This window comes from Fictibacillus iocasae, assembly GCF_042665465.1.
GTDB lineage: Bacteria > Bacillota > Bacilli > Bacillales > Fictibacillaceae > Fictibacillus > Fictibacillus iocasae.
In genome coordinates this window covers 1-92,531 of record NZ_JBHTCP010000006.1, presented here as the reverse complement: position 1 = coordinate 92,531, position 92,531 = coordinate 1, and the positions used below count along the sequence as shown (strand labels likewise).

Sequence of the window (92,531 nt, the reverse complement as noted above, 5' to 3'; positions counted from 1 at the left end):
CTCTTGCTTGTTTAAAACTGACGGAATTCATTTAATTCCTTACCTATGCTTTTGTTCAGTTTTCAAAGAACTTTTTGTTTGCCGCTCGTTTTGGCGACTTTATTAGGTTAACACATTATCAATCTCTGTGTCAACACTTTTTATTTCGTTGTTCGCTTGCTGACTTAATGTCTTGAAGCGACAAGAAATAATATACCATGTAAAAAAGATAAACACAACCCTTTTATCGAGAAAATATTAAACTTCTTTAAAAAGAAGGTTATACCGCTAATCCCACTCATCATCTTCTTCCACTAATTCAATACCAGATGGCATGATGCCTTGCAGATCCTTTATGGTTGCAAAGGAAGGATGATTCGATATGCCTGTGATAAAGTCACCGTCATGGCCAACCCAAAATACGGTTGAGCTTTTCGTGAGCGTGACGATAGGCGTGTTGGCGTTCCATTTTAATTTAACGAGAGGAGTAATAGGATGTGTGACATCATGCTCCCTTTCTTCAATTGTAAAAACATCACCGTTAAACGACCACAGTGATACATTCATCATACAGCCGTTGGCGTAAAGATATGGATAATAGCTTCTGAACTGTTCTGAAGCTTGAAGTACTGCTTTCACAAATACGGTATCTTTCTGGCTTCCCTTTATATAGTTAAACTCGATGTTATACTGCTTGAATAATTCTTCATATTCTTGCTGCTGAAAGTCATAGATTTCTGCAAGTGAATGAATAGGTATTTGATTTCCTGCTAAACTCCAGTCGTTAAAAAGTTCTTCATGCCCATTGCTATCATTAAAAAAGAGGAATTTCACAATATAGGCAAACTCTCCTTCCAGAACAAAAGGAAATGTAGCTTCTTCATAAGGCTCGTTCCTAACCTGATCGAGGGGGAAATAGCTGACTTGCACCTTCAAGTCCATCACCTATCTTCTACCTTCTTTTTTTTATCTTCTTTATAAATACTTCCTTCCTTCTATAATACCCTTTCCACATAACGAGAATAAAAGAAAGCTGCCCTGATGAATCACATCATGATCCATCAGGGCAGCTTCCATTTATTTATTCTTCCGAAGAACCTTCGTCATTTGCTTCTGTTTCGTCTGGGGATGTGCCGTCCTCTAGCACGTCCTCTGCTGTTTCGAGTGGTTCTGTTGCTGGTTCTTCTTCATCTTTCTCTACGACAGCAACCGTTGCGACCTGGCTGCTTTCATTCACGTTCATCAGCTTAACACCTTGTGTGTTTCTTCCGGTTTGAGATATGCTCGCGATATCCATGCGGATGATGATGCCGTTTGATGTGATGATCATCAAGTCAAGTTCAGGCACGACGGTTTTCAAAGAAACGACTGGACCGTTCTTGTCTGTGATGTTGCACGTTTTGATCCCTTTACCGCCGCGGGTCTGCAAACGGTAGTCGGCCATCGGTGTACGTTTGCCGTACCCTTTTTTCGTGACGATCAGGATATCGTGCGACTCATCAAGCACTTCCATGCCGACAACCACGTCGTCTTGGCCGAGTGTGACCGCTTTAACACCGGCCGCTGACCGTCCCATCGAACGGACATCGGTTTCATGATAACGGATCGCCATTCCTTTGCTCGTTCCGACGATAATTTCTTTCGTTCCATCAGTCAGCCTGACGCCCATCAGTTCATCTTCATCACGCAGTGTGATCGCGAACAATCCGCCTTTGCGGATGTTAGAGAACGCCGACAATGGCGAACGCTTCGTGATACCTTGGCGTGTCATGAAGTTTAGGAAGATGGAATCGGCTTCAAGATCTTCGACTGGAATGACCGCTGAAATCGTTTCGCCCTGCTCGATCTGCAGCAGGTTGATGATCGGAATACCTTTTGCAGTACGGCCGTATTCAGGAATCTCGTATCCTTTTAAGCGATACACCTTTCCTTTGTTCGTGAAGAAAAGAATGTAATTATGCGAGTTCGTGGTAAACAGGTGCTCGACGAAATCATCTTCACCTGTGCCCATGCCTTGAATCCCTTTGCCACCGCGTTTTTGTGAACGGTATGTGGAGATAGGCAGGCGCTTGATGTAGCCTTTGTTCGTCAGTGTGATGACGATGTTCGTACGCGGAATCAGATCTTCGTCTTCAATCGAGTTGAAGCCGACAGAAATAACGGTACGGCGTTCATCGGCAAACTTGTCCTTGATCTCTGTAAGCTCGGTACGGATGATTTCGAGAATCTTCTCTTCATCCGCCAAAATCGCACGCAATTCTGCGATCAAAGCGACAAGCTCGCTGTATTCGTTCTCGATCTTATCGCGCTCGAGTCCTGTAAGGCGCTGGAGGCGCATCTCAAGGATCGCTTGAGACTGCTCGAAGCTTAGCTCGAATTTCTCCATTAAGCCTTCACGCGCGATGTCCGTTGTACGTGACGCACGGATAAGCGCGATCACTTCGTCCAAGTGATCAAGTGCGATGCGCAATCCTTCTAGGATGTGAGCGCGCGCTTCCGCTTTACGCAGGTCGAACTCTGTACGACGGCGAATGATCACTTGCTGATGCCTTAAGTAATGGTACAGCATCTCTTTAATGTTCAGCACTTTCGGATGCCCGTCAACGAGAGCGAGCATGTTGATACCGAAGCTCGTCTGAAGCGCTGTCTGTTTGTATAGATTGTTCAAAATGACGTTCGCGTTCGCATCACGGCGCACTTCCATCACAACACGCATACCATTGCGGTCTGATTCGTCGCGAAGGTCTGTGATGCCGTCGATTTTTTTGTCGCGCACAAGCTCTGCAATCTTTTCGATCAATCGTGCTTTGTTGACCTGATACGGAAGCTCTGTGACGATGATCGCAGACTTTCCGCTCGCCATTTCTTCAATCTCCGCTTTCGCACGGATGATGATGGAACCGCGTCCAGTCGTGTAGGCTTTGCGGATCCCTTCACGGCCAAGAATCTCACCGGCCGTCGGGAAATCAGGACCAGGGATGTATTCCATCAGCTCAGGAATCGTGATGTCTGGGTTGTGGCTGAGCGCAAGCAGGCCGTCGATCGTCTCGCCAAGGTGGTGAGGCGGGATGTTTGTCGCCATACCTACCGCAATTCCTGCCGCTCCGTTAACGAGGAGGTTAGGGAACCTGGCTGGAAGAACGACGGGTTCTTTTTCTGAGCCATCGTAGTTATCTTTATAAGCAATCGTATCTTTGTTAATATCACGGACGATTTCCATCGCAATCTTGCTCATGCGGGCTTCCGTATAACGCATTGCCGCCGCAGCATCGCCGTCAACCGATCCGAAGTTTCCGTGCCCGTCGATTAGCATGTGGCGGAAATTGAAATCCTGCGCCATACGGACCATCGTGTCATAGACCGCAGAGTCGCCATGCGGGTGATACTTACCGATTACTTCACCGACGATACGCGCGGATTTCTTGTACGCCTTGTCCGCGGTCATGCCTAGGTCGTTCATCGCATATAGAATACGGCGGTGAACCGGCTTCAATCCATCACGAACGTCCGGCAGCGCGCGGCTGACGATGACGCTCATCGCGTAGTCCATGAAGGATGTGCGCATTTCTGTGCTGATGTTAATCTCTTTAACCCGTGAACGTTCCATTTCACTCATCGGTTTCTAACCTCCATACCCTCTACTAAACAGCTTAAGTGCCGCCGCGCCATTTAAGAAAAGGGCATCATCCCTTCGCCTAAATGAAGATTGGGGCACTTGCTGCAAAAGTTTTATATCATTGTTTCCCGGGAATTATATGTCCAGGTTCTTAACGTACTGTGCGTTTTCCTGAATAAAATCTCGGCGAGGCTCAACTTTATCCCCCATCAGGATATCGAACGTTTCATCCGCTTCCATCGCATCCTTCATCTCAACCTGAAGCAGTGTTCGTGTTTCCGGGTCCATCGTCGTTTCCCATAGCTGCGATGGATTCATCTCACCAAGACCCTTGTAGCGCTGCAATTGCGGTTTCGGATTTTGCGGAAGCTCAGCGAGCATTTTCTCAAGCTCTTTATCGTTGTACGCATAATCGACATGCTTTCCGCTCTGTACTTTATAGAGCGGTGGCTGCGCGATATAAATATAGCCGTGTTCGATGATCGGTCTCATATAACGGTAGAAGAACGTGAGCAGCAGCGTACGGATGTGCGCCCCGTCAACGTCGGCATCTGTCATGATGATGATCTTATGGTAACGCGCTTTCGCGATATCAAAATCTTCCCCGATCCCTGTACCGAGTGCCGTGATAATTGCGCGCACCTCGTTGTTTGAGAGAATCTTGTCCAAGCGCGCTTTCTCTACGTTGATGATTTTACCGCGCAATGGCAGGATCGCCTGAAAATGACGGTCACGACCTTGTTTCGCCGATCCGCCGGCAGAGTCACCCTCTACCACGTACAGTTCAGAGATGCTCGCGTCTTTAGAGGAACAGTCTGCAAGCTTTCCTGGCAATGAGGAAACTTCCAGCGCACTTTTACGGCGTGTGAGCTCACGTGCCTTTTTCGCTGCGATGCGCGCACGCAGTGCCATGCTTCCCTTTTCGACAATCTTTCTTGCCACGACCGGGTTCTCGAGCATAAAGCTGTTGAACGTTTCAGCAAAAATCGATTCCGTGATCGTACGGGCTTCTGAGTTTCCGAGCTTCGTTTTCGTCTGTCCTTCAAACTGCGGATCCGGGTGCTTGATGGAGATGATCGCCGTCAAGCCTTCGCGCACATCATCGCCCGTCAAGTTCGTATCGTTGTCTTTGAACAGGTTGTTCTTGCGGCCATAATCGTTGATTACACGCGTGAGGGCTGTCTTGAACCCTGACTCGTGCGTACCGCCTTCATGCGTGTTAATGTTATTGGCGAACGAGTAGATGTTGCTCGTATAGCTGTCGTTGTATTGAAGGGCGATCTCGATGGAAATGCCATCTTTCTCGCCTTCTACAAAAATAGGCTCTTCATGAATCGGTTCACGCGAACGGTTGATATGTTCAACGTATGACTTGATTCCGCCTTCATAATGGTATTCCTTTTCCACTGGCTCTTCACCGCGCAGATCTCTGGCAATGATCTTGAGGCCTCGGTTCAAATAAGCAAGCTCACGGATACGGTTGGATAATGTGGAGAAATCGTACTCAAGTGTTTCGGTAAAAATTTCACCGTCCGGTACGAAATGAGTCTTCGTTCCCGTCTTGTCCGTTTCGCCGATCACTTCCAAATCAGCTGCCGGTACGCCGCGGTGGAACTTCTGATAATGGATCTTCCCGTCACGGGACACGGTCACTTCCAGCATAGAGGAAAGCGCATTAACGACGGATGCCCCTACACCGTGCAGGCCGCCAGATACTTTATATCCGCCGCCGCCGAACTTTCCGCCCGCATGCAGGACGGTCATGATGACTTCAAGCGCCGGGCGCCCCATCTTCTCATGCATCCCGACAGGAATTCCGCGTCCGTTGTCTTCTACTGTGATGCTGTTGTCTTTTTCAACCGTGATCGAAATCGTGTCGCAATAGCCGGCGAGCGCTTCATCGATCGAGTTATCGACAATCTCCCACACAAGGTGGTGCAAGCCCTTCACGTTCGTGGAGCCAATGTACATTCCAGGACGCTTTCGTACAGCTTCCAGGCCTTCAAGCACCTGTATATTACTCTCATCATACTGCTGTTCTAACTGCTGTTCAGTCGTCATTTATCCTTCACCTTCATTCCGGTTTAAAAGCATTTCTAAATCTATCACTAACGCCGATCGTTACACCACGTGATATCAGCAGGCGTGTCTTAGAATTGTAACAGTAAAATACTTTACTGCTCGAAAAGATTGAGTAAGTAGAGCATTTAATTTATTTTTGAATGAACACCTTTGAGGCATCATTGAAAGTTGATTGGAGTGAAAGGTGCCGACTCCTGCGGGATGAGTGAGAAGGTGAGACCCTTCAATGGCGCGTGCGACGAAGGGGCTCACCGCTCATCCCGCGGAAAGCGTGCGCCTGTAACGGAAATCAACCACTTCTCTGAATTCATTCAAAAAAGGTTTTTAAAAATATATTTATTTAAAAGACCAGCTTTGTTCGAATATCCCTTTGTCTTCTGCCCTTTTTTTCAGCGTGGCTGCTGAAAGCGGGGACAGGTAGACCTGCCTGTCTGTGATGACCACCGACTTTGGCACCGATTCGCCAAGGCTGGTCAGGCTGTTGTGTTCTTGCTGCAGAGAGAGAAATCCTTTTGCGAGTGCGGATGCGGTAAACGAAACATAATCCATAATGGCCAGAATCTCTTTAGCCGGAATCACTTCATCTTCTCCTAAGTGAATGAGCAACATTACTCCTCCTTAATCCCGCCTCTTTATTTCTCCTTGATGCACCTCATATGACGCTGCTTTTTCAAGTGTCTCATGATGGATGCCTTCCACACTTGTCGTCGTGACGAACGTCTGCACTTTATCTTGAATCGTGTTCAGCAGATGAGACTGGCGGTAATCATCCAGCTCTGATAGAACATCATCCAGCAAGAGGACCGGATATTCTCCCACCTCAGAATGGATAAGGTCGATCTCTGCGAGTTTCAGCGATAGGGCGGTCGTCCGCTGCTGTCCTTGAGAACCATACGTTTGCACGTCTTTTCCGTTCACCTCAAAAAGCAGATCATCCCGGTGCGGACCGAACATGGAAGTGCCGCGGTCAATCTCTCTGTCTTTTATTTTATCAAATTTTGCTGCGAATGCTTCTATCATTTTCGTCAAATCACTCGATTCGCATACGTCCACAGCGGGTTTGTAGAGAATTTTTAATGTTTCCTTACCGCGCGAGATTCCTTGATGAATCGGCTCTGCCCATTTCTGCAGCCTATCCATGTACGCGAACCGCTTCATCGTGATGCGGGCCGCCTTCTCGATCATCTGCTCGGTCAAGATATCGAGCATCATGATCTGTTCAGGCTTGCCTTTTCGGTGCATGTCGCGAAGAAGCGAGTTACGCTGCGCCAAAATCTTTTGATACTGCGAAAGATCGTGCAGATACACCGCGTTTACCTGACCGATCTCCATGTCGATAAAACGGCGCCGCACTTGCGGGCTGCCTTTTACGAGATTCAGATCCTCAGGCGCGAACATGACCACGTTGAAATGGCCGACATAGTCTGTCAGGCGCTGCTGTTCGATGCGGTTCACCTTCGCCTTCTTCCCTTTTTGCGAGAGAACGAGGCTCAGGTCCGTCTGTCGGTTCTTTTTTTGAATGCTACCTTCTATTTTAGCATACTCTTCGTCCCACATTATTAATTCTTTATCACGCGCCGTCCTGTGCGATTTGGCGAACGCCAGAACATAGATAGACTCCATCACGTTCGTCTTGCCTTGGGCGTTCTCTCCAAGAAACACGTTCACCTTGTTCTCGAACGAAAGGGAAAGGGACCGGTAATTTCGGTATTGTTTAATCGCTAACTCTTCAATATGCAAAGGGCTTTCCCCCTGTTACCTGCTCACAGTAAATTTGCCTAGCTTCGGAATCGCCACTGTATCACCTTCATACAGCTTCCTTCCTCTCCTGCTCTCACGTTCCCCGTTCACGAACACTTCATGCTCAGCTAAATACCATTTTACCATTCCACCCGATTCAATCGCATCGGTGATTTTCAGCAGCTGCTGCAGCGTAATATAATCCGTCTTAATCTGTACATTCGGCATATGTACAACCTCCTCTAATATTCTATCTCAAGTATAGCCAAACCTCTTAATTACTTTACCATTCACCAGTTTCAAGGAAATCGAGTTTTCACTTCAACACTTTCAACGAATCACTCACACTATTCCTAGATCGGCGTGCACCCTTTTTTTCGGCTTCTTTGAATTCTTCATTGACTGAGGTTGATCTGAGTGAAAGGTGCCGACTCCAGCGGGATGAGTGATGCAGGTGAGACCCTTCAATGGCGCTTGCGACGAAGGGGCTCACCTGTCCAGCAGAAATGGCTAGCCCCTCGAGGTCAAATGAGGAAGTGCCCAATAAGTCACAAACCGACTTACCGGTCCCTTCCTCATTTGCTTGTCGGGGCTGAACGAGCCATTCCTGCATTTCGCCACACCCCGCGGAAAGCGTGCACCTGTAACGTAGATCAGCCACTTCATTGATTCTAAAAAAAAGAACTATATGAAATAGAAAAACCGCCGGAGAACCGGCAGTCTATTAATATGTGCGCACTGGCAAAATAAGTTGTTTGATCGCCTGGTCACCCGTCGGTTTCACGAGGAACGGTCTCATCGCTCCAGTGAACAGGACTCTTACTTCTGTGGAATCCATCGTTTTGAGAGCTTCCATCATATATTTCGCGTTAAATGAAATTTTCAGCTCTTCACCTTCCATCTCATCAACCATCACATGCTCGAACACTTTTCCGATCTCAGGTGAGTTAGACGATACTTCCACCTGCTGATTGCCGATCGTAGCGAACTTAACAACGTTGTTTCTTCCTTCTCTCGCCAATAACGAAGCACGGTCAATCGCCTGAAGAAAGTCTTTCGTGTTAAGAACGATTTCTGTTTTTGAATCAGACGGGATGAGCTTGGATGTATCCGGATAGTTTCCATCAAGCAGCCTGGAGAAGAATAAAATGTTCTTCGCCTTGAACAGCACCTGGTTGCTCGTTACGACGATTTGCAGATTTTCTGCGCTGTCATCAATGATTTTGGAAAGCTCGTTTAGGCTTTTCCCCGGAATGACAACATTCGCGAACGAAATGTCTTCTGATCCCGTGTCGACTAAAATTTGACGCTCCGCTAATCGGTGGCTGTCTGTTGCAGTACAGGTCAGCACGCCATCTTCTAGTTTCATGTTCACCCCAGTTAATATAGGGCGTGTTTCTGAGGTGGACACCGCAAAGACAGTTTGACGGATCACGTTCTTGAACAGATCACCTTGAATCTCAAACACATGATTTTCCTGAATCTGTGGAAGCAGCGGATATTCTTCCGGATCGAGTCCAAGAAGGCTGAATTCTGATGAACCCGAACGAAGTGTCGTCTCAAATCGTTCGCCTACTTCTATTTCAACGGTATCGTTCGGAAGCTTCCTGACGATTTCAGAAAAGTATCGTGCCGGAAGAACGACACTTCCTTCTCGTTCGATCTCAATATGTACGATATCGTTTTCTTCTACAGGAATAAGGCGTTCGATAGAAATGTCGGAGTCGCTTCCTGTTAAAGTCATGCTTTCGTGATCAACGGTCATCTTAATCCCTGTAAGAATTTGAACGGTTGTTCTGGAAGATACGGCCTTCATGACATCTTGAACACCTTCTATGAGCTGATCCAGATTAATCTTAACTTTCATGCGTAAGAACCTCCCTGATAATATAATAATTTTTTTAAAAAAAATCGTCGTAGTAGTAATAGGCGCTGTGAATTTGTGGATAAGCCTATTTTAAAAGAAAGTACAGCCTATCCACATGTGGACAGACTGTGTATAAGCTAGATGCGGTTATGCACATTGTTAACAGGGAAAATTTTAATGAGATTTAAGCTGATCGTGGATTTCCTGAACTTTTTTCTGCAGCTGATAATCGGAAACGAGCAGATTAGAGATCTTTTCATGTGCATGTAGGACAGTTGTATGGTCTCTTCCTCCGAACTCTTCGCCGATTTTTGGCAGTGAATTATCCGTCAGCTCACGCGCGAGGTACATCGCAATCTGTCGCGGGAAAGCCACCGATTTTGTCCTCTTCTTAGCCGTAAAGTCTTCAAGCTTCACATTATAATGCTTGCCGACCGCTTCTTGAATGTGATGAATCGTCAGCATGCGCGGCTTGGCAGACGGGATAATATCCTTTAGCGCCTCTGCAGCCAGATCTGCGTTCATATCCTGGTTAATGAGTGATGAATAAGCCACTACACGGATCAGTGCGCCCTCCAGCTCACGAATGTTTGTGTCGATCTGGTTCGCGATATACAGCATCACTTCATTCGGAATATCCAGCCCTTCCGCTTTCGCCTTCTTTCTCAAAATCGCAATTCGAGTTTCGAGATCAGGCGGCGTGATATCTGTGATCAGACCCCATTCAAAGCGGGAACGCAAACGGTCTTCGAGAGTCGGGATTTCCTTTGGTGGACGGTCACTAGAGATGACAATCTGCTTACTTTCCTCATGAAGCGCGTTGAACGTATGGAAAAATTCTTCCTGGGTCTGTTCTTTTCCGGCAAGAAACTGAATATCATCAATCAAAAGCACGTCCACACTGCGAAATTTGTTGCGAAATTCTACTGTTTTGTTGTCACGGATCGAATTGATAAACTCGTTCGTGAATTTTTCAGAAGAGAGGTACACGACCTTTGCACCTGGGTTGTGGTCGACAACATAATGGCCGATCGCGTGCATTAAGTGAGTCTTTCCCAGTCCGACTCCTCCGTAAATGAAGAGCGGGTTGTAGGCTTTTGCCGGCGCTTCCGCTACGGCAAGTGATGCTGCATGAGCAAAGCGGTTTCCGGAACCAATAACAAACCGGTCAAACGTATATTTTGGGTTAAGCATGCTCTGAGAAACCTCTTCATGAGGCTCGGGCGCATTTTTTGGCGCTTTCTTTAAAGCAAGCTCCATCGTTAAATCTTCCTCGATCTGGTTTTGAGGAATGATGAATTTCACATCCAGTGCAGCACCTGTAACATCCTTCAACGTTTCCGAAATCAAGTTCGAATAACGGGATTCAAGCCAGTCACGCGCGAAATCGTTCGGTGCGGTGATGACTAGCGTATCATTTTGAAGGGCGTGTGCTGTCGTTGACTTAAGCCAAGTCTCAAAGCTTGGTTTGCTGACCTTTTTTTCTATTGCAGCCAGCGCCTTGGACCACAAGTCACTGATATTTTCCACTACTTGTCCCTCCCCTATATTTCAAGCACCTTTTTCAGCGGAGTTCACGTCGTATAACACTTGTACAACGGCCTGCATATGCATGAATAAAAATAAAATCCACAGCCTGTGTGAATGAAACAGTTAATATAGTAGAATAGCGGCATTTCATAAGTTATTCTCGATCTGTGGACAAGCGTATTAACAAGAACAAATAACTGTCCACAACTTTATCCACAGCGTGTGGATAAACCACATCGCCACATTCGTTATCAACGAGTTAAAACACAACTAGCATATCAAAAAAAGATAAAGGTGGCAATGGGTTTTTAAAGCTTATCCACAACCTCCATACCTTGTGCAAAACAGTTGTCCACAACACTAGATTTTGTGTAAAACTTGTCGACTCACCATGTGGATAATGCGAAACCTGTCGAAAAAATATCCACAGCCATAAAACGCAGCCCGAAAAAGCAGCTTGGGGATAAATGTCGTACAAGCACAAAACGAGAACAAAAACCGCCCTGAATATGTTCCTGGCAAAACAGATCATTACAAGAAAAATCAAAACAAAGGAAGCCGGCAACAATCTCTGAATAAAAACAAAATGGATAACAAACAAATCGCCTTCTTCTATAAAGAGACAACAAAGAAGAGAAAGTATTTCAACCAGAAGCAGCAAAAGGAGAAGAAAAGATAAAGTGGTTTTCTTAAAGAGCACTCATTATTTAACATGACAACGTATAATTTTTTACTAAAAGATGATTACTTTATAAACGTCTCAGAATTCTTCTATGCTAGTTGATCGGAGTAAAAGGTGCCGACTCCAGCTGCGGTGGCTAGCCCATCGAGTCAGAAGGATGAATGGTCGGGACTGAACGAGCCACTTCTGCTTTTCTAGTTGTCCAGCAGAAACGGCTAGCCCCTCGAGGTCAAAATTTCAAGAGTCCAATAAGTCAAAGACCGATCTTCTCGGCCTCTTGTTCTTTTGCTTGTCGTGGCTGAACAAGCCGTTACTGCTTTTCGGCATCACCCCGCGGAAAGCGTGCACCTGTAACGCAGATCAACGACTTCATCGAATACTAATAACGAAGTTTATGATTAATTTTAAGAGGAACTTGACAAAACCAAGGGACTGTCTTTATACTTATTTAGACTGTCTTTTAGAGATTTATCCTCAGGGAGGTGTTCTATAAATGAAACCAACATTTCAACCTAACAACCGTAAGCGTAAGAAGGTTCATGGTTTCCGCGCGCGCATGGCTACAAAGAACGGACGTAAAGTTCTAGCTCGCCGCCGTCAAAAAGGAAGAAAAGTATTATCTGCATAGGCCGCTGATCTCAGTGGTCTTTTTTCCACTTTAAGAGAGTTTAACTTTTTACCTGTGAAGATCATCGACGCAGTCAAAAAGTTTAAGAATAAAGGATAAGGTCAACTAAGGCTGACTTAAAGGACATGGCGTCAGCCAAGTTTTCTTTCACTTTAAGGAAGTATAACTTGTTTGCGAGAAGGGTGACTGACGCGGCAAGTTTTCTTTATGAATATGAATAACGTTTCCGGCCTAACAGCAGAAAACACTGCCAGTGTAACAAACGGCCTGGCGGGTCTACAAAAAAAGCTTGGCAGCCGCCAAGTTTTACTTTTTTGTAAATTACCCATACTGATGAGGACGACAATTCCTTAAACAATAAAGCCGTTGCAAGCAATGGAGTGTTCAATGAATGAAAAAGCAGCAGCGTATTAAAAAAAATGACGAATTTCAAGAAGTATTTAAAAAAGGGAAATCAACGGCGAACCGCCAATTTGTAATATATGTGCTGAAGCGGGAAGGCCAGGGCGAATTCCGCGTCGGTCTGTCTGTCAGCAAAAAAGTTGGAAACGCCGTCACTCGCAACCGCATCAAGCGGCTGATTAAAGAAATGCTTTTTAAACATAAGGATCAGATCCACCAGGATGCTGATTACGTAATCATCGCCCGAATGCCGGCAGCTGAAATGGATTATCATGAAATTGAGAAAAGCCTGCAGCATGTGATGGGAAGGGCAAGAGTCATAAGACAGTCAAAGGAGAGGCGAAAATGAAGGCACTGGCGATCGGAATGATCCGTTTCTATCAGCGTTTCATTTCTCCCTTAACTCCGCCTTCATGCCGATTTTACCCGACTTGTTCTCATTACGGACTCGAAGCTTACCGGCGATTTGGCGTAATCAAGGGAACTTGGCTGACGCTTCGCCGTATACTTAGGTGCAATCCGCTCCACCCGGGCGGTGTGGACCATGTCCCGGAGAAGAAGCGTAACTAGCAACTGAAACCGAGATAGTCATAAGGAGGATATTGGTGTGCGCAAGAAGTTAAGTGTTTTATTTGTCATGCTCGCGGCGATTGCCGTCATGACAGGCTGCAGTCCATCAACTGCGGCGATTGATGAAAACAGTACAGGGTTTTGGAACGAATACTTTGTTTACCCGCTTTCTTGGCTTATTACTGAAGTAGCCGAGCTGACTGGTGAGAATTACGGGTTGTCCATCGTGCTCGTCACGGTCATGATCCGTCTTGTTCTTCTTCCGCTGATGATTCAGCAGACGAAGAGTTCGAAAGCGATGCAGGCGATCCAGCCTGAACTGAAAGAGCTGCGCGCGAAATACAGCTCCAAGGATGCGCAAACTCAGCAAAAGCTTCAGCAGGAAACGATGGCTCTTTTCCAGAAGAATAAGGTAAACCCTGCAGCAGGTTGTTTACCGCTTTTGATTCAGATGCCGATCTTGCTCGCGTTCTATAGCGCGATCATGCGTACGAAGGAAATTGCGAACCATAATTTCCTATGGTTTGATCTTGGCGCTCCAGATCCATTTTACGTTCTTCCGCTTGTCGCAGGTTTGACAACATTCTTGCAGCAGAAGATCATGATGGGCGGAATGGAAGACCCGCAGCCGCAGATGAAGATGCTTCTATACATCATGCCGGTCATGATCGTTGTGTTCGCGATCAACTTCCCAGCCGCACTTTCTCTTTACTGGGTAGTCGGTAACATCTTTATGATTGTCCAAACGTATTTCATTACAACCCCGGTGAAAAATAAAGAAAAAACGGTGGATGGGGGCACGAAAAAGTGAAAATGGTACAGGTAACAGGCAAAACGGTAGAAGAAGCAGTTGCAGCAGCATTGACAGAACTTCAGGCTTCTGAGGAACAGGTGGACATTCGAGTGTTGGAAGAGCCCAAAAAAGGCTTTCTTGGTTTCGGAGGCAAGCCTGCTAGAGTTGAAGTGACGGTAAAAGCTGATCCTGTTCAAACCGCGTTGGACTATCTTCAGGATGTCACCGCCAAAATGGGCGTACCCGTTACCATCACCAAAAGTGGCAGAGGAGACGACGTGTTATTTGAAATGAGCGGCGAGAAAATCGCTATTTTGATCGGAAAACGCGGACAAACTCTGAACTCTTTACAATTTCTCGTGAATCTCGTGGCCAACCAAGGCACGGAAAAATTTGTTCGAATCGTTCTCGATGCAGAGAACTATCGCGCGCGGCGCAAAGAGTCGCTCGAACGTCTGGCCGCACACTCCGCCCAAAAGGTGGCAGCGACAAGACGCAGCGTCGCACTCGAGCCGATGCCGGCCAATGAACGAAAAGTCATTCATGTGACCTTAAAGAACGAACGCGCCGTAGAAACCACTTCAGAAGGAACAGAGCCGTTCCGAAAAGTGGTCATCCGGCCAGCCAAAACAAGATAATCAGCAAACCCCGGACAAAGTCGTCTGGGGTTTTTTCATGGCTGTAAGCGGGCATCTCAGGGCGCGTGCAAATAAATTTTCAGATCTGCAAATAAAGGGTCGAGATTTGCAAATAAAGTTTTCACTTCTGCAAATAAACCTTGCAGATTCGCAAACAAACCCCAACCAGAGCTGTCAGGACTTGGCGACGGCCACTTAACGTGTCGCCTTCTTAGCACCTTAATCCATTGCAACGAGGTGGCGATGTGAGTTAAACTAGAGGGTATTGTGGACATTTCTGCCCTTTTTGCAGAAACACGCAACTTTACGATAATAGCTGGTTCATAACGGCTATAATAATAGATAAGATAATGAGAACGGCATGTGGAAAGAAGCGGGGTGAAAGACATGCATTATGATACGATAGCGGCGATTTCAACGCCGCTTGGCGAGGGTGCGATCGCGATCGTTCGCTTGAGCGGTGATGAGGCGGTCAGCATCGCAGATAAAATTTTTAAAGGCAAGCTTGCTCTTAAAGAGGCGGAGACGCACACGATTCATTACGGCAAGCTGATCGATCCGAAGACGGGCGAGGCCGTAGAAGAAGTCATGACTAGTGTGCTGCTTGCACCGCGCACCTTCACACGCGAGGACGTGGTCGAGATAAACTGCCACGGCGGCTTAGTGTCGGTGAACCGTGTGCTGCAGCTCATCCTCAGAGAAGGAGCGAGGCTGGCTGAGCCGGGGGAATTTACGAAACGCGCCTTTTTAAATGGCCGAATCGACTTGTCGCAGGCAGAAGCGGTCATCGATTTGATCCGCGCGAAAACAGACCGGGCGATGAACGTGGCGCTTAACCAGATGGAAGGACGCCTATCACGACTGATCACCGAACTGCGCCAGACGCTCCTCGAGACGATCGCGCACGTTGAAGTGAACATCGATTATCCGGAGTACGATGCAGAAGAGATGACGCACCGATTGCTCAACGAAAAGCTGCAATTCGTCCAAACCGAAATACAGAAGATCCTGCAAACCGCATCACAGGGCAAAATACTGCGCGAGGGGTTATCGACCGCGATCATCGGACGTCCGAACGTCGGCAAATCCTCGCTTCTTAACGCCCTTGTTCACGAAAACAAAGCGATCGTGACAGATATCGCGGGAACAACGCGCGATGTGATCGAGGAATATGTGAATGTGAGAGGCGTGCCGCTTCGTCTGATTGACACAGCGGGAATCCGCGATACAGAAGACATCGTCGAAAAGATCGGTGTCGAAAAGTCGCGCAAGGTGCTGCGCGAGGCGGATTTGATTTTACTCGTGCTGAATGGAAACGAGATCTTGTCGCCAGAGGACGAGAACCTGTTTAAAGCGGCAGAAGGAATGGACAAGATCGTGATCGTCAACAAGACGGATCTTGAGGCGCACATCGATATGCAGCGGGTAAGAGAGCTTGCTGGCACGTCACCAGTCGTTTCCACTTCACTTTTAAAAGAAGAAGGCGTGGACGAGCTGGAAAAATCGATTGCGGAACTGTTCTTTGAAGCGGGAATCGAGGGCCAGGATTTGACCTATGTGTCCAACACGCGCCACATCGCCCTGCTTCATCAAGCGGTCCATCATATAGAAGAAGCACTAGGCGGCATCGAAATGTCATTGCCGATCGACATGGTTCAGATAGACATTACACGAGCTTGGGAAATTCTTGGCGAGATTATTGGAGACAGTGTCTCGGAAAGCTTGATCGACCAGCTCTTTTCACAATTTTGCTTAGGAAAATAAACATAGAAGGAGGTAAGAAATATGGGATATAAAGCCGAAACATTCGATGTGATCGTTGTCGGGGCCGGTCATGCCGGAGTCGAAGCGGCCCTAGCTGCGGCAAGAATGGGTGCGAAAACACTTTGCATGACGCTGAATCTGGACGCGATTGCGTATATGCCGTGCAACCCGTCTGTCGGAGGACCGGCAAAAGGGATCGTTGTGCGTGAGCTTGACGCGCTTGGCGGCGAAATGGGGCGCAACATCGATAAGACGCATATTCAGATGCGCATGCTTAACACAGGGAAAGGCCCGGCCGTACGCGCGCTCAGAGCGCAGGCTGACAAATATTTATATCAGCATGAAATGAAAAAAGCGATGGAAAACACACCGAACTTGACCGTCCGCCAAGGAATGGTCGAGCGCCTGATCGTAGAAGACGGGGTGTGTAAAGGCGTGATCACGCAAACGGGTGCCGAGCATGAGGCGAAAGCGGTCGTGCTCACGACGGGTACGTATTTGCGTGGAAAGATCATTATCGGCGACCTTTCGTATGAGAGCGGACCGAACAACATGGCGCCGTCCGTGAACTTGTCGTATCATCTGCAGGAGCTTGGCTTCGATATGGTGCGCTTCAAGACCGGAACGCCGCCGCGAGTCAATTCGAAAACAATCGATTATTCGAAAACAGAAATTCAGCCAGGTGACGATGTTCCGCGGGCGTTCAGCTATGAAACGACCGAGTATATCACTGACCAGCTGCCATGCTGGCTGACGTATACAGGCGAAGAGACGCACGCTCTCATCAACGGCAACCTGCATCGTTCGCCGATGTACTCTGGCATGATCGAAGGGACCGGACCCCGGTATTGTCCTTCGATTGAAGACAAAATCGTGCGCTTTAACGACAAGCCGCGTCACCAGATCTTCCTTGAGCCGGAAGGGCGAAACACAGAGGAAGTGTACGTGCAGGGTCTGTCGACCAGTCTTCCTGAAGACATTCAGCTGAAGATTTTATCGACGATTCCAGGGCTTGAAAAAGCGGAAATGATGCGTGCCGGCTATGCGATCGAGTACGATAGCATCGTGCCGACACAGCTTTGGCCGTCACTTGAAACGAAGAAGGTGCCGGGTCTCTTTACTGCCGGGCAGCTGAACGGTACGAGCGGCTATGAAGAAGCAGCCGGACAAGGGCTGATGGCCGGAATTAACGCAGCGAGAAAGGCACAGGAAAAGGATCCGCTTATCCTGGACCGTTCAGAAGCGTACATCGGTGTCTTGATCGATGACCTGGTAACAAAAGGAACGAACGAGCCGTACCGACTGCTTACATCGCGAGCGGAGTACCGCCTTCTTCTTCGCCATGATAACGCGGATCTGCGCTTAACTGAAAAAGGCCACGAGATCGGTTTGATTTCCGATGACCGGTTTGCGCGTTTCCTAGCGAAAAAAGCGGCGATCGCGGCTGAAAAAGAGCGCCTTGAGCACGTTTCCGTCAAGCCGACGGAAGAAACACTACGCATTCTGGCCGAGGAGAACAGCTCCCCGATTAAAGAACCGATGAGTGCCGCGTCCTTATTAAGAAGGCCTGAGATCACATACCCTGTGATTCACCGTCTGGCACCTGCAGAAGAGGCACTCGAAGAGAGTGTAGCAGAACAGGTCGAGATTCAGATTAAATATGCCGGCTATATCGATAAACAGCTGGCGCAGGTAGAGCGTATGCTGAAGATGGAAAATAAGAAGCTTCCGGAGGATCTGGACTATTTCGCGATTAACGGGCTCGCGACCGAGGCGAAGCAGAAGCTGCATGAAGTGCGTCCGCTGTCTGTAGGACAGGCGTCGCGTGTGTCTGGCGTTAACCCTGCCGACATTTCCATCCTGCTCGTGTATCTCGAGCAAGGCAAGCTCGCGAAATTGGCACGATAACAGGGGGTACGCATGAATACAGCATTATTTCAAGAAAAGCTCGCTGAAAAAGGAATCCAGCTTTCCGATCATCAGATGAACCAGTTTCAGCAATACTATGAAACGCTTGTCGAATGGAACGAAAAGATGAACCTGACAGCGATTACCGATAAAGAAGAAGTGTACTTAAAGCACTTCTTTGACTCCGTGTCAGCTGCGTTTTACTTTGATTTCACAAAAGTGAAGAGTGTTTGCGACGTTGGAGCAGGGGCAGGATTTCCATCCATCCCGATTAAAATTTGCTTTCCTCACCTGGAAGTTTCCATTGTTGACTCACTCAACAAGCGGATCTCGTTCCTCGAGCACCTGGCATCAGAGCTAGGGCTGGAGAACTGCCATTTCTACCACGACCGCGCAGAAACATTCGGGCAAAAAGCAGAAATTCGCGAGAGCTATGACCTTGTTACAGCCCGCGCTGTCGCCCGTCTGTCTGTTTTGAGTGAGCTGTGTCTGCCACTCGTCAAGAAAGGTGGACATTTTGTGGCTATGAAAGGCTCTGCTCTTCCGGAGGAATTAAAAAACGGCGAAAAAGCACTAAAGACGCTGGGTGGAAAAGTGGAAGACCTTCATGCTTTCACGCTTCCGATTGAAGAGAGTGAACGGTACATCGTTACGATCAAGAAGGAAAGCACTACGCCTAAAAAATACCCGCGCAAGCCGGGAACACCGAACCGTTCACCGTTAGAATAAGAAAAGGGTGTGTTTCACGTGAAACACACCTGTTACATACAGGATTTGTAAAGATTTTCGGGGGCCGGCAGGAGTCAGGGCCTGCTGCAGCGAAATAGATAGATAGATCACATAAGGTGGTGTATTCGCATGAAGAATTCTTTTTCAAGGTTATTCGGCATCGGCGAAAAAAACCAGCAGACCCAGCAGACACAAACGCAGACTCTGGAGACGCCTGAGAAAAATGACAACGAAGAAGTTTTGCAAATTCCAGTTAGAAGCATTGTTCCAAACCGTTTTCAGCCAAGAACGGTTTTTATAGATGAACGGATTGAAGAATTATCGCAGACCATTCAAGAGCATGGCATGATCCAGCCAATCGTCGTCCGCCCGATGGGGGATGACCGCTATGAGATCATCGCGGGTGAGCGCAGATGGCGAGCATCACAGAAGCTGGGTTGGGAGACCGTCCCTGTTATCGTAAAAGAGATGGACGACTCACAGACGGCTTCCGTCGCGCTCATTGAAAACCTGCAGCGCGAAGAACTGACGGTGATCGAAGAGGCAATGGCTTATGCACGTCTTCTGGAAATACACGGACTCACACAGGAAGGGCTTGCGCAGCAGCTCGGGAAAGGCCAGTCGACGATCGCGAACAAACTGCGCCTGCTGAAGCTTCCACAATCGATTCAGGATGCCCTGCTTGCTAAGAAGATCTCTGAACGCCACGCTCGCGCCCTCATCATACTGAAGGTGCCGGAAAAGCAGGAACAGGTTCTCTCAGAGATTTTAGAAAAGCAGCTGAACGTAAAACAAACAGAAGAACGCATTAAACGAATGATAGAAGGCGAGATCGAGGCCAAAAAGCCCGTCGCCCGCCGAAAATCATTTTCTAAAGACATGCGTCTAGCCATCAATACTGTAAGACAGTCTGTCGACATGGTCCTGCAAAGCGGACTTTCCATCGACACCGAAGAAGAAGAACACGAAGAATTTTACCAATTCACGATTAAGATTCCGAAAAAGTAAAAGAAAAAGCAGTATCAGCTCGTTACAGCGAGACGATACTGCTTTTTCTTTTAAATATCAGCGGTTGCTTTTATCTTTTGTATTGTCCATCTGCTGAAACTTTGAACGAATAAATCAACTTTGAATACTTCATTGCGTAAGTTGATCGCAGTGAAAGGTGCCGACTCCAGCGAGTGGGAGTGATGCAGGTGAGACCTTTTAAGGGCGCGTAGCGACAAAAGGGCTAGTGCCCAATAAGTCACAAACCGACTTACCGGTCCCTTCCTAATTTGCATGTCGGGGCTGGACGAGCCCTTCCTGCTTTTCTCCATACCCCTCTGGATAAGCGTGCGCCTGTAACGGAGATCAACAACTTCGCTGAATACTATTTAAAAATGGGTTATTGCTAAGAAAAATTCTTTCATTGTTTGTTGATTTTAAATAAGTTATTTTTTCCTCTTTCTGATATTATAGAGGTAATAGTTTGAAGAAAAGAGGTAGGTGACATCATGGCGAGAATCATAGCGATCGCAAACCAAAAGGGCGGGGTCGGAAAGACAACAACTTCAGTTAACCTGGGAGCATGTCTAGCTTATTTTGGGAAAAAGGTGCTGCTCGTGGACATTGATCCGCAAGGCAACGCAACGAGCGGAGTAGGCGTTGAAAAAGGCGACATTGACCAATGTATTTATAATATTTTAGTAGAAGATGCTGACATCAATGACGTGATAGTAGAAACCCTTGTGGAAGGATTGCATATTCTGCCTTCCACCATCCAGCTTGCCGGAGCGGAAATTGAGCTCGTACCGACGATTTCCCGGGAAGTGAGGCTCAAGCGAGCATTGGAGAGTGTAAGCAGCCGATATGATTACATCATCATTGATTGCCCTCCATCACTAGGACTTTTGACGATCAACTCCCTGACAGCGGCTCATTCGGTTTTGATTCCCGTTCAGTGCGAGTATTATGCGCTTGAAGGTCTCAGCCAGCTGCTTAACACGGTTCGGCTTGTTCAGAAGCATTTGAATACCGACCTTATGATCGATGGTGTCCTCCTCACGATGCTTGATGCCCGCACGAACCTTGGCATTCAAGTGATTGAAGAAGTGAAGAAATACTTTCAGGACAAGGTGTACAAGTCCATTATTCCTCGGAATATCCGACTATCTGAAGCACCGAGCCATGGAAAGCCTATTATCATTTACGATCCTAAATCCAGAGGAGCAGAAGTGTACTTAGAATTAGCGAAGGAAGTGATCGGCAGTGGCGAAAGGGTTAGGTAAGGGACTAGGTGTCTTTTTTCCGCCGGCTGATGCACCTGCGGAAGAAGCTGTAAAAGAAATTAAAATGAAAGAAATCCGCCCCAATCCGTATCAGCCTAGAAAAGTGTTTGACCCGGCTCATATTAACGAATTGAAGGAATCGATCGAACAGCACGGCATCCTTCAGCCGATCGTAGTGCGCAAAAGCATTAAAGGGTTTGAAATTGTTATGGGCGAGCGGCGTTATCGAGCCGCTAAGGAAGCGGGATTGAAGATGATGCCTGCTATCGTCAGAGACTTAAGCGAGCAGGAAATGATGGAGATCGCGCTTATTGAAAATCTGCAGCGTGAGGACCTGAACCCTGTGGAAGAGGCGCAGGCGTATCAGAAGCTGATTGAGCACCTTAAAGTGACACAAGAGGAGCTCGCAGCGCGTGTCGGAAAGAGCCGCCCGCACATCACGAACCATATTCGATTGCTTCAGTTACCGGAGCCGGTGCTGAATCTAATCAGTGAAGGTACGATTTCAATGGGGCACGGACGGGCGCTTCTTGGCTTGAAAAAGAAAACGAAAATGCAGGACGTGATTCACAAAACGGTGACAGACCACCTAAACGTCCGCCAGCTTGAGAAGCTGATCCAGGACATCAACCAAAATGTTTCACGTGGAACCAAGAAGAAAAAGCCTGTGCTGAGTGTCTATCTCCGCGAGAGGGAGACAGACTTAAGAGACCGTCTGGGTACATCCGTCAGCATTAAGAAAATGAAGCGCAAAGGCAAGATTGAAATCGAGTTCTTTTCAGAGGAAGACCTTGACCGAATCCTTGAAATTCTAGATAAATAAGAAACCATCCGCCGGGTGGTTTTTCTTTTTACGCTTAATAAAGAGAGAGTTACAAATACTTACACTCAGGAGAAGAGAACATGTCCTTACTTGGAACGTTGGTAAATGGTTTGGCGATCCTACTCGGAAGCTTTCTTGGGCTTTTTTGGACAAGCATTCCGGAAAAGACGAAAACGACGGTGATGCAGGCGATGGGGTTGGCGGTTGCTGTGCTAGGCATCGGAATGGGACTGAAAAGCGAGCAGTTTCTTATTGTCATTGCGAGTCTTGCCTTGGGCGGTGCTTTAGGCGAGAAGATGGATCTGGAGGACAAGCTCGGACGTGTCGGAAAATGGCTGGAGAGCCGGATCGGATCGAAGGAGCAGGGAACGGTCGCACAAGGATTTGTGACGGCGACACTGGTGTTTGTCGTTGGGGCGATGGCGATTGTTGGTGCACTCGACAGCGGATTGAGGCAGGATCATGCCGTGCTGTATACGAAAGCACTAATCGACGGTTTTTGCGCCATGCTTTTCACATCGGCTCTTGGTATCGGAGTCATGTTCTCGGCGATACCGGTCGTGCTGTATCAAGGCATCATCACACTTTTTGCCACGCAGATTGACCGCTTTGTCCCAGAAAAGCTCATGGATGCCATGATTGTGGAGATTACCGGCACGGGAGGCATCATGATCCTCGCCATCGGGCTGAACATTTTAGGTGTCACGAAAATCCGTGTCGCCAACCTGCTGCCAGGCCTTTTGTTCACTGTAGCCCTAGCCGTCATCGTGTTTTATTGGAGCGAAATAACGGCTGCACTGCATTTTATGTAAAAAAGAAAAAATGCCGCTGTTGGGCGGCATTTGCTGTTGATGCTGCATTTATTGTATTTTGAAGATGTCATCGTTAGCCGCAGCAGGTACTTGCGCCGCGGCGCGGAACTGAATTTTTTTTCTTAGCGAAGCCATAAGTAAGGAGTCGGCGATCAAGTCCGCCATTTTCATTACGATACTGAGCCGGGTGTTTTGGAGAACAAAGTATTCCATAAATCCGCTGACGTTCACGATGCCGGTGATATGTATGTCGCCAACAGCCGGAAGCTGTTTGTTCACACCGGCACCAGGCTTAACTGGTCCATCACCGAGAGAGATCATGCCAACATGGTTCAATCGCCCAAGGCAAGCATCGATTCCGATGACGAATGCACCGGGGTGCTCTTTTTTGATAAAAGCCAGCTTTTCCTCTAAATTCACTGCGTGAACGGGCTCATCAAGCGTTCCGTACACATAGAACGGAAACGTATCCTTCGCTTTTAGCTTCGAGCCGACGAGCGGGCCAAGCGCATCGCCCGTGGACCGGTCCGTCCCGATACAGACGACAACCACAGGCTGCGTGAAATCGGGCAGTAAGGAAAGTATTTGTTCCGTAACTGAAAAAGAAGCTTCCTTATCTTCGTGGTGCGTCTTGTATTGCATCGGTTTACCTAGTCCTAGTTTCCGTTTGAGGAACATGATATCCTCTCCTTTAAGATGGTACTATCAGTATACGGAAGGAAAGTGTTTCCTATACATACGTTTCTATTTTCATAGGGTGGTTAAGGTAGTATACCCTCTGCTGCTCGTTTGTTAACCGGCTGATGTTTACAGTTCGGAAAGAGATGATACACTGTACAAAAGAAGTGCAATTGGCATGAAAGATGGAGGTTGTTTGAATGGAAGGAACGGCTTTTTCTAAAATGGCAGAAGAGGCTTATCAATATTTGACAGACAGCGCTGTTTGGATGGCGTTTGCCGGAACCGGTTTGAAAATTATCGGAATCATCATCGGAGCGGTCATCATCAAGCATCTGTTAAGTGTTGCGGTAGTCAACGCTTTTAAACTGCGTGACAAAAGCCCGCTTAAACTGTTATCGGAGCGAAGAGAAGCGACACTGGTTAAACTTTTAGGTAATGTGATTTCGTATGTGGTGTATTTTATGGCGTTTTTAACCATACTCAGCGAATTTGTGGATATTAAAGCACTGCTCGCAGGTGCCGGTGTTGTCGGACTCGCGATCGGGTTTGGCGCGCAAAGTCTTGTGAAGGATATCATCACTGGATTTTTCATTATATTTGAGAATCAATTTTCTGTCGGTGATTACGTAAGGGTCGCGAGCTTTGAAGGGCATGTGGAAGAAATCGGGCTGCGGACGACGAAAATTAAAAGCTGGACAGGAGAACTGCACATCCTGCCGAATTCATCCATATTGGAAGTGACGAACTTCTCTGTCCACAACAGCATCGCTGTCGTCGATGTGAGCATCGCGTACGAGGAAGACATCGAAAAAGCGCAGAAAATTATTCAGGAGGTCGTCCATGCGAAAGAGCCGGACTTCCCGGAAATGGTCAAGCCGCCGGAAGTGCTCGGCGTTCAAATGCTTGGTGCGTCAGAAGTCGTGATCCGAGTGACGGCTGAAGTGCTGCCGATGACACACTTTAAAATTTCAAGAGAGCTTAGAAAAGCGATCAAAGCAGAATTCGACAAGCAAGGCATAGAGATTCCGTATCCTAAAATGGTTACCTACCATAAAGAGCAGGCACCCGCCGCCGCTGCGAAAAAATCGTAAAGGGGATAGTGGCATGCAGCAAAAAACATTTGAACTCAATGATGAAGTCGAGATGAAAAAAGTGCATCCATGCGGCACGAACCGCTGGAAGATCATCCGAATGGGAGCGGATATCCGCATTAAATGCATGGGATGCCAGCACAGCGTCATGCTTCCAAGAAGCGAGTTCGCGAAAAAGGTCAAAAAGGTTCTGACGGTGAAGGAAGAGAGCTAGCATCACATGCAGTAATGAGAGCATGTCCAGCTTTTTTCATGTTTCACGTGAAACATGGTGATGACAGGCGAATTATGACTTTTAAAGAAGGATCAGGGCTGTTCCGCTGAGTTTGCGGAACAGCCCTGTTTTGGTTAGGTTCTTGTCTTTTAGGAAAAGAAAACCTATAATTGTGAAGGATGTTTATTTGAAGATAACAAACATATGTTCCATATAAATGAGGAGTGAAAAACATGGCTCTAACGACAGGTATCGTAGGGTTGCCGAACGTCGGCAAATCCACACTTTTTAACGCGATTACACAAGCGGGCGCAGAATCCGCGAACTATCCTTTCTGTACGATTGAACCGAACGTGGGGATTGTTGAAGTGCCGGACCACCGTTTGCAGAAGCTGACAGAGCTTGTGCAGCCGAAAAAGACCGTACCGACAACGTTTGAATTCACGGACATCGCCGGTATCGTTAAAGGTGCGAGTACAGGTGAGGGACTGGGCAACAAATTTTTGTCTCATATCCGCCAGACAGACGCGATTCTCCAGGTTGTCCGCTGTTTTGAAGATGAAAACATCACGCACGTTCACGGCCAGGTTAATCCAGTAGAGGACATTGAGGTCATTAACCTTGAGCTGATCTTTGCTGACATGGAAACGGTCGACAAGCGCATCCAGCGTATTGAAAAACTTGCGAAATCAAAAGACAAAGAAGCATTGGCTGAACTGCCTGTTCTGCAAAAGATTAAAGAAGCGCTCATGAACGAGCTTCCAGCGCGCAGCGTGGATCTTTCTGTTGATGAGAAGAAAATCGTATACGGTTTGCACTTGTTAACGATGAAGCCGATCCTTTATGTGGCGAACGTGAGCGAGGACGACTTACTAGAAGGCACAAATCAGCACGTTGAATCCGTTCGCGAATATGCAGCACGTGAAAACGCAGAAGTGATTGTGATCTGTGCGCGTGTAGAAGAAGAAATCGCTGAGCTAGACGGTGAAGAAAAGAAGGCGTTCCTAGGAGAGCTTGGCATAGAAGAAGCAGGTCTTGATAAGCTGATCCGTGCTTCTTACTCCTTGCTCGGACTTGCGACTTACTTCACGGCAGGTGTGCAGGAAGTGCGCGCGTGGACGTTCCGCAAGGGCATGAAGGCTCCTCAGTGTGCAGGCATCATCCATACGGACTTTGAGCGCGGGTTCATCCGTGCCGAAGTTGTTGCCTACGATGACTTGATGGAAGCGGGAAGCATGGCAGCAGCTAAGGAAAAAGGTAAAACGCGCCTTGAAGGAAAAGAGTATGAAATGAAAGATGGAGATGTGGTCCATTTCCGTTTCAACGTATAAAACAAATGAAGCAGCCGCGGCAAAACCGAGATATCAGGTTATGCCGCGGCTTTTTTATTTTTTTTGTTTTTGTGTGTGAGGTTTTTGATGGTTTTTGGGGTCCGGTACGTGAAAGAGGAGATTACGGGTGTGAAAGGGTTTTACCGTGTGCCGTACCGGACCCCCACGAAACTCCACGAGGACTTCTGGAAACATGAATGATGAGGATCGACTATTTTCAAAGGATGCCCTTGTCTTTCTGGGCAGTGTTTGTTATAATTCTATATTGTGAGTAATTGTCGATATTTTGATTTGATGATTTGCTCCTTGCCTGAGTTTCGAGCTTGGGCCGCTAAGACCAAAAGGAGGTGAACGGAATGAAAAAGTACGAAATCATGTACATCGTCCGTCCGAATGTTGAAGAGGATACGTTGAAAGCTACGCGCGAGCGTGCAAAGACAATCCTAACAGATAACGGTGCGGAGATCGCGAACGAAAAAGAAATCGGCAAGAAGCGTCTTGCTTATGAGATCAATGACTTCCGCGACGGGTATTACACTCTATTGGAAGTAAACTCTCCAATCGAAGCGATTAACGAGTTCGACCGTCTTATGAAGATCAACGAAGATGTTCTTCGTTTCATGACGATTGTAGACGAAAGATAATCCTTTAGGAGAGTGGTTCTGATGCTAAATCGTGTAGTACTGGTGGGACGTTTAACGAAAGACCCGGAATTAAAATACACTCCAAACGGCGTGGCTGTAGCCAACTTCACGCTTGCTGTGAATCGTCCTTTTTCGAACCAGCAGGGTGAGCGCGAGGCAGATTTTATTAACTGTGTTGTGTGGCGAAAACCAGCTGAAAACGTGGCCAACTTCTTGAAAAAGGGTTCGCTTGCGGGAGTTGATGGGCGGATGCAAACCCGTTCATACGATAACAACCAGGGTCAGCGCGTTTATGTTACCGAAGTAATGGCGGAGAGTGTTCAGTTCCTTGAACCTCGAAATGCGAATGCTGGACAAGGCCAATATCAGCCTCAAACAGCAAACAACTTCGGAGGACCATCGAACAATGATCGCGGATTTGGTGCTCAGCCAAATCAGAACCGCAGCTTCGGAAGTGAGAACGGCTATGGCGGACAGCAGCAACAGCAGCAGAATGCCAACCGCAATAACTTCAAAGATGACCCGTTTGCGAATGACGGCACACCGATCGACATTTCTGATGACGATCTGCCATTCTAATACGTAAACAACGGAACGTTACTATATAAAAAAACAACTATGATTGGAGGTATGCACCATGGCTGGACGTCGCGGTGGACGCCAAAAGCGTCGTAAGGTTTGTTTCTTCACTGTAAACAAAATCACTTACATCGACTATAAAGACACTGATCTTCTAAAGCGTTTCATTTCTGAACGTGGTAAGATCCTTCCTCGTCGTGTGACAGGAACTTCTGCTAAATATCAGCGTCAATTAACGCGCGCAATCAAGCGCTCTCGTTTCATGGCATTGTTGCCATACGTTACTGAATAGGTAATGACTAGACCCGCAGCCCGGTTACACGGACTGCGGGTTTTTTTACACTTTAAGAAAGTATAACTTTTTAACAAAGGCTGACTTAAAGGCATGGCGTCAGCCAAGTTTTCTTTACACTAATGGAAAGTATAACTTTTTTGCAAGATGATTACTCGACGTGGCCAAAAAGTTAACGAACATAGTGTAAGGGCAACTAAGGCTGACTTAAAGGCTTGACGTCAGCCAAGTTTTCTTTATATGTCTATGATGGATAAAGGATGGGGGTCCGGTACGTTTTTGGCGGAAGTGCGAAAATGCACACTTTTGAATCAAACGTACCGGACCCCTTATTTTTAAAAGAAACCCTTGCAATTACGTTCGGAAAGTAGTTTACTATTAGTAAGTAACTAATAATTAAACGGAGGCGTTTCAAATGGAACTGAAGGGCATTCACCACGTTTCTGCCATGACGGCGAACGCACAGCATAACTATAATTTTTATACGAACGTGCTAGGGCTGCGGTTAATTAAGAAGACAGTCAATCAGGATGACACGTCTATGTATCACCTTTTTTATGGGGATGAAAAAGGAAATCCGGGAACCGAGCTGACCTTTTTTGAACTCCCGATGGCCGGGCGGAACCATGATGGCAACAACAGCATCTCATCCATCTCACTAAGAGTGCCGAATGATGAAGCTCTTTTCTACTGGGAGAAACGGCTGAATGAACACAATGTTTCACATGAAACCATCACAGAAGCTGCCGGTCGGCGTATTTTGCGATTCCGGGATCATGAAGGACAGAGGTTGATTCTGGTCTCTGATGAGAATCATACAGGGGTGGAAGCGGGTATAGCCTGGAGCCGGGGTCCGGTACCTGTTCAGTATGCGATCAATGGTCTCGGTCCTGTTCAGCTTACCGTACCGGACCCCGAACTGACAGACGAGGTGCTGACGAGGGTGATGGGCTACCGCAGGAGTGGACAGTATGCGTCTCCTGTAGCGGGACAGCCGGACATCCTCGTCTATGAGACAGGGAAAGGCGGCTCTGGTTCTGAAATTCATCTGGAAACACGCAACGATTTGCCTCCTGAACGACTGGGCCGCGGCGGCGTGCATCACGTCGCTTTTCGTGTAGAGGATGAAGGGGAGATGCTCCGATGGGTGGAGAAGATAAAGGCGGAGAGAATCGCCAACTCTGGCTTTGTAGATCGCTTTTATTTCCGTTCCTTGTATTTCCGGGAGCCGAACGGCATTTTGTTTGAGCTCGCCACTGATGGACCAGGCTTTGATACGGATGAAGAGTTCGAGCATTTGGGAGAGTCACTCGCCCTTCCGCCGTTTTTGGAGTCGAAGCGAGCAGAGATTGAAGCCAAGCTTAAGCCGCTCGTCACGAAACCATAATCTTATTGTGAGAGAAAAAGCAGGAAAACCTCTCTTTATTTTCGAAATAAAAAGAAGATGTAAAGGGGGACAAATGATGACGAAAGTGAAATTGCCGATGCCGGCAGGCCTCATTTTAGAGCGGGCAGCTGCTGCAGGGTTGAAGGGTGCTGATCTCGCAGACGCGGTGCGAGATCAAAACAGATCAGCGTTTAAAGAGGCGGGAATCAGCGAGGAAAGCATTGATTATATTCTTGAATTTGGCGCACAGAATCAAGAGGTATGGGATAGCGCGGTATACCATGGATATGTGTTCAAGTTTCTCTCCATCCGCGGCCTGCAAAACTTTTTGATCGCACGCCTTGGGTTAAAAGAAGGAGAAGATTTCGTTTTTTATGAAACGTTTCTGGATTCTGTCAGAATTCCGGCAGACAGTCTTTCAAGTCTGAAAGAGACCGTACCGGGGAACTGGATGTTTACCGTGATCGGTAACCGAGGCATCTACCGGATCGAACACGTGACAGCAAGTGCAGGAGCTTCCGCTGTTTCAAAAAACTAATACTGCGAGCAAAAAGGCGTTATCCCGCCTTTTTGCTCTTTTTTAATGGATATGCGGGGTCCGGTACTTCCTTCAATGAACGGTGGAGAATAAGGACATAAAGCGGTCGAGTACCGGACCCCAATCGCTGCCCAACCGTTGAACCTGCATTCATTGGCCTACCGTCTGGGGGGTGGGGTTTATACGGAGCGCGGGCGGTCAATGATGGGAATAGTGGAAAGCTTGAAAGTGTTGGGGGTTAGCGTCTACAATGTAATGTAGTATGCGGAAGAGGTGTTGTATGTCGAGGCTTGTTCGTGATGGGTTACTATGGTTTATCATTTATTTTGCAATGCTCGCTGTTTCGGTCTTTGTGCCGGGCATGGGTGTTCTTTTATATATGGCGCTGCCGGTGCCGTTTATCGTGATGCAGGCGAAGCACGGGTTTCGCGGCGGAGGGGCGTTTAGTGCGGCCGCTGTTATCCTTTCGATCATCTCAGGCGGTTTAGAGGCAGTCTGGCTGGCGTTGCTTCCCGGTTTAGCGGGTATAGTGATGGGTGAGCTGATTCGGCGCGAAAAGCCTGCGTTTGGTGTTTGGCTCGGCGGTGCGCTCTCGAACCTGGCCAACTTTTTGCTGCTGCTTCTTTACACGAAGCTGGTGCTGCGCATCAATCCGATTGCTGAGGCACAAAAAGGGGTAGAAGACGTGCTGGAAGAGACAGGACGGCTCGAACAACAGACAGGCGGAGCGGGCGGTCAGGCGGAGCTTATTAAAGAGCAGGTAGAGATGCTGCCGTCGCTTCTTCCGTCAACGATGATCATTGTGGCGGCTGTCATCGCCCTGATTACCTTCCTGCTTGCTCGTTTTGTGATGAAGAAGCAGGGGATAGAAGCTAAAAAGCTGCCGCCGTTTCGCGAATGGAATTTTCCGAAATCGTTCGTCTGGTACTATCTGGCTGCCATCATTTTGGTTTTTATGAATCCTGAAAAAGGCACCACGCTGCATATGATAACGGTGAACCTCTACTCGCTTTTGTCGGTCGTGTTCACGGTACAGGGGCTCTCGCTCGTGTTTTACTGGTCATGGGTGAAGAAGAAATCCAAGGCCTTCCCTGTTCTTATCAGTGCTGTCATCCTTTTATCCTCAGGCATCTTGCCGTTATTGATGGAAGTCGTGAAATTCTTAGGTATAATTGATATAGGATTTAACGTAAAAAACAGGTTGAAACCAAAACAGTAGGAGCTGACAATATGCCAAAGTTTTTATTGAAACGGTGGCATGGTTATCCTGTGATAGCCTTGTTTGTGTTATCGGTGCTGCTTGTCAGCATCCTCACATATTTTCATTGGGCGATTGGACTCGCCGGATTTGCTGCGCTAGGCATTCTCTTTTATTACAACATGCGTGCGGAAACGGCTTTTCAGGATGAACTGGGCGACTACATTTCCACGCTTTCGTACCGTATAAAAAAGGTCGGAGAAGAAGCGCTCATGGAAATGCCGATCGGGATTCTGCTTTATGACGAGAATTACAAGATTGAGTGGGCGAACCCGTTCATGTCCGCTTTAATAGAAGAAGAGTCTTATATCGGGCATTCCCTAAACCATGCTTCCGAAGAGCTGATCCCGCTGATTAAAGGGGAAGCGAAGGAAGAAATCATCAGCATCAACACGCGGAAATACCACGTGAGCTTTAAGAAGGAAGAACGGCTGCTGTACTTTTTTGACGTGACGGAACAGCTGGAGATCGAGCAGCTGTACGACGAGCAACAGACAGTAATGGGCATCATTTTTCTAGATAACTATGAAGAAGTCACACAAGGGCTTGATGACCAGTTCCGGTCGAACATCAACTCGAAGGTGACGAAGGTGCTCAACGGCTGGGCGAACCAGCACGGCATCTATTTGAAACGAACGTCGTCGGAGCGGTTTCTCGCCGTTTTTAATCAAAAGATTTTGAATGAATTAGAGAAAAATAAATTCAGTGTGCTGGATGAAGTGCGAGAGTCGACGGCAAAGGAAAATGTCGCGCTTACGCTCAGTATCGGGGTGGCCGCCGGCACAAACAACCTGCCTGAGCTCGGTGCGCTGTCACAGTCGAGTCTGGATCTTGCTCTCGGACGGGGCGGGGACCAGGTGGCGATCAAGCAGACGTCGGGCAAGGTGCGGTTCTATGGCGGCAAGACGAACCCGGTCGAAAAGCGCACGAGGGTTCGTGCCCGCGTCATCTCGCATGCGTTAAGCGAGCTCGTGGCAGAATCGGATAAAGTCATGATCATGGGCCATAAGAACCCGGACATGGATGCGATCGGTTCGGCCATCGGTATTTTAAAAGTGGCGCAGGTGAACGGGAAAGACGGCTATATCGTGCTTGACCAGTCTGACCTCGATACCGGGGTGCTTCGCTTAATGGAAGAGATCAAGGAAACTGAATCGGTGTGGAAATACTTTATCACGCCGGAAGAAGCGCTTGAGATCAGCACATCGGAGACGCTGCTCGTCGTAGTCGATACGCACAAGCCATCGATGGTCATTGAAGAGCGGCTGTTAAACAAGCTCGATCATGTTGTCGTCATCGACCATCACCGCCGCGGCGAGGAGTTCATTGCCGACCCGGTGCTCGTCTATATGGAGCCGTACGCGTCGTCTACCGCCGAGCTGGTGACAGAGCTGCTCGAATACCAGCCAAAGCGTCTGAAAATGCGCATGCTCGAGGCGACCGCCCTGCTCGCAGGGATTATCGTCGATACGAAGAGCTTTACGCTCAGAACAGGCTCGCGGACGTTTGATGCCGCATCGTATTTGCGGGCGCACGGGGCGGACACGATTCTCGTCCAGCGCTTTTTAAAAGAAGATCTGGAAACGTATAACCGCCGTTCGAAGCTGATTGAAAGTGCGGAAATGTATAAAAAAGGAATCGTGATCGCGACAGGCCCGCACGATGAGGCGTATAATCAAGTGGTGATCGCACAGGCCGCAGATATCCTGCTGGCGATGAACGGTGTCTCGGCATCGTTTGTCATCTGCAACCGCCTTGACGGCAAAATCGGCATCAGCGCGCGGTCGCTCGGCGATGTGAACGTGCAGATGCTGATGGAAAAATTAGAAGGCGGCGGTCATTTGACCAACGCCGCATGCCAGATTGAGCATGCTACAATAGAAGAAGCGAAATCCCGCCTGCAAGCGGTGATCGACGAGTATTTTGAAGAGGGGGAAGAAGAATGAAAGTAGTTTTTCTTCAAGATGTAAAAGGAAAAGGCAAGAAAGGCGAGATTAAGAACGTATCAGAAGGCTATGCACGCAACTACCTGCTGCCGAACAAGCTCGCGACTGAAGCGAACAAAGGCGCTGTGGCGACGGTAGAAGGCCAAAAGAAGAGCGAAGAGAAAAAAGCACAGCAGATGAAGGAAGAAGCTCAAGCGCTGAAAGAAAAGCTCGCTGAAATGACCGTCACGATTCCGACGAAAAGCGGAGAAGGCGGCCGCGTGTTCGGTTCCGTGACAAGCAAGCAAATCGCAGAAGGCTTGAAAAAAGCAGGTGTGACGATCGATAAGCGCAAGATTGAGCTAAACGATCCGATCAAGGCACTCGGCTTCACGAACGTATCAGTGAAGCTGCACCCAGAAGTGACCGGCACGATCAAGGTTCACGTGGTGGAAGGGTAATAGAATAGAAGATGAGATGAGAGGAGGCAACCCGCTGCTAGTGTGGCGGGTGCTTCTTTTTTGTTGGGTGCGGGTGTGTTGTGTGGGAGGCTTGGTTTTCTTTTGTGGAGGCGGCGCGCAAGCTGTTAAAAGCGGCGCGCAAATAGAGGTTAATGCATCAAACCCGCGCGGAAGTTGAAGGAAATGGCGCGCAACAGCCGAACGGCGCGAATGCTATTTAGCCCCCTAATTGATTTGGACACCTACTTTTATCCACGTTACAATTAATTTGGATAGAGGAGGCGGTCAAAGTAGCAGGGGTACGGTACGTCTCAAAACAATTCCCGTCATAACGCCATTTCCCCAAAAAACGTACCGTACCCCCATCACCCCCAATCAATAAGTTTTCCATTTAATCACAGAGCGGATGTTGTTTTCTTGTGATAAAATAGATAAGCTAGGGCGTGTTATGCACTAGTCCAATACTACTTATCTTAAAGAACGATAATATAAAAGGAACGAAAGAGGAGGACAGGGAATTGAGCGATTTGTTTGCAGACCGTATACCGCCGCAAAATATCGAGGCTGAGCAGGCTGTACTCGGGGCGATCTTCCTTGACCCGGATTCTCTTATTACGGCGTCGGAAATTCTGCTGCCTGAAGATTTTTACCGTGCGAGCCATCAAAGCATTTACCGTGTCATGCTTGATCTTGCCGGCAAAGGCGAGCCGGTCGATCTAATCACGGTCACAGCTGAATTGCAGGACCGCAAGCTGCTGGAAGAAGTAGGCGGGGTTTCTCACTTGAGCGACCTGGCGAACAGCTCGCCGACCGCAGCGAACATTGAGTACTACAGCAAGATCGTTGAAGAGAAATCCTTGCTGCGCCGCCTGATCCGTGCGGCGACCGATATTGCGGCGAACAGCTACGCGCGTGAAGAGGAAGTCGAAGCGATCCTGAACGAGGCGGAAAAAACGATCCTGGAAGTGGCGAACCGCAAGAACACGAGCGCGTTCACCGTGATCAAGGATGTTCTCGTGCAGGCGTACGACAACATCGAGGCGTTGAACAACCGCAAAGGCGACATCACAGGCATCCCGACTGGGTTTAACGACCTTGACAGGATGACGGCCGGCTTCCAGCGAAACGATTTGATCATCGTGGCAGCCCGTCCTTCCGTAGGTAAGACCGCGTTCGCGCTGAACATCGCGCAAAATGTGGCAACGAAGACGGATGAGAATATCGCGATTTTTTCACTGGAGATGGGCGCTGAGCAGCTCGTCATGCGTATGCTATGTGCGGAAGGAAACATCGACGCACAAAGGCTTCGTACGGGAAGCCTGATGCCGGAAGACTGGCAGAAGCTGACGATGGCGATGGGAAGTCTATCTGCAGCCGGAATCTATATTGATGATACACCGGGCGTGCGCATTAACGACATTCGTGCAAAATGCCGCCGTCTGAAGCAGGAAAAAGGGCTTGGCATGATCCTAATCGACTACTTGCAGCTGATTATGGGAAGCGGGAAGTCGGGCGAGAACCGCCAGCAGGAAGTTTCGGAGATCTCCCGTTCACTAAAAGCGCTCGCGCGTGAGCTGCAGGTGCCCGTTATCGCGCTGTCACAGCTTTCCCGTGGCGTGGAACAACGTCAAGACAAGCGTCCGATGATGTCTGACATTCGTGAATCCGGGTCCATCGAGCAGGATGCCGATATTGTCGCCTTCTTATACCGTGACGATTATTATGACAAAGAAACCGAAGCGAAGAACATTATCGAGATCATTATTGCCAAACAGCGTAACGGCCCGACCGGAACAGTTGAACTGGCGTTTGTAAAAGAATACAACAAGTTCGTCAACCTCGACCGGCATCATGATGAAAGATCGATTCCGTCAGGGGCTTAAAACGAACAGAGAAAAGGCAGCCTGATGAAATCATCAGGCTGCCTTTTCGAGTTCTTCTAAAATGCCGTTTTCTTCTGCCCAGCTGCGAATCCGATTGAGCGCTCGCTCATATTCGTACTCATGCCATTGATCGAGCAGCCCCAGCTGATCCGAAACTTCTTTAAACTCACGGAACGGCTTGCGGCTGTTCAGCGCCCGCAGCAGCTTGCTGTGTGTCTGCTTGCTTTCAAACTCCAGCATCCAGCCGTACACCTCGTTGCTCAGTACCTTCGGGATGGGAATGAAGCGGAACTCATTTTCTTCATCGTCCCAGTCCACGCCAGACTCTCCCGTAAGTGCCTCGTCGATTTCCATGTAAATGCTTTTCTCTTGTTTGTCATAATAATACGAATGGTCATAGTGGTTGTCTAAATAAGCGATAATAATGTCGTCAATTAAACGCATGATGTCCTCCAAACCCTTAGTCGGGGTCCGGTACCTTTCACGTACATCATTGCAACGATGCGGCATGACCTTGTGCCGTACCGGACCCCGACTAATTATGATAAATGCTCTATATACAACATTTCGTAAAGAAGCGAGATATATGTAGGTTAGTTTTCCGAACGAATTATTAACGTTTTATTTAATCGTTCGGATTTAAGTTGACTTTTACCGCCTGACTTGCTACACTTAGCATGGATTTTTGATACTTGCTGTATTTTTGCAAGGTATACTCATGGAGGTGCAAGCCATGTCATCAGTAGTTGTAGTAGGAACACAGTGGGGCGATGAAGGGAAAGGGAAAATCACCGATTACCTATCAGAGAAAGCGGAAGTTGTTGCTCGTTATCAAGGCGGAAACAACGCCGGCCACACAATTGTGTTTGACGGAAAAAAATATAAGCTACACTTAATTCCATCTGGGATTTTTTACAGCGATAAAGTGTGCGTCATCGGAAACGGAATGGTCGTTGACCCGAAAGCACTAGTACAAGAGCTCGCGTACCTTCACGGCGAGGGTGTAAGCACAGACAACCTGCGCATTTCTAACCGCGCGCACGTGATCCTGCCTTACCACTTGAAGCTCGATATTTTAGAAGAAGAGTCTAAGGGCGCGAACAAGATCGGAACGACGAAAAAGGGGATTGGCCCTGCCTACATGGACAAAGCAGCGCGTGTCGGCATCCGTATCGCCGACCTTCTTGACCGCGAAGTGTTCGAAGAGAAGCTTGAACGCAACCTGGCAGAAAAGAACCGTGTGTTCGAGCGCATATATGAAGCAGAAGGATTTACAAAAGAGCAGATTCTTGACGAGTATTACGAGTACGGCCAGCAGATCGCCAAGTATGTTGTTGACACATCTGTTGTGTTGAACGACGCTCTTGATGACGGCAAGCGCGTATTGTTTGAAGGCGCTCAGGGCGTTATGCTCGACATCGACCAGGGGACATACCCGTTCGTTACGTCATCTAACCCAATCGCGGGCGGCGTGACCATCGGTTCTGGCGTTGGTCCATCGAAAATCAACCACGTTGTCGGCGTATCAAAAGCGTACACAACACGTGTTGGTGATGGTCCGTTCCCGACAGAGCTTCATGACGAGATCGGCAGCCAGATTCGAGAAGTGGGCCGCGAGTACGGAACCACAACAGGCCGTCCGCGTCGTGTTGGCTGGTTTGACGCAGTCGTTGTCGGACACGCCCGCCGCGTATCCGGCATCACAGATCTGTCGTTGAACTCTATTGACGTGCTGACAGGCATCGAGACTTTGAAGATCTGTGTCGCATACAAGTACAAAGGCGAAATCATCCGTGAGTTCCCAGCTAGCTTGAAGACGCTCGCAGAGTGTGAGCCGGTGTACGAAGAGTTCCCAGGCTGGACGGAAGATATCACAGGCGTGAAGGAGCTTTCAGAGCTTCCAGAGAACGCTCGCCACTATGTGGAGCGCATCGCACAGGTAACAGGCATTCCACTGTCTATTTTCTCGGTAGGACCTGACCGTGCACAAACGAACATGATTCGCGGTGTCTTTGGATAAAGTTGATTAGCTTGATGAACAAGGCCCCTGCAGAAGTGCTGGGGCTTTGGTTTGTTGTGTGTGTAGAGGTGTGCTCGTGCCTGTTTGCGCTTGTTTACGTGCGGCAAATAAAGAGTCGCTGCCGCAAATAAGCGTGTCGAAAAATAAATAAATTTTCGCCGTGCAAAATAAACATTCAAACCTGCAAATAAACGGTTCAAATTTGCAAATAAAGTTCCTGGATTTGCAAATAAATACTCCGGATTCGCAAATAAACCCGTGAGCAAGCTGGATCTGATTTTTCTCTTCCTTTCTTTTATCATGAAAAATTGAAAATCTATCAATTTATTTTTAAAAAAGTATAAAACACTATTGCCAAAGTCGTTATTACATGGTAAATTAAATCTTGTCGTGAAAAAACGCGGCGCCGACATAGAACAACACATACTTTAGGGAGCCATTAGCTCAGTCGGTAGAGCATCTGACTTTTAATCAGAGGGTCGAAGGTTCGAGTCCTTCATGGCTCACCATTTTTCATAAAAAAAGTGGCCCATTGGTCAAGCGGTTAAGACACCGCCCTTTCACGGCGGTAACACGGGTTCGAATCCCGTATGGGTCACCATTTTTATATTTTCATAGCGGATCCGTGGTGTAGTGGTTAACATGCCTGCCTGTCACGCAGGAGATCGCCGGTTCGACCCCGGTCGGGTCCGCCATTTTTTTAAAACATAGCTCGTCACGAGCGATACATCGTGATTATGCAACAATTTGTCTCGACGGATAAACCCGTAGTCACTTCTGGTAGAGGAAGAGACAGGGAACCGACGGACAGTATATCAAAAATGGCTCGGTAGCTCAGTCGGTAGAGCAGAGGACTGAAAATCCTCGTGTCGGCGGTTCGATTCCGTCCCGAGCCACCATATATTACCCGCAAACCTCTCAGAAAAATGAGAAGGTTTTTTTATTACGTTTAGGTCGTTCAGTGGCTTGAAAAGCGTTCTTAAAAAAAGAGCAACGAACCATACATCCATGTTTTCACTATGAGTTGTTTCGACGCATCCACATCATAGAAAATTCGTGTAGAGGAAGAAACAGAGGACTGAAAATCCTCGTGTCGGCGGTTCGATTCCGTCCCGAGCCACCATTTATTACCCGCAAACCTCTCAGAAAAATGAGAAGGTTTTTTTATTACGTTTAGGTCGTTCAGTGGCTTGAAAAGCGTTCTTAAAAAAAAGAGCAACGAACCATACATCCATGTTTTCACTATGAGTTGTTTCGACGCATCCACATCATAGAAAATTCGTGTAGAGGAAGAAACAGAGGACTGAAAATCCTCGTGTCGGCGGTTCGATTCCGTCCCGAGCCACCATTATACTTTCATACAACAATCAACAAAGACTGCCGCTTGCTGGCAGTCTTTTTTTCGTGTGTACACACCTACGTTTGTCTGCAAAGCAAATCACATAAAAAAGGAAGGCGGACACGGTCCGCCTTCTCATTACCTAAACACCTTGAGGGGTCCGGTACCGTCTCCCTAAAAATGCCGTGATAACGCAAATTTATAAAAAAAGTACCGGACCCCGACTGTACCGGACCCCGAACTTCCCGAACTTCTGAACTCAACCCGAACTACGCGATCATGCGATGATTTCAGCGGGGACGAGTTCTCGTGCTGGGCCGAAGAACTCGTAATGGATTTTCTCAGGAGAGAGGTTCCAGCTTTTTAGAATGTGATACACGGATTGCATGAAGGGAACGGGTCCACAGAAGTAGAAATTGGCGTCTTTCGTTTCACCAACTACCGAACTCAGCCATTTTGCATCGATCCAGCCTTCTTTATCATAACGTTTGAGCGCCCGGTCAGAGTCGGTGGGGTCACTATAGCAAACGTACGATTGAAAGGAGTCATGCTTGTGGTCGAGGTTCTCTACATGCTCGCTAAACGCGTGAACGGAGCTGTTCTGAGCGGCATGGATGAACGTGACGCTGCGCTCTGGCTGACGGGCGGCGATGGTGTTGAGCATGCTGACCATTGGGGTGATCCCGACACCGCCGCTGATGAGCACGACGGGATGGGTGCTGATAGGCTCAAGAATGAAATCCCCAGCCGGTGCGGTGATCGGAAGGATGTCGCCTGGCTGGACAGCATCATGCAAATAGTGTGAAACGACGCCGTCAACACCGGCTTCACCTGACTCGCGCTTCACACTGATGCGGTAATAATCGTGGTCTGGCGCATCGGACATGCTGTATTGGCGCAGGTGTGTGTACGCTTCCCCTTCAGGCTGCAGTTTGACCGTGATATACTGGCCGGGCTTGAAGGAGGCGAGCGGCTTGCCGTCTTCTGGGCGAAGGTAGAGTGACGTGATCGCGTCGCTCTCGGCCACTTTTCGGTCGACGACGAAGTGGCGGTAGCCATCCCAGCCGCCGTGTTGGTTCTTCGCTTCGTGATACATGTCCTTCTCGACGCTGATGAAGACGTCGGCGATCACGCCATAAGCCTTCGCCCACGCGTCGATAATCTCATCGGTTGCTGCGTCGCCGAGCACGTCTTTAATCGCCTGCAGCAGGTTTTCTCCGACGATCGGATAATGCTCGGGCAGGACACCGAGGCTGCGGTGCTTGTGGGCGATTTGCTTTACAGCCGGAAGAATTGTCTCTAATTTTTCAATATGGACGGCAGCGGCGTATACGACGTTGGCAAGCGCGGTTTGCTGACGGCCTTGCTTTTGATTGGCATGGTTGAAAATGTTCAGCAGCTCGGGATGCTTCTGAAACAACGTTTGATAAAATTGGGTGGTGATCGCCGTGCCATATTTTTCGAGGACCGGAACCGTTGATTTAATGATAGAAATGGTTTGCTGATCTAACATGATCATCTCTCCTTTTTTCGTGAAAACGCTTGGGATGCATTCATTATAAAAGGTGCGCAGCAGGTTCGCGTGTGATTGAAGTCACAAATCTGATGACATATTGATGAACGATACAAGGATTTATTTGAGGCGGTGCGAATATAATGAAAGCACCACTGCTCATGAAAGGAAGATGACGATGACGATTTTGGCAGCCGTGCCGCTTTATTTGGCATCATGCTATTTGATAGGAAACATCATGACCGGCTTTATTGTTGCGAAAATGCTGAAGGGCGTGGACTTGCGAAAAGAAGGAAGCGGCAATATTGGCGCACGCAATGCGGGACGTGTGCTCGGCAACGCGGGATTCGTCCTTACGCTAGGTGGCGATGCGGCCAAAGGAGCGCTGGCGGTCTGGGGCGCGGAGCTGCTCGGTCTTGGAACAACGTATCAGCTATTAGGTCTGTTGGCGGTGCTTGTCGGTCATTGCTGGCCTATTGTGTTAAAATTTCATGGCGGAAAAGGAGTCGCGGCGTTTATTGGCGGCATTCTCGTAATCGATTATCAAGCGGCGCTCATAATGGCGGCAGTCTTTCTGCTGTTGTTCGGCATCAAGCGTAGCCTGACTGCGGCAGGACTCGTGTCGTTCGCGCTGTATCCGGTCATCTATTATTTTTTAGGCGGGGATCTTGCACATGCTTTGCTGCTCGTTCCATCCAGTGTGCTTGTAGTTTGGGTGCAGAAAGAAGAATTAAAAGAACGGATGCTTTTGTAACATTTTGAAATATAGTTGACAGTCAATTTTAAGGGAAATCCCAAAAAGCCTTGATATATAGGGCTTTTTTTCATTTTTACCAAAAAAATATTTCCATATTATTTACATTATCATTACAAATTCCCCTATATTCTGACAAGCTTCTTGCCATATGTTAGGCTCTAAAAGGTGAATTAGTACCTATTCTCGTTATGAGTCTTAAGAATCATAGATGCAGAACAGCGCTACAGGGGGATTTAAAAAGGTATGCAAAAACAAAGAAATCGAATCGTGATGTCGCTTGCGTTCGGTGCGGCCGCTTTTCTTGGATTCAGTGCCAATGAGGCGTCAGCTCATCATGATGATAATGAATTGATCAAGACCGTGTATCACGTGTACGTGGACGGCAAGGAAATCGGAACCGTTCATCACAAGAGCGCGGTTACACAAGAAATTGATATTATGCTTGAGAACGCGGAGAAATCCGATAGCAAGCTGGAATATAAAATAAAAGAAGACATCACATACAAGGCGGAAAGAGTGTTTCGTCCCGTATTTGATGAACAGCAAGTGCGCTCGCAGCTGAAACAGGAGCTGAACGTTGCAGTCAAAGCGTACCGCTTGAACGCGGGTGACGAGACGGTCGCATACGTGGCTTCGGAAAAAGAAGCGCAAGATGTAATACAGAAGCTGAAAACTCAATATGTAACAAAAGAAGAACTCGCTCTTATGGAAGAAGCCAAGAAAAAAACAGCGGGGAACGAGCCGAAGCTTGAGCCAGGTGAAAGCATCATGACGGATGTCACGTTCACCAACGACCTGACGATCAGTGTTCAGGAAGTACAGCCGGATGAGATTGCCTCTGCTGACAGCGCGTTTAACACGCTGAGAGCCGGCAAGATGCAAGTGAGCGATTATGAGCTGCAATCCGGTGATACGATTGAGCGCATCGCCTCAAAGCATAAGATGTCGGTTCAGCAGATACTCAGCCTGAACCCGAAGCTGCTGCTGTCAGGGAGCATGAGCGAAGGGAACACGATCAAGGTCATGAAGCACGTACCTTTTACAAAAGTGATCGTGCACGAGCTGAAGCGTGAGAAAAAGAATATTCCGTTTGCGGTGAAAGAAGAAAAAGACGCTTCCATGGAGATCGGCACAACGAAAATCGTGCAAAAGGGACAAGCAGGTGCCGAGGATCTCACGTATACGTCGCTGATGATCGATGGTAAAATGCAGTCTGCGGACATGCTCACGAAAGACGTGGTGAAGCAGCCTGTGGAGCAGATCGTGAAAATCGGCACGAAGGAAATTCCGTCAAAAGGCACAGGCTCGATGGTATGGCCGGCAGTTGGCGGCTATGTTTCCAGCCATAAGGGTGAACGGTGGGGCCGCGCTCATAAAGGCATTGATATCGCACGTCCGACCGAGCGCTCCATCTTAGCCGCGGACAACGGCACGGTCGTGGAAGCCGGCTTTGATAACGGCGGATACGGCAACAAAATCGTGATTAACCATAACAACGGCATGCGCACGATGTACGCGCATTTAAGCTCGATCGCTGTGAAGTCTGGCGACGTTGTGAAGAAAGGCCAGAAAATTGGCGTAATGGGCTCGACCGGCCAATCAACAGGCATTCACCTTCACTTTGAAGTGTACAAAAATAATGCCCTGCAAAACCCGCTGAACTATGTGAGTGAATAAACAATAGATCAAGAAGCCCCGTTCTGCCGAGCGGGGCGTTTTTTTTATTGTTAAGAAAAGCAGGGTGAGTGAGCGAGGTTTGCATGTTACCGCGCTCGTTCCTCGCAAATGTGCTAAAGCGGCCATAATCTAAGGAGCTTGCAGACACACAGGCTGTCTGCAAACCTTTTTATGTGCCATAGTCGGAGGTGTTGACTTACACCTTGGATTTGCCGAAAATAGAGGTGAGGTGAAGGACGATGAGTGAAAATCGTGTATCGAGCACGAAATGGTTCGGATTGGCGCTGCAATCGCTGCTCGTGCTGGCTGACTTCGACGGCATCGCCCCGAGCTCTGCACTCGCTGAAAAGCTTGGCGCCAAGTCAGCCTTTTTGCGAAAGGTGCTCAGCAATTTGGTAAAGGCCGGCATTCTTTCGGCAAAAGAAGGTCGTGACGGCGGATATTTTCTAGCAAAGAACCCTGATGAGATCGCGCTCGTGGAAGTGTATGAAGCCATGCGGACCGATCCGTATGCGAAAGGCTTTCTCGATGTGAATAAAGAGGAATGCTTCGCACCAGGCACACAAACAGCGCTGCTGCATCTTGTCGAAGAGATGGAAAGCTGGATATTGCGCGGCTTGTCTGAAAAAACAGTCGGTGACCTGCTGCGTGACCGGTAAATCCCCTGCATTTGAGCATGAAGATGAGGGGATTATACTATGCAGGTAACTGTTCTTGACAAAGATACAGTATCTCTTCTATACTGTTCCTAAAAAGTGAACAGTTAAAGAAGGAGCGATGAACATGTCAACGAAACAATCCACTTCAGAAGAGTATTTAAATAAAGTGAACGAGATGGACATTCCAAACATTCAGCCGAAGGAGCTCGACAGCACCGATTTCTTTACGGTCGCACGCGAGCGCCGTTCGGTCCGTTATTATGATCCATCATACAAGCTTGATGACAGCGTACTGCGCGAGATTTTAGAGACAGCCGTTCTGGCGCCGTCTTCTTCTAACCTGCAGCCGTGGCGTTTTCTCGTGATCCGCGAGCAGGAAAAGAAAGAGATTCTGCTTCCGATCGCGAAAAATCAGAAGCAAGTAAGCGATGCGTCAGCGATTATCGCGGTACTTGGAGACATTGACGCATACAAGAACGCGGGCCGCATTTACGGCGAAGTGGTCGAACAAGGCCGTATGGAAAAAGAATTCGCTGACTTTTACGTGAACACAATCAACGAGCATTACGGCAGCTTGTCAGAAGAGCATGCGACGAACGTTGCTCTGATCGACGGCGGCCTCGTATCGATGCAGCTCATGCTCGCGGCAAAAGCGAAAGGACTCGACACCGTGCCGATGGGCGGCTACGACCAAAAGCAGTTCATTGAAACGTTCAACGTGCCGGCGAACCTCAAGCCCGTCATGCTGATCGCACTCGGAAAAGGCGTGAAAGCAGGCTTCGAGAAAAACCGCCTGCCGCTTGATGAGCTGATTACAGAAGAGAGCTTCTAATACATGTTGTGAAGGCTGGCTGCTGCCAGCCTTCTTTCTTTGCAATTGACGCAGTCAAAAAGTTAACGAACAACGTATAAGGTCAACTAAGGCTGACGAAAAGGCTTGTCGTCAGCCAGGTTTTATTTACGCTTGCCCGAAAAATGCGGATTCTCGTCCGCAAAATGAAATTCTCGCCCGAGAAACCTCCACTTTCGTCCGCAAACTCCAATTCTCGCCCGAAACGCGAAAAAGAGCAGAATCTACCCATAGAAAACTACTTTCCATTGGCGGCAGCCAGGTTCTTAATCAGCTTATCGATATGCCCTCGAATAGGCTAGACCCGTTGATCTCAAAAATGACCTGAATAGCTCCAACTTTGACCATCAATTTTTGATTTTGAACAAAATAGCGGCAGTGACCCGAGATCAATTTCTTCAAAAGCTCTCAATGCCCTTGCTTAGTGTATTTTTCCCAGCGCCAAATCGCCGTGCTATCAGTATGGAGTTTGTTTTAAGTGTGATAAAATGTATTTAGCATAAATTAAACGAATACTGATGCAAACAAAGCTCTTTAAACAACACACAGTTAATGACTATACATTGTATTTTCTAGTATTTAAAAAAGGGGCGGCCATGATGGAAAAAAAGATTCTCGTAGTGGATGATGAAAGACCGATCGCGGATATTCTTCAGTTCAACCTGGAGAAGGAGGGATTCACGGTTGTCTGTGCGTATGATGGCGTGACGGCCGTTGAGAAGGTTGAAAAAGAGAAGCCGGACATGATTCTGCTCGATATCATGCTTCCGATGAAGGATGGCATGGAAGTATGCCGCGAAGTGCGGAAGAAGTACGACACGCCGATCATCATGCTGACAGCGAAGGACTCTGAGATCGATAAGGTTCTGGGATTAGAGCTCGGGGCCGATGATTATGTGACGAAGCCGTTCAGCACACGCGAGCTGATCGCGCGCGTGAAGGCGAACCTGCGCCGCCATCAGAACGAGGCGGAGCGCGATACAGATGACAACAACAACGAGATCACGGTCGGCACGCTGACGATTCACCCGGATGCGTACCTTGTTACGAAGCGCGGCGAGACGATCGAGCTGACGCACCGCGAGTTTGAGCTGCTGCATTACCTGGCGAAGCATATTGGACAGGTAATGACGCGCGAGCATTTGCTGCAGACAGTATGGGGATATGATTATTTCGGCGACGTCCGTACGGTTGACGTGACGGTCCGCCGCTTAAGAGAAAAAGTAGAAGACAATCCGAGCCACCCGCTATGGATCATTACACGCCGCGGAGTCGGGTACTATTTACGAAATCCTGATCAGGAGTAGGCCTCATGAATAAAGTCGGCTTTTTCAGGTCAATACACGTCAAGTTTGTGTTGATCTATGTTCTGCTCATCCTGATCGCCATGCAGGTGATCAGTGTGTACTTCATCAATAACCTCGAGGACGACCTGCGCCGCAACTTTACGAAATCCGTCGTGGAGCGCGTCAATATCCTCGAGTTCAACATTGAGCAGAAAATACGGGAATACCAATCGAATAAAACGCCGCGCGACGAAAGCCAGATGACGCTTGAGGAAAGCATTCAGTCCCTTTTGAACGAAGAGTTCAAGAAGGATAATGAGATCCAAGTGCTCAATAAGGAGGGCGTCGTTTTGGCGTCCTATCCGAACAAGAATCTCGTCGGCCAGATCAGCTTTAACTCCAAGATCCGCCTTGCGCTTGAGGGCACGGAGGATCCGGATGAGATGTTCGACCCGACCATCAACAAGCGGCTGTACGTGTATGCCAAGCCGATCAAGATCGACAACAACGGACCGACGATAGGTGCGATTTACTTAGAAACATCGATCGAGTCCATTTATGACCAGATACAGGATATTAATAAAATCCTCACGACCGGTACGGTTATCGCGCTTGTGATCACGGCGCTGCTCGGGGTGTTCCTGGCGCGCACGATAACGAGGCCGATGGCGGATATGAGGAAGCAGGCGCTTGTTATGGCGCGCGGAGACTTTTCACGAAAAGTGCAGGTGTACGGCGATGATGAGATCGGCCAGCTAGCGATGACGTTCAACGACCTGACACGCAAGCTGCAGGAAGCGACGGCGGTCACGGAGAGCGAGCGGCGCAAACTGCGCTCGGTCCTCACGTACATGACCGATGGCGTGATCGCGACTGACCGAGACGGCGCGATCATCCTCATGAACGACCGGGCCGAAGAGATGCTGAACATTTCCAGACAGAACGCGCTTGGCACGCCGCTGATCGAACTATTACGATTGAACACGCAATACACGTGGGACGAGCTGTACAGCGAGTATGAGACGATGCTGCTAGACTTCAGCAGTGAGGACATGCATTATGTGGTGCGTGCAAACTTCTCGGTCATTCAGAAGGAAGACGGTCCGGTGAACGGACTCATCGCCGTCCTCCATGACGTGACCGAGCAGGAGCAGATCGAGAACGAGCGCCGCGAGTTCGTGTTCAACGTATCACATGAGCTCAGGACGCCGCTCACGACGATGCGCAGCTATTTAGAGGCGCTCGCAGAAGGGGCGTGGCAGGATGAGAATATTGCGCCGCGTTTCCTCGAGGTCACGCAGAACGAGACCGAGCGGATGATTCGCCTCGTGACGGACCTCTTGCAGCTGTCGAAAATGGACAGCAAGGATTTCCGTTTCACGTTCCGCGAAATCGATCTGCCGTCGTTCCTGCATGACATTATCGACCGTCACGAAATGCTGGAAAAAGAGAACATCGAGCTGAAAAGGCAGCTGCCCGAAACAAAGATCCTCGTTCAGCTGGATACCGATAAAATGACGCAGGTGCTCGATAACATCATCTCGAACGCGATGAAATATTCGCCAGAGGGCGGCACCATCACGCTTAGCGCCGGCAAGGTCGGTCGCAAGGTGAAGGTGAGCATCTCGGATCAGGGTGTCGGGATTCCGAAGAACAACGTGTCGAAAATTTTTGACCGCTTCTTCCGTGTCGATAAAGCGCGGTCACGCGACATCGGAGGCACAGGACTGGGTCTTGCGATCGCCAAAGAAATCATCCTCGCCCACGGCGGCGAGATTTGGGCGGAAAGCGAATGGGGCCAGGGGACGACGATTCACTTCACGCTGCCTCTTAGGAAAGCAAAGGAGGCGAGCGCATGAACATCAACTGGACCCGCATTTTAAAAATGGTGCAGCGGACGATCGTCCGCATCCGCCGCAACTGGGAGAAGATCAAGACCGTCACGCTGACTCTGCTGATTATGCTCTCACTCGTGCTCACGTGGAGTCTTTGGACGTTCAAGCCAAACTACGGGGTGCTTGAGAGCACGCGCGTCGTCAAGAAAGAAATCGTCGCGGACCGGAAAAGGGCGACTGACGTGCTCAGCCCGAGCCAGATCGTCTATCATGACGGCAAGCAGCTGTACGGTATCGTCGGCCACAGCCTGCTCGATGTAGTGAGCAGCCGGCTGGAGAACTCGAAATTTTATTACCAAAAGCAAAACTTGATCAATTTTGAGCCGGAAGACAGCAAGAAGCCGTTTATCGAGGTCGTGTATCCTGTGAGCATGCCGTCTGATGTGTACAGCCAACTGCTGCACCTGGACGATCCGGGCGTGAACCGGCTGACGGGCGTTGACCGGATCATCTTTTATCCAAACGATGCGTCGGTGTATTTGGCGTCTTATTCGGAGCGGAAGATGATGAAGGTCGGCAGCACGTTCCCTTATAAAGAAATTCAAGAGTTAATGAAGCAGGCGATCAAGTCCAAGTCGGCTGTGCCGTTTATGACGTTCGATGAAAAAGAAGAGCCGGATGTCGGTGAGACCATCGTGACGCGCCGTTTCTACCTGCCAAAAGATAAGGTGCAGGTGAAGAGCTATAAGTATTTGGCGCAGTCGGTCTCAGACAATGTGTATGACAAATATAAATCAGCGCTGTTCCCGGATCCGCAGTCGGTGAAGAGCGGGGCAACACAGAACGGCCAGACCTTCACCGACGTCAGCTCGGCACTCGTCATTAACGAGAACGTCAACCGCATGAAGTTCACGAACTTTGCCGGGTCGGGCAGCACCCTTCAAAACACGAACCCGCTCATCAGCTCGATCGACTATATCAACACACACGCGGGTTGGGGCAACACGTATTTTCTGAGTGACTTGAACAGCTACCGCGCCGTCTTTTATCCAGAGGTGCGGAACATGCCGATCCTCAACAGCGACATGGAGATGAGCCTCACGTGGGACGAGAACGAGCTGTACGAGTATCAGCGCTCGCTGATCGAGCTGAACGACGAAGGGCTGCCGTTCAACGACCATCCGGACGCGCATACGCTCGAATCGGGCGAGACGGTAGCAGAAGAGCTGCGGACAAGCTATGCGCCGCAATCGGTGCATGACGTGCGCATCGGGTTCTGGATGAAGCCGGAAAGCGATTCGCAGGTGTACCACCTCGAGCCGAAATGGTTCATCCTTTACGGCGATAACAAGCGGTGGCAGCCATTGTTTAAAGAGAAGGGAGAATTTTAATGGACTGGCATAAGACGAAGACCATTTTCATTCTCACCTTTCTTGTGCTGAACCTGTTTCTCGCTTACCAGCTATACTTGAAAATGGACAAAAACAATATCAAGACGCTAGGCGAGCAGCCGTTAGAGGAGCGTCTTTCTAATAACAACATCAAGTACAAAGGCAAGATTCCGGTGTACCGTGAACGCCAGACACTCATCAGCGGACAGCGCTATTCGTTCACACCAGAAGAGCGGAAGGATTTTGATTCCAAAACGATGACGCTATCCGAGTCGAGCACAGACATGACGCTCGCGTTCACCATTAAAAAGCCGATCAGTCTGAAAAAAGACCGAGATGAAGCGGTCAGCCAGATGGAAGACTTTCTGACAGACAACCTGATTCGCGGCAAAGAATACGAGTTTTTTAAATACGACAAAGAAAAGAAGCAGATCTGGTTCGCGCAGAAGTACCAGGAAAAGCCGATTTTCTTTGATCCGCTGAACTATGACAAGCGCAATGAGCTGACACAGAACTATGAAGGCTCTAACGGCATGATCAAGTTCGAATATAACGACAAAGGGGAAGTGTTCCGCTTCACCCAGACATACTTGAGCATTATGAGACAAGGAGATTACCAGGACATCATCTCTCCGAAAAAAGCACTCGGGCGATTGCTCGATATGGGTTATTTGGACAGCGGCGACAAGATCACAAGCATCCGCCTCGGCTATTACAGCTTAGCGAGCATCGAGGAGCTGCAGGTATACGCGCCGACATGGTCGATCGAGACAGAGAAGAAGCACTATATGGTGAACGCTACCGACAGTAAGGTGCTCGTGCTTAAAGGGGAAGAATAGAGGAGATTTCACACTATGAGCTTAAAATTCAGCGTGCTTGCCAGCGGAAGCACAGGGAACGCGATATACGTGGAGACCGGACGTGCACGCTTGCTCGTGGACGCCGGATTAAGCGCCAAGCAGATGGGACTTCTGTTCGAGCGAGCGAACATCGGCGAGATCACAGGCCTTGACGGTATTCTCGTCACGCACGAGCACAGCGACCATATTAAAGGGATCGGCGTGATGGCGCGAAAGTTCAAGCTGCCGGTATACGCGAACACCAACACGTGGCGCGCGATGGAAGGCTTGATCGGCGAGATTCCGACCGAGCAGAAGTTCGAGTTCGGCATGGAAACGGTGCGCACGTTCGGCGACTTAGAGGTCGAGTCGTTCGGCGTCTCGCATGACGCCGCCGAGCCGATGTTCTACGTCTTTCATCACGAAGGACGCAAGCTGACGCTCATGACCGACACCGGATACGTGAGCGACCGGATGAAGGGCATCATCAGAGAAAGCGACAGCATGATTATCGAGTCGAACCACGACATCAACATGCTCATGATGGGCCGTTACCCATGGAACATTAAGCGCCGCATCCTCGGCGACCATGGCCACATCTCGAACGAAGACTGCGGCCACGCGCTAGCAGACGTGATTGGCGACAAGACGAAGAACATCTACCTTGCTCACCTGAGCAAGGACAACAACATGAAGGACATCGCCCGCCTCGCTGTCGGCCAGACGCTCGAGTCACGCGGCTTTGCGGTCGGCGAGGATATCATCCTGCACGATACGGACGCCTCCATTCCAACCAAACTAGCGCTTGTCTGATTCACCCCGTTTACCGCCGCCTTTTAAGGGAAATAACAAGATATGTGGGAAAATATGAAAAAATACCCAAATTTCATAGAAAACCCAGCTGCATTCGTATAATTAATACGTGAGGATATCATACTTGTTATGGAACGATGAAAGGAACGGTGAACTCTTATGGGGTACTATGATGACAACGAATATAACAGCAGGCCGCCTCAAAAACGGCGCGGCGTCTTTCTGCCCGCATTGATTGGTGCCATAATCGGCGCCTTTTTAGTCCTGCTTGCAGCACCCATCCTACAAAACTCGGGGCTTCTTCCTGACAACAGTGCGGAGGAAGAAAACGGCCTCAGCACGAATGAGGACAGTGTTGAAAAGTCAGTCGATGTGGACGTGACGACCGACATCACGAAGGCGGTCGATAAATCGTCCGGTGCGGTCGTGGAGGTCGTGAAGATTCAGCAAGGCGACTTCTTTCAGCAAGAACAAGCCGGATCGGGTTCTGGCGTGATTTATAAAAAAGAAGGCGGCAAAGCGTACGTCGTCACGAACGACCACGTCGTCTCTGGCGCAAGCAAGATCGAAATCACGCTCGCCGACGGAACAAAGCTTGACGGCAAGCTGCGCGGCACCGATCCGCTCATGGATCTCGCGGTCGTGGAAGTGAACGGCAGCAGCGTGAAGAATGTCGCAGAGTTCGGTTCATCGGAAGACTTGAAGCGCGGTGAGCCGGCGATCGCGATCGGCAACCCGCTAGGCACGTTCCCAGGCTCGGTCACACAAGGAATCGTCTCAAGCGCTGACCGCACGATTCCAGTCGACATCGACGGCGACGGCAGCCCGGACTGGCAGGCAGAGGTCATCCAGACCGATGCGGCGATCAATCCCGGTAACTCTGGCGGCGCGCTGCTCAACATCAGCGGCCAGGTGATCGGCATTAACTCGTCCAAGATCGCACAGCAGGAGGTCGAAGGAATCGGGTTTGCCATTCCGACCGACATCGCCCGCCCGATCATAGCGGACTTAGAGAAATACGGCGAAGTACGACGTCCGAAGCTCGGCGTCGACGTCATCTCGCTTCAGCAGGTGAACAACTACCACCGCAAGAGCACATTAAAGCTGCCGGACGATGTGAAAAACGGCATCGTCGTCATGGAAGCCGTTCCGCTCTCCGCAGCCGAACGCGCCGGACTGAAGGAGCTTGATGTGATCGTCGAAATGGACGGCGAGCCGATAAACGACGTCGTCCAGCTTCGCAAATTCCTTTACACGAAAACCAAAATCGGAGAAGAAGTCGAGGTTGTGTATTATCGTGAGGGGAAGAAGAAGACCGCGAAGGTTAAGCTGGAGAAGCAATCTTGATAAGTTTTTTAGAGAAAGCAGACGGAGTTTTGAACCGTTTGCTTTCTTTTTTTTTGTGTATTCTCGGTTGTGAAAAGCTAATTTGCTGGTGTAAGCAGGTCCGTTGGGGTTGAATTTTTGCCTTGCGGGCAAGATGTGGCGCGTTGCGGGCGAGTTATGAAGCAATACGGCTGAGTTCCAGGCTCGTGCGGCTGACTTTCCCTGATTTGCGGGCGACATCACAGTGCTTGCGGCTAACTTGACGTTATTTTCCAGACCAGCAGATCTACAACGAAGGGTAAATTTGCTGGTGTAAGCAGGTCCGTTGAGGTTGAATTTTTGCCTTGCGGGCAAGATGTGGCGCGTTGCGGGCGAATTATGATGGTATACGGCTGAGTTGCGGGCACGTGCGGCTGACTTTTCTGGTTTGCGGGCGACATCACAGTACTTGCGGCTAACTTGACGTAATTTTCCAGCCCAGCAGATCTTCAACGAAGGGTAAATTTGCTGTTGTAAGCAGGTCCGTTGAGGTTGAATTTTCGGCTTGCGGGCAAGATGTGGCGCGTTGCGGGCGAGTTATGATGGAATACGGCTGAGTTCCGGGCACATGCGGCTGAGCTTCCCTCATTTACGGGCGACAATACAGTACATGAGGCTAACTTGACGTAATTTTCCAGACCAGCCGACTTTTCTAACGAAGAATATAGAAGTTATTGTAATTCGCAAGCCTTTTAGCAGGTGAAATAGCACGATAATGGATATTAAAAAACGACCAGATTTTGTCTGGTCGTTTACTAATTTCCTTATTCAGCAATCGCACTCGTTAGTTTATGTACCTTTTATCGCAAGTGATTACAACTCTTTACTTGCCCATTCCCAATATATTTCTCCATTTACTCTTATCATCCGATCCAGCCAAGTGGGAAAATCGCAAAGTAAATCGTATATAGAGATACCCACTACAATCAAATGATGGTTATCTGTTGAAAGATCAATGTAAAGTCCACCTATATCCTGAACATAACCAATGGGGAACCAAACGTCTTTATATTCCATTGGTACATATTCACCCATCTTTACCTTTTCTACAATTCCTAACGCTTCTTCTAATGAGTAAATACCGAATAAGGCGCCGTATTCCGAAGAAAAGAATTTCGTTCCATCGTGCAGCCGAAGATAATTTTTATAGTCTTCAGGTACGTTTTCATAAATTCTCAGAACAGCTTCGTCTATGGGGTGATTAAATATAAAACTCATATCGAAAAGGTGCCCGTCACTTGATTGTATGGTTAGAGAGTTTTTATAATCTAGCCTAGTTTTTAATCCACTCAGTACATTTGATATACTCGGCTTTCTCAAGATCATCCCCTCCATTTTGTGTAAATAACTTAACTGAACTGTACGGTTTAAGTAATAAGATCAGCACTTTCTGAACCTATTTTTATATTCGATATAACTCCCTTTTCATCCTTTCTCGTTTAAATGGCAGGTTTTCAACTAACAGTATTGAACTATATAAGTGTTGAAAAATAATAAAATGAGGTGTAACCATGATTGTAGCAGTGAATCCTTATATCGTGACGAACGGCAACGGTAAAGAAGCGGTCGATTTTTATGTAGAAGCATTGAACGCAGAGATCTTATCGCTTCAAACATTCGGACAGATGCCGGAAGATCCTGATCATCCGATTCCAAGCGAAGCAAAAGACCGTGTGATGAATGCTCAGTTTAAAGTGGGTGATACGATCCTCATGCTGTCGGATACATTCCCTGGTATGCCGTATCAGCTCGGACAGCAAGTGAGCATCGCCATCCATATTGATACAGCTGAATCGGCAAAAACGGTATTTGAAAAGCTGTCAGAAGGCGGAAAGGTGACTATGCCGCTTCAAGAAACCTTCTGGAGCCCGGCATACGGCCAAGTAACCGATCAATATGGGGTACAGTGGCAGATTTCAGCCGTTCCACAAAACTAGCACCATAAGCCAAAACCGTCTCTGTGACGGTTTTTTCTATGCCAACAATTCCAGCACCTCAAAAAAACAGTGCTGTCTTACTACATATTCCGCACATAAACAGGCTCTTTGGCCGTTTATCTGGCAAATCACAGGGTATATACTACAATGGTAATTTTTAACTGAGTGTCGGAAAACATATGAAAGGGCAGCGGTGACCCATGGCAACCAACATTTACGAATCGCCAACGCTACGAGAGGCGACTGAACAACGAACGCAAGCATATGAGACGTTGCACGAACAGCTTGTAAGTTTGAAAAAAGAGTTTGGTAAGATAGTGAATGACAGTGAGTTTCAAGGACACGGAGCCGAAGCGATTAAAGGCTTCTACGGGGCGCAATGCGATGTGGTGGACGCCTGGCTGCGGCTGATTGACATGACTATAGAGTTTTTCAAAAGCATTCCCGGCTATATGGAGGATGCCGAGCTTGCGGGCAGCTCCACTGTTCACATCCCGTATTTGGAACAAAACGTTGAGCGGGGCATTAAGACTGCTAAGGACCAGGTCGCCAGCCAGCAGGAAGCATTGCAGTCCATCATTAAAAGCATCAACGACCTTGTTCCGTTAACGGTGTTCTCTGGCGATGAATTTGATCTGAAGATGAACGCAGCGGAAAAGAAACGCAACCTAACCGTCGAAAAAGTGCACGCACTCGATCAGAATCTGACAAAGGAATACAAAGCACTCCAAGTTCAGGCAGACCAAGTCAGCCTGCTGTACACCGAAATGATGAACGCCACACGACAGGGTGAACACATCTCCCCACTTCTTTTCAACGCTGAAGCGTACAAAACGAGTGAAGTATATAAGCTTCAGAGCGAGCTCACCATCCTAGCCGCGGGCTATGTGGAGCAGAAAAAAGCGGAGCGGCAGGCTAGGGAAGTGAAAGCCACCGAAAAGAGCGAAGTGAAGTCAGTAACGAAGGGAAAAGGGCTGTTCGAATCCGTTGGTGACGGTGTATGGGATGGCGCAGGAAACGCGATTGGCGACACGGTCGACGGTGTCGTGGACATGGTGAAAAATCCAGAAGGTGTAGTGGATGGCGTAAAGTATGTCTGGAACAACCCAAAAGAAGCAGCACAAGGCGTGTGGGATCAAACGACCGCATCATGGAACGAAAAAGTAATCAACGGCAACGCCGAAACCCGCTCCGAGTTCTTCACCTACATGGGAACCAACATCGCCGTCGGTGCACTCGGCAGCAAAGGAATTGATAAAGTCGCTAAAGCGTCAAAGCTAACCAAAGCCGACATTGCAGCAGAAACGAATGACATCAAATACGTTGTGAAGAAGAACTCTGCTTCTTATTTGGATAAGATTAATCAGCTGGGAAGGGCGTTTATTCCGCACCAGCAAGTTGCAACAGCTGGTGGGATGTATTTTAGAATGAAAGATATAGGGGATGTAGAAAAACGAGATACAATATATCAGGCATCAAATGTCGATCCAGTAGAAAATAATAAAAGTTACAATAAAGGTGATAAAAGTATTCTTGCTCCAGGTGGAGGCTTAATTGCTCATGAGTTAAAAGGTGGTCATTTAATAGAGAGGCATATTGGAAAGTCTGATGAAGAACTGTTAAATCGTTTGAAAAGTAATCCTAAGATTATGGGTTCGTCGACTTTTAAAGATAGGGAAACGGCTGAGAAGGTTGTTCATATTGTTTTAAATAACCCAGCTAACATTATTAAAATTGAAAAATGGCTAGCTAATCGGAATAGCAAACCTACCCTTCCATTAAGATTCCGTGGAGATGGACAAATAATTGGAAGAAGTGTCTCCAGACATTCAGGAGTAGTTGAGAACGTCACAAATGCTAAAATAATATTAAAAAAAGACAGCAATGGCAACTATGTGCTCACTGGCTATCCTGAAAAATAAAAAGGGGAGAAAAAACATGAGTAAAAATAATGCCTATATTGAAGAAGTGGAAGATTTTTTAGGTGGAACATTTCATCAAGATATTCAATCTCCAGAACAGGCAATGGATGAGTTTATTTTAGAGTCCACTAAAGAATGTTTGTTGGATACAATAAATGACTGTGAAAAATTTTTAAATAGTGATATTGGAAAAGAAGAGAAAGAAAATCTCATACAAAACAATGCGGAAATATATTTTCCGGCTATGAATATGAATCCGATAGAGTGGTTAACCAAATTAGTCAAACAAATGAAAATGGCTGTTGAAACTAAAAATTGAAGTGTCTTAAATCATGATCTAAATATCTGATTTAACAGTAAAGCTGATTGGAGATTAAATGAAGTACGTATATAGTCTTTATAGAGACCACCTTGATGTACTAAGAATAAAATTGCCTGATGAAATAAAAATATTTTCCGATTTTATAGAGGATATTACTACAGAACAAGAGATAGATGAGTATATTGAAGATATAAAAAAAGTTATAAACGGAGTTTATGAGGACTTTGAAATTGAATTAAATGCTACAAGCGCATTTATAAAAAAAGATGTTACAACAGTTGAAAACCCATATAGGATTGAAGAACCTTATGAGAATAGAATCGAAACAGAGCAATTTTTAGAGTTGCTGTTAATATGGAGAGGAAAAATCCAAGAAATATTTAAAGGCTAATTAAAAGAACTTAAGTTGAAGCATCTAATTGTCATTTTGGACGATAGGTGCTTTTTATATTTCAATCAGGCATTTACGAATTTAACTCACAGGTTTTGGATTTAGATTTGTGGTATTGTGGATAATGGATAGAAAGAGATAACATTCGTTTTTCCACATGTGGACAAGGCTTGCATTTACAAAGTCGCTACAATACAACACTTTTAGAACAATGAATATACCGGATTGTGGATAAGTAAGGAGGAAATAATCGTGGACATAAAATGCTGCAAAGAGCACGTGGAGCTTGCGATCGACGTGATTGTGGATGAGTATGAAGTGGCACCTGTGATTGAGTTATTAACAGGAAAAGACGAGTTATCAACAAACTGTGAATACTGTAATATAACTGCAACATATAAAGTGGCGAACGCATGATCGCCCACTATATATGGGCTATTTTGTGCATATGTGGATAAGTTCTGTGGATAACATGTTGCTAAGGAAGGTGTACACCTGTGAATATATCAATCATCAGTGTCGGAAAGCTGAAAGAAAAGTACTTAAAGATGGGAATCGATGAATACCTGAAACGCCTCGGCCCATACGCCAAAATTGACGTCATCGAAGTCCCGGACGAAAAAGCTCCGGAAAACTTGAGCGAAAATGAAATGGAAATGGTCAAAAATGCAGAAGGCGAACGCATCCTAAGCAAAATCGGAGCCGACGTGCATGTCGTCGCCATGGCCATCGAGGGAAAAGCCGTTTCCAGCGAAGATCTCGCAGCCAACCTCGACCGGTTAGCGACGTACGGTAAAAGCAAGGTCGCGTTTGTGATCGGCGGATCATTGGGATTGAGCGCTGCCGTCATGAAGCGAGCGAATGAGAAGATTTCGTTTGGGAAGATTACGTATCCGCATCAGTTGATGAAGCTCGTCTTAGTTGAGCAGATTTATCGGGCGTTCAGGATTAATCGGGGGGAACCGTACCATAAGTAGCCTCAAAAGATTTTTTGAAGGAAAGAGCCTCAATTTCTTGAGGCTCAAATACTAATGTAATGTCATTGATAGTTCGCTCGTTTGGGCTATCACCTGGAGAAACAGTAATGTTGTCAATGATTGAATGTAATAGACGTTTTCTTTGTTCAAGCTTCCCGGTCTCAAATACTTGAATGAATTCAGAAAGAATGTGTTGTAGTGCATTGGGATTTAATAAACTTTGTGATTGAAGATTATTTATATCCATTTTATACTTATACAATTTTTCTTTTGTTTCTCGCTCCCGTTCGTCTAAGAACTCCAACTGTTGGAATAAGATATGTGTACTTAATTTATTTTCTAAATTCAACTTGAAGTTTTCATCTTTTTTTGCCTTAATTCTCTCTAAATCTTGTTTTAAGTTTTTTATTTCTTCATTAAGAGGTTTGGTGTCCGTTTCTGAGTGTTTTTGCATTTTATTAATTATAGAATTAATTATTTCAGGCGAGGATACAAGCTCTTGAATCTTATTTAGTACAGATTTCTCGGCATAATCAGCATAAACAAGGTTACTATTGCATGAAGTAGGCCCCTTATTTATATTATTGCCACAAGCATAATAGCGATAATACTCACCAGGCTTTTTATACTTCTTAACTCTTTGTGAAACCATTGACGAGCCACAAGTAGGACATTTTAATAACCCCGTTAATAAAAAGTTTCCTTCATAAGTTTTCTCTGGTTTTTTACCTCTAACTTTTCGAACTGCTTTTGCTTTATTCCATGTTTCTTCAGTAATTATTGGGATATGATTTCCTTGAACCAAGACGAAATTATCTGTCTTTCCAGCTCTCCTTTTTTTGTTCCAAAATTCATGGACACCCCATCTAATCATTCCCACGTAAATAGGATTGTCTATTATTTGCTTCACGCCGTTTATAGACCATTCTTTACCTCTAACCGTTTTTAAGCCACGATGATTTAAAGTTGAAGCGATTTTTTTATAACCCCAATTTTCATTAACAAAAAGATTGAAAATTTCGCGAACAACTATTGCTTCTTCCTCATTTATCTCCAGCTCTTTTTTACTGTTAGTTCTGTATCCTAAGACCCTCCCACCGTTCCATTTTCCTTCCCGTGCTCGTTGTCTCATACCCAGTTTACATGCAGATACTATATTTTCTCTTTCCATCTCAGCAAAGATACCTGACATGGAAATAATAGCTTTTCCAAAGGATGTTGAAGTATCAAGGTTATCATGCGTGACAATAAGACCAGTGTTGAATTGTTCTAATAAATCTACGATATTAAGGAGATGAGATAGTTTTCGAGTTAATCTACTCAACTTCCATACGAGAACAGCGTGAATACTGCTATCTTCTGATATATCATGTAACATGGTCTGGAAGTTTATGCGTTCTTCTATACTTGTGCCAGAAATACCTTCATCTCTATAGATACGTAACAAATTATACCCATTTCTTGTGCAATAAGTTCTAATCTCGTGTTCTTGTGCATCAAGTGAGAATCCTTCTGACTGTTCAGCCGTTGAAACCCTTAGATATCCTACAACATTAATAATTTTAGTCATTTTCTAATTCCTCTCTGTTTTTAATTTGTTTTTCCGTTTCTAATCCGAAAATAATAAAAAAAACTGTAACGAGAATTTATGCTGATTTGTTATCTTCAATCAAAAGAGATACATTATAAGTACTTATCATTTCAATAAGAGTATTTATAAAATCTACTGATTTGACCCGTTTTTCGTCTGTCTTCATAATGGAGCCTAATTCAATATTTTCGATAATTCTTTGGTTCAAAACGTGCTTTCTGTTTTTAATCTGAATATCAGTCATAAGAGTAACTCCTTCTTTTTAATATACTGTTTTTTTACTTTGTTGTCATTATTATACACTTATATTACTTATTTTGTTGAATATAGTCAACATTAATTTTTTTGTAGTGCGTAAATTTCAAGTTTATCTTGTAAAATGTATGATAGAAGATATTTTAAAGGAGAGGTCGTTATATTGAATAATACTTTCGGTGATTTAGTTCATACAAAACGTAATCAATTAGGTTATAGCATGAGAGAGTTAGCAAGAAGGACTAATGTTGATGTAGCTTACATATCAAAAATAGAGAAAGGACAAGCATTAAATCCAAATTTTAGTGTTGTAATGCGTATTTCAAAAGAGCTTAGTATTAACATAGAAACTCTTCAAAGGGTGTTTGAGCTAAACGAAGACATTACCACGGTAATTAACGGTGCTATTCAAAAAAGAGTTCCAGAAGAAGAGAAAGAGACGGTACAAGGGATTGTAGGAGAGCTTGTACAAATAACAGATAACCAAGAATTCGATATTAAAAGATTAGGTGAAGTATTGCAGAAAATTTACAGTCTACACAAGATGAAAAATACTGCAAAAGAGATGTTTTATGTTATTACGGTTGAGGACAAAGAGTGGATACACGTTTTAGAAACACCTGTTGTAGATAGTCAACTAATAGACCTCTATTATCAAGCATTTGAGTTAAGCGAAAGCCACTCTATGATTGTTAAAGGAGAGATTGTTACTTTTCCCGATTATTTTAATGAAAGCCAATTGAGGACAATTCAGAGCTTGAAAGATATGTGTACAGGCATTAAGGAAGAAGACGAAAGGTACCTGACGTTCATTGAACTAAAAGAATATTTAGAGAAAATGACCATTGGATAAAAACCTTCTTTAGGAGTTTATACATTAAAGACTATGGACATAGTTATTAATAGATATATACAATAAAGAAAATAAATTGTATACCTTGAAAAACGCAAGCCTTGGCTATAACCTGTGATTTTTGACGTAAAAAAAAACGTTAAAAATTCGTAGTTTATAGTCAAGGCTTTTTACGTATATAAATGTGGCTCTGATGAAACTTGGGTAAATAAATAATATGGAGGAAATAAAATGAGCAATATAAACCCTTTATCTAAAAGTAAAAAAATCTCACTTTCTGATATTGAAAGGTTACCAGAACGAATAGAAATTATTAATGGGGACCTTGACTGGACAGATGACGAAAAACAAGCTGTTATTTCAAGTGTCCTTACAAACGTGGGTTTAGATTATCTCGTTTCAATACTATCAAAAGAGTCAATAAGAGAATTAAAGAGGTGCTTAGATGATATTCAACCAAACAGTGAAAAAGAAAAGGGAACAAGAAAAAAATTTGAGGTAACACCAAGGGTGCAAATACCGATGCCTACTGTTTCACCAGCTACGCGGGAAATTCAAAAAAGAAATAAAGAAGTTATTCAGTTCCTAAAGAATCATAAAAATAGATGTTGTTTTTGGTGTGGGAGTTGGAAATGAAAGAAGTGCCTTATTTCGTTTTTTTAAGAGAACTAAAGAAAGAACTTTTATATCACCATTCAGAGGGTTCTACCAGTTATAGACGAGATACAGCAGTATTGGCTGTGTATGCTGCGATAAGTATCGGAAAGATAGAACCTTTTAAAGAAAGGAGTAGTTCCTTTCAAACAATATCTGAATTTTACCCGACAGAAAGTGAGGAGAAGGTTTATGACATTGCAAAGATGCTACATGTGATTTATAAAGACATTTATAACAAACAAAATGTATCTAATGATTTGAAACAGTATCTATGTGAAAAAAGATTTTATAAAAAAGAATTAGGTCCAAATGATAAGGATAAATAAAGGAGTAGATCACCTGCATCAGCAGGTGGTCTACTCCTTTATTTATCTAATTTTTCAGGAAGAGGCTCGGTATAGATAATACCGAGCTATCCATTATAAATACCACCGTGTCTTACTATAATATCATCATCGGGAAGAGGGGCTTCGTTCATGGGGCGTGTTCCAAATTCGCCTCCCCTACGGGATTGGCTCATTAGGAAACGCCAATCTCTCTTATGGTTGGCGTTGCCACCGTTCGGGCTACGCCACTCACTACCAACGAGAGCCATTCACTCGCCCCTTGGGAGTTGCACGGTTCAGCAACTTTTCTTGCCTGTCTCTACGAGAATTGGCAAGAAAGCTTCACGTGTGCAAGTGGCTCGTTGGAGCCACAAAAGAAAAAATAAAAAGAGAAAGGAGAAAAGATAAAATGCCTAAAAAAATCACCCCATATATTACGCAATTCTTTAATAGAGACAAATTAGCATTTACAGCTTTATCTAAAGTTGGCCATGTCAGTGATGCACAGTTAAAACAGTGTGGTTTAGCCAATAGTCGAATTAAAAATTATGTAAGGGATAAATTGGTAGAAAAGGTAGTTATTAAAGAGGGAAAGACCAAGATGGAAGCATATAAATTAACTAAGTTAGGCAGAGAACTTGCAGAGAGTAAGTGGGCTTTAAGGAATCACTACCATGCTCAAAGTCCCGCTCATGACTTGCTAATATCTAATAAATATTTTTCTCTTTCAGAAGTTACACGTGGAACTTGGCAAACTGAGACTCAAGCAAGGGAGAAGTTGCTTGAGTACTTTTATCAGCTTAAAAACCAGGGACAAGAACAAATGGCCATTATTTACGAAGATATGTTAAGCAAGGGGTTAATTAGTATGCCAGATGGTATATACACAAATGAACAAGGGCTTCAGGTTTCATTTGAAGTTATTACTAACAATTATGGTGTAGAAGAGCTTCAAGCAAAAGAGGCATTTATAGAAATAATGAAAACTGAATATGAAACAACAAGAGTATAAATTTATGAGCGGATCGGCCACGCCGAACCGCATCAAAAAGGAGGGTATTTATGAGTGTTACCACAAAAAGAAAAGAAACGGTATGTAAACAATACAGTTTATATTTGAAAATTATTTATCATTACGGAAACAAGGTTATGCTATTTAAACAATTGCACCAGTATTCGGAGGCTCTGGGATTGTCTAAAAGCTACTCACATTTTCACAATGAAATTAAAGACCTTATAGAAGCGAATATATTACGGAAGGAACCATTTATAGCTTTTGGAAAGACTACACAGTTGCACTTTCTAACCATGAGGAAGTATGGAATACGTTTCATAGAAGGAAAGAATAATAGCGCAGCCGTTGGAGCAGTTCCTAAAGCAAATACAAATGAACGAATACTGATATCTCTATTTAAGAATTCTTATATACTGGATAAGATTATCCCACGTTTAAACAAACATCATATTGATGTTTGTTATGAGTCAATCAATAAAATGTTGCGAGATGATAAAAGTACAATTCTTTTTAATAAAAATAAAGGATTAGAGTATTTGAATACTTGGAATGATGTGTTTGTACAGAAATATTTTGATGTAGACGCTGTAAAGTATGATATTAAAAGTCTTCAAGACGTAAACGAAAAGAAGATGCAAGGACTTAAAAAGGGTTCAAAAGCTTCTGTCGGAAAAGGTAATGGGAAACTGTTATCTGGAACAGAAAACAGTTTAGAAACGATACAAGAGCGTTATTATGAGCTTCCAATAACCGAAAGAGGAGTTAATGATAAATACAATAAACTCAACAAATACAATATAGATAGCATGTTAAATGGCTATTCATATATTAGCCAAATCAAATTAGTAAAAGATGTGTTCACTATAACTGTATTAATCTTTGATATAAATAATCATCAAAATATTTATAAAATAGGTACACAAATTGCTTCTATCTTTCACATGTTTGCAAGATATATAAACAATGACTTGTTTATAGGAAGTTCAAATTTCAAACTGAAAATAGGAGTAATATCTTTAGATGAACAAGCAGATTCTAATCTAAAAAATAAGGCTTACAAAAAAGTGAGAGATTATATTTCTAAAGAAATGAAAGGCCAGCAACTTCAAGTGATTTTAAAAAACTGGAACGTTAGTGAAGACATATGTGAAAAGTATATTGAAGTTCATTTTGCTAATTATAATCTAACTAATCGCTATCTTGAAGGGATAAAGTACTGTAATTTAATCAGAAAATAAAGCGGATCGGCCACAGCCGATTCGTTTTATTTTCTTCCCGTGTTAATAAGAAAGTGCCACAATAATTCTTCTATATAATACATCTTATTTCAATGTCAAAAAGCTCTCCTGTAAAACCCCTCTTTCAACTAAAACATTAATAAACCATAAAGATATAAATGCTACGGCATAAAAGCGTATATGTTACTACGTGTAAAAGTGCCACAATAATTCTTCTATATTAATACATCTTAATTTAACGTCAGAAAGCTCTAATGTGAAAACCCTATATGTAATATAAAAACTAATAAACATCTAAAAACATAAACCCTAATGATGTAACGTCATAAAACACCCATCATAAAACATATAACCTTATATGTTAATACTATGATGTATTGTTATTTATTGTGGCACTTTTAACATCTGTTCATTGTAATAAAAAAAGAACCAACCATTTTTAATGTTGGTCCTTTTTATTTTCTAAAACAAGTTTTCTTTGTTTGGTTTTAGCTCGTTCAATTCCTTTAATAAAACTTAATCTGTTGAGGAACAAAGAATTATAAACAGTATCACCTAACGCTGTTTTTACTGCGTTATTTGTGATGATTACACCCGTTGCTTTTATTTTTCTTTCTTTTAACAATTTCACTCGTCTCTCGGCTTCATATAGTACATTGGCTGTTAAACGGGGAATTTGATAGAAAGATATAGGATGGCAATGCTTTTTATCTACCTCATAGTTCTTTACAACTTGGGTTGATTTAATATTAAGATATTTTTTTGTTTCTTCTTGTAATTTAAGTGAAAGATTATTTAATGGAATTTTATTTACTAAACCAATAGCAGTGAACATATTAATAAGTTTATTAATATTAGTATAGCTCTTATTTATACCCACAGTCTTTAAATACTTCTCAATATAACGTGAAGATGTAAAGAATACACCATTACCCTCAAAGGACATTTCTTCGGACGTAATACTTAATAACCCTTGATTATTTAATGCATCTAAAACATACAAATGCCGTTTAATATATTTATAAAGAATAGGATACTGTTCCCCAATCATTTGCTGTGCACGTTTAATGATACCTAAATTTTGATAATACTTTATGCATTGTTTTTTCCCCCATTCTGCTTGTTTAACCTTGATAGATGTAAATCCACACAAGAGATTAATTGCCTGAAATTGGTTATAACCGAAAATAATTTGAATAATGTCAATAATTCCTAAAACATATCCTTCAGTGTAACGTTCGTCTCTTGTAAAATACCTCCAGTTTTCTTCTTTGTCATAGTTAATGGAGGCAATATTGCCTCTAATAAGACCACAAGAAAAGTTTTCATTAATTTTTATTTTTAAATTTAAAATTTTTCTTATATCTACTTTCATTAGACGAGGAACAGCGTCAAGATAATTATTTAACGTAATATTAAGATTTACATTTCTTAACATCACATTAGCCCTATGGAATTGAGCAAACGGAGATTTATTCAATCTTTCTGCAAAAATTGTTTTATCAGATGGTGAAAGTACTTTTTTGTACTTTAACTTTGGAAGTCTGTGAACCTTTGCTTTCTTTTCAATTTCCCTTTTATAAAGCTCTGGTGATTTTTGTTTTAATAATGCTAAACGTTTCTCTTCGTATATTTTTATTTCACTTTTATCCATTGATGAGTAATCAACAAACAAATCCTTATACCCCATATACATACCTCCTAATATTTTCTACACGAGAATTATCACTTAAGTAAAGCGACATAGAAATACTAAAAGTGTTCTATAAGGGTTTAGCTAAAAAGGTATCGAGAGGATCTCGATACCTAACAGTTTGTAAAACTGTTAAAACATGTATTGATAACTAAGATTCTTATGGTAAAACTTGCTATAATAAAGACTATAGTGTTGCACTGATTTACGAACAACTGGAGGATTGAATATGATAAACAACTGGCAAGTACCACGGAACAAAAGAAAACTTTACCCAGTAGTTGACGTGCTTTCATTATTTACACTTCAAACATTGGGTGATATTTGGAGTAACAACTTAAATCGGCAACTGGATTTTGAAGAAGAGTTAGAGCGATATGGATTAAAAAGAACTGGTCAAAGACGGGATAGAAGAGCTGGAGGAGCAAGAACTTATGAAGCCTGGCTTTTCAACTTAGGTCTTATTTTTAAGGAAACCAATACAGATTTAGTTCGAACAACTTTAGCAGGGGAAGCGTTGCTTTCTGGGCAACCACCAGTTCCTATAATTACGAACCAATTAATGAAACTTCAATATCCCTCTCCTTATTCTGTTAGAAGTAGGGTTGATATAAATAATCGCTTCCAAATAAGGCCGTTCAGATTTCTACTCAGATTACTGGCTGATAACAGAGTTAGAGACCTTTCTAAAGAAGAAATTGGACGGTTTGTTATTACTGAAGGAGATAATGAAACAACGGCTTGTTTTGAACACGTTGTACAAAGAATAGTTAGTTATCGTTCAAATGGGGATGGTGTATTACCAACTGATTTTGATGAAAGATATCCAAGTAGTACCACGGGGACTCGTTTAAGAGCTGCTACAATATCTTACTTAGAGGACATAGCGAATACATTTATAAACTATTTAGAATACACACAACTTATAAATAGAAACCCTAAAGGAAGTATATATATAATCCCTGGCAGTATTGCTAAAGTAGAAGCAATTCTATCTGATGGTACAAGTCTGCGGCAACTTGATAAAAACCATCCATATGGACTTGAAAATTTTCAGAGAAATTATGGCTTAGGTCCAGGGCAGAACAGAGATAATCGTAATTTTGGAGGACAAACAGTAACAGATTCTCTATATAAACAAAGACGTATTAGAAGTGACTTGCTACATATTGCTGGAACAAGACCAATTGCCAACTACACTGCTTCTTTGGTTAGAGAAATAGCTGAATCTACAGGATATAGTGTTCGAGAAGTTGAGGATGCATTAGATGGTTTTCGTCCAGATACTTTCTCGCAATTTGAAGCAAGCTATATGAATATGGCAATAAGCGGAACGGAGCTTGCAACTGAATTTGAGCGTGCAACTCGAGGCATATTTCAGCAGTTAGGATTTAATTCAGAACATGTAGGTAACCACGCTTTACATCCAGATATCTTTGTTGAGTCACCATCAAATTTTTCAGGAATTATTGATACAAAAGCATACAGAAAATACGTAATTAATAATGACCATAGAAATCGAATGGTGAATAATTACATACCTTCCTATCAACGTCTACATGAAAATCTTGAGTTCTTTATGTACATTGCTGATGGTTTTGGCAGTAATATAAAATCTCAAATTCAAAATATAAATGAACGAACAAATATTGATGGCAGTGTAATTAGTGCTCGAAACTTAATTAGATTGCTTCAACGCAATTATGCCAGAGAAATTAATCATTATAACCTGAGATTACTCTTCAAAAAGAACTCAGCTATAACCATGACAGATATAGACTCAATTTAGACCCCTTGGCGGGGTTTTTTAGGTAGTAGTTGTTTATTTTCAACTATATATTTGTAGTGTATAATGTAAGGTGCGAACAAAGTACGAACACATGGAGATGTTTCATAGATGATATTTAAAAAAGGAGAGCTGTTTTGCGGTCCTGGTGGTTTAACGCTTGGGGCAAAAATGGCTCAAGTTGAAAAGGATGGAGTAGTTTTTAAAGTTGAGCACGCTTGGGCTAATGACTATGATGAAGCTACATGTAATACTTTTCGGCATAATATTTGTCCAGAGAATCCTGAATCAGTTATATGCGGCGATGTGCGAAAATTAGATGTTGCCAGTTTACCAAAGATAGATGCTTTTGCATTTGGTTTTCCTTGTAATGACTACAGCATTGTGGGAGAGTCTAAAGGATTAGAAGGTGACTATGGACCTTTATATACTTATGGAATTAAAGTATTAAATCATCATAGACCAAAGTGGTTCATTGCAGAAAATGTTGGCGGATTGGAAAGTGCTAATGAAGGTCAAGCTTTTATTAAAATCCTGCAAGAAATGGAGAAAGCAGGATATAATATCACTCCCCACTTATATAAATTTCAGGAGTATGGAGTGCCGCAATCACGTCATCGTATAATTATAGTTGGCATCCGTAAAGATTTTGGATGGACATTTAAAGTTCCTAAAGCGCCGTTTAAAGACCGTGATTCATGGAAAAATGCAAGACAGGCTTTGGAGTGTCCTCCTATTGAAAAGGATGCATTTAATAATGAGTTTACTATGCACCAGAAAAAAGTAATAGATATGCTTAATTGGATTCCTCCTGGGGGGAATGCTTGGTCAGAAGAGATTCCAGAACACTTAAGACTAAATGTCAAAGGTGCTAAGTTATCAAATATTTATAAACGTTTGCATCCTAAGACGCCTGCATACACTGTTACTGGTTCTGGCGGTGGTGGTACGCATATGTACCATTACAAGGAACCAAGAGCATTGACTAACCGTGAAAGAGCACGATTACAAACTTTCCCTGATGATTTTGAATTCTTAGGCGGAAAGGAAAGCGTAAGACGACAAATAGGAATGGCCGTTCCGCCGGATGGAGCAAAAGTAATTGTCGAAGCAATTTTAAAATCTTTTGCAGGTATTGAATATGAGACAGAAGCAGCGAAATGGGAAGAATTGTTGAATGATATGTTGATTACAGGTAAATCGCAGAAAAAGAAAAAAAGTTCACCATCAAGGCAAGTTATTACCCAACAACGTGAAAAGGAAGATATAAAGTAGACGATAAAGTTGCAATAAAAAACAAACTCTGAATATATCAGAGTTTGTTTTTACTTTTGTTCAGGTCTGAGGTCTTTTAGACTTTACTTTTTCAAATAAATCTTCAGGAACTTTTTCTCCAAATTTATGATATAGCTCAATTAGTTCTTCTAATATGCAAAGATTGCGGTAATAATCTGATTTTTTATAAAAAGACTCTAATAAAAAAGAGTATCTATCACCTTTTAGATTGTTAATTTGTTCGGCTTTTAAGAAATCAACATTAAACTGTCTAATAGCATCTTCAATAATTGATTCCTCTTTTTTAGGATATGGGGATAACTCTTTAAAATAAATAATTGGTGCATTGCAAGACATGGCATATTTTAACTTTAATGTATTTGTAATTAGTTGTTTAATGCTACTTTCATCATAAGCATGATTGTATTCCAATACTTCAATAAATATGAACGGTACGTTATAACTTGGAGTAAGTGATTCAAAAAATGCGTTAAAAAATAATACATAATCGTATCTAAGTTTACCTATTAACTTGCAATTAGAAGTTGTATATTCGGACTTAGTATAGTATCTATGATTTATTTTCTTAAGTGCAATTGCGACTAAGCGTTCAATTCTTCTATTAGTATTACAACGTTTGCAAAGAAACTTCTTTATTTGTTTTTGGGTTTTTTTAAAGAAAACATTACAGTTAGTACATTGATAATAAATAATATCGCAAAAAGGATTATTAGCTGGAACCTGTCTAAATACTGGCCCTATAAAATTCAGCAAAAATTTCCCCATATTACCCACTCTCCTATTAACATTGATAGCTTGAGTATGGGTTTTTTTGAAAAAATATATACATGGAATTGAATGTTTCTTTGGAAATTAGGAAATAATAATAATTTCTAATGACTATAGTCAATAAAATGAGACCTATAGGTTTTAAAAAAAGATATGAGTTAATCTCATATCTTTTTTTATGTTAGACGTTAACCCTTAAAAAAATTCTTTTGTTGGTAGAAACGTTACGCTGAACCGTATCATAAGTAAATGAAGTTTTGAGGCAGCGGGATTAACTCCTTTTTTTCACAAATAGGTAAAGATAAAGAGGTAAAGACCTTTTAGTGAAGAAACATATGAAAGTGTGGATGAAATCTCAATAGAAAAGAATCATAAAGATGAATTAACTTACTAATAAAGAATACGCAATATCGTTTTTACATTCTAAATCCTTATCATCAACATGCCTTTTCACAACCAATAGAAGGAATCCTCGCTGCAACTCTAACCTAATACGCTATGAAAGAGGTTTTCAATCAGCTGGTCATCTGTTTCTTTTTCGTGGGACGTCTCCTGTATAACTGTTGGCGCAGTTATACGACTAGGGAGGCGTCTTTTTCTTTCTCTAGGGTGATCTATATCTTTTGGTAAATTTTTAAAACTATTTTTCTTCATTTTACGAATAGAAGAGTGAAGGAATCATTTTACAGGATAAGGACAGACATTATGATGGAATACGCTTGGATTAGGCAGATTCAGAAAAAGGGAGATGCGCGGGCTGCAAATGAGCTGATTTCGTTCTATTATCAGCGGATTTATTCGTTTGTGTACAAGCAAACGTTCAATAAGGAGCTGTCTCTGGATTTGACGCAGGAGATTTTCATAGGGATGTTGCAGTCGATTCACGGATTTGATGTGGACAGGGGTTCGTTCAAGTCATGGCTGTATCGGATTGCGACGAATCATGTAGTGGATTATTTCCGCTCGCGGAGCTACAGGTATGAGCGGATTGTCGATTCGATGGAGGAAGTGGATGTTCCACAGGAGCATGATTTCACGCTGGAGCTTGAGTACAGGGACGTGATTGAGAAGGTCAGTGCGTTCATGAATGAACTGGATGCTTTCTCTCAGCAAGTAATGCGGCTGAAGCTGTTTGCTGAGTACACGTTCCAGGAGATTGCGAGTTTGCTTGATAGACCGGAGTCATCCGTGAAGACGAGGTACTATCATGTCATGAAAAAATTAAAAGAGCGGATGGAGGTTGAGCGTGTTGAGGGATGATAAGTGGACTGTAGACTACCCGGACGAGGCGATGAGAAAAAGCGAGATTGCATTCATCGTGTCAAAGGGGCTTATAAAACCAAAGGCATTTCATGAGCATTTAGTGGAGATGTATAAGCATCTCGGTTTCAGGTATGTGTTCCGTGATGCAACCGAGATTATTTTCACAATGCTTCTTGCTTCCATTGTCATGGTGTTCACGCTGTTCAATGTCCTAAATGGCGGAATGGATGTGAGTGGGCTGTATTCTTATCTGTTTATCTTGTCGCCAATTCTGTACATGCTAATTGCCGCACTGTGTCTCGTGAAACCGGGCAACAGGGATACGTTTGCTGTAGAGATGACGTGTAAATACCACGCTTACCAGCTGGCTGCGTTTCGGATGCTGGTTTTCAGTATCCTGGCTGCGCTGCTGAACATCTCATATATCCTGATTTTGCATGTATGTTATCAAACGTTCAACATGGGAGAAGCGGTCCTCATTTCGATCAGCTCATTGAGTGTGTTCTCCACATCCTATTTATACATCATACAAAAAGTGAAAAAGCTGGCAACCTCTTATGTGCCAATGGCCGGATGGCTTCTCATCAACTTAGGGCTGGCCTATTTCAGCAATGATTTGTATGCAAACGTCTTAAGCCAGATTCCGTTCTATGTGTATATTGCCGTTTCGGCTGGCTGTCTCTATCTATATGTTCGCCGATTAAAATACTTTCTTACATTCCGTAACGTTGAAGGGGTCCTATAAATGTTGATTGTTCAAAATGTGACAAAGAATTTTGGCACGTTCAATGCTTTAAATAATATTAATCTTGAATTTCGCAATGGTGTCTACGGGTTGCTTGCGCCCAATGGTGCTGGAAAAACGACGTTGATTAAGATGCTCACCACCTTGCTGTTTCCAACAAGCGGATCGATTATCTATAACGGCAAGGACATTATCAAGCTTGACGAAGAGTACAGAGAGATTCTCGGTTTTCTTCCACAGGAGTTCGGCTATTACAAAAATTATAGCCCGACAGCCTACCTGCTTTACCTTGCTGCGTTGAAAGGGATTGAGCGGCAGACGGCTAAGACAAGGGTGCAGGAGTTATTGAAGCTGGTAGCGCTCGAGAATGTCGCTGACAAGAAAATGAAGAAGTTTTCCGGCGGGATGATTCAGCGCGTCGGCATTGCCCAGGCGATGCTCAATGATCCGAAAATCCTTATCCTTGATGAGCCGACAGCAGGGCTTGATCCAAAGGAGCGTGTCCGCTTCCGCAACCTGCTGACCGATCTTGCGAGGGAACGGATTGTGATTCTGTCGACACATATCGTATCGGATGTGGAGTCGATTGCGAATGAAATCATCATGATCAAAGACCAGCAGATACTCTATCAGGACACCATCTCGCGTATTTGTGAAAAGCTTGCCGGGCAAGTCTACGAAACAGAGGTGAAATACGAGGAAGCGGCAGCGTTTCGGAAGAAGTATTTTTCGTTATCTGAAAAACAAGAGAGCGGCATGATGTATATCCGGTTTCTGAGTGAGGAGCCGGCACAGCCTGAGTGGAGGGCAGTAAGGCCGAACCTCGAGGATGTATTCCTCCACACCTATCAAGATGAAGTTATGCTGCAGGGCTAGCGTATGATTTTTAAAATGGAATTAAAAAAGATTGTCACATCGCCTATTGTGCTCGCCTTGCTCCTGATTTTCACTGCCTTTAATTTGTTCCTTATCTATGTTGATGCACCGAATAGCAAGGACGTCGCGAAGCTGAACGAGATCATCGATGAGTATGGAGCCTTGATGGACAAGGATGCGCGGAGACATTTAAAAGATTCGTATGAAAAGGATTTGAAGAACTGGAATGAGCGGAACGGCAAGGATTTCGCTTCTCCATCTGAATTCTTCAAGCCGGAAAATTACTATTCTTCCATTGAATCAGGTCAAATTCCGAAAAAAGAAGTGGAAGAAATCGGTGATCTTAATATAAAAAAATCGATTGTCTCCACGGCGGAAGGGATTGAAGAGAAATATCAAAACTTGGACCTCCTTGCCAGTGCCGAGGAACAAATAAAATTGTATGGATTAAAAGGTGAGGCGGCCAGTACAGTCCGCCGGCAATACGAAAAATTGGTGCCAAGGCTGGAGGAAATTAAAGCAAACCAGGATCATGTGCAACTGTTTCTCCCTGGAAAAGTCTTCAGAAGCCATTCGCTCGTATTTAAGACGTTGTTCGGCTTCGTCATCATCCAGGCGATGCTCCTCGTCGTCCTGTTCACCGCCTATGTGACGAATTACGAATATGATCAAAGGTCGTACCTTGTGGCTTTTTCCACAAAGCGGGGGAGAAGGCTGATGTGGAATAAACTGCTGGCTGCCTTAAGTGCTGCCTGCATCGTGACGATGTTCCTCGTTGTCACCACTTTCGGAAGCTATTTTCTACTCGTTGATTATTCGCGTCTGTGGCATATCCCGATCAGCACGGGCTTCTTAATCGAGCCAGATGGCCATCCATTCATCAGCTGGTGGGATTTCAGCTTTATTGAATATTTCCTGCTCGGGATTCTGTTGATTTTCCTGTTGCAGGTGCTTTTCACAGTGATCACCTTCGTGCTTTCGTTATGGATGAAGAACAGTTATGTTGTGTTCATTGTATTTGCCATTTTGTTTGGGCTGGGTGTGCTTGTGCCGGCGGAAATGCCGAATGATTCGGTGTTGTCTCTTTACAGCACGTTTAACCCATCAGCACTGGTGCTTGGTTCTAAGAAATGGTGGATGGAAAGCGGCGCATTTACGTCTTTTAAGTACTATGGAATCATGACGGTCAGCACATGGCTGGCGCTGTTCATTTTCGCTGCATGGTTTAGCATGAAGAAATTTCACACTCGGAATTTGTAGTTAGGAGAGCATACATGAGGATTATCTGGAATGAACTGAAGAAGATCATGTCGTTGAAAATAATGCTTTTGCTCGTGCTGGTCAGTATCATTTTTTATCAGCTATATATTGTGTTTGACTTCAAAGTCTTCCCGAATGGCAGGCCTGCCCGGGATGAATTCAAGGTAGGGGAAGAGATGGCCGCAAAATACGGGCTATCCATGGATAAGAAGGATTTCGCTGATTTTAAAAAGGTGTATGAGCAAAGAGTGGGAGACGCTACGGAGTACCTGCAGTCTCAGCCTGACATGAAAGCGGCTGGCATGGGGACGTATGAGGAGTTTGGCGAAGCTGATTTGGAGGATGAAAAAAAATATGCGCTCCACTCCAAGGTCATGTTTGAGGATGAAGTGGACGTCATATGGGAGCTGGAGGCAAGAGAATATCTCATTGATTTGTATGAACATCCTGAGCACTACGGCTCGTATAGCATCGAATTGAATGAAAAGCAGTCAAAGCGCGTGGATACGTTGCTTGTTAACGGCGATGCCTATGCGAACTTCATTCATATGGTCTTTGAAAATTATAAGAATCTCTCAGGAAACTTGGCCATTTTGATTTTGATCAGTGTGATGATCGTCGTCACGCCATTGTATATGGCTGACCGCAGGAATAATATGAACCTGCTGCAGTATACGATGAAAGTCGGCCGTCCTTTATTTTACAAAAAGCTCGCTGCCGCCTTCATTGCAGTGATGTCAGTTATGACCGTTCAGTTTCTGGTTTTTTTCTATATGTACCGAGGGAATGATACGGCGCAGTTTATGGACCAGAAAGTCAGCTCCATCTTCAGCTTTTTTGTCTCCTGGTGGGACCTGACCTTCTTGCAGTACATCATCTTATCCGTCATCAGCATGTATAGTATGGGAATCGCGGTTCTCTTGATTGTCGCCTTCATCTCAAGCACCGCACCGAACTACATGACCAACATCGGCCTGCAAATCCCGCTCGCGGGGCTATTCATTATATGGGGGATCGACTATCTAGTCAAAGACCTGACCACCATCCACCTATCCAAAGCATTCCTCCCAGCCACGTTAGCTGGAATCTTACTGATAAGCGGAACACTTTTCCTATTCAAATGGAAAAAAGAGCGGATGGCTGATGTTCAGTAGAATTATGGAGAGCTTTCATTGAATGCAAATCATTAATTTAGTCAGGCACATACACCTATTGAATCACTCTATGCAGGAGAACTTTATTTCTCCGAGAAGTACTATTAATAAATTGTATAGGAGTGTGGGAGTATGGTGCGTGCGAAAGATGTTTTATCCGATCAATTGTCAGCGAATGCCAATGACCCGAGCTGGTATGTTCCTCTTTCAGAGTCCGTGGAACATGTATCGGAAAAGAGCATGGGGACGGTTCTCGCGCTTCAAGTGTAGAAATCCAATCCGATTTTTTTCTGGCCTTTGACTGTATTCTACGAAATCCAGCAGAGAATAATTATAGAATATAAGTTGTTTAGAAGTCTTAAGGTAGAAAACAGAGGAAGCGTCTTCGCACTTCCATCCATGTGGACAAGAAGCGCGGATATCGGCGCGCTCCTTTTTACAAATGTATAATTTCTTGAAGTAAGTGTCTTATATTCTTATTTTGCCACTCACACTTTCTTTGTTTATTTTCTTCTCTAACTCTCTCAATTCACAATCATCGCATATCGGCATCGTGCTGTTCTGTTTTAAGATCTTCTAATCTGAACTGTGTAATCGCCTGCTGCATTTTAAACATTGTATTAATTTTTTCATTTTATTACACCTCCTTTTGGCTGTTATTGTAACTTTCTAAAACTATAAATTAAACGTGTAGGTTAAATCATTAAGCATTCCTTGTGAGGAACATGAGTGTTTCCGTAATTGCTATTGAGTAACTTCCAAGAGTTGATGTAGGGGTCTGTGCAGAAATAGACGGATATAATATTTTAAATACCAGGAATTGATTTAAAAGTTGGTTAGACCATTGCTAATAATGGAAATTATTTAAAGTTCAGAAGAAAAACGCCCAGCATTACATAGAATCAATTGGTATTCGAATGGAGTAAAATAAATATGATAAGAAATACTTTGTCTGACTAAGCACATAAATAAAAAAAGAAGGTAAAAATCCAGTCCGTGGATTTCTACCTTCTCTTTATTTATTTGTTATTAAAGGACTGGCATCACCATGTTTGACTGTTAAACGTTTTCCCATTTGATAGAGTTATTCATGAATTGATGAAATTAGTTTAGCGGATGAGGTAGAGCAAATAAGGATTATAAACTATATCTCGTAATGCTAAAAAACTACAATTTTTCTGGAAATTTATTATGCCATGTCAATTCAATCAAAAAGACAAACAGAATTAATGTCCATAAGTAAAAAAATGAATAAGTGTCATAAAATTAGTACTTTTTGTTATTGACTATAGAAATCGCACTAAAATACTGGTAATATTTTACTTGGACAATATTTTTAATTGAGGTGTTTTCATGAGATTTGAAAATATTTTATCAAGAATGGATGAACACAGCTTTAAGAATCTTTTAGAACCTCAATTACTAAAATTAATGAAATTATTATATAAAGAACCTGTGAATAGTTCTTTTTATAGAAATTTAATTGTAAACCATGTTGGGGCTGAGAAATTATTATCAACTAAAAGATATAGGAATTTGATAATCGATTTATTAAGAATAGATGAGGCCAAATTGTTGTGTCAGTTATTAAATATTGATTTTAGCGATCCTTATACAGTTTTAAAAAATATGAATTTAAAAAAGGGAACAGATAAAGAGTTAGTATTTTACCGTTATTTTAATGTTTTGCCTTCAAAAAGTTCTCAAGAGGACAATAATTTTTCTAGGTCTGACTCCGAGACTATTGCAACCAGTAATTATGAAATGTTTTCGCATCAAAGGATTGCAGTAAAATCAACACAATTAATGTTAAGCAAGCAGCCTAATAGGGTGTTATTGCATATGCCTACAGGTTCAGGGAAAACAAGAACAGCTATGAATGTAATAGCTGAACATTTACGCAATAATGAACCAACGGTGGTAGTTTGGCTAGCTGCTAGTGAAGAACTGTGTCAACAGGCTGTAGAAGAATTTCAAAAAGCATGGTCATATTTAGGGAATAGACCAATACAAGTACTTAGATATTGGGGAGAGAATTCCTTTACAGATTTCACTTATAATGATTGCTTCTTAGTAGCCGGATTGCAAAAATTAGTAAGCAAAGCAAAGAGTGAAGATGGCATAGATTTCATTAGTAAGCTTGCGATAAAAAGCTCTTTAATAATTATGGATGAGGCACACCAAGCGATTGCTCCAACTTATCAATCTATATTAGATACATTATTTTATATAGGCAAGAATAAGAAATTATTAGGTTTAAGTGCAACACCAGGTAGAACTTGGAATGATATTGATTCAGATGCAAAATTAGCTAAATTCTTTTCAAAGAAAAAGGTGAAATTAGAAGTTGAGGGGTATGAAAACCCTGTTGATTATTTGATAGAACAAGGATATTTAGCAGAAGTACAATCGAGACAACTTTATTATCATAATAGTAATTTTTCTACATCGGAGATTAAAATGTTGTCAACATTAAATGATTTGCCATTACATTTATTAAAAAAACTTGGGGAAGATGAGCAACGTAATTTAATGATCTTGTATGAAATTGAAAAAATAACAAGTACACATAAGAGAATACTTGTTTTTGCTCCTTCAGTTGAATCATCTAACTTGCTAGCTCTTATGCTAAGGATAAGAGGCTACAATGCCCATTCTGTTACAGGAGAAACAGAAAATCAAGATAGAAAAAGGATTATAACCAACTTTAAAAATAAAGAAGATGTTCCAAAGATAATTTGCAATTATGGAGTACTTACTACAGGTTTTGATGCTCCGATGACAAGCGCTGCAATTATTGCAAGACCGACTTTATCTTTAGTTTTATACAGTCAAATGATTGGAAGAGCGATAAGAGGTACTAAAGCCGGGGGAAATGAATTTGCTGAAATTATAACGGTGGTTGATCAAGATTTACCAGGATTTTCTTCAGTGGCAGAATCTTTTAATAACTGGGAGGATGTATGGACGTGAATTCAAAGGTATTAGAACAAACATATGTACCAGCTCATCTTGCGATAGAAGCTATGAGAGATAATGGTTATAAAAATACTGCTTATGCAGTGGCCGAATTGATTGATAATTCAATTCAAGCAGATGCAAATTGTGTTGAATTAGTTTGCTTGGAAAAAGACTATCAACATACATATAAAAAAATGAAAAGAATTGAGCAAATTGGTATTTTAGATAACGGTTCTGGTATGAATTTAGATGTCTTAAGTATGGCCTTGCAATTTGGAAATGGAACTAGGCTTCAAAAAAATCAAAGAAGCGGAATGGGACGGTTTGGAATGGGGTTACCTGCTTCTTCAATTTCTCAGTGTAAAAGGGTAGATGTATGGAGTTGGCAAAATGGTGTTGAATCAGCAATTCATACCTATTTAGATATAGAAGAAATTAAACGAACACAAAACAGTGCAATTCCGGAACCAACTCTAAAGGAAATTCCATACATTTGGAGAGAAGCAACTAATGGTTTTTCTAATTCAGGTACTCTAATAGTTTGGAGTAATCTTGACAGATTAATGTGGAGTAGAGGTTCCACTCTAATAGACAATTCTGAGAATATAATTGGTCGAATGTATAGAAAGTTCTTAGATGAAGGGTCTGTGAAGATTAGAATGGCTACATATGATGTAGAAATGCTTACTCAGCCGCTCATCGATAAGCAAGCACTTCCAAATGATCCACTATATTTAATGAAAAACACGAGTTGTCCTGCCCCTTTTAACAATATACCGATGTTCAGACCTTTCGGCGGCGAAAACTATGAAGTGAAGTTTACAGTCGATTTCCAAAATGAGCATCATGACATTATAGTAAGAATCTCATATGCTAGCAATGAGGCTCGTGATTCGGAAAATGCAGGTAATACTCCTCACGGAAAACATGCATCTAAAAACACCGGTATATCAATCATAAGAGCAGGAAGAGAGTTAGAGATTGATAAAACTCTTGTTCTTCAATCAGATCCACGGGAAAGATGGTGGGGAGTAGAGATTGAATTTCCGCCTTCCCTTGATGAATTAATGGGTGTTACAAATAATAAGCAATCTGCTAGAAATTTATCTGATGTGCTAAATTTAGTCGATGATATTGAAAGTCTCATGAGAGGTGGTAAAACGCTTAATGAAATTAAAAGTGAGTTAGAAGAAGAAGGAGATCCAAGATCACCATTAATTGAAGTTTGTCATTATGTTAATAATCAAATAAAACAGATTCGGAAGTTAATAAAAGATCAGAAAATCGGATCTCGCGCTAATAAACGTTATGATGATGTAGATGCTGAGAAAAAAGCAACTGAATTGACGGATATTAGAAAACAAAAAGGATTAATCGGCGTAAGTGATGCAGGTGAAATTAAAGATCCAGAGGAAAAACAAAAATTTATAGAGCAAGAACTTTCTGATATGGGAATTGAAAATGATATTGCAAAAATTTTGTCAGCGAAAACTATTTCTAACAATTTGAAATACCTGTTCGCTCAAGCCCCTCTTGAAAGTAATGCTTTTTTCACAGTAAGACCTTGTGGTGGAGCTATTAATATAATGTTGAATACAAGACATCCAGCTTATGAACATCTAATAGAGGTCTTGGAAGATGACACAGTAAATTGTAATCAAGAACAACTTATTGCGAGATTAGAAAAAGCTTCAAAAGGTTTAAAGCTACTATTAATGGCTTGGGCTAGATATGAAGATGAACTGCCTGATGGTGATTTAAAAGATCAAGCCAAAGATGCAAGAACTGATTGGGGTAGGATTGCTAAAGACTTTTTAAAGAAGTATTAATGTAACAATGCACCTAACAAGTTTAGGTGCATTATTTGAGTTTATTCTATTCGTGTCATAACAAGTATTTATTAGGGTAATTACATAAATAATCAAGTAAAGTGCAAATAGTTATAGTAGAATTATATCAATAGATATAACTGAGGAGAGATAATGTGGTTACAAACGATTTTGTGTATTATTTGGACCAATTCAATGTAATTTCGCCTAACCATGCAAAGATATATGATGAATATACGAACACGAATGAAAGATTCACATTTACCATACAAACAAAAGTAGAAGAGTACTTAGAAAGTATATTTGAAAAAAACCCACATAGTGTAATTCTTTCAGGAAATGCCGGAGATGGAAAAACCAGGCTGTGTCGACAAATATATAATTCATTGAGTAATGAAAAGTTACTCGAGTGGCCAGAGAGTGGCATTATTGAGCTTGAATTTGGAAAAGGGACACTTAGAATTGTTAAAGATTTGTCTGAACTAAAGGATGAAATAATTTATAGAGAACTCAGTGATTTAAACCGGGGTATTCAAAATAATCATTCAAATAAAATTTTCTATTTAATTGCAGCAAATGAGGGGAAACTTTCTAAATTTTTAAGTCAATACGAAGAATTAGAAGCTTTAAGAGAAATGGTAAAGAATAGGTTTCAATCATATGAAAATAATGATAATCGACTCACTGTTATTAATCTTTTAGATGTCACATCATCAGTATACGTAGAGAAAGTATTGAATGAATGGAATAAAGAAGAAAACTGGAATATTTGCGAAGAATGCCCAATGAACAAAAGATGTATTATTTACCATAACCACAAAAAATCTTCTGATAATAAAGTTCAAAAATCAATTGTTAATCAGTATCGTATTTTGGATTATTTAGATACCCACATTACTATGAGAGAAATGTTGATACATAATAGTTACGTATTAACAGGTGGATATACTTGTAGAGACATATATGATGCAGACTATCGAGAGTTAGAAGAACAAACTAAGAGAGTCTACTATCAGAATTTCTTTGGACATGATGTAATTCACGAAGCTTTTTCGGAAATGAAAGCAATGAAAGTATTTAAGTCAATTGATCCAGGTGTTTATTCCCACTCAGTAGTTGATGACTTTATAATTAATGGAGATATTTCAGGGAATGTAGAACTTGAGAAAATTCATAAAGAGATTTTTAACAATGCAATTGATTTACAATTTGGCTTTTTCTTAAAGCAGTTAAAACTTTATCGTGATCATAATAAAACGAGTGACCATGGATTAATAACTAAGTGGATTCCACAATTAAGAAGGAAATTATTTTTCGAACTTAACGATACTGAACAAATTAATGTTAAGACTTTACTCCCCTTTGAGTATGTAACGGAATACGAGCAACTTTTTGATGACAAGCAAAAACAAAAACATTTAAAAAAAGAATTGGCAAATGGACTAAATCGTTCTTTTTCTAAAAAGTTAGTTGAAAATAAAAAAAATGCTGAATTGATATCAACTAGTGAAAATCTATTGATACACGAAGTCTTTAAAGTTAAAGAAATCCGGTTTGAACAAGAAGAGGAACGTAATGACTTAGACAGAATTCCTTCTAATTTTAGAGTAATTATTAATAGCAGTTTAGTATTACCTATCAACCTATTTTTATTTGAATTTTTAATGAGGGTAAACGGTGGATCTACATTTAATATATTGCAACAAGAAGTTGAAATATTAATTGATACTTTTAAAAATGAATTAATCCAAATAAGTGAACCTAGTGATGAACAATTAAACGTATTGCGGTTAGATAAGAATAAAGGGTTATATGTTGAAGATGCAATAATGATTCCTTAAGGAGGATACCAATGGCTTCTGGTGTTGAAACTTTTTCTGCAAATTTAACAAGTAAGATTTGGGGACACCGATTTATGGACGGACAAAAGGGTCCCGAGTATGTATTAGAATTTTTAAATGTTCTTGTTGGTACAAATTATGATTTACACGCTTCTGGTTACTACAGAAAAAAGAACTCTGGTTTTAGACAATTTGTGTTTGAAGGAGATAAAGAGGGAAGCAAAAACGATATTGTTAGTTTATCAGAGGAACAAAAGAAAACTTTGTATTCTTTGATGGAGGATTCTGAAAAAATTGATGTAGTTAGAGAGTTTTTTAGAAATTTAGAAGTTCCACTTTATGATGGAAGGGGAAAGGAAGCAAATCGATCCTGGTATGCAAAATCCTTATACCCTATTCACGAATCGCTTTTATTCTTTGAGTTAAGAAAAAATAAAAACTCTATTAGTTTTGAAAGAAACTTTTATGCTCGCGGTGGAGAACTTTATTATTTAATGCTTTCTTATGGAACAGAGAAGGATAGCAACTTGAAAGAAAAAATAGAAACGAAAATGAAGTTTCTTTTACAAAGAAACAAATCCATTGAAAGTATTACAAATTTGTTTACTAATGCTCTTGATAAAGAAGAGAGTGAACAAGAACTTGCACCATTGCGAAAGCATGAAACTAGAGAATATCCTCAATTGCCAGTAACGAATCATCCTATGTTTCTAAAATTTGCAAATGAACTGAACAATCTGTTGAACTTAAAAATTGATATTTATGAAATGTTTAAATTACTTTCTAGTTTAATCTGTTTTCAGTTATTTAGATATTTGCAACAACGAGTAGAAATAAATGAAAGATCTTTATTTTTTATAGATTGTTTAGATGGACAGTCAAAACAAATACAAAAGCTTTCTGCTGAAAGCTTTATTAAGAATGAACTAAATATTAAAGAGAAATTTGAAGAAGAGTTTGGTCAGCTTTTTTATCATTCATTAGATGATATTGAGGGGAATTTAATTTTTTGGAAAGAAAACCCAACTATCTTTTTGAAAGAAATAAAATTGGACTCTTTACAAAATGCTAGAAAACAAAGAGTAATAAAAACACTGCAAAGTTGCCAAAATGCAAAGGATGTATCAACTAAATTATTTAAAGTGGTAAAAGAAGTTGTTGGAGATCAATTAAAGAAACATCAATTAAATATTGTAAGAGGGATTGTCAGAGATGGTGGTATTGGTGGATTTCGTTCAGGTTCAAAATATAGATATTTTATGTCAGATAACTTTTTAAAAGCTATTGTATTTTGTAATATACAACCTAAACAAGAAATGGAATTTAGCGATTTCATTGATCTTCTATATACTGAATACGGTTTTGTAATAGGAGAAAAACAAGCGCGAAATAGCGACATATATTCCCAATCTAGGTTAAATATAAGTTATTTTCAGAAAAACGAAATTTCATTAAGACAAAAGTTAAAACAAAATGGTTTACTTATTGAATATTCTGATGCAACTGCAATGATTTATAACCCATTTGAAAGCATTTTAGAAGAGGTGCTTGCGTGATATCTACTAGAGAAACAGTAACTAATAATGAGTTTATAGCAAAATGGATTAAAAAAATCTTTATTAATCATTTTAAAGAACAAAGAAAAGCTCATACTGAAAAAATATTTATAAAAATTTCTGGTTTTACTGAACTTCAGGTTAATAACATTTTAAAGGAATTGAAAAATTCCACATCTGAATTAGTAAATTATTACAATCCGAAAATCAGGACAATAACACCAATTGAAGGATTTTCGGAGTTTAGTTTTAAAGAAAATGAAACTAGTACTTGGCTAAGAAACAATACAGGATACAATGAGGCACTAATTCTAATTATTAATGAAATAACACCAGAAGCTCAAAGTTTAGAGAACGTGTACTCTATAGATGAATCATATTTAATTTCACAAGAAGGGTTGAAACTCCTCTACTCTACACTATCGTTAGATTATGGATTTGCTGCTGAAGAAATTGAAGATATTAAGACCTTTTTAAGTATTTATAATAAAGTTAACGAGCCTCAATTACTTGATTTAGTAAATTTTATTGTGAATATAATAACTGATGAAGCTCCTTCTACTGTACAAAAGATTCAAAAACATCTTCCTGAATTAAACTTATTTAAGGATACAAATTTAACTATTCGTGCAACTAGTTTGCCGAGAATAAAGAATAATTTTTACCTATCTAATTTACAATCTGCTTCCTCTTCTTTAGAAACTGAAAAGTTATTAGATAAATTATATAGCTTTATACAAGCTGAAGAAAACAATGAACAATTATTGGTAGAAATAAATAAGCAAGAGTTTGAAAAAGATGCAATTGATTTTTTGAATCATAAATCAAAAAAACTTTTGAATTATGAATTTGAATTAATTGACTATGTACTGAAATTTAAAGATAAGCGTAAAAATCTTGTCGAAAAAGTTAAAGATGCATTTTCAATTGAAGAATTAAATGAAGAAGAAAAGAAAAATGCAGAACAAATGATAAAAGCTTTAGAGGATAAAGATGATCCTGATTTAATCCAGGAATTTGCAGATGAATTTTCAGCCATACTTGATAAAACACCTGGACTATTAAAAAGTATAACTAGAGTAATTGATAAATTAAGACACCCTTCAGAATATGAAGATTTTTCACATGCTCTATTGTATGAAGTATTTAATTTAATTGAAGAAAATATGGACGTCATAGAAGGTAATGTCTCTTTTACTATAAAGTTGTTAACAAATAAAATTTCAAATAGAACAAAAAAATTAATTGAAGTTTACTTCGGAAATATTCACAACGTTATTCCTAACGTGAAATTTGAGGACAATTCTATAATATTAGAAACAGATGAGACTTCAAAGGACAATGAGATTACAATTGCAATTAAACTTTACCATGAAGGAAAGTTCGTTAAAGAAAATAAACTTAAATTATTAAACATTTTTGATAATAATTTATATCAAATGCTTCAAATTGTTGAAGAAGGTAATATTCCTTATATCAAAAATTATTTAGAAAATGAAATTGAAGTACTAGATACTACAGATTTTCTTACTAAAAATGTAGATTATTATATTGCCGAGAATAATGAAGAAATGCAATCAGCAATCAATAATTTAAATGACTTCACCGAGTACTATTTAGGTACTTTAAAAGAGGTAAATAAAAACGGGTTGTTTTCAATACAGGTAAATGTTTTAGAAGAACAAATCCGGAATTTTTCAAGTAATATTTATCAATCGGTGTTAGTTTCTAAAGATATTTATCGAGCATTAAATATAATGGGGACAATTGACACTCTTAATTGTAAAAAGGGTGAAACAGATTATGCTCAAGAGAGAATAGTTACATTATTAAATCCGATTCGTTTATTAAGTTACTTGCAACGTTTCAAAAAAATAAATGAACAAATTCAATGGTGGGCATTAAAAGCTAAGAACAATGAATTAGAAACCTTAAAATTAAATGAGTATTTAGAATACGAAATCGAACAAACAATGAATTTAGCTCCAAGGTATTTCACTAGTGATGGAGATGAATCCTTCTTAATTGAAGTAAGTGAGCGAATGGGAGAAGGGCGATTTACTTTAAATACATCTCCAGTTAAAAATCAAGATCACCTAGCAAAAGAATTCTCAGACGAACTATTAAAAGTTACTAAAAATTATTTAGAAGTATATCCATATGCAAAAGATGGATTAGACTTATTGTTCCTGTATTGTCAAAGTGCTGACATAATTATTAAATCAATAGATGTACTATTTAAAGACTTAAAAGATTTAAATAAGTTAAAAATATGTGTTCATAGTACACAAGCTGCTGTATTACATCAAAAGTTAAACAAATGGGTAGCTCAAAGAGAAGAGTTTATTAAACCGATTGGACAAAGTAAATTTCCGCTAGTTGAATTGAAAGTTATTTCTGGCGATAAAGTATCAGAAATATCTAGTCATATTAAAAATCACATGATTGATGCAGATCTAGTTGTATTAACCGACTATTTCGGCAATAGTAATCAAATAAAATTTGACTTTGAAAAAATAAAAACGGTTAATAGTAATGACTGGTTTGTTAGACCATTTAAAGAACCGTTGCTTAATAAAGAAGCTGTTAAGAGAATTCCTTTTGTTAGTGAACATCTTCCTCAAGTATTACAGAATTTTTATCAATTGCAATTTATTATTCAAAGCAACCAGATGCCGGATCAAAACGAGTTATATGTATTAAAGAATAAAATTGCAATTACAAGTTCATCTGATAATACTTTAATTGATTTCATGCATGACAATTTTAACTGGATTATGATAATGGATAGGTTTTTAGATAAATCCTTGTTACGTAAAGCTTCTTCAAAAGCACAAATAATACAATATAAATCTAAAACAGGGGCTAATAAAAACTATAAATTAATTCTTTCTTCCTCGCAGTATGTGAGAAAACTAAGCTCCAATTTAGACGATTATGCATATTATGATCGTCTAACTAGGAAATTAAAAGAAATTATGAAGAACGAGGATATTTTAAAGGTAAAAATAAAAGAATCAGTAGATATTGTAAAAGATATTTCAGGTGCTCTAGTTTTAAAAGTAATAGGTCCTGGGAAATATGCACATGAAATGATGGCAACTTATTTATCAATAAAAAATAACAATTATAGTGACTCAGGATTGTCTGTGTGGTCAATCTGTGATGAATTGCCTTGGTTTACACATAATAAGAGAAGACCAGATCTTGTTCAAACAACTATTACAGTAAATAAATTAAACAAAGTGGATATTACTTTTGAATTAAAAGAGTTAAAATTCATCAATCACAGAATTTTTGACAGAGAACGAGCAGATAGCATTAAACAAATTCAAGCAGGAAGACAGCTTTATGAAAATATTTTTGATTTCTCAAAAATGAAGACAGATGCTGCTTATTGGAAAGATGAGTTGTTACATTACTTCATTGAAAAAGGATCATATTCTAATGAAGAAGCTGATATTCTAACTACTTTGCAATCTACGGATCTAAAAGATATCAATGTTGAATTTAAAGCTAGTGTTGATGTCTATTGCTATACATCAAATTTATCTGAATATCATTTTGAAAAAATCCAAGATGGTCAGTTTAGAGAAGTTGAAACCGAATTTATCACAAACTTATTTAATCGTTATTATATTTTAAAAGAATTAGGTGCCCATGAAACTCAACTACCTTCTTATGAGGAATTAAATGGGAGTGGGAGTCTAGAAGAACAAATTAAAAATGAAGATATAATTATTGAGCTTCCCCCAAAAATACCACCTACTGTGATAAAAGGTAAAGATGAAATAGACCACAATGGTGAAGACACTTCAGATGAAAACAAAACAGAAAATGATAAAAAAACTGATAAACGAGATAGCGATGATCCTGAATTTATTAATATAGAGCCTAAGGATACTATCTCAGTTGTTGATCCAATTATCGATAATGCTTTGTATCCGGAGCTAGAGGCATTAAAGGGATTAGCAAATAATACTCCTTTAGAACAAAGTGACTATACAGACATTAAAAACAACTACCAAAATTTACTAATTAGAAACTTTAATAAAAATGGAATTTCAATTCGCGTCAAAGAGATTATTGTTGGTTCAAGCGTCATTCGAATGGTGATCAGTATTCCAAGTGATGTTTCTGCAAAGAAGATAACAGCCCGAGGAAATGACATTCAATTGTGGCTTGGATTAAATAATGAGCCGCATATCTTTATTAATAGCAAAGGCATTAATATTGATATTGTTCGAGAAGATCCAGAAACAATATTCTTTGAAAATTTTATGAATCTGACTAGGAAGCAACTACAAAATAAAATTAAAGAAAGTAATTTAATAGCTCCGCTTGGTTTGGACCCTTTAAACAATGTAATTTATATAGATCTCTCTGATTCAACTACACCACACTTGCTCACTGGTGGAACAACAGGAAGTGGTAAAAGTGTAACATTGAATTCAGTTATTCTTGGCATTATGTGTTTATATAGTCCATCAAATGTGGAGTTCATTTTCATTGATCCGAAAAAAGTAGAGTTTGCTGTATACGAAAATAAAAAGCATACGCGTAGTGTTATTACGGAAATTAATGAGGCTGTTATTGCACTTGATAGCTTAGTGAACGAAATGGAAGAAAGATACGGAAAATTTGCTAAGGTTGGTGCAACAAATTTAGAAGAATATATTGAAATTACTGAAACGTCTATTCCTAGATTAGTTGTTGTATTTGATGAGTTCGCTGATTTTATGAGTCAAGAAAAAGAAATAGCTAAACGAGTAGAAAATGCTATTTTACGACTTGGTCAAAAAGCAAGGGCTGCAGGTGTTCATTTAATCATTTGTACTCAAAATCCTAAGGCCGATATTATTAATACAAACATTCGGAATAACTTAGGAGCTAGACTTGCTTTGCGTGTAGCAGACGCGAACGCATCACAAGTAATTCTTGATTCTGATGGAGCAGAACGTTTAGCTGGTAAAGGTGACTTTTTAGCTAAAGTATCATACGGAAATACTGAACGTGGAAAAAGTCCTTTCCTAACTCCAAAGGTTAAGGCGGCGTTGTTAAGGTTTTTTGAAAATTAAGCGAAAGAAAGCATCTAGATGAGAGTCTAGATGCATTCTTTTCACTATTATTACTACTGGGGAAACTTCACCAGTGATGAAGGAATGATTTTTAATGGGTTATGGACAACATCAAAGTTTTTATTTGCGAGATAGATGGTTACCAAAAGCAATAAAAGAAATAAGCAGTGATGAAAGGTTTTTTTATAATAAGCAAGCATTCGAGAAAATAGGTTTAGGGAAAAATATGGTTCAATCCTTAAGGTATTGGGCTGTAGCGACTAATGTTATTGAAGAAGAATTCAGTAAAGAAAGACAGAAGTTTCACCATGTTACTGATTTTGGCCAGTTACTGAATAAATACGATAAATCATTACAATTAAATGACAGTGCTGCTTTAATTCATTATTTTTTGTCAAAACAAAAAGAGCCTGGGACAGTATTTAATTGGTTTTTTAATGAATATTCCCAAAATGTCACCTCTAAAGATGAACTTTTGAATCAGTATAAGATATGGGTAGAGAAAAATGAAAACAAAACGGTGTCTTTTAATTCTTTAAAGAAAGATATTGACTGCTTAATAAAATTATATACAGCAGGATTAAATTCTGAAGATCCTGAAGAAGTAATTCAAAGCCCTTTGAATAAACTAAATCTCCTTAAAGAAAAAAAGAACATTGTTCTAAAAAACTCTCCTACATATGAAGAAATTGGATTAGATGCATTAATGTTTGTACTTCTTGACTACTGCATAAATAATGAAGTTGAAGCGTTAACCGTAGACCAAATTTATGAGGTAAAAGGATTATGGGGGAAAACATATAATCTTAGTCGAGTTCAGATAGTAACAGCGTTGGAACTCCTATCGTTTAATAAAAGAAACGGAATTAAGTTTGTTAGAACAAATCAACTTGATACTGTTCAAGTACCGAAACTCAATCCTATAAAGTTCCTGGAAAATCAGTTTCAAAGGAAGATAGAGGCATTAGTATGATTAAAACAAGTCATTTTTTTAAACCAAGTGTAAATATTAAACTTGATAAAAACAACCAGATCTTATTACAAACTTATTTACCAACCCCTTCACATGCCGAAGCGTTTTCTGGGGTTATAAATGGTTTTGTGAATGAGGATAGCTCAAAATCACATATTGTTATTGGAGCATATGGTACGGGGAAATCTTTTTTAGCAACTATACTTAGCGCGCTATTATCAAAAGAAATAGATCGTAAAACGTACAAACTACTTTTGAAAAAATATTCAACTGTGAATGATAAAATTCATGCAAATTTAAAAAAAGTACAGAATATAAACACTACGTTTCTGCCAGTTTTATTAAATGGTAATGAAGGAAACTTTCGTAAAGCAATTCTTAAATCATTAATGCGTGCTTTAAAAGATAATGATTTAAAGATTGTTCTTCCAGGTGCTGTTCAAAGTATATTGGACAGTATAGATATTTGGAAAAATGATTTCCCAGAAACATATAGAAAGTTTGATTCTGAAGTAAAAGAAAAATATGGAAATATCACTACTTTCATAGAAGAATTAGAAGATAATAGTGAAAGTCATATTCAGTGGTTTATTGAAATATTCCCAATGCTATCCTCAGGTTCGCAATTTCAAATAGATATTGAACAAAATTTTATTGGGCAGATACAGTATGTAATTGACCAGTTAAAAGGAAAAAGTTTAGGTGTTTTTTTCATATATGATGAATTCGGAAGGTTTATTCAGTCATTAAATCAAGATCAAATTCATGAAGCTATGCAAGATATACAAGATTTAGCAGAACTTTGTAACAGTTATTCTAATCATTCGCATTTATTATTAATAACTCATAAAAACTTAAGAAATTATTCGTTTAAATTTAATGAAGAATTAAATAATGAATTTGGAAGAATTGAAAAGAGGTTTGTAAGTTATAACATAAATAGCGATCCTTCAACTTTTTTAAGATTAGGCCATGAAGTAATTACTCAATTACGCAAAAAGCACACTGTTAAAGTTGACGCTAATTATAAGAATCAAATGCTTGCAGCTTTAAGAATGTTTCCGTTATTTCCAGATTTGAACGATGTTGAACTTGAAAACATTGTAGTCGAAGGATCATATCCATTACATCCGGTTACTAATTATTTGCTGCCGATCCTATCTAATATTTTTGCACAAAATGAACGAACATTATTTACGTTTTTAGAAAGTGGTGAGTCTGGAGGATTAATTGAACATTTGAAAAATGACAAAGGGATTTATCTTCCTCATAAACTCTTTGATTATTTCTTTGGTTCTATGTCGAGTGATGAGATGCCTGAAGAATTAAAAGTCTATAAACAAATAATCTCTAAGCTCCCGTTTGAAGAAGATAGTTTAGAAGTACAGCTTTTAAAATTCGTTACCCTATGGAATGTTTGCGGACTTCAAGCGAAATTTAAGTTGTCAGATGAATTTATTTCTTTTGCCTTAGATTATAACTTATTATTAAATTCTCAATTAGACCTTTTAAAATCTTTAAAAGCAATAAGGTTTAATAGAATTTATGGTAATTGGGAGTTGTTTAATGGAAGTTCATTAGATTTAGAAGAAGTTATAATTGAAAAAAATAAGGAATTGATCCTAAATAAAGAAAAACAATTAGAGTTAATGAAAAAATTCACGGTTCCTAAATATTATCTAGCAAATGAATACAATTACCAAAAAAGCATGACTAGATTTTGTTCGGTAATACCTCTATATGCTTCAAGTGTTATAGAAGGAACATTAGATACTGATCAATTAAGAAAAAAAGCTAATGCTGACGCAATACTAGTTAACATAATCTTAGATGAAAATTTTAATCAATTTGACATTCTAAACAAAGTGCTAAACTGGGAAGATAAAAATGTTATTTTTGCTGTCCCTTCATTTAATTCAAAGCACTTCGAACCTCTTTTGCGAAGATATACTATTATAAATAAATTATTAGAGGATAAGGTTTTCATTCAAAATGATCCAAATGTTCGTAAAGAATTAGTATTATCTTTGGAAGATATTGAACATGAAATAACTTCTATATTGTTAAATTACTCATCGTTTAATGGAGATATAATCTGGGTTTATGACAATAAAAAACTAACTATAAAGAATAAAATCATGTTAGAAAATATTTTATCCGAAATGATGCAAGAATTATATCCTTTTACACCAGAAGTTCGTAATGATGCTTTCAATCGAAAAAATATCACGAGAGTACAAAAAAAGGCAGCAATAAAAGTGATTGATTATATTATTAATCACAAAATGGGGGAGGATCTTGAAATTGAGGGAAATGGACCAGATTATCTGATCTACGCAACCCTCTTGAAAAACAATGGAATAAACATTAACAATTTATCGGAAATAAATAATCCGTATATCTCTAAATTAAAACAGGATGTAATGAAACAAATTAATACAATCCGACGAGAGAAACTACATTCCCTAACTAGTATTTTTACGGAAAAACCTTATGGTATAAGAAAACCATTAATTCCTATACTATTGGTCACTTTACTTAAGGAATACTGGGATAACATTTTATTTTATAGAAATGATATGTATATCTCAGAAGTAACGGGTGAATTTTTGTATAAAATGCTTGAAGAAGAAACTGAGTTTGAATATAGGTACTTTGATACAAATAAAAAGTACAATTTACTTCTTAATGATATTAACGTTACCTTTAACTCAATTGAGGAAAAAATACAAATTTCTCACCCTCTTTATTTACAAAAAATACTCTTAAAATGGTTAAGATCCTTACCTAGAGTGAGCCAAATATCAGAAAGTATGAGCACCTATGCAATTAAGTTTAAAGAAATTATTCGATTTTTAGAAATTGATCCACAAGCAGGGTTAGATAAATTAAATAATCTGTATAAGGATAATAATTTTGATCTTTTAGAAGTGAAAAAGGAGATTGATTTATTCTATACTCACCAAAGCCAATTGTTAGAGAAAGAGGTATTAAATCTCGTAGACAAGAGTAATTTTAATGAACTTCAATTATGGTGTACATCTCAAAAAGAAGATGTTAAAAAGAACAACAGCTTTATACGTGCTATTTTAAGTTCAAAAGGAGATAATTGGATAGACGACCTAGCATTCATTGTAGTCGGGGTTAAACGGCAAGATTGGTCAGACACTACCCTTGATATGTTTAAGACGCAACTTTTGTATTGGTTTAATAAGCTAAACGATTTAGAAGAGCAAAATAGCATTATTGTTAACATTGGTAATCAGACCAAAGTTATTAATAAAGTGGAATTAACCAATAAGTCTGAAGTAATCTATCAAAATGTTAATAGAATTATTAAAAATGCTGGGAGAAATGTTTCTAAAGAAGAAGTTGAAACGATTGTATATAAACTTTTAAATGAGTTTGTACAGTAGAAAGAAAGGTGAAATCAATGGATAGAAAACCGGTCCATGTTGCTATGTTCAGTGGGGGAGCATCAAGTGCTTATGTTGCGTATCAAATGGTACAAGCACACGGTAAAGATAATTGTATCTTATTTTTCACAAATACTCTTTGGGAAGACGAAGATAATTACAGATTTATGTATGAAGTAGCAGATTATATAGGAATAGATATCAGCGAAAGAGTAGATGGAAGAACTCCGGAAGAAGTATTTTATGATGTTAGGTTTTTAGGAAACTCAAGACTAGCAAAGTGTTCAGAAGAACTAAAAGTAAAACAGACAATGATATTTATTGAAGAAGAGTTAAGAAATGAACGAGGATTGGAACCAATCTTATATTTTGGTATAGGGCCACATGAAACACATCGTTCTGACAATCTCAAATCTTTCTACGAACACTATCCGATTGAGCCAGTCGAAACTAGATTCCCAATGATAGAAACTTTTAAAGAAGATATGAACGTAAAAGAAATAATTGAAAAAGATTGGGGTATTAAATTACCGAGAATGTACGATTTAGGATTTTCGCATGCTAACTGTGCAGGTAGGTGTGTAAGAGGCGGTTTCCAACATTATGCACAGCTTTATCATGTTTGGCCAGATCAATATGCTAAACAAGAGCAAATGGAGGAAGACTTTAGAGCTCACTTTGAAAAGAATGTATCTATCTTAAAGAAAGATGGAAAACCATATACTCTAAAAGAATATCGATTGAAAATGGACAATGAAGGTGTTCATAATTTTCTAAAAGAGGTTGATGATACTGTCCCTTGCGTTTGCTCATTTTCATAAAAAGAAAAATAGTTCACTAGATATTTATGCTGGTGAACTATTTTCGTATAAATAGAGGTGTAACAATGAGTAAAAAAACAGATTGGCTTTATGAAGTAACAAGAGCTGTAGAAGAGTTAGGTGGATATGCAACTTTAGTTGAAATATATAATAAAGTAGAAAAAAGTAAGCCCGAAATATAAAATAAAGCACACCCTTCGGTGCGCGTGACAAATAGCCGTAGAGGATAGATTTCTTATCCGATCTACGGCTATTTTATTTTCCGCATGC

At 42.4% G+C, this 92,531-nt stretch carries 77 protein-coding genes, 4 tRNA genes and 1 pseudogene; 66 read left to right on the top strand and 16 right to left on the bottom strand.

The window, feature by feature from the left end; all coding sequences use genetic code 11:
- Positions 1-267: 267 nt before the first annotated feature.
- From ACFQPF_RS03935 to dnaA, 8 genes are all read right to left on the bottom strand, one after another.
- The gene (locus ACFQPF_RS03935) at positions 268-921 is read right to left on the bottom strand and encodes a hypothetical protein (protein WP_379746774.1); all 654 of its coding nucleotides are present in this window, start codon (positions 919-921) and stop codon (positions 268-270) included.
- A gap of 139 nt (positions 922-1,060) precedes the next feature.
- The gene (gene gyrA, locus ACFQPF_RS03930; protein ID WP_379746772.1) at positions 1,061-3,595 is read right to left on the bottom strand and encodes a DNA gyrase subunit A; all 2,535 of its coding nucleotides are present in this window, start codon (positions 3,593-3,595) and stop codon (positions 1,061-1,063) included.
- A gap of 135 nt (positions 3,596-3,730) precedes the next feature.
- Entirely contained in the window at positions 3,731-5,656 is a 1,926-nt protein-coding gene (gyrB, locus tag ACFQPF_RS03925) for a DNA topoisomerase (ATP-hydrolyzing) subunit B (protein ID WP_379746770.1), read from the bottom strand.
- Between the two features lie 357 nt (positions 5,657-6,013).
- Positions 6,014-6,286 (bottom strand): extracellular matrix regulator RemB, encoded by a 273-nt coding sequence (remB, locus tag ACFQPF_RS03920; RefSeq protein WP_379746768.1) that lies wholly within the window; start codon positions 6,284-6,286, stop codon positions 6,014-6,016.
- A gap of 9 nt (positions 6,287-6,295) precedes the next feature.
- Positions 6,296-7,417: a DNA replication/repair protein RecF gene (recF, locus tag ACFQPF_RS03915; RefSeq protein WP_379746766.1), complete on the bottom strand. Its 1,122-nt coding sequence runs from the start codon at positions 7,415-7,417 to the stop codon at positions 6,296-6,298.
- Between the two features lie 15 nt (positions 7,418-7,432).
- The gene (yaaA, locus tag ACFQPF_RS03910) at positions 7,433-7,645 is read right to left on the bottom strand and encodes a S4 domain-containing protein YaaA (protein WP_379746764.1); all 213 of its coding nucleotides are present in this window, start codon (positions 7,643-7,645) and stop codon (positions 7,433-7,435) included.
- Positions 7,646-8,141: 496 nt separating this feature from the next.
- Complete coding sequence (gene dnaN, locus ACFQPF_RS03905; protein ID WP_379746762.1) at positions 8,142-9,284, bottom strand: DNA polymerase III subunit beta; 1,143 nt, start codon at positions 9,282-9,284, stop codon at positions 8,142-8,144.
- 174 nt (positions 9,285-9,458) lie between these two features.
- Positions 9,459-10,814: a chromosomal replication initiator protein DnaA gene (dnaA, locus tag ACFQPF_RS03900; protein WP_379746760.1), complete on the bottom strand. Its 1,356-nt coding sequence runs from the start codon at positions 10,812-10,814 to the stop codon at positions 9,459-9,461.
- 1,175 nt (positions 10,815-11,989) lie between these two features.
- On the opposite strand from dnaA, the gene rpmH reads away from it, so the two are divergent.
- From rpmH to ACFQPF_RS03840, 12 genes are all read left to right on the top strand, one after another.
- Complete coding sequence (gene rpmH, locus ACFQPF_RS03895; protein WP_007201576.1) at positions 11,990-12,124, top strand: 50S ribosomal protein L34; 135 nt, start codon at positions 11,990-11,992, stop codon at positions 12,122-12,124.
- 391 nt (positions 12,125-12,515) lie between these two features.
- Positions 12,516-12,875: a ribonuclease P protein component gene (gene rnpA, locus ACFQPF_RS03890; protein WP_379746758.1), complete on the top strand. Its 360-nt coding sequence runs from the start codon at positions 12,516-12,518 to the stop codon at positions 12,873-12,875.
- On the top strand, positions 12,872-13,096 hold the full coding sequence (gene yidD, locus ACFQPF_RS03885) for a membrane protein insertion efficiency factor YidD (protein ID WP_379746756.1): 225 nt from the start codon (positions 12,872-12,874) through the stop codon (positions 13,094-13,096). Before rnpA ends, yidD begins: the two co-directional genes overlap by 4 nt.
- A 37-nt stretch (positions 13,097-13,133) precedes the next feature.
- Positions 13,134-13,907: a YidC family membrane integrase SpoIIIJ gene (spoIIIJ, locus tag ACFQPF_RS03880; RefSeq protein ID WP_379746754.1), complete on the top strand. Its 774-nt coding sequence runs from the start codon at positions 13,134-13,136 to the stop codon at positions 13,905-13,907.
- A complete protein-coding gene (gene jag / locus ACFQPF_RS03875) occupies positions 13,904-14,527 on the top strand; it encodes an RNA-binding cell elongation regulator Jag/EloR (protein WP_379746752.1) in 624 nt (207 codons plus the stop codon). Before spoIIIJ ends, jag begins: the two co-directional genes overlap by 4 nt.
- 387 nt (positions 14,528-14,914) lie before the next feature.
- Positions 14,915-16,291 carry a tRNA uridine-5-carboxymethylaminomethyl(34) synthesis GTPase MnmE gene (mnmE, locus tag ACFQPF_RS03870; RefSeq protein ID WP_379746778.1) on the top strand — a complete coding sequence of 459 codons (1,377 nt, stop codon included), beginning with the start codon at positions 14,915-14,917 and terminating at the stop codon, positions 16,289-16,291.
- Positions 16,292-16,312: 21 nt separating this feature from the next.
- Positions 16,313-18,199 carry a tRNA uridine-5-carboxymethylaminomethyl(34) synthesis enzyme MnmG gene (gene mnmG, locus ACFQPF_RS03865; RefSeq protein WP_379746750.1) on the top strand — a complete coding sequence of 629 codons (1,887 nt, stop codon included), beginning with the start codon at positions 16,313-16,315 and terminating at the stop codon, positions 18,197-18,199.
- 12 nt (positions 18,200-18,211) lie between these two features.
- Positions 18,212-18,928, top strand: coding sequence for a 16S rRNA (guanine(527)-N(7))-methyltransferase RsmG (rsmG, locus tag ACFQPF_RS03860; protein ID WP_379746748.1), 717 nt, complete (start codon positions 18,212-18,214; stop codon positions 18,926-18,928).
- Between the two features lie 129 nt (positions 18,929-19,057).
- Positions 19,058-19,936 carry a nucleoid occlusion protein gene (noc, locus tag ACFQPF_RS03855; RefSeq protein ID WP_379746746.1) on the top strand — a complete coding sequence of 293 codons (879 nt, stop codon included), beginning with the start codon at positions 19,058-19,060 and terminating at the stop codon, positions 19,934-19,936.
- Between the two features lie 488 nt (positions 19,937-20,424).
- Positions 20,425-21,198 carry a ParA family protein gene (locus ACFQPF_RS03850; RefSeq protein ID WP_379746744.1) on the top strand — a complete coding sequence of 258 codons (774 nt, stop codon included), beginning with the start codon at positions 20,425-20,427 and terminating at the stop codon, positions 21,196-21,198.
- A complete protein-coding gene (locus tag ACFQPF_RS03845; protein ID WP_379746742.1) occupies positions 21,179-22,021 on the top strand; it encodes a ParB/RepB/Spo0J family partition protein in 843 nt (280 codons plus the stop codon). The genes ACFQPF_RS03850 and ACFQPF_RS03845 overlap by 20 nt, the downstream gene beginning before the upstream one ends.
- Positions 22,022-22,101: 80 nt before the next feature.
- Positions 22,102-22,833, top strand: coding sequence for a DUF554 domain-containing protein (locus ACFQPF_RS03840; RefSeq protein ID WP_379746740.1), 732 nt, complete (start codon positions 22,102-22,104; stop codon positions 22,831-22,833).
- Positions 22,834-22,881: 48 nt separating this feature from the next.
- Here ACFQPF_RS03840 and yyaC read toward each other — a convergent pair whose 3' ends face one another.
- A complete protein-coding gene (yyaC, locus tag ACFQPF_RS03835) occupies positions 22,882-23,511 on the bottom strand; it encodes a spore protease YyaC (protein WP_379746738.1) in 630 nt (209 codons plus the stop codon).
- 200 nt (positions 23,512-23,711) lie between these two features.
- Between yyaC and ACFQPF_RS03830 the strand changes: the two genes are divergently transcribed.
- The 12 genes from ACFQPF_RS03830 to dnaB all read left to right on the top strand — a co-directional run bounded on the left by ACFQPF_RS03830 (position 23,712) and on the right by dnaB (position 35,117).
- Complete coding sequence (locus tag ACFQPF_RS03830) at positions 23,712-24,605, top strand: mechanosensitive ion channel family protein (protein ID WP_379746736.1); 894 nt, start codon at positions 23,712-23,714, stop codon at positions 24,603-24,605.
- Positions 24,606-24,618: 13 nt separating this feature from the next.
- A complete protein-coding gene (locus tag ACFQPF_RS03825; RefSeq protein WP_379746734.1) occupies positions 24,619-24,819 on the top strand; it encodes a DUF951 domain-containing protein in 201 nt (66 codons plus the stop codon).
- A 233-nt stretch (positions 24,820-25,052) separates the two neighbouring features.
- Positions 25,053-26,150 carry a redox-regulated ATPase YchF gene (gene ychF / locus ACFQPF_RS03820; RefSeq protein ID WP_379746732.1) on the top strand — a complete coding sequence of 366 codons (1,098 nt, stop codon included), beginning with the start codon at positions 25,053-25,055 and terminating at the stop codon, positions 26,148-26,150.
- 356 nt (positions 26,151-26,506) lie between these two features.
- The gene (gene rpsF, locus ACFQPF_RS03815) at positions 26,507-26,794 is read left to right on the top strand and encodes a 30S ribosomal protein S6 (protein WP_379746730.1); all 288 of its coding nucleotides are present in this window, start codon (positions 26,507-26,509) and stop codon (positions 26,792-26,794) included.
- Positions 26,795-26,815: 21 nt separating this feature from the next.
- Positions 26,816-27,373: a single-stranded DNA-binding protein gene (gene ssb, locus ACFQPF_RS03810; protein WP_379746728.1), complete on the top strand. Its 558-nt coding sequence runs from the start codon at positions 26,816-26,818 to the stop codon at positions 27,371-27,373.
- Positions 27,374-27,431: 58 nt separating this feature from the next.
- Positions 27,432-27,665: a 30S ribosomal protein S18 gene (gene rpsR / locus ACFQPF_RS03805; protein WP_379746726.1), complete on the top strand. Its 234-nt coding sequence runs from the start codon at positions 27,432-27,434 to the stop codon at positions 27,663-27,665.
- A 415-nt stretch (positions 27,666-28,080) separates the two neighbouring features.
- Entirely contained in the window at positions 28,081-29,052 is a 972-nt protein-coding gene (locus ACFQPF_RS03800; RefSeq protein WP_379746724.1) for a ring-cleaving dioxygenase, read from the top strand.
- Between the two features lie 73 nt (positions 29,053-29,125).
- Positions 29,126-29,590 carry a hypothetical protein gene (locus ACFQPF_RS03795; RefSeq protein WP_379746722.1) on the top strand — a complete coding sequence of 155 codons (465 nt, stop codon included), beginning with the start codon at positions 29,126-29,128 and terminating at the stop codon, positions 29,588-29,590.
- 280 nt (positions 29,591-29,870) lie between these two features.
- Positions 29,871-30,809 (top strand): YybS family protein, encoded by a 939-nt coding sequence (locus tag ACFQPF_RS03790; RefSeq protein ID WP_379746720.1) that lies wholly within the window; start codon positions 29,871-29,873, stop codon positions 30,807-30,809.
- A gap of 11 nt (positions 30,810-30,820) precedes the next feature.
- Positions 30,821-32,794: a DHH family phosphoesterase gene (locus ACFQPF_RS03785; protein WP_379746718.1), complete on the top strand. Its 1,974-nt coding sequence runs from the start codon at positions 30,821-30,823 to the stop codon at positions 32,792-32,794.
- Positions 32,791-33,234: a 50S ribosomal protein L9 gene (gene rplI / locus ACFQPF_RS03780; RefSeq protein WP_379746716.1), complete on the top strand. Its 444-nt coding sequence runs from the start codon at positions 32,791-32,793 to the stop codon at positions 33,232-33,234. Before ACFQPF_RS03785 ends, rplI begins: the two co-directional genes overlap by 4 nt.
- 518 nt (positions 33,235-33,752) lie before the next feature.
- On the top strand, positions 33,753-35,117 hold the full coding sequence (dnaB, locus tag ACFQPF_RS03775) for a replicative DNA helicase (protein WP_379746714.1): 1,365 nt from the start codon (positions 33,753-33,755) through the stop codon (positions 35,115-35,117).
- A 33-nt stretch (positions 35,118-35,150) separates the two neighbouring features.
- Here dnaB and ACFQPF_RS03770 read toward each other — a convergent pair whose 3' ends face one another.
- The gene (locus tag ACFQPF_RS03770; RefSeq protein ID WP_379746712.1) at positions 35,151-35,561 is read right to left on the bottom strand and encodes a UPF0158 family protein; all 411 of its coding nucleotides are present in this window, start codon (positions 35,559-35,561) and stop codon (positions 35,151-35,153) included.
- A gap of 289 nt (positions 35,562-35,850) precedes the next feature.
- On the opposite strand from ACFQPF_RS03770, the gene ACFQPF_RS03765 reads away from it, so the two are divergent.
- The 5 genes from ACFQPF_RS03765 to ACFQPF_RS03745 all read left to right on the top strand — a co-directional run bounded on the left by ACFQPF_RS03765 (position 35,851) and on the right by ACFQPF_RS03745 (position 38,036).
- Positions 35,851-37,137: an adenylosuccinate synthase gene (locus ACFQPF_RS03765; protein ID WP_379746711.1), complete on the top strand. Its 1,287-nt coding sequence runs from the start codon at positions 35,851-35,853 to the stop codon at positions 37,135-37,137.
- 433 nt (positions 37,138-37,570) lie between these two features.
- A tRNA-Lys gene (locus tag ACFQPF_RS03760) sits at positions 37,571-37,646 on the top strand.
- A gap of 17 nt (positions 37,647-37,663) precedes the next feature.
- Positions 37,664-37,738, top strand: a tRNA-Glu gene (locus tag ACFQPF_RS03755).
- An 18-nt stretch (positions 37,739-37,756) separates the two neighbouring features.
- Positions 37,757-37,832, top strand: a tRNA-Asp gene (locus tag ACFQPF_RS03750).
- Between the two features lie 128 nt (positions 37,833-37,960).
- Positions 37,961-38,036, top strand: a tRNA-Phe gene (locus ACFQPF_RS03745).
- A gap of 717 nt (positions 38,037-38,753) precedes the next feature.
- Here ACFQPF_RS03745 and hmpA read toward each other — a convergent pair.
- Positions 38,754-39,989: an NO-inducible flavohemoprotein gene (gene hmpA / locus ACFQPF_RS03740; RefSeq protein ID WP_379746709.1), complete on the bottom strand. Its 1,236-nt coding sequence runs from the start codon at positions 39,987-39,989 to the stop codon at positions 38,754-38,756.
- A gap of 178 nt (positions 39,990-40,167) precedes the next feature.
- Here hmpA and ACFQPF_RS03735 point away from each other — a divergent pair, with 178 nt between their 5' ends.
- The 10 genes from ACFQPF_RS03735 to ACFQPF_RS03690 all read left to right on the top strand — a co-directional run bounded on the left by ACFQPF_RS03735 (position 40,168) and on the right by ACFQPF_RS03690 (position 51,443).
- Entirely contained in the window at positions 40,168-40,743 is a 576-nt protein-coding gene (locus ACFQPF_RS03735; RefSeq protein ID WP_379746708.1) for a glycerol-3-phosphate acyltransferase, read from the top strand.
- A gap of 246 nt (positions 40,744-40,989) precedes the next feature.
- On the top strand, positions 40,990-42,423 hold the full coding sequence (locus ACFQPF_RS03730; protein ID WP_379746706.1) for a peptidoglycan DD-metalloendopeptidase family protein: 1,434 nt from the start codon (positions 40,990-40,992) through the stop codon (positions 42,421-42,423).
- Between the two features lie 239 nt (positions 42,424-42,662).
- Positions 42,663-43,082, top strand: a complete 420-nt coding sequence (locus tag ACFQPF_RS03725; protein WP_379746704.1) for an RrF2 family transcriptional regulator — start codon at positions 42,663-42,665, stop codon at positions 43,080-43,082.
- A 124-nt stretch (positions 43,083-43,206) separates the two neighbouring features.
- Positions 43,207-43,914 carry a nitroreductase family protein gene (locus ACFQPF_RS03720; protein ID WP_379746702.1) on the top strand — a complete coding sequence of 236 codons (708 nt, stop codon included), beginning with the start codon at positions 43,207-43,209 and terminating at the stop codon, positions 43,912-43,914.
- 617 nt (positions 43,915-44,531) lie between these two features.
- Positions 44,532-45,239 (top strand): response regulator YycF, encoded by a 708-nt coding sequence (gene yycF, locus ACFQPF_RS03715; RefSeq protein WP_379746776.1) that lies wholly within the window; start codon positions 44,532-44,534, stop codon positions 45,237-45,239.
- A gap of 5 nt (positions 45,240-45,244) precedes the next feature.
- Positions 45,245-47,077, top strand: a complete 1,833-nt coding sequence (gene walK / locus ACFQPF_RS03710) for a cell wall metabolism sensor histidine kinase WalK (RefSeq protein ID WP_379746700.1) — start codon at positions 45,245-45,247, stop codon at positions 47,075-47,077.
- Positions 47,074-48,444: a YycH family regulatory protein gene (locus ACFQPF_RS03705; protein WP_379746698.1), complete on the top strand. Its 1,371-nt coding sequence runs from the start codon at positions 47,074-47,076 to the stop codon at positions 48,442-48,444. Before walK ends, ACFQPF_RS03705 begins: the two co-directional genes overlap by 4 nt.
- Positions 48,444-49,283 (top strand): two-component system regulatory protein YycI, encoded by an 840-nt coding sequence (locus ACFQPF_RS03700; protein ID WP_379746696.1) that lies wholly within the window; start codon positions 48,444-48,446, stop codon positions 49,281-49,283. Before ACFQPF_RS03705 ends, ACFQPF_RS03700 begins: the two co-directional genes overlap by 1 nt.
- A 15-nt stretch (positions 49,284-49,298) precedes the next feature.
- Positions 49,299-50,096 (top strand): MBL fold metallo-hydrolase, encoded by a 798-nt coding sequence (locus ACFQPF_RS03695; RefSeq protein ID WP_379746694.1) that lies wholly within the window; start codon positions 49,299-49,301, stop codon positions 50,094-50,096.
- Positions 50,097-50,255: 159 nt separating this feature from the next.
- Positions 50,256-51,443, top strand: a complete 1,188-nt coding sequence (locus ACFQPF_RS03690; protein WP_379746692.1) for a S1C family serine protease — start codon at positions 50,256-50,258, stop codon at positions 51,441-51,443.
- Between the two features lie 831 nt (positions 51,444-52,274).
- Here the strand turns inward: ACFQPF_RS03690 and ACFQPF_RS03685 are convergent.
- Entirely contained in the window at positions 52,275-52,781 is a 507-nt protein-coding gene (locus ACFQPF_RS03685; protein WP_379746690.1) for an SMI1/KNR4 family protein, read from the bottom strand.
- 191 nt (positions 52,782-52,972) lie between these two features.
- On the opposite strand from ACFQPF_RS03685, the gene ACFQPF_RS03680 reads away from it, so the two are divergent.
- The 6 genes from ACFQPF_RS03680 (at position 52,973) to rlmH (ending at position 57,010) form a co-directional block, all read left to right on the top strand.
- Entirely contained in the window at positions 52,973-53,398 is a 426-nt protein-coding gene (locus tag ACFQPF_RS03680; protein WP_379746688.1) for a VOC family protein, read from the top strand.
- Between the two features lie 200 nt (positions 53,399-53,598).
- Positions 53,599-55,320, top strand: coding sequence for a T7SS effector LXG polymorphic toxin (locus ACFQPF_RS03675; RefSeq protein WP_379746686.1), 1,722 nt, complete (start codon positions 53,599-53,601; stop codon positions 55,318-55,320).
- A 16-nt stretch (positions 55,321-55,336) separates the two neighbouring features.
- The gene (locus tag ACFQPF_RS03670) at positions 55,337-55,639 is read left to right on the top strand and encodes a contact-dependent growth inhibition system immunity protein (RefSeq protein WP_379746684.1); all 303 of its coding nucleotides are present in this window, start codon (positions 55,337-55,339) and stop codon (positions 55,637-55,639) included.
- Between the two features lie 58 nt (positions 55,640-55,697).
- Positions 55,698-56,033: a tRNA-Val4 gene (locus ACFQPF_RS03665; protein ID WP_379746682.1), complete on the top strand. Its 336-nt coding sequence runs from the start codon at positions 55,698-55,700 to the stop codon at positions 56,031-56,033.
- 252 nt (positions 56,034-56,285) lie between these two features.
- Entirely contained in the window at positions 56,286-56,450 is a 165-nt protein-coding gene (locus tag ACFQPF_RS03660; RefSeq protein WP_379746680.1) for a CxxH/CxxC protein, read from the top strand.
- 80 nt (positions 56,451-56,530) lie between these two features.
- Entirely contained in the window at positions 56,531-57,010 is a 480-nt protein-coding gene (gene rlmH / locus ACFQPF_RS03655) for a 23S rRNA (pseudouridine(1915)-N(3))-methyltransferase RlmH (protein ID WP_379746678.1), read from the top strand.
- Here rlmH and ACFQPF_RS03650 read toward each other — a convergent pair.
- Together ACFQPF_RS03650 and ACFQPF_RS03645 are read right to left on the bottom strand one after the other, a co-directional pair.
- Positions 56,982-58,580 carry a recombinase family protein gene (locus ACFQPF_RS03650; protein WP_379746676.1) on the bottom strand — a complete coding sequence of 533 codons (1,599 nt, stop codon included), beginning with the start codon at positions 58,578-58,580 and terminating at the stop codon, positions 56,982-56,984. The genes rlmH and ACFQPF_RS03650 overlap by 29 nt on opposite strands.
- 76 nt (positions 58,581-58,656) lie before the next feature.
- Entirely contained in the window at positions 58,657-58,845 is a 189-nt protein-coding gene (locus tag ACFQPF_RS03645; RefSeq protein ID WP_379746674.1) for a hypothetical protein, read from the bottom strand.
- Between the two features lie 174 nt (positions 58,846-59,019).
- Here ACFQPF_RS03645 and ACFQPF_RS03640 point away from each other — a divergent pair, with 174 nt between their 5' ends.
- From ACFQPF_RS03640 to ACFQPF_RS03620, 5 genes are all read left to right on the top strand, one after another.
- Positions 59,020-59,709: a helix-turn-helix domain-containing protein gene (locus ACFQPF_RS03640; RefSeq protein ID WP_379746672.1), complete on the top strand. Its 690-nt coding sequence runs from the start codon at positions 59,020-59,022 to the stop codon at positions 59,707-59,709.
- Between the two features lie 231 nt (positions 59,710-59,940).
- Positions 59,941-60,345: a hypothetical protein gene (locus ACFQPF_RS03635; RefSeq protein WP_379746670.1), complete on the top strand. Its 405-nt coding sequence runs from the start codon at positions 59,941-59,943 to the stop codon at positions 60,343-60,345.
- Positions 60,342-60,692 carry a hypothetical protein gene (locus ACFQPF_RS03630; RefSeq protein ID WP_379746668.1) on the top strand — a complete coding sequence of 117 codons (351 nt, stop codon included), beginning with the start codon at positions 60,342-60,344 and terminating at the stop codon, positions 60,690-60,692. The genes ACFQPF_RS03635 and ACFQPF_RS03630 overlap by 4 nt, the downstream gene beginning before the upstream one ends.
- Positions 60,693-61,101: 409 nt before the next feature.
- Positions 61,102-61,704, top strand: coding sequence for a hypothetical protein (locus tag ACFQPF_RS03625; RefSeq protein WP_379746666.1), 603 nt, complete (start codon positions 61,102-61,104; stop codon positions 61,702-61,704).
- Between the two features lie 50 nt (positions 61,705-61,754).
- Positions 61,755-62,945, top strand: coding sequence for a hypothetical protein (locus ACFQPF_RS03620; protein ID WP_379746664.1), 1,191 nt, complete (start codon positions 61,755-61,757; stop codon positions 62,943-62,945).
- 439 nt (positions 62,946-63,384) lie between these two features.
- Here ACFQPF_RS03620 and ACFQPF_RS03615 read toward each other — a convergent pair whose 3' ends face one another.
- On the bottom strand, positions 63,385-64,635 hold the full coding sequence (locus tag ACFQPF_RS03615; protein ID WP_379746662.1) for a hypothetical protein: 1,251 nt from the start codon (positions 64,633-64,635) through the stop codon (positions 63,385-63,387).
- Between the two features lie 232 nt (positions 64,636-64,867).
- On the opposite strand from ACFQPF_RS03615, the gene ACFQPF_RS03610 reads away from it, so the two are divergent.
- Positions 64,868-66,427, top strand: a complete 1,560-nt coding sequence (locus tag ACFQPF_RS03610; RefSeq protein WP_379746660.1) for a restriction endonuclease FokI C-terminal domain-containing protein — start codon at positions 64,868-64,870, stop codon at positions 66,425-66,427.
- Positions 66,428-66,535: 108 nt separating this feature from the next.
- Positions 66,536-67,699, top strand: coding sequence for a DNA cytosine methyltransferase (locus tag ACFQPF_RS03605; protein WP_379746658.1), 1,164 nt, complete (start codon positions 66,536-66,538; stop codon positions 67,697-67,699).
- 60 nt (positions 67,700-67,759) lie between these two features.
- Here ACFQPF_RS03605 and ACFQPF_RS03600 read toward each other — a convergent pair whose 3' ends face one another.
- Positions 67,760-68,485 carry a hypothetical protein gene (locus ACFQPF_RS03600; RefSeq protein WP_379746656.1) on the bottom strand — a complete coding sequence of 242 codons (726 nt, stop codon included), beginning with the start codon at positions 68,483-68,485 and terminating at the stop codon, positions 67,760-67,762.
- A 708-nt stretch (positions 68,486-69,193) separates the two neighbouring features.
- On the opposite strand from ACFQPF_RS03600, the gene ACFQPF_RS03595 reads away from it, so the two are divergent.
- From ACFQPF_RS03595 to ACFQPF_RS03530, 14 genes and pseudogenes are all read left to right on the top strand, one after another.
- Positions 69,194-69,748, top strand: a complete 555-nt coding sequence (locus tag ACFQPF_RS03595; RefSeq protein WP_379746654.1) for an RNA polymerase sigma factor — start codon at positions 69,194-69,196, stop codon at positions 69,746-69,748.
- Entirely contained in the window at positions 69,738-70,496 is a 759-nt protein-coding gene (locus ACFQPF_RS03590; RefSeq protein WP_379746652.1) for a hypothetical protein, read from the top strand. The genes ACFQPF_RS03595 and ACFQPF_RS03590 overlap by 11 nt, the downstream gene beginning before the upstream one ends.
- The gene (locus tag ACFQPF_RS03585) at positions 70,497-71,372 is read left to right on the top strand and encodes an ABC transporter ATP-binding protein (RefSeq protein WP_379746650.1); all 876 of its coding nucleotides are present in this window, start codon (positions 70,497-70,499) and stop codon (positions 71,370-71,372) included. It abuts the gene before it with no gap.
- A 3-nt stretch (positions 71,373-71,375) separates the two neighbouring features.
- Positions 71,376-72,632 (top strand): hypothetical protein, encoded by a 1,257-nt coding sequence (locus ACFQPF_RS03580; RefSeq protein WP_379746648.1) that lies wholly within the window; start codon positions 71,376-71,378, stop codon positions 72,630-72,632.
- Between the two features lie 14 nt (positions 72,633-72,646).
- The gene (locus ACFQPF_RS03575) at positions 72,647-73,786 is read left to right on the top strand and encodes a hypothetical protein (RefSeq protein WP_379746646.1); all 1,140 of its coding nucleotides are present in this window, start codon (positions 72,647-72,649) and stop codon (positions 73,784-73,786) included.
- Positions 73,787-73,918: 132 nt separating this feature from the next.
- Positions 73,919-74,023 (top strand): annotated as a pseudogene (locus ACFQPF_RS03570) (DinB family protein); the annotation flags it as partial.
- 1,116 nt (positions 74,024-75,139) lie between these two features.
- Positions 75,140-76,759: a DEAD/DEAH box helicase gene (locus ACFQPF_RS03565; protein WP_379746644.1), complete on the top strand. Its 1,620-nt coding sequence runs from the start codon at positions 75,140-75,142 to the stop codon at positions 76,757-76,759.
- Entirely contained in the window at positions 76,750-78,576 is a 1,827-nt protein-coding gene (locus ACFQPF_RS03560; RefSeq protein ID WP_379746642.1) for an ATP-binding protein, read from the top strand. Before ACFQPF_RS03565 ends, ACFQPF_RS03560 begins: the two co-directional genes overlap by 10 nt.
- A gap of 155 nt (positions 78,577-78,731) precedes the next feature.
- Complete coding sequence (locus ACFQPF_RS03555; RefSeq protein WP_379746640.1) at positions 78,732-80,417, top strand: P-loop NTPase family protein; 1,686 nt, start codon at positions 78,732-78,734, stop codon at positions 80,415-80,417.
- 11 nt (positions 80,418-80,428) lie between these two features.
- Positions 80,429-81,973: a hypothetical protein gene (locus ACFQPF_RS03550; protein WP_379746638.1), complete on the top strand. Its 1,545-nt coding sequence runs from the start codon at positions 80,429-80,431 to the stop codon at positions 81,971-81,973.
- A complete protein-coding gene (locus ACFQPF_RS03545; protein ID WP_379746636.1) occupies positions 81,970-87,051 on the top strand; it encodes an FtsK/SpoIIIE domain-containing protein in 5,082 nt (1,693 codons plus the stop codon). Before ACFQPF_RS03550 ends, ACFQPF_RS03545 begins: the two co-directional genes overlap by 4 nt.
- Before the next feature lie 94 nt (positions 87,052-87,145).
- Positions 87,146-88,024, top strand: coding sequence for a DUF4007 family protein (locus tag ACFQPF_RS03540; protein WP_379746634.1), 879 nt, complete (start codon positions 87,146-87,148; stop codon positions 88,022-88,024).
- Positions 88,021-91,440, top strand: coding sequence for a hypothetical protein (locus tag ACFQPF_RS03535; RefSeq protein WP_379746632.1), 3,420 nt, complete (start codon positions 88,021-88,023; stop codon positions 91,438-91,440). Before ACFQPF_RS03540 ends, ACFQPF_RS03535 begins: the two co-directional genes overlap by 4 nt.
- 17 nt (positions 91,441-91,457) lie before the next feature.
- Entirely contained in the window at positions 91,458-92,261 is an 804-nt protein-coding gene (locus ACFQPF_RS03530; RefSeq protein ID WP_379746630.1) for a hypothetical protein, read from the top strand.
- Positions 92,262-92,531 lie beyond the last annotated feature (270 nt).

What these genes read in the sequence shown, in the direction of transcription:
- ACFQPF_RS03935 (WP_379746774.1), bottom strand. Translation starts at nt 921, where the DNA reads ATGGACTTGAAGGTGCAAGTCAGCTATTTCCCCCTCGATCAGGTTAGG.
- gyrA (WP_379746772.1), bottom strand. Translation starts at nt 3,595, where the DNA reads ATGAGTGAAATGGAACGTTCACGGGTTAAAGAGATTAACATCAGCACA.
- gyrB (WP_379746770.1), bottom strand. Translation starts at nt 5,656, where the DNA reads ATGACGACTGAACAGCAGTTAGAACAGCAGTATGATGAGAGTAATATA.
- remB (WP_379746768.1), bottom strand. Translation starts at nt 6,286, where the DNA reads ATGTTGCTCATTCACTTAGGAGAAGATGAAGTGATTCCGGCTAAAGAG.
- yaaA (WP_379746764.1), bottom strand. Translation starts at nt 7,645, where the DNA reads ATGCCGAATGTACAGATTAAGACGGATTATATTACGCTGCAGCAGCTG.
- dnaN (WP_379746762.1), bottom strand. Translation starts at nt 9,284, where the DNA reads ATGAAAGTTAAGATTAATCTGGATCAGCTCATAGAAGGTGTTCAAGAT.
- rpmH (WP_007201576.1), top strand. Translation starts at nt 11,990, where the DNA reads ATGAAACCAACATTTCAACCTAACAACCGTAAGCGTAAGAAGGTTCAT.
- rnpA (WP_379746758.1), top strand. Translation starts at nt 12,516, where the DNA reads ATGAAAAAGCAGCAGCGTATTAAAAAAAATGACGAATTTCAAGAAGTA.
- yidD (WP_379746756.1), top strand. Translation starts at nt 12,872, where the DNA reads ATGAAGGCACTGGCGATCGGAATGATCCGTTTCTATCAGCGTTTCATT.
- mnmE (WP_379746778.1), top strand. Translation starts at nt 14,915, where the DNA reads ATGCATTATGATACGATAGCGGCGATTTCAACGCCGCTTGGCGAGGGT.
- mnmG (WP_379746750.1), top strand. Translation starts at nt 16,313, where the DNA reads ATGGGATATAAAGCCGAAACATTCGATGTGATCGTTGTCGGGGCCGGT.
- rsmG (WP_379746748.1), top strand. Translation starts at nt 18,212, where the DNA reads ATGAATACAGCATTATTTCAAGAAAAGCTCGCTGAAAAAGGAATCCAG.
- noc (WP_379746746.1), top strand. Translation starts at nt 19,058, where the DNA reads ATGAAGAATTCTTTTTCAAGGTTATTCGGCATCGGCGAAAAAAACCAG.
- ACFQPF_RS03850 (WP_379746744.1), top strand. Translation starts at nt 20,425, where the DNA reads ATGGCGAGAATCATAGCGATCGCAAACCAAAAGGGCGGGGTCGGAAAG.
- ACFQPF_RS03840 (WP_379746740.1), top strand. Translation starts at nt 22,102, where the DNA reads ATGTCCTTACTTGGAACGTTGGTAAATGGTTTGGCGATCCTACTCGGA.
- yyaC (WP_379746738.1), bottom strand. Translation starts at nt 23,511, where the DNA reads ATGTTCCTCAAACGGAAACTAGGACTAGGTAAACCGATGCAATACAAG.
- ACFQPF_RS03830 (WP_379746736.1), top strand. Translation starts at nt 23,712, where the DNA reads ATGGAAGGAACGGCTTTTTCTAAAATGGCAGAAGAGGCTTATCAATAT.
- ACFQPF_RS03825 (WP_379746734.1), top strand. Translation starts at nt 24,619, where the DNA reads ATGCAGCAAAAAACATTTGAACTCAATGATGAAGTCGAGATGAAAAAA.
- ychF (WP_379746732.1), top strand. Translation starts at nt 25,053, where the DNA reads ATGGCTCTAACGACAGGTATCGTAGGGTTGCCGAACGTCGGCAAATCC.
- rpsF (WP_379746730.1), top strand. Translation starts at nt 26,507, where the DNA reads ATGAAAAAGTACGAAATCATGTACATCGTCCGTCCGAATGTTGAAGAG.
- ssb (WP_379746728.1), top strand. Translation starts at nt 26,816, where the DNA reads ATGCTAAATCGTGTAGTACTGGTGGGACGTTTAACGAAAGACCCGGAA.
- rpsR (WP_379746726.1), top strand. Translation starts at nt 27,432, where the DNA reads ATGGCTGGACGTCGCGGTGGACGCCAAAAGCGTCGTAAGGTTTGTTTC.
- ACFQPF_RS03800 (WP_379746724.1), top strand. Translation starts at nt 28,081, where the DNA reads ATGGAACTGAAGGGCATTCACCACGTTTCTGCCATGACGGCGAACGCA.
- ACFQPF_RS03795 (WP_379746722.1), top strand. Translation starts at nt 29,126, where the DNA reads ATGATGACGAAAGTGAAATTGCCGATGCCGGCAGGCCTCATTTTAGAG.
- ACFQPF_RS03790 (WP_379746720.1), top strand. Translation starts at nt 29,871, where the DNA reads ATGTCGAGGCTTGTTCGTGATGGGTTACTATGGTTTATCATTTATTTT.
- ACFQPF_RS03785 (WP_379746718.1), top strand. Translation starts at nt 30,821, where the DNA reads ATGCCAAAGTTTTTATTGAAACGGTGGCATGGTTATCCTGTGATAGCC.
- rplI (WP_379746716.1), top strand. Translation starts at nt 32,791, where the DNA reads ATGAAAGTAGTTTTTCTTCAAGATGTAAAAGGAAAAGGCAAGAAAGGC.
- ACFQPF_RS03770 (WP_379746712.1), bottom strand. Translation starts at nt 35,561, where the DNA reads ATGCGTTTAATTGACGACATTATTATCGCTTATTTAGACAACCACTAT.
- ACFQPF_RS03765 (WP_379746711.1), top strand. Translation starts at nt 35,851, where the DNA reads ATGTCATCAGTAGTTGTAGTAGGAACACAGTGGGGCGATGAAGGGAAA.
- hmpA (WP_379746709.1), bottom strand. Translation starts at nt 39,989, where the DNA reads ATGTTAGATCAGCAAACCATTTCTATCATTAAATCAACGGTTCCGGTC.
- ACFQPF_RS03735 (WP_379746708.1), top strand. Translation starts at nt 40,168, where the DNA reads ATGACGATTTTGGCAGCCGTGCCGCTTTATTTGGCATCATGCTATTTG.
- ACFQPF_RS03730 (WP_379746706.1), top strand. Translation starts at nt 40,990, where the DNA reads ATGCAAAAACAAAGAAATCGAATCGTGATGTCGCTTGCGTTCGGTGCG.
- ACFQPF_RS03725 (WP_379746704.1), top strand. Translation starts at nt 42,663, where the DNA reads ATGAGTGAAAATCGTGTATCGAGCACGAAATGGTTCGGATTGGCGCTG.
- ACFQPF_RS03720 (WP_379746702.1), top strand. Translation starts at nt 43,207, where the DNA reads ATGTCAACGAAACAATCCACTTCAGAAGAGTATTTAAATAAAGTGAAC.
- yycF (WP_379746776.1), top strand. Translation starts at nt 44,532, where the DNA reads ATGGAAAAAAAGATTCTCGTAGTGGATGATGAAAGACCGATCGCGGAT.
- walK (WP_379746700.1), top strand. Translation starts at nt 45,245, where the DNA reads ATGAATAAAGTCGGCTTTTTCAGGTCAATACACGTCAAGTTTGTGTTG.
- ACFQPF_RS03705 (WP_379746698.1), top strand. Translation starts at nt 47,074, where the DNA reads ATGAACATCAACTGGACCCGCATTTTAAAAATGGTGCAGCGGACGATC.
- ACFQPF_RS03700 (WP_379746696.1), top strand. Translation starts at nt 48,444, where the DNA reads ATGGACTGGCATAAGACGAAGACCATTTTCATTCTCACCTTTCTTGTG.
- ACFQPF_RS03695 (WP_379746694.1), top strand. Translation starts at nt 49,299, where the DNA reads ATGAGCTTAAAATTCAGCGTGCTTGCCAGCGGAAGCACAGGGAACGCG.
- ACFQPF_RS03690 (WP_379746692.1), top strand. Translation starts at nt 50,256, where the DNA reads ATGGGGTACTATGATGACAACGAATATAACAGCAGGCCGCCTCAAAAA.
- ACFQPF_RS03680 (WP_379746688.1), top strand. Translation starts at nt 52,973, where the DNA reads ATGATTGTAGCAGTGAATCCTTATATCGTGACGAACGGCAACGGTAAA.
- ACFQPF_RS03675 (WP_379746686.1), top strand. Translation starts at nt 53,599, where the DNA reads ATGGCAACCAACATTTACGAATCGCCAACGCTACGAGAGGCGACTGAA.
- ACFQPF_RS03670 (WP_379746684.1), top strand. Translation starts at nt 55,337, where the DNA reads ATGAGTAAAAATAATGCCTATATTGAAGAAGTGGAAGATTTTTTAGGT.
- ACFQPF_RS03665 (WP_379746682.1), top strand. Translation starts at nt 55,698, where the DNA reads ATGAAGTACGTATATAGTCTTTATAGAGACCACCTTGATGTACTAAGA.
- ACFQPF_RS03650 (WP_379746676.1), bottom strand. Translation starts at nt 58,580, where the DNA reads ATGACTAAAATTATTAATGTTGTAGGATATCTAAGGGTTTCAACGGCT.
- ACFQPF_RS03645 (WP_379746674.1), bottom strand. Translation starts at nt 58,845, where the DNA reads ATGACTGATATTCAGATTAAAAACAGAAAGCACGTTTTGAACCAAAGA.
- ACFQPF_RS03635 (WP_379746670.1), top strand. Translation starts at nt 59,941, where the DNA reads ATGAGCAATATAAACCCTTTATCTAAAAGTAAAAAAATCTCACTTTCT.
- ACFQPF_RS03630 (WP_379746668.1), top strand. Translation starts at nt 60,342, where the DNA reads ATGAAAGAAGTGCCTTATTTCGTTTTTTTAAGAGAACTAAAGAAAGAA.
- ACFQPF_RS03625 (WP_379746666.1), top strand. Translation starts at nt 61,102, where the DNA reads ATGCCTAAAAAAATCACCCCATATATTACGCAATTCTTTAATAGAGAC.
- ACFQPF_RS03620 (WP_379746664.1), top strand. Translation starts at nt 61,755, where the DNA reads ATGAGTGTTACCACAAAAAGAAAAGAAACGGTATGTAAACAATACAGT.
- ACFQPF_RS03615 (WP_379746662.1), bottom strand. Translation starts at nt 64,635, where the DNA reads ATGGGGTATAAGGATTTGTTTGTTGATTACTCATCAATGGATAAAAGT.
- ACFQPF_RS03610 (WP_379746660.1), top strand. Translation starts at nt 64,868, where the DNA reads ATGATAAACAACTGGCAAGTACCACGGAACAAAAGAAAACTTTACCCA.
- ACFQPF_RS03605 (WP_379746658.1), top strand. Translation starts at nt 66,536, where the DNA reads ATGATATTTAAAAAAGGAGAGCTGTTTTGCGGTCCTGGTGGTTTAACG.
- ACFQPF_RS03600 (WP_379746656.1), bottom strand. Translation starts at nt 68,485, where the DNA reads ATGGGGAAATTTTTGCTGAATTTTATAGGGCCAGTATTTAGACAGGTT.
- ACFQPF_RS03595 (WP_379746654.1), top strand. Translation starts at nt 69,194, where the DNA reads ATGATGGAATACGCTTGGATTAGGCAGATTCAGAAAAAGGGAGATGCG.
- ACFQPF_RS03585 (WP_379746650.1), top strand. Translation starts at nt 70,497, where the DNA reads ATGTTGATTGTTCAAAATGTGACAAAGAATTTTGGCACGTTCAATGCT.
- ACFQPF_RS03580 (WP_379746648.1), top strand. Translation starts at nt 71,376, where the DNA reads ATGATTTTTAAAATGGAATTAAAAAAGATTGTCACATCGCCTATTGTG.
- ACFQPF_RS03575 (WP_379746646.1), top strand. Translation starts at nt 72,647, where the DNA reads ATGAGGATTATCTGGAATGAACTGAAGAAGATCATGTCGTTGAAAATA.
- ACFQPF_RS03565 (WP_379746644.1), top strand. Translation starts at nt 75,140, where the DNA reads ATGAGATTTGAAAATATTTTATCAAGAATGGATGAACACAGCTTTAAG.
- ACFQPF_RS03560 (WP_379746642.1), top strand. Translation starts at nt 76,750, where the DNA reads ATGGACGTGAATTCAAAGGTATTAGAACAAACATATGTACCAGCTCAT.
- ACFQPF_RS03550 (WP_379746638.1), top strand. Translation starts at nt 80,429, where the DNA reads ATGGCTTCTGGTGTTGAAACTTTTTCTGCAAATTTAACAAGTAAGATT.
- ACFQPF_RS03540 (WP_379746634.1), top strand. Translation starts at nt 87,146, where the DNA reads ATGGGTTATGGACAACATCAAAGTTTTTATTTGCGAGATAGATGGTTA.
- ACFQPF_RS03535 (WP_379746632.1), top strand. Translation starts at nt 88,021, where the DNA reads ATGATTAAAACAAGTCATTTTTTTAAACCAAGTGTAAATATTAAACTT.
- ACFQPF_RS03530 (WP_379746630.1), top strand. Translation starts at nt 91,458, where the DNA reads ATGGATAGAAAACCGGTCCATGTTGCTATGTTCAGTGGGGGAGCATCA.